Genomic DNA, 115,343 nt, shown 5'->3' with positions numbered 1-115,343 from the left:
CGGATCACCGTCACGATGCCCTGGCTCGTCGACGGTCTGCTGAGGATCCGGGTCGCCAGTCGGGCGTGTCCGGTGCTCGCGCTCTCCTGGCGCTGGAACACGATGCCCTGTCCCGAGCCGCTGTTCGGGTCGGGAAGTTGAGCGATCAGTTGCCTGCCGAGGTCGTACGGTTCGCAATTCCGGATCACCACTTCGGAATCCGGGTGGAAGTTCTCCCGGTCGTTCATTCCAACCCCTGATACTCGGACATTCGCGGTCCCGAATTGAATCCCCCAACCCGGCGGGAAGTCAGGCTACAGGCCGACCCGTTCACAGGCCCGCGTCGCGGGTACTGCGCCTGGGGGACCGTGCGGCACCTCCCGGACGAGTCGTCCCGCTCCTCTACTTGTCACCGGCGCTTTTCTCCGAGAGGCTCGCTACCATGCCCTCGTTCTCTCGCGCGGCGCCCAAGCCTCTGCGCGGATCTGCCGGTCGATCCCCCGCACTCGCCATCGCTGCCACGGCGTTCGCGTTCCTCGCCACGATGATGGGAACGACGCTTCCGACGCCGCTCTATTCGATCTACGCACAGGAGAGGTCGTTCAGCGCACTAACGGTGACGATCCTGTTCGCCGTGTACGCGCTCGGAGTCGTGGCCGCACTGACCTTGTTCGGTCGACTGTCCGACGATGTCGGCCGTCGGCCCGTGCTGCTGGTCGCGGTCGCGTTGGCGGCGCTTAGTGCCGTGCTGTTCCTGCTGTCGTCGACGCTGCCGGTCTTCGTGCTGGCGCGCGTGGTCTCCGGTCTGTCCGCAGGTTTGATGACCGGTACCGGCACCGCGGCGATGATCGACCTATTCCCCGCCGAACGGAAGGCGATCGGCGGAATGCTCGCGGTTGCGGTCAATACCGGCGGCCTCGGCTTGGGAACGTTGAGTGCGGGGGTGCTGGCGGACGTGACCTCGAGCCCATTGACGATTCCGTACTTGGTGAACCTCGTGCTCGCCCTGCTCGCGGTTGCCGGGCTGTGGATCTTCGCGCCCGCCCCGGCGACCCGTCCGAAGTGGCAGATCCGTCCGCGTCGCTTGCAGGTTCCCCCGTCGATTCGTGGCGCCTTCGTCACGGCGGTCCTCGCGGCCGGAGCTGCGTTCTCGGTGTCCGGAGTCCTCACCGCCGTGTCGGCGCTGTTCCTGGCGAAGTTTCTGGGATTGATCAGCCACACGCTGCCCGGTCTGGTGGTAAGCCTGGCGTTCCTGTTCATGGCCGTCGGTCAGTTCGTTGCAGGCCGGATGTCGCCCGTGAGTGCGCTGTTGATCGGGTGCATCGGACTGACACTCGCAGCGGCTCTGCTGGCCGTCGCGCTGGCGTCAACGGCATTGGCTCCGTTGTTGGCGTCTTCGGTGGTGCTTGGTCTCGCCGGCGGGTTGTGCCTCAATGCCGCCATCGCGACAACTGTCGAGCAAGTGGAACCGGAACTGCGCGGCGGCGTCTCGTCGGCGCTATTCGCCGGGATCTACGTGATGTTGGCGGTCCCTGCCATCGGCGTCGGCATTCTCACGGAGTTCACCGACCTTCGCACAGCGGGTGTCGTGTTCAGCGGGCTCGTCGCGTTGCTCAGTGTCGCAATGGTGATCGCCCAGTTGGTCGGACGCAGGTCCGCCTGAGTCGATTCAGCCCCTCGGCCGCGTGGTCAGCGGCGGGATGGTGATCACCGGACGCGTCGTCGTGATCGCGGGAGTACTGGTTGAGGTGGTGGTGACGGGGAGCACGGTGGTGACGGGGAGCGTCGACGTGAGCGTGGGCTGCGGCGCGGTGGTGACCGGGATGGGTCTCGTGGTGGGAGGGACCGCTCGCGGGGTGGTGAGGTCCGCCATCCGCCAAGTGGGGGTCGGTGGGACGAACACCTGGGAGGTGGTGGTTTCTGCGATGTACGGGTCGGCGGCCTGCAGGCCTTCCGAGGTGATCGGGGGTGGCAGGACCGGTGGGCCGGGAATCCCGAACGCACCGCTCGTGGCACCGATCGTCAGCCCGAACACCACCGAAAATGTGGCAACCGCGAGTGCCCCGATCGCTACTGTTCTGTCGTCCATGTGATACCCCTCCTCACCCTGCAAGTGCATCAACAATAAGGGTGACTACGCAAAGGTGTTGCGCGTGTCCATCGGGTGAGTCGGTGTGGGGGGTCGCCGAACGCCGGCGGGTCAAGTTTATGCTGCCAGGAAATCGCGTTTATGCTGCCAGGAAATCGCGTGTTCGAGCGAGGGTTCTCTCTGTAGTCGCCAACCCCTGGCGTTCGAACGGTACGTCGTTACAGCAGGGGTTCGTTGGACAGATCTCGCAGGATCTCCTCGCGGTGCGTGAATGGAGAAAAGTGGCCGCCAGGGACGTACCGCGTCTTGCATTGCGGGAGGCGGCTGGCTAATCGCCGTGCCAACTCGACAGGTACCTTTGGATCCTCGAGCCCGTGCCACAACCTGACTGGTCTGCGAATGCACTCCGGCTCGAACCCCCAAGGGCGCAGGTACTGCTGAAGGTCACCAGCTGTGGCAGCTCCACCCTGACGGGAACTCTCCCGCATGTCCGAAATGAACGCCGCCCGGCTGACGTCGCTGTCGAGGAGCGAGCGGAAGACCTGGCGATCCAACTTCGGAAGCGCACGCTCCATCCTTGCAATCAGCGTGTCGGCATCACCGTCGGCGGCCTTGGCCAGCATCGAGGAGGAGAGGGCGCAGAGCTTCTGGAGTATCCAAGGAGCGCGTCGTGCCAGTGCCCAATAGAGGGCGTCACCTCGGCTGGCAGGTGTCCACCGTTCGCGTGCATACACCGGCGGCATTCCGCTGAGGATCGTTGTGCTCGAGACCAATTCCGGGCATTGCGCAGTCAGCGCCAACGCCGGTCCCGCACCCATGGAAACGCCCAATACAGCCACCCGACGGAGGCTCAGGTACTCGGCCAGTGCGGATCCGTCCGCGGCCCATTGCCTGAATCCAGCTTCCGGGTGGTGTGGTGAAGACAGCCCATAGTGGGGTCGGTCGATGGAAATCAGCCGGACAGCGTGGCGTTCGAGCAACTCGTTCGACATGGTCCAGCCCGGCATCCACCGGGAGGAGGCATAGCCATGCACGAAGAAGCAGGGCGTGCCGGCGGGGTCACCGAATTCGGCGTATCCAATCCGGCGGCCCTCTTCCAGTTCGATGCTCATCGAGGTGATACTCATGCTGAAGTCTGCTCCTCTTGGGTCGGCCAGGTGGCGACCGTCTCGATTGCCCATTCCGCCCAGGAGATCATCGCCTCCAGACGCCGGACTCCTGCCTCCAGACCGAGCAGCGCTGCCCGGCCATTGGGGTTGCCCAGGTCGAGACCCTGCGTGAGTACTCGCATCCCGCGTAGCCGTATTCGGTGATATTCGAGCTCGCTGGACAGGAACGCCCGGGCTTCTTCCGGCTCAACGAGCCACAACGCGAAGGAACGCAGCACCGTCTCGTTCCTCAGTGAGTGATCCGGGGCCGTGGTTGTCAACCACTGACGTAGCTCGGACTGCCCGTCCTCGGTGATCTCGTATGGCCGGCGACCCCGTGGCCCTTCTCCTTGCTCGCGAATCAACCCTTCGGCAGCAAGGCGTTTCAGCTCGGGATATACCTGAGTGGGCTTGGAGTGCCAGACGAACTTCAGCACGCCATCGAACTCCTGGCCGATGTCATACCCACTGCGGGGCTCCCCGGCTATCAGAGTGAGAAGGGCCATTCGGAGGGACATACCTAAATATGACACTAAAAAAGGTTAATGTCACATTGGGGTTCTCGAGTGCAAGGCGGGGGGCTATCGGGTACTTGAAGAAATCTTCGAGCATCCAGGAAACGCTTCGCGGACAGAGAATGACTTCACCTGCATGGCAACTAGTTTGGTTGCTCAAAAATTGCTGGATGCTCCGATGTCGAGTCCGCCCCGTTCAGTTCTGCGGGGGTGAGTCGACGTCAGTTCCTCGGGGCGTGGCCGGTGACGGAGCGGATGAATCGGCCGATCTCGCGGATGGCCCGGGTGCCCTCGGGGAGCAGTCCGGCAGCGGCCTGGAAGACGTGTACCTGCCGTTCCCATACTTGAAGCTCGCACGGCACCCCCGCCTGGGAGAGCCGTTCCGACAACAGTTCCGCGTCGGCATAGACCATTTCCTGCGAGCCGGTCTGGATGAGCGCCGGCGGCATTGGAGCGAGTATGCCGTCCACAGGCGAGGAGGAAGGCTCGTGCCCGCCTTTGGTGTCCGTCCGTTCGATCAGTGTGGACAGCGCCCCGACGGCGCGCTTGGGAAAGACTGCACACAGATCGGCGTTGGGGTGGGCCAGTTTGTGGGCAGGGTCGAGGTCGGTCAGCGGAGACAGTGCGACATCGGCGGCGGGACACGGCAGCCCTTGCCGCAGGACTTCGAGTGTCACCATGAAGGTAAGGAAACCGCCCGCCGAGTCGCCCGCGATGACGATTCGATCGGCGGCATAGCCTTGGGACAGTAGCCACCTGTATCCGTCGACGCCGTCCTCGACCGCCGCGCGGATGGGGTTCTGCGGGATCATGCGATATGCGACGTTTAGTGTCGCCGCCTGCGATGCTGCGGCGATTCGGGACACCATCTGTCGATGGGAGTTGACCCCGCCGCACAGGAACGCGCCGCCGTGGAGATAGAGGATTGCCCGGTCCGCCAGGTCTCCAGGGGGGCGGATCCATTCGGCGCGGCAGTGCGGCAGCCGGATCGGCCTTCGCTGCGTTCCGCGGACCGGGCCCAGGGAGTGCCCGAACACGTCGACGATCCCCGTGGGCCACGGCAGCCCAGGATAGCGCGCCCAGCTGTCGAGGAACGGCCGGACCGTCCGACGGAGTGTGTGTGCGAGGGCCACCGACTGCGGGCTGTTTCCGCTGAACTCCCGCCGGGTCACCGGATACGGTGCCGGGCAAAAATCGTGAGTCGCAGTGCTCATTACATGCCCTCCTATCGGCTTCGGCGCCCATGACGTCTAATGTGTGCTGCGCGCGGTACTGATATAGACATATATCCAAGTTGGGCGCACGGACGTTACGCCCGACGTAGCATCCTGACGGAAGTCGTAATGGGATAGTGATGAAGTAGGGGTGAACGTCCACGTGGGGCTCATGTCGGTTACCGATTCGATATTTCTTCTCGCCGAATCTCGTGAGCATCCGATGCACGTCGGATCACTCGAGTTGTTCACTCCGCCGGAGGATGCCGGCCCCGACTACGTGATGGCGATGCACGAAACGATGCTGTCGCACACGGACGTTGATCCCGTGTTCCGCAAGAAGCCGGCGGATCCGGTCGGGAGCCTCGGGAACCTCTGGTGGGCGGACGAATCCCAGGTAGACCTCGAATACCACGTGCGCCATTCGGCGCTTCCATCTCCCCACCGGGTACGGGAGTTGCTGACCCTCACGTCTCGGCTGCACGGCACGCTGCTCGACAGACACCGTCCGTTGTGGGAAATGCATTTGATCGAGGGCCTCGACGACGGCCGGTTCGCGGTCTACACCAAGTTCCACCACTCGCTGATGGACGGCGTATCCGGACTGCGGCTGCTGATGCGGACGCTCTCGACCGATCCGAGTGTGCGCAATGCTGCGCCGCCGTGGAACCTGCCTCCGGCTTCGTCGCGCAACGGTGCCGTTCCCGCTGCTCCGTCCGTGATGAACGAGATCCGTCGTACGGCCGGTGACGTGGCAGGTCTCGTGCCGGCCGCGGTTCGCATCGCCCGCACCGCACTGGGTCAGCACGACATGAGGTTTCCGTACCAGGCGCCGCGGACCATACTCAACGTCCCGATCGGTGGCGCACGTCGGTTCGCCGCGCAGTCATGGCCACTCGAGCGGATCGAAGCAGTGCGGAAGGCGGCCGGAGTCAGCATCAACGACGTGGCGATGGCTATGTGCGCCGGGGCGTTACGAGGCTATCTCGAGGAGCAGAACGAGTTGCCCGACGCGCCGCTGATCGGGATGGTTCCAGTGTCGTTGCGCGAGGAGCGGTCGGCCGATGCCGGCGGCAACGCGGTGGGAGCCACGTTGTGCAACCTGGCGACCGACGTCGCCGACCCGGCCGCGCGTCTGTCGGCGATTCGCGATTCGATGGCCCAAAGTAAGGAACTGTTCGGCAGCCTGACTCCACTGCAGGCTCTGGCCTGGTCGGCCGTCAACATGTCGCCGATCGCGTTGACCCCGGTTCCCGGTTTCGTCCAGTTCACCCCACCGCCGTTCAACGTGATCATCTCCAACGTTCCTGGACCGCGAAAGACGGTGTACTGGAATGGGGCCAGGCTGGACGGCATCTACCCAGCCTCGGTCGTACTTGACGGGCAAGCGCTCAACATCACGCTCACCAGCAACGGCGACAACCTCGACTTCGGTGTCATCGGATGCCGCAGTTCGGTGCCAAGTCTGCAGCGAATCCTGCATCATCTCGAGGCCGCGCTGGCTGAACTCGAGGCATCGCTGCTCGTACCCGCTGAAAGGTAGCTCAGCGCCGACCCGATTCCTGCTCTGCCAGCGCCCGCCTCGACTCCTGGTGGAGGACCTCGAGGAGTTCGTGTTCGATGTCTACGAACTCGGGCGAGGTCATCATCGACAGTTCGCGTGGGCGGGGCAGATCCACCGTCATCTCGCGCCGGACGGTGGCGGGCCGCGCTGAGAGCACCACCACCCGATCCGACAGGTAGACGGCCTCACGGATGTCGTGGGTAATCATCAGGACAGTCCACCTGTAGCGCTGCCACACCTGTTGCAGCCATGTCTGCATCTCAGTGCGCGTCAACGAGTCCAAGGCGCCGAACGGTTCGTCGAGAAGCAGCACCGGGCGTTCCTGGACTACGGTCCGTAGCATCGCAGCGCGCTGCCGCATCCCGCCGGACAACTGGCTGGGCCGGGCGTCCTCGAACCCGCCGAGACCGAACACGGGGAACAGTTTCCGGGCCTTGTCCCGCGCCTGCTTCCTGGGTACGCCTCGAACTTCGAGGCCGAGGGTGGTGTTGTCGAGGACGCTGCGCCAGGGGAATAGCAGGTCTTTCTGCGGCATGTACGCGCATTTGGCGGTGCCGCTGCCTGCTGGGCGTACAGCCTCGCCGCCGATGGTGGCGGTGCCGGAATCCGGTTGGTCGAGACCGGCGAGCATGGAGAGGGCCGTGCTCTTCCCACACCCGCTGGGGCCGATCACCGACACGAACTCGCCGCGTTCGACGGTGAAGGAGACGTCGTCGAGCACCGACCGGCTTCCGTCGCGGACCGGAAACGACTTGGTGAGGCCGGCAAGTTCGACGTGCGCTTCCTCAGCCATTGCGGCCCAGCTCGCTCCTGGTCCGTCATTCACGTCGGCTCCGTTCCTCGCTGATCCAGGGGGCGACGGCGCGTTCGACGACGAAGGTGAGCAGGTAGAGGCTGACGCTGATCACGGCGGTCACCAGTACCGCGGCCAGTACGAGGTCGGTCCGGAACGAGTTCTTCTGCGTCGCCATATAGATGCCGAGCCCGGATGTGGCACCGACGTACTCGGCGAACACGGCTCCCACCACGGCGTACGTGATGCCGATTCGCAGTGCGGTGAAAAAACGAGGAATCGCCGAGGGCAGTCGCACATAGCGGAACTCCTGCCAGCGGGATGCGCCCATACTGCGCAACAGGGCGCCCGCATCTCTGTCGGCCGCGGCGAAACCCTCGATCAGGCCGATCGTCATCGGGAAGAATGTGGCGAGGGCGATCACGAGGATCTTCGGCAGCAGGCCGAATCCGAACCAGATGATCATCAGTGGCGCGATCGCGATGATCGGCAGCGTTTGTGACACAACGAAGAGAGGGACGAATGCGCGCCGCAGCCACGGTGAGAAGTCGACGAGCACGGCGAGCGCCCAGGCGAACAACAGGGACACCGCGAAGCCGATCAGTGTCACCTGCAGCGTCGACGAGGCGTGGCCTGCGATCGCATCGCGTGCCCGCCAGCCCTGCTGCACGACGCGTAGCGGTGACGGCAGCACCTGCGGTCGGATCCCGCTGGCCATCACGTACACCTGCCACGCGCCGACAAGCAGGGCCACGACCACCACCGAGGGCACGCCCCGGCGCAGTAGCGAGGACGCGCTCGGGGTCGTTGTGGGAACGCTCTTGTCAGGGCTGAGGGAGGTATTCATTGGTGAAGTACGTCGACCAATCGGGTTCCGTGGTCAGCGGTGACCCATCGGGGCCAGTGAGCAGGCCGTGCTGAAACAGGAAACCGGAGTAACCCGCCCATCGCTCGGCCGTCTGGGTTCCGACTCTTCCGGAACTGTCCTTCATGTACTCGGAGGACAGCATCTGCTGACTCTCGCGTACGAGTGACTCGTCCGTGAAGGCGCCGGGATTGGCGTCGATCAGCATCTGTGCGGCCTGGGCAGGCTCATCGGCGGCGAACTGGTATCCACGCTGCAGAGCCTGAACGAACTTGCGGGCCTCCCCGGGATGATCGGCCATCCAACTCTCGTTGCCTGCGATGACGAGAGCGTAGGCGTCGGGGAATCCGAAGTCCGTGTAGTGGAAGTACCGCATCGGGGTGCCCCGGTGCTCGGCCTCGATGCCTTCCCAAGCGAAGAAGGACACGGTGAAATCGGCGGCGCCGGAGTAGACGGCCTCGTATGCGGATGTGCCGAGAGTGACCGTGGTGAATTCCCCTTTGCCGCCGTCGTTGCGGATGATCTGCTTCAGCGTCTCCTCCCCGTCGGGATTTGCGAAACCTGCGTAGATCTTGCCGTCCAGATCCCTGGGGCGGGTGATGTCGGCGCGATCCGCTTTCACCGCGATTCCGGTCGCCCAGTGCTGCAGCGGGGCGAGCACCGACTTGGTTTGTGCGCCCGCCGCCTTCGCGAACGTGGAGGAACTCTGGAAGCTCACCCCGAACTCGGCGTTACCGGCATCGACGAGGGTGTTCGGCGAGGTGTCGTTGTAAGGCAGCACCTGCACGTCAAGCCCGGCGTCTTCGAAATAGCCTTGCTGAAGGGCGACGAACAGGCCGGTGTGGTTGGTATTCGGAGTCCAGTCGAGCGCAAATCGGACGGTATCGCCCGACTGTGCGTTGCCCGCACAACCGGTGAGCATCGCGAGGGCCGAGACGAGAATGGCGGCTACCGTCGTAGCACGCTTGCGCGAAGACAGCGCCTTGTGTGAGAACAGTATCGAGTGCGAGAACAGTGTCACGATGCCGGCCATTCCTGCTTGTTCACGACGGTGTCCCAGAACATGAGTTCGTAGCGGCTGGCAATCACGAACGCCTCCACCATGGCCTCGCGCTGAGAGTCGGTCGCGGCGTCTGCGGCAGCGTCCACGAACTCGCGGGCGGTGGCGACGGCGGTCTGGAATTCCTCGGCGTCGTAGGTGGTCACCCATTGCGCATAGGGGTGAGACGGATCGGCGGACAGCACCTCGCGGGCACTTCTCGCGAGCCGTCGTCCCACGTCGGCATAGATCCAGAAGCACGGCAGCACCGCGGCGGCGGCCACGGGGTACGGATCGGTGGCGGCGACAGCCGTCAGGTACGAGATGTACCCGAGGCAGGCCTGCGAATGCTGCGGTTCCGCGTCGGACTCGGGTAGTTGACCGCTGGTCAGCAGGTTCTGGTGAAGTGTCGCTTCGACAGTCGCGGCAGTGGCGGCGGAGCCGGCCCAGAAGCCGGCTGCGTCCGGGTCCGGGGCGTGAGCCGCCACCAACGAGAGAGCCTTCGCGTACCCCGTGAGGTATAGCAGGTCTTGTTCGATGTACGTGCGGAACACGTCCAACGGTAGGGTCCCGTCGCCGAGACGGCGCAGGAACTCCAGTTCGTCGATTGCGTCGCGCAACACCTTGGTCCGGTCCCACATGTGGTCCGTGAATCGGGTGTGCCGGCCCGCGTCGGCGGCACCTTGGGCAGAGCTGGTCACGATGTTGACATCCCTTCGTCAGCATTACCTGAGCAGGTTTCCGGGTGTGTTCTCAGCCCCGCCCGTGCGGAGCACCCCGTGTCAGAACAAAGCCGACCCTAGCACCGGGCAGGGGTGCGGGCTGAGTGGACCCTCACGCCGGGGACGTGGGGCAACAATGTCGTCGGCCTCAGCCGACGGTCCCGATCACCGGATCAGACGAGTTCCGCATAGCTTGGATTCTGGGAGATGTACTTGGCGACGTATGAACACGAGGGCACTACGGAGAACCCGCGGGCTTTCGTGTCGTCGAGGGCAGCCTTCAGCACTTCGGCAGCCAGGCCCTGCCCACGGAACCGCGGGTAGGTGACGGTGCGGTGGAAGTCGCGGACGCTGCCGTGTTCGGCGTAGTCGGCGTAACCAGCCAGCTGACCGTCGACGAAGACTTCGAACCGGGACTCTGCCACGCAGTGCTCCACCGTTGTTGCCACAGACCGCTCCTCTGCTCGTTGCCTGCATGCGGTATCGCGCCGCAGCCGTCATCCGCAGATTACCGGTCGGAATTGCCGGCGTCGGTGCGCATCGGGTTACAGGACGGCTCCGGGGTTACAGGACGGCTCCGGGGTTGAGGATGCCCAACGGGTCGAGCGCATTCTTGATCCGCTGTGTCAATTCCATGACGTCGGGACCTACCTGGTTGGGCAGCCAGGCCTTCTTCAGTCGTCCTACGCCGTGCTCGCCGGTGATCGTGCCGCCGAGTGAGATCGTGAGATCCATGATCTCGCCGAATACGAGATGCGCGCGCTCGGTCATCTCGGCGTCTTCAGGATCGAAGACGATGAGCGGGTGGGTGTTTCCGTCGCCGGCGTGTGCAACCACCGCGACGATCACGCCGCGCTCACGGGAGATGGCGGCGATCCCCTCGACCAGCGCAGGCAGTTTCGAGAGTGGGACGCAGACGTCCTCAAGGAGTAAGCTTCCCAGCTTCTCGACCGCGTGGAAGACGTATCGCCTCGCTGCAGCGAAGGCTTCGCCCTCATCGGGATCGTCGGTCGTGAAGACCTCGGAAGCTCCGTTCGCCGCACAAGCATCCGCCATGACGGCAATCTCTTCGGCCGCAATTGCTCCGGGGGCATCCGACCGCGCGATGAGCATCGCTTCGACGGTGCGATCGAGTCCCATCCGCATGGCATCCTCGACGGCACCGATCGACGCGCGATCCATGAACTCGAGCATCGAGGGCCGTAGCGTGCGCGTAATGGCCAGGACCGAGTCTGCGGCGGACTGGACGGAGGCGAACGACGCGACGAGGGTGCTCGACGGCGGCTGGGCGGGAATCAGTCTCAGCGTCGCCTCGGTGACGACGCCGAGGGTCCCCTCGCTTCCGACGAACAGTTTGGTCAGCGAGAGGCCGGCCACATCCTTGAGGCGCGGGCCACCGAGTCGCACGGCTGTTCCGTCCGCGAGGACCACCCGCAGCGCGAGCACGTAGTCGGTGGTGACGCCGTACTTCACGCAGCACAGACCGCCCGCATTGGTTGCGACGTTGCCGCCGATCGAGCAGATCTCGAACGAGGACGGATCGGGGGGATACCAGAGTTCGTGCTCCGTTGCCGCGGCCTTGACCTCCGCGTTGAGCAGGCCCGGTTCCACCACGGCGATACGCGTGGCCGGGTCCACCTCGATCCGACGCATACGTTCGGTGCTGATCACTACGCTGCCCGACACGGCCGTCGCACCGCCGCTGAGCCCGGAACCCGCTCCCCTCGGAATGACCGGAACCCGATGTTCGGTGGCCCAGCGCATCACCGCCTGGACGTCTTCGGTGGTGGTAGGGCGGGCGACCGCACAGGGAGTCGCCGCGTCGGGGTCCCGTGCCCAGTCCTGACTGTACGACGCGAGAAGGTCCGGATCGGTGACCAGGCATCCTTGGGGAAGGGTAGCGGCGAGCGCCGTGAGTGTGTCGTCGGTGACGGTCATCGTGACTCCTGGAATGCGAGTGTCCTGCATCCCGAAGGTAGCCCATTTCCATAGGTGCCCTCGAATTGCCCGAACTCCCGAGTGAACTGATTCCTGCCCCCAGTTGACGAGGGATTTACGCCTGGCGGTCTCGCGATGTGGGATCGGCGAGTGGACTCCTTCGACCTTCGTTGGCGAGGGATGCAGTCTAGTACGAAGGAGGAAATGCAGGTAGAAGCATTTCTTGACATAGGTCAACCTACACTTTCGCTTGTAACACGAGTCACACCCGCAACTCTGTTACCGGATTGTATCGGCGAGGCAACACAAGAACGCACGTTCGCGGGTTAGCGATCTGGGATCGTCAGACATCGCGAATAATTTCCGCCCCAAGCGTCAGGCATCGGCGAAGAATATCCGCCTCAAGCGTCAAACGTCGGAGAGTATCCGCCTCAATGGAGATTCTCAACCAACTATGAGCCAGCTCGAGGTGTGCCCGGATTTTGCCGCACCGCACCAGGAAGGACCTGTACTGATGAATACATCCCACCGAGATCCCAGCAGTTACATCTCCGCGATGTTCTCGTACGAGTTCTTCGACAATGGCGTCGATTACGCGTCCATCGAACGGATCCACCGTGGGGAGTTCGACGAGTGGATCTCCGCACTCGCAGGGTCGGGGTTGTTTACGAACAATGAAGTTCGGTCCATGCACCAGGCATGGCACTTGGACCCCGGGACTCTCCTGGACGCGCTGCTCGCCGATGCGGACGAAGTGACCGCCAGGCGATGCCAGGTCATTTGGGCTGCGCTCGATCAGGTCTCACCGTCTGTCGCCGACACAGTCCGCGGCTGAAGGTATCTCCGCCGCAGAACTCGCCATCGTCACACGAGTTCGGTTCGATCTCCGTTCACGACGATTGCCTGATCGTCCGTGAGGGTCCGGTATTCGATGCCGGCGAGTCTCAATGCGTCGACTGTGCGCCGAACTCCGGCGGCGTCCTCCAGTAACGCGGACGATCCGGCCACTGGAGGCTCCGCAGGCGGATGGTGAGGGACGATGGCGAAGCTCACCACGCCCAGGCCGTCCCAGAGTGGGTTCATACCACAGGTCGCGACCACCTCCGTCGGGTCATCGCAGGAGTCGAGACCGTGGAGCGTCGGAGCCATGACGCACGCGCCCGCGCTGTACCCGGCGTACACCAGTGAGTCGTTCCGTAGTAGTTTCCGGATCACGTGGTCAGCCCCACTCCGAGCCATCTGTGCGCGCAACACGAATGTGTTCCCGCCTCGCACCCACAGCATGTCGAACTCGGTCAGTCGCTCCTCGAGCGCATTGGCGTTCGCGTGCCCGTCACTCTCGATGTAGTCACGCAGGTCCACCTCCTCCGGGGCGAAGCCCAGGCGGGTCAGCGGCATCACGTCGCTGACGACCGCGGACGCTCGTGCCGTGGGTGGCCAGGCATCCGCCGCGGCGGCAATCACGCCGACGCGCCCTGCCCGCAACGTGGTGCCGTCCGAGCGCGGGCCGTTGACCAGCGACATCAGGGGTGCGGGATCAGCGCCGAACCGGTATGACGAGAGGAACAGGCGCACCGTGATCAGATCGTGAACGCGAGGTTGTCGACGATCCTCTTACCGGCGTCTGCGTCGCCGCTCAGCCCGATTTCGTCACGGTGCTCCGCTGCCGTGGTCCTGCCACCTGCCAGTCGCGTGAACAGTCGTGAATCGAGGGTGACGGTCGTGGTCGCCTCGGACGGTAACGCGTCGACCACCGCCGCCCTGCCGTCGACGGTGATGTGGATGTTTCGTGCGAGCGGCCCCGTCAGCTCCAGTGTGATCCTGGATCCGTCCGGGGCCTTGCCGCGCTTCCCGACGAGGAATGCGATGGCACCTGAGATCTCCATGAAGGCCGTGTCCGCCCGGTGATCGCCCTCGTCGCCAGGCAATCCGAGCGCGTCCCGGATGTCGAGTTCATGCATCCAGCAGTCGAACGCGCGGATGCGCATGAAGCGGAGGTAGGGCGCCGGCCCGACCGGTGTGGTGGTTTCGGCCGCGAACATCTCATCCGTCATCTCGGCCAACTCCGCCCGTCTGCGGGTGGTGATCGCACGGAACTTCTCGAGCATCTCCGAGCCCGCGCAGCCCCGCAGTCCCTCCACCCACTGTTCGTTGAAGGCGCCGATTTCGTTCCGGACGTGGCCGAGGCTTCGGACGTCGATGCTGGTGTGCGGTGCCGGAATTCCCGCGAGGAGAGATTCGTCGCCGATAATATGCGCGACGACGTCGTGGATCGTCCAGCCGGGCAGGGCTGTGGGTGTAAACCACGCGTCCCCGGGCAGCGGCGACAGCACCTGTTCGAGCGCGTCCCATCCCTCGAACAGCGCCCCGAGGATCGGTTCCCTTTGCAAGGCGTTCACAGCGTTGTACTCCTCAATGTTGTACTCCTCAATTTTTCCTCAACTGTAGGACCCCGCGCCTCGAGCGTGGCGAACGTTTCGCCATGGGCGGACGGCCGTCCCGGTGTTGGGCGTGGTGACTGCCCGTGATGGATTCGGTGTGGTAGACCGATGGTGAGAATCTCCCTGAGTGGTTCCCTGGCTGGCAGGAGGAGCGCGAATGTTCCCTGGAAACTTCGTTGCGACCACTCCCGACAAGCCGGCTGTCATCCGCCCGGCGACGGGGGAGCAGATCACCTACCGGGAATTGGACCAACGGTCCACCCGCCTGGCTCGGCATCTGCGCTCGCTCGGACTGAAGGTGGGCGACCACCTGGCCCTTGTGTCGAGCAACGACCTTCGCGTTTTCGAAGTGTATTGGGCGGCGCTACGATCCGGGCTGTATGTCACGGTTGTCAACTGGCACCTCACCCCGGAGGAGGCCGGATACGTCGTGGACGACTGCGGAGCCGAGGTCCTGATCGTCTCGGTGGACGCCGCCCGCGCCGTCCCGCACGATCGGAACCAAATTCCCCGGGTTCGGCACCGCCTCGTGTACGGAGGCGAACTTCGCGGATTCGACAGCTACGAAGATGCCCTCGCCGGGCAGTTGGACGAACCGCTCGACTCGCAACCCCGCGGTCAGGACATGCTGTACTCCTCCGGCACTACCGGACGGCCCAAGGGTGTCAAACTCGCTCTGCCGGAAGGTGAAGTGGACGCCACGATGGATCCGTACGCCGCGGCGTTCGTCGCGATCTACGGATTCGACTCGGACACCGTCTATCTGTGTCCCGCACCCCTGTATCACGCAGCTCCACTGCGGTTTTGCGGCACAGTAGCCTCCGTTGGCGGAACGATCATTCTGATGGACCGATTCGACGCCGAGGAGTCGCTGCGGCTGATCGAGCAATATCGCGTGACTCACAGTCAGTGGGTGCCGACGATGTTCGTGCGGATGCTCAAGCTGCCGAGGGATGTTCGTGCAAAATTTGACGTGTCGAGCCAGAAGGTGGCAATTCACGCGGCGGCGCCGTGCCCGCCTGACGTGAAACGGTCGATGATCGAGTGGTGGGGTCCGGTGATCCACGAATACTATGCGTCCACCGAAGGAGCGGGCGCCACGTTCATTGACAGCGTCGAGTCGCTCGCCAAGCCGGGATCGGTGGGGCGCGACGGGGTGATGGGCATCGTCCACATTTGCGATGACAACGGTGAGGACCTGCCCGCCGGCGAAATCGGAACCGTCTATTGGGAGCGGGAGGAACGATCGTTCGAATATCACAACGATCCGGCGAAGACGGAAGCCGCGACGCACCCCCGCCATCCGGCGTGGACCACGAGCGGCGACATCGGCTACCTCGATTCCGATCGCTTCCTGTATCTGACCGACCGTGCAGCGTTCATGATCATCTCGGGTGGGGTGAACATCTACCCACAGGAATCGGAGAATGTGCTCATCATGCATCCCAAGGTGTTCGACGTTGCTGTGATCGGCGTGCCCGACGAGGAGATGGGCGAACAGGTCAAGGCCGTGGTGCAACTCGTCGACGGTGTCGAGCCGTCGGATGTCGTGGCCCGCGAACTGCTCGACTACGTGCGCGATCGGGTGAGCCACTACAAAGCGCCACGTACCATGGACTTCTCGGACGACCTGCCGCGCACGGCCACCGGCAAACTCGTCAAGCACAAGTTGAGGGCCAGGTATCTGAACGCTCGCTGACCGTAGATATCCGATTACCAACCTGATCCGCGGCGCGGGCAGTTGCTCACGACTGATTTCGCAGGTACTCGCCGAGGACTTCGGCGTGGCTGTGTCGGAGGTCCTTGGTTGCAGTCAGCAGAACGATCGGCCGTCCATGTGCGAGTTCCTGTACTCGTGAGACGGCCTTCCGGCCGGTCGGTGACTCTAACTCGTGAACATATCGCTCCCGGAACTCGCTGAAGGCGGAGACGTCGTGCGAGTACCAATGACGCAGGTCCGTCGACGGCGCGAGATCCCTGGCCCAGTCGTCGAAATGAAAGGCATCCTTTCGCAGCCCACGCGGCCAGAGTCTGTCGACGAACAGTCGCAGTCCGTCGCCTACGGTCGGATGGTCGTAGACCCGCTCGACCACGACGGGCGGTGCCCCAGTGATGCCTGGCGTGCCCTGTTCCTTCGGCATGCTCACGATTGAACCTCCGCTCCTGGTGCGGGTGCCTACTGCAAGACTACGACGAATCGCTTTGTGATCGTGGTCACAAATGTCGGGATACACGTGCCGGAACCGCTGTTCGGGCTCGAGTCAGACGCTCACCCGTAGGCCTATGTGCCGCACACGTCACATCCTCACTTGGCTATTATCAGCTGAATTCAGTCGTGGTGGGGGACACATCGCCCATTATCGGGTGGTTGCCGCTCGATGCGGCACCCAGACCATCTACCGCAGGAAGTCGATAAATGGATACATCGCAGAGCGCGTCACATCCGCGTCCGACGGTCGGCGTCCCCCGGGAGTCGAACGAGGGCGAGCGGCGGGTCGCGTTGGTGCCGAAGATCGTGGCCGCGCTGATCGGTAAGGGTGTGGACGTGGTGGTCGAGCAGGGCGCCGGTCTCGGCGCGCTGATTCCCGACGATCTCTATATCGCCGCGGGGGCGAAGATCGGCGATCCGTGGTCGGCGGACGTGCTCGTGAAGGTAGCGCCGCCGTCGGACGCGGAGGTGGCCAGGTTGCACCCGGGGCAGATGCTGATCGGGTTCCTGGCACCGCGCAATCAGGACAACCAACTGGCTGCGTTGAAGTCGGCGGGGGTGCAGGCATTCGCGGTGGAGTCGATCCCGCGTATTTCCCGCGCGCAGGTGATGGATGCGCTGTCTTCACAGGCGAACGTCTCGGGCTACAAGTCGGTGTTGCTGGCCGCGTCGGAGTCGACCCGCTTCTTCCCGATGCTCACCACCGCCGCCGGCACCGTCAAACCGGCGACCGTGCTGGTACTCGGTGTCGGTGTGGCCGGGTTGCAGGCATTGGCGACGGCGAAACGGCTCGGTGGCCGGGCCACCGGGTACGACGTGCGCCCGGAGGTGGCGGACCAGGTTCGTTCGGTAGGCGCGCGGTGGCTCGATCTGGGGATCGATGCGGCCGGAGAGGGCGGATACGCTCGTGAGCTCTCCGAGGATGAACGGGTGCAGCAGCAGCAGGCGCTCGAGGACGCGATCAAGGGCTTCGACGTGGTCATCACGACCGCGCTGGTGCCGGGCCGTCCCGCGCCTCGACTGGTGACGGCCGCCGCAGTGGAGGGCATGAAGCCGGGATCGGTGGTGGTGGATCTGGCGGGGGAGACCGGCGGCAACTGCGAGCTGACTGAACCCGGTCAGACCGTGATCAAACACGGGGTCACGATTTGCTCGCCGTTGAACCTGCCCTCCACGATGCCCGAGCACTCGTCGGAGTTGTACGCGAAGAACGTCTCGGCCCTGCTGGAGCTGATGTTGGTCGAAGGCCGGCTGGCCCCCGACTTCTCGGACGAGGTGCTTGCGGCCTCGTGCGTCACCCGTGAGGAGGCGGTGTCCTGATGTACACCGAACTGTTGGCGAATATCGCGATCCTGGTGTTGTCCGGGTTCGTGGGTTTCGCGGTGATCTCGAAGGTCCCGAACACGTTGCACACCCCGTTGATGTCGGGTACCAATGCCATTCACGGAATTGTCGTGCTGGGTGCCCTGGTGGTGTTGGGCAAGGTCGACGACCCGTCCTGGGGGCTGCAGGTGATCTTGTTCGTGGCGTTGGTGTTCGGAACGATCAATGTGGTCGGCGGCTTCGTGGTCACTGACCGGATGCTGGGGATGTTCAAGTCCAAACCCGCCGCACCCGCTGATGCTCCGCCCCTTGATGCAGTGGACAAGAAGGGGGAGAAGTAATGGAGTACTTGGTCAACGTCCTGTACATCATCGCGTTCGGGATGTTCATCTACGGTCTGATGGGTCTGACAGGCCCGAAGACGGCGGTGCGCGGCAATCAGATCGCAGCGGCGGGCATGATCGTCGCCGTCGTCGCCACCCTGATCTCGATCCGGGATACCTCCAACTGGATCCTGATCGTGACCGGGCTGGTGATCGGTGTGGTGTTGGGTGTGCCACCCGCGTTGCGGACGAAGATGACGGCGATGCCGCAGCTGGTCGCGCTCTTCAACGGGGTCGGCGGAGGCACCGTCGCCCTGATCGCGTACGCGGAGTTCCTGGATTCGGACGGGTTCACAGCGTTCTCGCACGGGGAAATACCGACGGTGCACATCGTGATCGCATCGTTGTTCGCGGCGATCGTCGGGTCTATCTCGTTCTGGGGATCGGTGATCGCGTTCTTGAAGTTGCAGGAAACCTTGCCCGGCCGGCCGATCGGCATAGGGAAACTCCAGCAACCGCTGAATGCAGTGCTGTTGATCGGGGCGGTGGCGTTCGCAGTGGTCATCGGGGTCAAGGCCATCGACCCCACCGGTACGACGAGTCAGTGGTGGATCGTCGGGATCCTGGTCCTGGCCGCGGTGCTCGGGTTGATGGTGGTCCTACCGATCGGCGGTGCCGACATGCCCGTCGTCATCTCCCTGCTCAACGCCCTCACAGGTCTGTCCGCCGCGGCGGCGGGTCTGGCCTTGAACAATCAGGCGATGATCGTGGCCGGGATGATCGTCGGCGCCTCGGGTTCAATCCTGACGAATCTGATGGCGAAGGCGATGAACCGGTCCATTCCGGCGATTGTGGCCGGTGGATTCGGGGGCGGCGGCGCGGCCGCGGCGGTCGGAGACGGGACTGTGAAGACGGCGAAGTCCACCTCGGCGGCGGACGCGGCCATCCAGATGGCGTATGCGAATCAGGTGATCGTGGTCCCGGGATACGGGTTGGCCGTCGCGCAGGCCCAGCACGCGGTCAAGGACATGGCAAAACTGCTTGAGTCGAAGGGCGTCGAGGTCAAGTACGCCATCCACCCGGTCGCCGGCCGAATGCCCGGACACATGAACGTCCTCCTTGCCGAAGCGGATGTCGAGTACGACGCGATGAAGGAGATGGACGACATCAACGACGAGTTCGCTCGTACCGACGTCACCCTGGTGATCGGGGCGAACGATGTCACCAACCCCGCCGCCCGCAACGATCCGTCCAGTCCGATTCACGGTATGCCGATTCTGAATGTGGATCAGTCGAAGTCGGTCATTGTGCTCAAACGGTCGATGAACTCCGGCTTCGCCGGGATCGACAACCCACTGTTCTTCGCCGATGACACAGTGATGCTCTTCGGAGACGCGAAGAAAATGGTCGCCGCTGTCACCGAGGAACTCAAAGCGCTGTAGTTCGCTGCAGTCGGTCGACTCCGGTGGTGCAGGCTCACCGTCGCCGACCTAAAAGCGGATATTGCCGTTGTGGCGAGAGAAGGCGATGGCCGCGGTGTCGGGCCGTCGCTCTTCTCGTTCGGCGGCAACTGGGGAATACAGCATCAGGGTCGACGCGAGCGCCCACCAGATCGCCGCGATTACCAGGCTCGCCGCGATTCCGAAGACGCTGATCGGTTCGACCATTGCAGAAGCGCCTGCAACACCGAGGAGGCCGGCGAATCCGAGGCCCGAGATGACCGGTCGGAAGCGGGGTGCCGCCACCAGCAGCGCCGATCCGCACAGAGCTGCGAAAGCGACGATGTGTCCGCTCGGCAGCAGTGCGGGAGCGGTGTCCGAGGCCCACGCCCGGACCGCCGCACCGGTGAGATTCGCACCGAGAGAGAGCACCAGTACCGCGCCGATCCCATACGGGAGTTTTCGCATCATCGAGACGACGGAAAGGACTACCGTCACCGCGAGTATGGCTGTGATATCGATGGCGTCGATTACCGGGACAGCCACGGGGTGCAGGGCTTCCGGGAACATCAGCGCCGACGACGAGGGGCGGACGAGATACAGGGCGCCCAGCGATACCGCACCCGCGGCGGCGACCGCGAGGCGATGGACGCTGCGACGCAGCGAACTGGTGGAAATGATCACGGAGTCCAGTCTGCCAACCGATCCTGAGCGAATCAGGAGAGGGCGCTGTGATACTGGTCAACGGTGGCCGTCGTGCTCCGCGCGGCACCCGCGCACGCAGCGACGATGAGGGTGCACACCAGCGGGACCGCCATCGCGGTGGTGAGGGGAATCACCTGGGAGATCCAGCCCATTACGGCCGGTCCCGAGAGAAATCCCACGTACCCGAGCGTGACCACCCGAGACATGTTGGCACCCGCGGAGTCGGAGCCGAGGTTGCCCGCAGCGGTGAAGATCTGTGGGAGGCTGCCCGACAATCCCAAGCCGAACAGTGCCCAGCCGACGATCGTGAGCGCGAGTAACCCCGAGGTCACAATGATCAGGATTCCCGTGGCCGCGATCAACATCCCGTAGCGGATCACGGCGACGGGTCCGAAAGCGCCGCTCACACGGTCCGCGGTGAACCGGCCCACCGTCATCATCACCGAGAAGGCACCGAACGCGAGGGCGGCGACAGACTCCGATGTACCGAGATGCTCCTTGACCTGCAGCGCGCTCCAGTCGTTCGCGACACCCTCCGACAGCATGAGCGCAAACGCGATGCCCCCGAGCAGCAGCACCCGTGTCGACAGTCGTCCCTTCGCCTTCTTGCGAGTAGCGGACTTGTCGGGTCGGCGTCCGGGGCCACGCACCACCCATCGTGAGATTGCGGTGACCGCCACGATGCCGATACCGCCGGCGAGGAGAAGCGCCGTCAGTGGCGACCATCCCGCGGCCAGTGTCGCTGCCCCGAGCAGCGCTCCCGCGACGCCGCCCACCGAGAACAGGGCATGGAACGCCGCCATGATGGGCCGCCGGTAGCACCTTTCGACCTCTACTGCCTGAGAGTTCATCGACACGTCCAGCGCGCCGGTGGCGAAGCCGAACACGACGAGGGCGAGTCCCAATTGCCAGCCCTCGGTGGCAAGCCCTGGTCCGGCCGTTGTGATCGATAGAACCACTCCCGCGATGATCGCGGTGCGCCCGCTGCCGACCCGGTGGGCGAGCGGAACAGACAGTTGCATGCCGCAGATCGCACCGGCACCCAGCATCAGCAGCAGGGTGCCGAGAGTGGCGTGGCTGATCCCGGTCTGGGCTTCGATCGCCGGGATGTGTACAACCCACATGCCGAACAGGAACCCGCAGGTTCCGAACAGTGCGAACGTCGCTACCCGGGCACGTCGAAGCGATTCGCTCACCTCTGCCCGCTTGGTGACCGTCTTGGTCGGGGAATTACTCACCCGACCAAACGTACCGAGATTCAGAGGTGTGCAAGCAGCTCGGCGGGATCGCGCAGCATCGAGGCCATGGACGCCAGGAACTTCGATCCCTGCTCACCGTCGACCACCCGATGGTCGAATGACACGCTCAGGGTGGTTACCCACCGCACCGCCAACTCGTCTTCGTGGACCCACGGCCGTTTCGTGATGCTGCCCAGGCACAGAATCGCCGATTCGCCGGGATTGAGGATCGGGGTGCCGGTATCGACGCCGAACACTCCGACATTGGTGATCGACACCGTTCCTCCGGTGAGTTGCGCGGCCTCGATTTTGCCGCTTCGCGCGGCCGCGGTGAGTTCGGTGATCGCACGGCACAGTTCGAGCAGACTCAGCGACTGCGCGTCCTTCATATGTGGGACCACCAGGCCCCGCGGGGTCGCTGCGGCGATCCCGAGATTGACGTAGTGCTTTGTGACGATTTCCTGATTCTCTTCGTCCCAGGAGGCGTTGAGGCTCGGGTTCTCGCGTAGGGCGACGATCATCGCCTTCGAAACGAGGCTGAGCGCTGTCAGCGGCAGTCCCTCGAATTCGGGGAGTTTCCGCAGGCGCTCGAGTAGTTCCACCGATCGCGTCACGTCGACGGTCACGAATTCGGTGACGTGCGGTGCGGTGAACGCGCTACGGACCACCGCTGCCGCCGTCTGCTTTCGAACACTGCGAATCGGGGTGCGGGTTTCGCGGTCGGACGACACCGGTGCGGGTCGGGGTGATTCGGCATAGGCCTGCACGTCGTCCCGAGTCACCGCCCCGGACGGTCCGGTTCCGGCGACGGCGGAGAGATCGACCCCCAGCTCGCGCGCAGCAACGCGGGCCGAGGGGGATGCGGCGGCACGCTCTTTCGGCGGCGCGGTGCTCGCCGGCGCAGTGCTAGACGGCGCAGTGTCCGATTCAGGAGGCGGGACGCTTCTTCGCCGTGCGCGCTTGCTCACGGCGGCCGCCACGGGCCCGTACCCCACCAGGACGGGAGTGTCGGCCTGAGTTTCGTTGCCCGTATCCGTCGCGATCCGGATGATCGGCGTGCCCACCGGCACCGTGCTACCCACGGGAACGAGCAGTTCCTCCACGACCCCCGCGTACGGCGACGGCAACTCGACCAGGGCCTTTGCCGTCTCGACCTCTCCGACGACCTGGTTGAGTTCGATTGTCTGGCCGACCTCAACGGTCCAGGAGACAAGTTCGGCCTCCGTCAGTCCTTCGCCGAGATCCGGAAGGCGGAATTCCTGTGCCACGGACAGTTCCTCTCGTCGGACGGTGGTGGTCAGGCTGCCAGGCTGCGATCGACGGCGTCCAGTATGCGGTCGACTTCGGGCAGATGGTGCAGTTCCAGCCGGGCAGGGGGATAGGGGATGTCGAATCCGCCGACCCGTAGGACCGGTGCGTCGAGTCGGTAGAAGCACCGCTCGGAGATGCGAGCGGCGATCTCAGCGCCGAGACCGAGGAACGTGGGTGCCTCGTGCGCGACGACAAGCCTTCCGGTCTTGCGGACCGAGTCCTCGATGGTGTCGAAGTCGATCGGGGAAATCGAGCGCAGGTCTATCACCTCGAGCGAATGCCCCTCGTCCGCCGCAATTCTTGCGGCTGACAGGGCCGTCGGTACGACGGAGCCGTACACGACGATCGTGGCGTCCGCTCCCTCGTGGACCACGCGCGCTCGATGCAGGGGGAGGTCCGGTTCGGCGTTCGGGTCGAACTCGGCCTTGTCCCAGTAACGCCGTTTGGGTTCGAAGAACACCACAGGGTCGTCCGCCGCGACGGACTGCTGGATCATGTGGAACGCATCTGCCGGGTTGCTGGGGCTCACGACACGCAGTCCGGCGGTGTGTGCGAAGTACGCCTCCGGCGATTCTGAGTGATGCTCGACCGCCCCGATGCCGCCGCCGTAGGGAATTCGGATTGTGAGGGGCACGGTGACTTGGCCCCGAGTGCGGTAATGGATCTTGGCCACCTGCGTCACGATCTGGTCGAACGCGGGATACACGAAGCCGTCGAACTGAATTTCGCAGACGGGCCGATAGCCGCGTAAGGCCATGCCGAACGCCGTGCCGACGATCCCGGACTCGGCCAGCGGTGTGTCGATGACGCGGTTGTCCCCGAAGTCCTTCTGCAGCGTGTCGGTGACGCGGAAGACCCCACCCAGGCGCCCGACGTCCTCACCCATGATCACGACCTTCCGGTCGTGTTCGAGTGCGCGTCGCAGTCCGGCGTTGAGCGCTGCGCCCAGCGACATCGTCGTGGTGGTCATGACAGCAACTCCTCCGTGCGGGCGAAGCCCGCGGTTTCCTCGGTTTCGGCGAAGCCTGCGAGATACGCGGCATACTGCTCGCGCTCCTCGTTGATGAGCGGATGGTCGGCGGAATAGACGTTGTCGAACAGATCGAGCGGTGCTGGATCGGGTGCGTCGATCGTCCCTGAACGCAGTCGCGCTGCGGTGCGGTCGGAGGCGGCCTGGACCTGTGCGAGGAACGTCTCGTCGAGCAGTCCCTCCTGGTCGAGCAGTCGCCGGACCCGGTCGATCGGGTCGCGGGCCTTCCATGCCTCGGTCTCCGCTGCCGACCGGTATCGGGTCGGATCGTCCGAGGTCGTGTGAGGACCCATGCGGTAGGTGATGGCCTCGACGAACGTAGGTCCGCCGCCCTCCCTGGCGCGCTGGGTGGCCTGGCGGGTCACTGCCAGGACGGCGAGAACGTCGTTGCCGTCCACCCGAATTGCGGGCATGCCGTATCCGGCGGCGCGCTGCGCGATCGGCGCGGGACTCTGGAGGTGTACCGGTTCGCTGATCGCCCACTGATTGTTCTGGCAGAAGAACACGACCGGCGCGTTGAAGCTCATCGAGAAACCGAGGGCTTCGGCGATGTCACCCTGACTGGTCGCACCGTCGCCGAAGTAGGCGATGGTGGCGATCTCCGCACCGTCCAGATGGGCGCCGATCGCGTACCCGGTGGCATGCAGTCCCTGGGAGCCGACGACGATCGCGGGGTTGGTGAGGTTGAACTCGCGCGGATCCCAGGCGGAATGGGCACACCCACGCCACATTCGGGTCATCACGGCTGGATCCACGCCGCGGCAGTAGGCGACGGCATGCTCGCGATAGCTCGTGAACGCATAGTCATCGGGGCGGAGCGCGCGCGCCGAGCCGACCTGTGCGGCTTCCTGGCCGAGCATGGGCGCCCACAATCCCAGTTCGCCCTGCCGTTGCAAGGCGGTCGCCTCGACGTCAATCCGGCGGGTGACAACGAGATCCTCGTACAGGCCGCGCAGTTGCTGCGGCCCGATGTCACGGACCAGGCCGGCGTAGTCAGGTCTCCAGACCCGTCGGCCGTCAGGCTGGATGAGCTGGACCGGATAAGCAATGTTGTCGACCATCGGATTCACCTCGCTTTTACGGGTCCGGGAACCTTGTGGGTCCGCGGAAGCCGTGTACTGCGGTCGGGGCAATTGTGTGTCCTACTTCACAGCATCCACGAGAACGCGAAATGCGCAAGCGGCACCGTCCGTATCGAGCAGAATGCTCAACGATACCGACACCACAGGTGTCATACTGCGTCATATGACCAATTTGGATGCCACCGACGCCAGGTTGTTGCTGCAGCTGTCCGAGAATCCTCGCGCGACGGGTGTGGAGCTGGCGCAGCGCCTCGGACTGTCCCGCAATACGGTCCAGGCAAGGTTGTCGAGATGGGAAGCGGCAGGTGCCCTTGGTTCGTTCGACCGGCTGATCGACCCGAGGGCGCTGGGCTATCCGCTCGCCGCCTATGTGGCCACCCGGGTGGACCAGCACCGACTCGACGAAGTGGTGGAAGCGCTGGCCGGCATTCCCGAGGTGGTGGAGGTGTCGGGTATGACCGGGGAGGTCGACCTGTCGGTGCGGGTCGTGGCCCGCGACGGCGACGACCTGTATCGGCTTGCGGGTCAGATCCTCAAGATTCCTGGTGTCGAGCGCACCAACATGGCGCTGGTGATGCGGGAACTCGTGGGACCGCGCATGGCGCCGTTGCTCGAAAGACTGACTGGGCAGTAGCCACTTGTCATGTGCGGCCGCCGCAGCAGTTTACTGCCGTCGGGCCAGGGCCACACTTGCGGCGGACGGGTCAACTCTCCATCGGGGGCGGTAGAGGTTAGCATCTAGGCCGTGAATGCTGTGGGGCTGAATGACGATGCCGTATCCGCGTGGATTACCGGACTCGGTGTGGGAGCGATCGCGCCGCTGAGTTTCGAGAGGATCGGCAACGGTCAATCGAATCTCACATACGCGGTCAGTGACGCGGGTGGAGGACGGTGGGTGCTGCGGCGGCCGCCGCTCGGGCATCTGCTTGCATCGGCACACGACGTGGTCCGCGAACATCGGATTCTGTCCTCTCTGCAAGGCTCTGGTGTTCCGGTTCCAAAAATTCTGGGCCTGACCGAGGATCCGGAGGTGACCGACGCGCCGCTCATGCTGATGAGCTATGTCGGTGGGACGGTCCTCGACGGTGTCGGCGTGGCGGAGACGCTGACACCCGAGCAGAGGCGTGCAGTGGGGCTCGCGATGCCGAAGACTCTCGCAAAGATCCATGCCGTCGACCTCGCCGACGCCGGTCTCGTTGATCTGGCCAGTCACAAGCCCTATGCGGCAAGACAGTTGAAGCGATGGGCGGATCAGTGGGAGAAGTCGCGTACGCGAGACGTTCCAGCGGTCGAGGAACTGGCAGACATTCTCCGGCGCAACATACCCGAGCAGACCGAATTGTCGTTGGTGCACGGCGACTTCCATCTGAGTAACGTGATCACCTCTCCAGAAGAAGGCGAGATCGTCGCGGTGGTCGATTGGGAGTTGTGCACCCTGGGAGATCCTCTCGCTGACGTCGGCGCCCTGCTGGCCTATTGGCCCGAAGCAGGCGACGAGGTCGCTGGGCCGTTCCCGACGTCCACTCTCGAAGGATTCCCCACCCGTGCGGAACTCGTGGAGGCGTATGTCCACGACACCAAGCGCGACGTGACCCACGTGGGCTATTGGCACGTTCTGGCGTTGTGGAAGTTGGCGATCATTGCCGAAGGCGTGTTGCGCCGCGTGATCGACGACCCCCGGAACAAGGCTGGGAGCGGCGCACCTACTGCCATGCTGATCGATGGGATCATCGCCCGTGCCACTTCCACAGCGGAGGCCGAGGGCTTGCGCTGACACGGCTGATGGTACCGGATGCTTACTCGGCGTCTGGGACCACGAGTAGTGTCGCGGCGCTTCGTATTTCGTGGGGAATCGGCACTGGCTTCCGGGTCTTCGCGTCCACGTAGACGTGGACGAAACGGCCTAGGGCAGCGAGTTCGAGTGCGGCGTCGTTCTCCCGGAAGATCGCGAGCGCGTACACGATGCTCCGAGTGCCGAGTTTTTCGATGGACAGCCCCACCTGCACCTGTTCGGGGAACGTCAACTCGTTGATGTATTTGCAGGATGTCTCGGCGACCACCCCGATGGCGGGAAGATCCCGGATGTCGGTGCCTGTCGTAGTGATCAGCCAGGCGTTGACGGCCGTGTCGAAGTACGAGTAATAGGTGACGTTGTTGACGTGCCCGTAGTGGTCGTTGTCTTCCCAGCGGGTCGGCACCGGCCAAAGGGCGGGGAAGTCGGCGGCGGTCGGCAGGGCTGGCGCGTCCTCGTGTTTCACCGCCCCGACCCTAGTACCACCGAACTCGGTACCACCGAACTCACCTCACGATCGTGAATACTCCGAGGCCCGTCGAATCTCTTCGGGAGTCGGGCGCATACCGGTGTAGAGGACGAACTGCTCTGCCGCCTGCAAGGCGATCACCTCGGCGCCCGTAATGACGGTTTTCCGGCGCTCGGCCGCGAAACGGATCAGCGGTGTGGCCGCCGGCACCGCGACTACGTCCATCACGGCCTCCGCCGCGTCGATCGCGTCGAGTGTGAAGGCCAGATCTTCGGCCTCGGGGCCGCCCGTCATGCCGACGGGTGTGGCATTGATCAGCAGGGCCGGCCTTGCCGTACCGAGTTCGGCTTGCCAGTCGAATCCGTACCGATTCGCGAGGCCGCGGCCCGTTTTCTCGTTGCGGGCGACGACGGTGACGTCGGTGAAGCCGTGGCCCCGTACGGCGGCGACCACCGCTTTGGCCATGCCCCCGCTACCGGCCACTGCCACGGAGAGCGAGTGCGGCAACCCATTGTCGCGCAGCAGGTTCGCCACGGCCTGATAGTCGGTGTTGTAGGCGTGCAACGCCCCGTCTTCGTTCACCACGGTGTTGACCGAGTCGATTACTGACGCCGACTCTTGCATTACGTCGACGTGCTCGATGATCTGTTCCTTGAACGGCATGGAGACCCCGGCGCCGCGGATACCCAGGGCGCGAATGCCACCGACCGCGCCCGGCAGATCGCTCGTGGCGAAGGCTTTGTAGACAAAATTCAGACCCAGCTCGCCGTAAAGGTAGTTGTGAAATCGGGTGCCGATATTGCTCGGTCGACCAGACAGCGAGATGCAGAGCGTAGTGTTTTTGTCGAGCTGGTTCATCCAGCAAATACTAGTAGCGGGCTTCCGCCCACGGCTGCTCTCGGCTCCGAATACTCGGTGACGACGGTAAAGGAGCAGTGCTGCGATGAGTACCACGATTGGTGACCGGCAAGGGGCCGCCCGGGCGCCCCGAAGACGAGGGCACCTGTTCTCCCGCGCACTCGCGGGAGTGATCGCTGCCGGTGTCGTGCTCGGGGTGGGCGAACTGATCTCCGTGCTGATCGATCCGAACTCTTCGCCCTTCCTAGCGGTCGGATCGACCACGGTGGACCGCAGTCCCGCCTGGGTGCGCGAGTTCGCGATCGACACTTACAGCACCAACGACAAAACTGCGCTGTTCGTCGGCATGGCGATCCTGATCGCCGTGATTGCGGCGGTGGCGGGCATCGTGGAGCAGCCGCGGGCCCCGTTCGGCAGTGCGATCTTTGCTGTTCTTGGTGTGGTGGGCGTTTACGCCGCGATACATCGGCCGGGAGCCACCTGGAGCTTTGCGATACCGACCGTGGTGGGTGTCATCGCAGGGATTGTCGTCCTGCGCCTCCTGACAGCCACCGCTCAGGTGCCAGCAGAAGCGGATGCGGAGGATTCGTGGATGCCGCGGCGTAGTTTCCTGCTGTTCGCCGCCGCCGCGGCCGCGGCGGCGGCAGCGGCCGGAGCCACCGGACGGTACCTGGGGCGACAGATCGCCGGAGCGGTGGATAACCGCCGCGACTTCACCGTTCCCGCCGTGGCGGACAAGGCGGCCCCAATCGCGCCGGGCACCGACATTGGCGTGCCGGGCGGCACACCGTTCATCACATCGAACGAGGACTTCTACCGCATCGACACAGCGTTGCGGGTTCCGCGCCTGACGACGGACGAGTGGCAACTTCGCATCCACGGCATGGTGGACAGCGAGCTCACCCTGAGGTGGGAAGATCTGATCGCTCGGACACCGGTCGAACGGGTGATTACCCTGACCTGCGTCTCGAACCAGGTCGGCGGCGATCTCGCCGGTAATGCAACATGGATCGGATACCCAATTGCGGACCTTCTCGCCGAGGCCGGTGTGCAGCCCGACGCCGACATGCTGCTCTCGAGGAGCAGCGACGGTTTTACGGCGGGCACTCCGGTCCAGATATTGCAGGACGGGCGGGACGCGATTCTGGCGGTGGCGATGAATGGGCGGCCATTGCCCTTCGAGCACGGTTATCCGGTACGCCAGGTGGTTCCAGGGTTGTACGGATACGTCTCGGCAACGAAGTGGGTGGTGGATTGGGAACTGACGCGATTCGACAAGGCCGAGGCCTACTGGACCAAGCGGGGCTGGTCTGCGGATGGACCGATCAAGACCGCCTCACGGATCGACGTTCCGGCGGCCTCCGCGTCGATCGAACCCGGTCGAGTCCTCGTCGCGGGCACCGCATGGGCGCAGCACCGCGGGATCGGGAGGGTCGAGGTGCGGGTCGACAACGGCCCGTGGCAGACCGCGACTCTGGCAGCGCAGTACAGCATCGACACGTGGCGGCAGTGGACCTGGGACTGGGACGCGACATCCGGTATGCACACCCTGCAGGTGCGGGCCACCGACCTCGACGGCAACGTGCAAGTGCAGGACCGGACCTCGCCGGTACCGAGTGGTGCCACCGGATGGGACACCCGGTCGCTCAGGGTGTCCTGAGCGATTCTACGGCAGCGTGTCCTGAGCCGTTCACTAGCAGCGCCGCGCCACGTCGGCGAGAGCCTTGCGATCCGCCTGCGTCACCGGGAGCCCGTACTCGACCGCGACGGTGAGATATTTGCCCGCGTAGAAGCAGTGATATGCCGGATTCGGCGGCAGCCAGTCCGCGGGGGTCTGGTCTCCCTTGTCTTGATTGTCAGAGCCGTTGACGGCCAGCAGATTGAACACGATGTCGTTGGCGAATCGGATTCGCTGCTTGCGGGGCCACGTCGACGCGCCCATGTCCCAGGCCGCAGCCAAAGGGTAGACGTGGTCGATGTGGACGTCTCTCGCGTCGCCGCGGTCGAACGAAAGGACGTCGCCCGAGTATGGGTCGGCCAGGACCCCGCTGAGCACGACACAGTCGTGCGTGCCCTGACGGAACGCGACCGAGCGCAGATCGATCGCGAGCACGTTGTTGCGGGTGTCGCACCCGTCGTGCCCGCCGGCAGCGTCTTGATCGTCGGTCCAGGCCGGCCCGAACACGCACAACTCCTTGCCGGAACACCCGCGCTGATACCCGCCCGGGTATGGGCGGGACGCCACTGTCTCCACGCGGCCGAGTAGCTCGTCGACGTGTGCGCGGGTCGGACTGTTCGGCGCCGGGCCGGGCCCGCTCAGGTCGAGAATCGACACACCGCAACCGGCGACCGACAGCGTCATCCCCACTACGGCCACGCACAGAACTCTCATTCGTCCCCCGGTGATCTACGAGAGCCCACCCCTCCCGACCGAGTATGCACCGGGCCGCCGACACGTCACGAGAAGGGTAGGCGCACCGCCGCGATCGAGGACAGATGCGCTCCGTCGTGGCCGATCACCCAGGAACCGCCGTTCCGCCGGCATTCAGCGAGCACGTCGAGGGTGCGGAGGAGGAAGAAGATTGCTTCGCTGGGCCTCGGACTCACCGCTAGACGATGCGACTCACCGTGTTTCATGCCGTCGAGCCATACACCGGACTGCCCGTCCAGGCGAATCGTGACGATGTGGGTTGCGTCGACAAAAGCGTACTTCCGCTGCTCCCACGGAGTGGTGAGCGGGTAGCCCTGTTCGAGAACCTGGATCAGGATGCTCATGGCCGACTCCCGAGTCTTCGACGCTGCAGCTCCACCATTCTCCAGCATCTACCAGGGCACGGCAGAAAACCAGACCCGCTAGCCGAACTCGATGACGACCTTGCCGCCCGCGTGACCAGATTCGACCACGGCGAGAGCGTCGCCTGCGCGCTCGAAAGAGAATCGATGTGCCACCCGCGGATCGAGCGTTCCGGCGGCCACCAACTCGGCGAGTTCGGCGAACACTGCGGACGTTCGCTTGCGCTCCACTCCCGAACCGCCGAGATCGCGCGCGGCGAGCGGGTCGCCGATGCTGATGATCGCGGCCGGGTTCGCGACCGTCTGCGCGGCCTCGGTCAGCGCGTCGCCGCCGACGAGATCGAAGACTGCGTCAACCTGCCCGGAAACTCGGTCGGCCAGTCCGATCCCAGATGCTACCCAGGTGGCGCCGAGGGACTCGACGACTTCACGCTTGCTCGCGCTCGCGACTCCGAGAACGGTGATCTCTCGCGCCGCAGCCAACTGCAGGGCCGCGACGCCGACGCCTCCGCCCGCGCCGACCACGAGTAGCCGCGCACCCGGCGCCAAGCCCAGCATGTTCATGGCGTCGTACGCAGTTCCTGCCGCGACTGGCAGGGTTGCCGCGTCGGCGAACGAAACGGTTGGGGGCTTGCGCGCCGCCGACGCGGTGTTGACCAGGGTGTGGTCCGTGTACCCGCCGTAGCCGGACGCGGTGGCGCCGAACACCGGGTCTCCGACCGCGAATTTCGTGACCCGAAGGCCGACCTCTGCCACCACACCCGCGACCTCTCGGCCGAGAACGGCGGGAAGAATGACCGGGACGGTATCCCTGCGCGTTCCTTCCCGTACTTTCCAATCGGCGGGATTCACGCCTGCCGCCCGGACCGCGACCAACAGCTGTCCCGGACCGGGAGCAGGGGCGGGACAGTCGAAGAACTGTTGCGTTTCGGGACCGCCGTATTCGCTGAAGCCATATGCCACGCTCACCCCACTATTCCTATCACCATCTCCGCGTCCGGGTTCAGGCACACGAAAGGCCCGCCGATGACGATGCCCCGGCGGGCCTTTCACGTCGACAGTTCAGGAACTCAGCGAACCGGTCTTCCAATTGCTCAACAACGATCCGAGTGCCTGGATGAACTCTAGAAGAACGGGCGAGATCTCTCCGATATCTATCATCGTCTTCCCTCCGATCGCTGGAATCATGTGTGGCAACCGGCCCGGTGAATTCCAGAGCAGACAGCGACCACTTCGTTCATCCGCGGAGCGTAGTCGAGGGTGACACATTCGGTTGGAGTTTCCCGGATGCGAGCATTCGCAGCGGCGGGAGCCTTGGAGTGGACGACGAAGGTCTCCTGCCGGTGAGTGGGTGTCTGAGCACCTCTGCTACACCCAGCAGGAGACCGTCGCCATCGGCGTAACCAGTCGCAGCCTGTCGCCATCCCGCGACCAAACTGCCTGGTGGCTGCGTCTACCCGACGCTAGCCCCCGATACTACCCCCGATAAAGAACCCCAAGAGCGCGCCCAGGATCGAGTTCATATCTACAGAGCCGCCGCCGCCTTGCCCCATGTCGCCAAAGTTATCCATTTGTTACTCCGATCTTTGAATTCGTTGTGTCGGTGAGCCCGCCGAATTCCGGCGTGCACACTGCCACCATTTCCATCCGCAGATCGCAGTCGGGACTCGAGCTGAGGATCATAGACGACGGTACACGAGTTTTTGGCGGTTTCCAGATATCCGTGGTGCCTGATTGGATGTGCCCATGCTGCACGGACTCTGGACACCTGGTTCAGGGCTCATGCTGTGGGTCGAGGACCGCAGTCCGGCTTCCGGGGAGCCCACGGATCCGGTTGGACGAGTGTTGCGGCGGAAGTTCCGGCATCGCGTCAAGGTACCGATGCCCACGGCGTCGGGTCCGGAGATGCTCGAATGGCCGGCTATCGCGCTCGCTCCGGCCGCGGCGACCGAGTTCCTACTCACAGTGTCTGCTCGTGACCCCAGACTTGCCGGGGATCTCCGATACCTCGCTCATCTCGTGCGGGGAATCGAGAGGTGGGCGCGCGCCGGTCGAGTGGTGCCCGAGGTGCGCCGAGCGGAAGGAAACTGGTGGCCGCACTGGCGTCTACTCGGCGGTGAACGACAGCGCGCGTGGCTCACCGAACTCGCCGTCGCGATGCCACCGGTCCAGCGGTTCGGTACGAATCCTCGCACCGTGCTCGACGACATCGTCGCCGAACTCACCGACCCCGTCACCCGCGATGTCCTCGGTGGAATGCCGGTTCGCGATCGCGGTTGCGACGCGCACCCGTTGATGGATGCCCTCGTACGAGGCGCGCAGTACGACGACGGCACCGCCCAACTGTCCGGCTCGCTCGACGGGTGGCGGGACAGCCTGACGGTGGACGAGCCCGAGTTGGTGCTGCGACTCCTCGAGCCGGACGAGGTGGGTGCGGAGGGGGACTGGGACCCCGACACTGTCTTGTGGCGGCTGCAGGTATGCCTTCGTCCCGAAGGTGAAGCACCGGTGCCGATTCCGCTGCACCGCAACGAGTCGGGTCTGCTGCGGATCGGTGTCCGGAAGCTGACGGAGGCCGTGGCCGCCTATCCGCGCCTGCAGGATGTCCCCACTGATCCCGAGAGTTTCGACCTGATGCTGCCCACCGCGGTGGTGATCGACCTGGTCGGGCACGGGGCGATGGCTTTGAAGGAGAAAGGCATCAGCCTGCTGCTGCCGCGGGCCTGGAGTGCGGTGTCGCCGTCGATGCGACTGCGGGTGAGCTCGCCGGGCGCACCGGCGAGCGCGGAGAACCGATCGGTCGGCAAGGACCAGTTGGTGCAGTACGACTGGGAATTGGCGCTCGGCGACACGGTCCTGACCGAGGCCGAGATGAATCGGCTGGTCGATTCGAAGTCCGATCTCGTGCGACTGCGGGGTGAGTGGGTGCGGGCGGATCAGGAAGTGCTTTCCCGCGCTGCCCGTTACGTGGCGGAGCGGAGCGGCAGCGGCGATCGGGCCATCATGGATCTACTGAGGGACCTCATCGCCGACGATCTGTCCGATCTCCCCGTCGAGGAGGTGACTGCCACCGGGTGGGCGGCCGCGTTGCTCGACGGTGACGCCAGGCCACAGGAGGTGCCGACTCCGGACGGACTGGACGCCACCCTGCGGCCGTATCAGAAACGCGGTCTCGACTGGCTCGCGTTCATGAGCAGGCTGGGACTCGGCGCCGTCCTCGCCGACGACATGGGTCTAGGGAAGACGCTGCAACTACTCGCACTGCTGGCGCACGAGAATGCCGATACGCCGACGCTGCTGGTGTGCCCGATGTCGGTGGTCGGTAACTGGCAGCGAGAGGCCGCCCGCTTCGTCCCCGCACTGCGAGTGCTCGTGCATCACGGTCCGCAGCGGCGCAGCGGCGGGGCGCTGACCGAGGCAGTCCGGCAGAGCGACCTGGTGATCACCACGTACGCACTGCTGGCCCGCGACGTCGCCCAGTTGAAGGAGCAGGACTGGCGGCGGGTCGTGCTGGACGAGGCTCAGCACATCAAGAATGCCAAGACGTCGCAGGCGAGGGCCGCCCGAAGTATCCCGGCTGCGCACCGCGTCGCGCTGACCGGGACGCCGGTCGAGAACCGGTTGGACGAACTGCGCTCCATTCTCGACTTCGCGAATTCGGGGATCCTCGGTTCGGAGGCGATGTTCCGCAAGCGCTTCGTGGTACCTATCGAGCGGGAGCAGGACGAGACCGCCGTAGCCCGACTCCGTGCCGTCACGTCGCCGTTCGTACTGCGCCGTGTCAAGACCGATCCGACGGTCATCGCCGACCTGCCGGACAAATTCGAGATGACCGTCCGCGCCAACCTCACTGCGGAACAGGCCGCGCTGTACCGCGCGGTGGTCGACGACATGATGGTGCAGATCCGGGATCGGAAGGGTATGAAGCGCAAGGGGGCCGTCCTCTCCGCTCTGACGAAACTCAAACAGGTGTGCAACCACCCGTCGCACTTCCTCCGGGACGGTTCGGCGATGATGCGGCGTGGGCAGCACCGTTCCGGCAAGCTCGGGCTCGTTGAAGACATCCTGGAGTCGGTGCTCGCCGACGGAGAAAAGGCGTTGTTGTTCACCCAGTTCCGTGAATTCGGCGATCTCGTCACCCCGTATCTGGCGGAGCGATTCGGTACGTCCGTGCCGTTTCTGCACGGCGGCGTCTCCAAGCAGAAGCGCGACGATATGGTGGCCGCGTTCCAGGGTGATGGCGGGCCGCCCATCATGATGCTTTCGCTGAAGGCGGGTGGTACCGGTCTCAACCTGACCGCGGCCAACCACGTCGTCCACCTGGACCGGTGGTGGAACCCGGCGGTGGAGAACCAGGCCACGGATCGGGCATTCCGGATCGGTCAGCGGCGCGACGTGCAGGTGCGGAAACTGGTATGCGTCGGCACTCTCGAGGAGAGGATCGACGCGATGATCGCCACCAAGCAGGACCTGGCCGAACTCGCGGTCGGAACGGGAGAGAACTGGGTGACGGAGATGAGCACCGAGCAGTTGGGTGAACTGTTTCGGCTCGGTGACGAGGCGGTGGGCGAGTGACGAACCGGCGACCCGGACCGTACTTCGGTCAATACGGACGCAGGCGACCGGTGGTGGGCGGACTCGAGGCCCGATCACAGCGGGGGTCGTTCGGACGCACCTGGTGGGGGCGTGAACTCGTCGACATCATCGAGTTCGTTGCCGACACGGGACGGATGAGCCGCGGGCGGACCTATGCGCGCGGCGGCCAGGTGATCTCGCTCGAGATTTCCAGTGGGATGGTGACCGGGGAGGTTCAGGGCAGCCAGATCCAGCCGTTCGTCGCTACCATGTCGATCGATCGCCTCGACCCAGCGGAGATCGAGGAACTCGTTGCCTTGGTGCGCCGACAGCCCGGCAGCCTCGCGATGCTGGCGGGAGGGGAGGTGCCGGAGATTCTCGGGCCCCTCCTGCTGCCCGCCAGGGCGTCCGCGCTGAACTACGACTGCACCTGCCCGGACGACGGTTGGCCGTGCAAGCATGCGGCGGCGATCGCCTACCTCACCACCGAGCGTATCGACGAGAACCCGCTCGAGATCCTCACTCTGCGAGGCGTGGACCTCGACATGCTGATCGACGGCGTAGGAGGTGAGTCGAACGACGCCGACGTGGACGACTGGTTCGGCGACGAGGCGCAGTTGCCCGCACTGCCCGACGTGGACTTCCGGGCCGCGATCGACGACCTCGACCCACTGCTGCTCCGGAAGGCCATCCGCTCCGTCAGCGACGGCGAGCGGGCGGTGGATGCGGCGGTCCGAGAACTGAAAGCGCTGTACCAGCAACTACGTTGAACGTGTCAAGACTACTGTCGCCGAAGAGGTTCGAGATCGACGACCTCGCCGCGGTTGATGCTGACCCAATCACGCCCGTCCAGATACGGGCGCAGGTGCCGGCCGATATACTCGAGGTCGGGGCCGGACTTCGGCCTCTGCAACTCGTACACGTGCGGTAGATCGGCCATGCCGGTGACGACGTCCCACAGAGTCAGCGCATCCTTGCCGGTCGGTGGATCCACCAGGACCGGTCCAAACAGGCACTGATCACCGAAGAACAGCGTCGGGGCCCCGTATCCACCGGCGGTTGTCACCCGTTGGTGGTCGGTCTTGATCTCGTTGTGCGTGCTCGGATCGGCGAGCGCCTCGTCGAGCAGGTCGGCGCCGACACCGATCTCCCCGAGAAGCCTCCGCGCGACATCCGGGTCGTGCGGTTTTCCGCCGGCCACGTGCAGTTCGTGGCCGATCGCGGCGTACCAGCGGTCCAACAGTGTCATATCGCTACGGCGCAGCAGCACCCCGATCCGCATCAGCGACCACCCGTAGGACCAGTTGCGCTCCCACGGGTGCTTCTTGCCGTTTTCGCGGTTGATTTCCTCGAGGCTGAAGAAGCGCCAGTTGACGTTCACATCGAGCTGCTCGCGGACCTCGCGGATCCACAGCGACGTGTTGTACGCAAACGGGCACATCGGGTCGAAATGGAAATCCACGGTGGAGTGCTTCACGACAGCCTCTTCCTCGACGTCAACGGGTTCGACGTCACGGGCAATTCAGTTCCTGCAGGCTTCGCCGCCGGGTATTCACTCGAAACTTCCTCCCGCATCGAGATATCCGTCGATGGCCAGTTGTAGGCGGTCGAGTGCGGCGCCGTACGAGGTGAACCCGTCGCTACGCTGGGCTTCGCGGAGGTTGGCCAGAGCGTCGTTGAGCTCGAGTACTGCCGTGTTCAGCTCTTCGGACACCGGCCCTGTCGGCGGTGCGGGAGCTACTTCCTGAGGCCCCGGCAGCGTCTCTGGTTGCGGTAGGGGTGCGGTGGCCGCGTCGCCCCCCGGTGCGGTCGCGGCGTAGCCGGTTCCGACCCCGAACACCTGGTCAAGGGCCTCTGCGAGTGTGGGCGCGTACCCGACAAGGACGCCGCCGGTGCCCGGTTCCCGGTAGCTGACCAGGACGCGGGAGAGTTGCGGGAACGTCGATCCGGCGGCGGAGCTGGACAGGCGCTCGGTGAAGAGGGGCTCGACGTAGAGGACGCCGCCATCGGCGATCGGCAAGGTCAACAGGTTGCCGTAGTGGATGCGGTTCGACCGTTCGAGGAGGGTTCGTTCGGATGCGACCCGGGTATCGGAGATCATCGAGTTCTGAGTTTGCTGGGGTCCCTGGGTCTGGGTATCCGTCGGCAATTGCAGGATTTCGATCTTGCCGTAGCCCTCAGGGTCCGAGCGCACCGAAATGTACGCGGAGAGGAATTCGCGGTTGAACCCGACCATCGCGCTGGCGAGCCGGAACGACGGTTCAGCGGTTTCCTGGTCCCCCACGAGGATGTAGTACGGCGGTTGTTGCCCATCGGTGTCTGAGGTGGGGTTACTGGGCACCGACCAGAAGGCGTTGTTGGTGAAGAACTCCCGCGGGTCGTCGACGTGATATTTCGCGAGGCGTTCACGCTGGATCCGGAACAAGTCCTCGGGGTAGCGGAAATGTGCTCGGAGGTCGTCGGAGATCGATTCCGAAGGTTGCACCGTACCGGGGAAGGTGCTCATCCACGCGGCCAGAACCGGATCGTCGCGGTCGACCTGATAGAGGGTGACGGTGCCGTCGTAGGCGTCGACGGTGGCCTTGACCGAATTGCGGACGTAGGAGACTTCCTCGCGCTGTGGGGCGACGCCGGGGGTCGTGACGACGGGTTCGGTCAGGGTGCCGGTCTGGGAGTAGGGGTAATGCTCGAGGGTGGTGTAGGCGTCGACGATCCAGGTGATCCGTCCGTCGACGACCGCGGGGTAGGGGTCGGCGTCGGTGGTCAGCCAAGGTGCGACGAGTTCGACACGGGCACTCGGGCTGCGGTTGAAGATGATCTTCGAATCGGGACCTATGGCGCTGGAAAACAAGATGTTCCGCTCCGCATACTTGGCGGCGAATGCCAGTCGGTTGAACAAGTTCCCGACGGGCGCCCCACCGGCACCGGTGTAGGTGTACTTGGTTGTGTCGGTGTCGTATTCGCGTGGCGGAGCCCCCTCCTGTGCGCCGACGATGGCATAGTCCGGGCTTGCCTGCGAGATCACCTCACCGTAATAGATACGCGGTTGGTCGACCGGGATCAGTTGTCGGTCGGTGTCCTGGGAGGCGATGTCGCTGACGGTGTAGATCGGGTATCCACTGTCGCTGCTGGCGTTCTCGCCGGCCTCATCTCGAACGGCGGCGTTGACCCGGTTGGCGGGTGCCGCGACGAAACCGTTGCCGTGGGTGTAGACGGTGTGTTGATTGACCCACTGAGTCTGGTTGCCGCTGAGACTGTTCGGGGACAGCTCACGAGCGGCGACGATGTAGTCGCCGACTTCTCCGTTGATGGTGTAGCGGTCGACGTCCAGTGTCTCGGTGAAACCGTAGAAGTTCTTCAGCTGCTGCTGCTGGGTAAAGGTGGGCGAGAGCACATTCGGGTCGAGCAACCGGGCGTTCGCGATTGTCGTGATGTCTGCAGGCAGATCTCGTGGCGGCTGGGTGCCCACCCCCGGATAGTCCTGATACTCGACTCGATCCGGCCCGAGTGCGTAGGCCTGTCGGGTCGCGTCGATATTGCGTTCGATGTAGGGGCTTTCGCGGTCGGCGGCGTTCGGGCGCACCGAGAACTGCTCTATCAAGGCAGGGAAGATGCCTCCGACGAGGATCGAGGACAATATGAGCAGGGCGGCCGCCATGGCGGGGATCCGCAGATCCCGCACGATGGTCGCGGCGAAGAACGCTAGTGCACATATCACGGCGATCGAAAACATGATGAGCCGAGCCGGCAGCACGGCGTTGATGTCGGTGTACCCGGCGCCGGTGAAGGTGGGTTCCTTTCGACTGCCCCACAACAACGCGTACCGATCCAGCCAGTAGGCGACCGCCTTCAGCGCGATGAACGTGCCTGCGAGGACGACGAGTTGAATGCGTGCCGACCGGGTCACCTCGATCGCGCTTTTGTTGGCTCTCTGCGACAGTCGTATCGCGCCGAAGAGGTAGTGCGTGCACAGGCTCGTCAAGAAGGCCAGGAAGACAGCGACGAACAGCCAGGTCAGGATGAGTCGGTAGAGAGGCAGATCGAAGACGTAGAAGCCGATGTCGTGACCGAACTCCGCGTCCACAGTTCCGAAGCTGCCACCGTGGAGAAAGAGTTGCACCGTGGACCAGTTCGCCTGTGCGCTCAGGCCGAAGGGCAGCGCAAGCAGCAACGGGAAGCCGATGCCGAACAACCGCGGGCGGCTCATCGCCAGGGTCCGGTACTGCTCGATCGGGTCCTTCGTGGCCGCGGCGGCCGCAAAGAGTGGGCGGGACCGATACGCCGCCGTCAGTGCGCCGAAGATTACGGCGCCCACCAGCAGGGTCACCACGATGAACAGAATCAATCGGGTAACCAGGACGGTGCCCCACACCGTGCGGTAGCCGACCTCACCGAACCACAGCCAGTCGGTATAGACGCCGACCAGGCGAGGACCGATCAGCAGTAGCGCGACGAAGGCCAAGATCGTCGTGATCATGGCGATAGCCCGCCGGGACAGTGGGCGCATCCGCTCGGACGGTTGCATGCTCACCTCCCGCAGTCCATCTCGTTCGAAGGAGCGCGCCCGCCAGCGGCCGACATTTCCACGCAGACAACGCGCCCGTTTTGTCCTGATTCTACGGGTCGGAGACTTCACCTGGGGAATAAGAGCGGGGGATTCAAATGGGGTGACGAGCACCCGCGGCCAGACGCCGATCCTCGACGAGTCAAAGCGATCGGTGGACGCCGGTGTCAGGGGCCAGGCAGACTTCTATGTGTGAGAAGCAACCGACGACTCCCCCCGCTCAGCCTGCTGCTCGCGGATGGGGAACCTTCACCGCGGGTATCCGGGGCAGCGCTGACCGGGCTGAGGATCCTGGCCGGGCTGATGTGGTTGTACAACGTCGTGTGGAAAAACCCACCAGACTTCGGCAGAAACAGCGGTAGCGGGTTGTACGAATTCACGCGCGCAGCTGTCGATCATCCGGTGTTCCCTCCGTTCAGTTGGGTGGTCGAGCACCTGGTACTGCCGAACTTCCTGGTGTTCGGGTGGCTCACCCTGGTGGTGGAAACAGTGCTGGCGGTGCTGTTGCTCACCGGAACACTGGTCCGGGCCGCCGCGTTGCTGGGGATCGGGCAGTCACTGGCGATTGGTCTCTCGGTCGCCGAGGCGCCAGGTGAGTGGCCGTGGAGCTACTTCATGATGATCGGTATCCACGTCGTTCTGCTGTGTACGTGGTCGACTAGGTATTTCGCGGTGGACGCGGTGCGGACGCAGGCCCGCAGAGGGGACGGTCCCCGTGCTGCGGCGTCCTTGCTTCGGATCTGGGGCATCGTTCTCGCGCTTCTCGGTGTCGCCGCCCTGATCGCGTCCTTCCAGACCGGCCCGTGGGAATCAGTTGGGGGACTGGTCGGAACCGAAGACCTCGAGGTGGGACTCGGCAACTACAACCTTGCCGGCGCGATCGTTGTGCTTGTAGTGGCCGCGTGCGCTTTGGCGGGCGCAATAAGGGGCAGCCGCGAACTCGCCTACGTCGGCGCGGCTCTGGCCGTCCTGGCCGCTGTCAGTATTTACCTCCAGTCAAGCCGTGTCGATGTATGGCTGGGCGGCACCAATACCACTGCCGCCGTGTTCCTGTGTGCCGCGCTGGTGAGTGCGGCGACGGGACGGTTGCTGGGTCGATCCCACAGGCTCGGCCAATCCGCTTCGAAACCCATGCGCAAGGGTTGATCCTGAAACCGCACGAGCTGTGCGCGGTGACCGTCAATCCGAACTCACACTCCGAATTGAGGACTGGATGAATTTTCATGAAGCGCTTGGCCAGGTCATCGAGATTGCCCGCCAGAATGCTGAGCGGGTGGACACCGAGGGGGTTTTTCCTGCCGAGGCTGTGGACGCGCTTCGCGGCAGCGGTCTACTGGGGTTGGTGATGCCGGAGGAAGTCGGCGGCTTGGGGTGCGGACCGGTGGAGTTCACCGAGGTCGTCAGTGAGTTGGCATCGGCATGTGGGTCGACTGCCATGATCTATCTGATGCATACCGCGGCCGCGGTCGTCGTCGCCGATGCACCACCACCGGGCATGCCCGATCTGCTCAGCGGGATGGCGAAGGGGGCTGTGCTGGGAACCCTGGCGTTCAGTGAGAAGGGTTCGCGTTCCCACTTCTGGGCACCGGTCTCGTCCGCCTCGCTGAACGGTGGCAGCGTCTCCGTTCAGGCTGACAAGAGTTGGGTCACCTCGGCCGGTTTCGCCGACATCTACGTGGTCACGGCCGGTTCGTCCTCCGGAACCGCGGGTGAGGTCGACCTGTTTGCGATGCCGAGGGATTCGGCGGGCCTGACAGTGGCCGGCCCGTGGGTCGGTCTGGGGTTGCGGGGCAACGCGTCGGCACCGATGAGAATCGACTCGTCCATCCCGATTGCCAACCGACTCGGAGACCAAGGTGCCGGCTTCGCAATGATGATGAATACGGTGCTTCCCTGGTTCAACCTGGGGAATGCTGCCGTCTCGCTGGGCCTTTCGGCAGCGGCGAACACCGCCGCCATCTCACATGTCGGCAGCGCAAGGCTCGAGCACCAGGACGAGGCACTTTCGGCGCTTCCGACCATCCGGGCTCAGATCGCGCGGATGGGCATCAGCCTCGCAGCCCAGCGAGCCTTCCTCGCGCACGCGGCGCGCAGTGTGAGCGCCCCGGACGAGTCGACAATGCTGAATGTCCTCGCAGTAAAGGCATCGGCCAACGATGCCGCCCTGGTGATCACGGATACGGCCATGAGGGTCTGTGGAGGTGCCGCGTTCTCCAAACATCTGCCGATAGAAAGGGCATTCCGTGACGCCCGGGCGGGCTCGGTGATGGCCCCCACCGCAGACGTGCTCTACGACTTCTACGGCAAGGCCGTATCCGGCCTGCCGCTCTTCTGAGAGGAGCCCCATGACCAGACCACTGATCGTCGGCGCCGTCGCCTACAGCCCCAACATGGTTCCTATCTGGGAGGGAATCCGCGATTACTTCCGTGGCACCGACGCCGAGATGGATTTCGTTCTCTACTCCAACTACGGTCGACAGGTCGAAGAACTCATCGCCGGGCACGTCGACATCGCCTGGAACACCAACCTCGCCTATGTGCGTACCGTCATGCAAACCGGCGGCCACTGCATACCGCTCGCGCAACGCGACACCGACACCACCTTCAGCACGGTGTTCGTTGCTCCACCCGGCAGCGGAATCACCGGACCGGACGACTTCGCGGGGAGGCGCCTCGCCCTGGGTTCGGCAGATTCGGCACACGCCGCCATCCTGCCTATGCACTATCTCGCCCAGTCGGGAGTCCCACCCACCGAGCTGTCCGTCACGCGATTCGACAGCGATATCGGCAAACACGGCGACACTGGCCGCAGCGAACTCGACGCGATAGGCGCAGTGTTGGCCGGTGATGCAGACGTCGCCGCGATCGGAATCACAACCTGGAACGCGATGGGCAAAGAAGAGTTAATGCCCGGTGCACTCGAAGCGGTCTGGAGCACACCCGAGTACTGCCACTGCATGTTCACCGCCATGGACACCCTGCCGGCCGGGCGATACACACCGTGGGTGGATGCACTACTCGGGATGGATTGGGACATCCCCGAGCATCGCAAGATACTCGAGCTTGAGGGGCTGCACCATTGGGTGCGCCCGCACCTGGACGGCTACAAGAGCCTCTTTGCGGCGGTCGAGAAACAGGGTGTGGATTCGCGATGGTGATCCTGGACCTGATGCGACTGATGACGGGGCTCCCCGACGGGGGTACCGGTGAGGTTGCGATCAGGTCCGGTGAGGATCTCGTACTGGCTAGAAGGTGGTGCGCACACAGCGGAAACACCATCGTCCGAGAGGACGTTGACGCCAATGATATCGGGACGCTGGTCGTGCGGCGAGGCCATGCACCCGATCCGCGCGATGCGCTGAGTCCCGACCGGATGCCGGGCGCACGGCTCTGGCTCTACACCAATTTTCATTGCAACCTTGCGTGCGACTACTGCTGCGTCTCTTCGTCCCCACAGGCGCCGCGCCGTGAACTCGGCGTCGGCCGGATCACCCGGTTGGTCGCCGAAGCGGCCGACTGGGGGGTTGGTGAGATCTATCTGACCGGGGGCGAACCCTTCCTTCTCCCCGATATCGGGGAGATCGTCCGCACCTGTATGGACACACTGCCGACCACAGTCCTGACCAACGCGATGGTGTTCAAAGGGCGAGGACTGCGGGCACTGGAGTCGATGCCCCGGCAGGGTCTGGCCTTGCAAATCAGCCTCGATTCTGCCACCCCAGACCTCCACGACTCGCATCGTGGGGCCGGTAGCTGGGCCAAAGCAGTCGCCGGTATCCGATTGGCCCGAGAATTGGGTTTCCGCGTGCGTATCGCGGCCACCATCGCCGCGCCGCGGCCGGGGACAATCGCGCAGCTGCACGAATTCTGCGATCACCTCGGAATCGAACGTGACGACCAACTGATCAGGCCGATAGCGCGTCAGGGCGCGGCGGTCAAGGGGCTGATCATCACCACCGAATCGCTCGTACCCGAGGTCACCGTCACCGCCGACGGCATCTACTGGCACCCTGTCGCTGCAATCGACGACGACGCACTCGTCACCCGCCAGATCGAGCCTCTACGGCACGCGCTCGACGAGATCTACGAACGGTTCACTCAGCAGTGGGCGGTCGCCGCCACCGCGGCCGCACTCTTCCCCTGCGCCTGAACGCCTCTGCATCTGAACGCCTCTGTATCTCAACGCCTCTGAATCTGAAACCATTAACCGCGGAACATTTTTCCTGCCGATTGAAGGGTGCGGGCTATCTGCAAGTCATCTGACGAAGGTGGGTTCACTTACCCGCACGTGGGTGCGAGCCGTGAACTGCCTTTTCCTGCGGGGTATCACCATCTCGCCGAGCAGAAGGTGATCGGCTCCGGTACGGCGGCATTCGATGCCGCGGTCTTGCACCTGTTCGACTGGGGAATGCATCGTGACTCCGGGCTGGACGTGCGGGCCGGTGCTCCGAAAGCCGTGCCGGGAACGGAGGTCGAACTCGGCTGGGGGATCGGTGTCGCTCGGCTGAGGTTCAGGTGCCGCGTCGTCTACGTCGTCGACGAACCGCATCGCAGAGGATTCGCCTACGGCACGCTCGCCAGGCACCCCGAGAGTGGAGAGGAACGATTCATCGTCGAACAACTGTCGGACGGAACGGTGCGCGCCGCCGTCTCGGCGTTCTCGAAGCCGGGGCGGTGGTTCACCAGGTTCGGCGGCCCTGCGGGCCGGGCCGTGCAGAACGTGATGGCCCGCAGGTACCTCGAGGCGCTGGTCGTAAGCGTGAGAACCGCCCGCTAGACGGTATGTGTGACCGTCTAGCCGCGGTCGCCCGGTGGTCGAGGGGCACGGTTCAAACGCCGGCAACTTCCTCCCTGCGGCGAGATAAGCAAACCCCCACCAGGCCTGAGCGAGTAGGCCGGAATGTGGACAGTCGCGTACCCTCATCACTGGACAGGACCGGACCGGACCTCCAATAGAAGCCGGACGTGTCCACCGCCGAGAGAGTTGGAGTAGCCGCCATATGCCCGTACATCTACGCGACAGTGTGATTCCGAAGCACGAGCAACTCCGGACGATCCTGTTGCGCAAGTGCTCCAAGGAGTTGCAACACGGCGATCTGATGACAAGTGAGCGAAAATTGATGCAGGACTATGGCGTCAGTCGGATCACCGTTCGTGAGGCCATCGGACAACTCGTCAACGAGGGGTATCTTGTCCGGGTGCGTGGCAAGGGCACCTTCGTGGCGCACCGGCCCGTGCAATCGAGGCTCCACCTCGCCTCGTTCACCGAGGAGATGCGCGCACAGGGACACACACCGACGACGGTAGTGCTCCTGCAGGAGGAGGCGGAGGCGCCGACGGCCACCGCAAAGGCGCTGCGCATCGCACCCGGCACTGGTGCCTACCACGTCAAGAGACTGCGATTGGCAGACGGTGAGCCGGTCAGCGTCGACGACGGATGGTTCAACACCGAATTGCTTCCAGGCCTGGTGGACTTCGACCTCAGCGGATCGATCTATCGTGCCACTGCGGACCGGTACGGCATGCCGATCGACCGGGCGGAGCAGACCGTCAGTGCCGACGGTGCGAATTCGGAGATTGCGACGTTGCTCGGCGTCAAGAAGGGTGCCCCGGTGATGCATTTCGACCGGGTCTCCTTCAGCGGCCCCAATCCGGTCGAGCACACCCACAGTTGGTATCGGTCTGACCGCTATCAACTGCAGATGGAAGTCCAGGGGCAGGGGCGGGCTCAACGCAACGTGTGAGCCCGACCGCTCAGCGCAGTGTCTGCTTTACGGCGCCGTCCACTCGAACAGGTCGTCTCCGGTGGACACCGTGGCACCAATCATGTTGGTAGCAACTGAATCCGGCTTGGAGTCCATTACGACGACGGGGCAGACAGCAGGGTACCCCGTGCTGTCGATGTCGTTCGGGTCGAATCGTACGACGGGATCGCCCGCATCGACCTTGTCCCCTTCTCCCGCCAGAAGGGTGAACCCTTCACCCTTCAGCTTCACAGTGTCGATTCCCAAATGAACCAGTACTCCGCCGCCCTCGCTGCCCAGGATCACGAACGCGTGCGGGTGCAGTTTGAGTAGTTTGCCCGGGATCGGGGCGCGGACGTCGAGGGCGCCGCGGTCGCGCGCCGGTTCGATCGCGACGCCGGCGCCCACCATCTGGCCTGCGAATACGGGGTCGGGTACATCCGCGAGAGCAAGCACCCGCCCGGGGAGTGGGGCGTGTACGGCGAGGCTCACAGGATGTCCTCGATGTCGTCGACCAGGGTCTCCGCTTCGGGGCCGACGACGACCTGCACGACGCTTCCCGACTTCAGCACGCCATGGGCACCCGCTGCCTTGAGTGCGGCCTCGTCGATCTTGGCAGAGTCCTTGACCTCGGTGCGCAGTCGGGTGATGCAGGCCTCGATCTCGAGGATGTTGCCGGCACCGCCGAGGCCGCTGATGATTGCGCTCGCTTTGGACATCGCTTCTCCCTTGTCGTTCGTGTTCGTGTTCGTGTTGTGGTGCCTTGTGATCAAGGCTGTGTGCCCGGTGACTTTCCCTCTTGACATCGTGCGCTTACCTGGCCAAACTGGCAACTGGTTATGACCGGACAGTACCCGTTGGGGAGCTGGTCCACAATGTTTGCCCGAGGCGATGGACGCGGTCGGCGCCACCGAAACTCAGAAATTGTCAGACGCCGATTCGGCGACGCGAAGCGCACAGAGAAGGTCGACATGACGGTTGTAGACACCCCGAGTAAGGAGGAGAGCCCGAAGAGGGAATCGACTGCGTTCGCCGGGTTCCAACGCCTCGGACGCAGCCTGATGCTGCCCATCGCTGTGCTCCCAGCGGCCGGTATTCTGCTTCGACTCGGCCAGGACGACCTCCTCGGGCGCTTCGATTCGCTGCACAGCGCCGCGACCGTCATCTCCGCGGCGGGGCAGTCAATGTTCACTTGGCTTCCCTTGATTTTCGCGGTTGGCATCGCCATTGGGTGGGCCAAGAAATCTGACGGTTCGACGGCCCTCGCCGCTGTCGTCGGGTACATGGTCGTCAACGGCGTGTTCGAGGCGATGTCGCCGGTGGTCCTCGCGGGCAAGACCGACCCGAACGGCGATCAGGCACTGGTCGACTACGGCGTCCTCGCAGGCATCGTGATGGGGCTGCTGTCGGCCATTCTGTGGCAGCGGTTCTACCGCACCAAACTGCCCGAATATCTCGGATTCTTCAACGGACGCAGGCTGGTTCCCATCCTCACCGCCGTCACGGGCCTCGTCGTCGGCGTCCTGATGGCGTTTTTGTACCCGGCGTTCAACTCGGCTCTGACGTGGGTCGGCGAAACCGTCGCCGAGAACTCGGTGATCGGCGGCGGTATCTACGGCATGGTCAACCGCCTGCTTCTTTCGACGGGCCTGCATCACATTCTGAACTCCACCGTCTGGTTCCTCGTCGGCGACTACGAGAACGCGAGCGGGGATCTGGTGCGCGGCGACCTCAACCGGTTCTTCGCCGGCGACCCGAGCGCCGGCGTCTTCATGACCGGATTCTTCCCGATCATGATGTTCGCTCTTCCTGCTGCCGCTCTGGCGATCTGGCGCACCGCGAAACCCTCGCAGAAGAAGGTGGTGGGAGGAATCATGCTGTCCACGGCATTGACTGCGTTCCTCACCGGCATCACCGAACCCCTCGAATTCGCGTTCATGTTCGTGGCCTGGCCGCTGTACCTGATTCACGCGTTCCTCACAGGAACGTCGATGGCGCTGGTCAACGCGCTCGGTATCCACGACGGTTTCACGTTCTCGGCAGGTTTCATCGACTACGTGCTGAACTTCGGCAAGGCCACCAACGCGTGGATGCTGATCCCGATCGGGCTCGGGTACGCCGTGATCTATTTCGTGCTGTTCAGCTTCGTCATCAAGAAGTGGAATCTGCGCACCCCCGGCCGTGAAGAAGGAGCGGAAACTGGTACTTCCTCGACGGATCTCGAAGCGGACCTCGACACCCAGAAGACCGAAAAATGACCACGGCTACCGGCACGTCGGTCAACGTGCTCTCCCCGATTCCCGGCCGATCGGCTGTTGCGGTCATTGCAGCCGGAGTACACCGATGATCCTGCGGGGCAAGGCCGTCGTCGGGGACGGAATCATCGACGACGCATTGGTGGTCACCGAGGGTGACCGAATCTCCTGGGTCGGCGCTGCGGATCAATACCACGGGCAGGTGCCGTTGCCGCGGCCGACTTCCTCTGTACTGCTACCGGGGTTGATCGACCTGCACTGCCACGGCGGCGGCGGCGCCGAATTCTCCAATGGCGACGCAGCGGAGGCCCGGCGCGTAGTGGATCATCACCGTGAGCACGGAACCACCAGCCTGCTCGGCAGTCTCGTCTCGGCGAGGGAACCGGAGCTGCTCCGTCAAGCCGAGATTCTCGCCTCTCTGGTGGAACGCGGTGAGCTTCTAGGAATTCACTTGGAAGGGCCATTCATCTCCGTTGCCCGTTGCGGTGCACAAGATCCCGCCGCGATCGTGCCCGGCGATCCCGGCTTGTTCGAAAGGATCTGCGACGCGGCGCGAGGCACGGTCCGGTCGATGACGCTTGCGCCGGAGACCGCGCACTTCGGGGAACTTCTCGCTGCGATGCGCCGCCGTGGCGTACTACCGAGCCTCGGGCACACTGACGCCGACGCCGCCACCACGTCGGCGCGGATCGCCGATGCGGCTGGTCACCCGCTGATAGCCACGCATCTGTTCAACGCGATGCCACCGCTGCACCACCGGGCTCCGGGTGCGGCAGGTGCGGTCTTGGCGGCAGCCGGGCGTGGCGACATCGTCGTCGAATTGATTGCCGATGGAACACATCTCGCACCAGAAACGGTGTCGATGGTGTTCGATATGATCGATCCGGACCAGATCGTCCTGGTCAGTGACGCCATGGTGGCCGCCGGGATGGCAGACGGCTACTACCAGCTCGGGCCACTTGACGTGCGAGTCTCGCAGGGAGTTGCGAGGCTCGCGACCATCGACGGTTCGGAGGGGGCCATCGCGGCCGGCACTGCGCGACTGTTGGACGTCGTCCGCTCGACGGTCGTCGACAGTGGTGTGGACCTCGGCGTCGCTGTCGCTGCCGCCACCAGGATCCCGGCCAGGCTTCTCGGTCTGGAGTTCGAGCGTGGCACCCTGACGCCAAACCACCGTGCCGATATCGTCGTAACCGATCAACAACTTCGGCTCCGTGGCGTAATCGTCGGCGGTATGCCTGTGGGGGAGGAGGGAGTTGCATGGAATTCGTGATCCGTCCGACGTCGGTGGAGGTCAGTTCGACCGTCGCGAACATCGTCGAGGGTTATGTGCGCGGAGGTCCGACGACGCTGGGTCTTGCGACGGGCTCTTCCCCACTCGGTAGCTACCAGGAACTCGCGCGCCGACACCGAGAGTCCGGGCTGGACTTCAGGCGAACACAGGCGTTCCTGCTCGACGAGTATGTCGGACTTCCGAGAAGCCATGACCAATCATACTTTTCGGTGATTCGATCGGAGTTCGTGGACCACGTGAATCTCGATACCGAACGTGTGCTGAGTCCCGATGGGGAATCGACGGACATCGCAGCCGAAGGGGCGCGGTATGACGCGGCGATAGGCGAGGCGGGCGGTGTCGACGTGCAACTTCTCGGTATCGGAACCGACGGCCACATCGGATTCAACGAGCCGGGTTCCTCGCTGACTTCACGCACTCGCGTCAAGACGCTCACCGAGCAGACCAGGCTCGACAATGCGCGTTTTTTCGGCAGCGTGGACGAAGTCCCGCATCACGTCCTGACCCAGGGGTTGGGCACCATCGGGGAAGCCCGGCACCTGGTGATGATCGCGTTCGGTGAGGGCAAGGCAGAGGCGATCGCCGCGGCCGCGGAGGGGCCACTCACTGCGTTCTGCCCAGCCTCGGTGATTCAGCTACACCGGCACGTCACGGTGGTGATCGACGAGGCCGCCGCGAGCAAGCTGCAACTCGTCGACTATTACCGCTACGCCTTGGAGCACAAGCCGTCCTGGCAGTCGTTCTGACCCATGCCTGTACTCGAGCTAGCGGTGCAAGACGTCGAGGGTGCCGGGGTTGCCCAGCGGGTAGGCGCGGTGCGCGTCGAACTGTGTACCGCGCTGGGTGCGACTGGTGGGCTGACGCCGAGCATCGGCATGATCGAAGCCATTGCCGGGCAAGGAATCGCGGTGCACCCGCTGGTTCGATGTAGGCCCGGCGGATTCGTTTACGACGTCGACGAGATCGAGGTGATGGCTCGGGACGTCCTGGCGGCGGTGAATGCGGGCGCCTCCGGCGTCGTGCTCGGTGCTCTCACGCCCGACCAGTATGTCGACCGCGAGACCCTGAGTCGCCTACTCGATGGAGTCGACCCATCCGTTATCGAGGTGACGTTCCATCGGGCGATGGACGTCGTGGATGACTGGGCGGCGGCCCTCGATGCGATTGTCGAATCGGGCATCACCCGTGTTCTCACCTCGGGGGGAGCCCCGCGATGCATCGACGGCGTTGAAGCTCTCTCTGGCATGGTGGCTCACGCCCGTGGGCGAATCCAAGTGATGGCAGGCGGCGGGATTCGCATCGAGGACATCGCTGCCGTCGTGCACACCGGTGTGGATGCCGTGCATCTCTCGGCCCGCCGCACCGTCGCCGACAGCGGCGGTCCGGGCGGCGGGTCCGGGGGATACGACGCGGTCGACGAGACGCTCGCCCGGGCAGCGGCCGGGGCATTGGCTGGGGCATTGGAACGCTAGTCCCAGACCATTGCCTCGGGTCGCGGTCTCTTGTTTACGAGTCTAGATACAAGTCTAGACATGCATGGACATCCAACTATAGGATGAGCGACATATTCGAACTCCCAGATTCATCAAGCAAGGAACGGGTCTGCACAATGGTTCAAGAGCTATCCCACTTCGTCGGCGGCAAGCGCGTCTCCGGTGCCTCGACCAAGTTCGGCAACGTCTACGACCCCAACACCGGTGAGGTTCAGTCGCGCGTGCCTTTCGCCGATAAGGCCGAGACCGAGGCGATCATCGCGAACGCGGTGGATGCCCAGCGTGAGTGGGCCGCCTTCAACCCGCAGAAACGCGCCCGCGTCCTGATGAAGTTCCTCCAGTTGGTGCAGGAGGAGATGGAATCGTTGGCGCGCCTGCTGTCTTCCGAGCACGGTAAGACGATCCCCGACGCGAAGGGCGACATCCAGCGTGGTCTCGAGGTCATCGAGTTCGCTCTCGGTGCCCCGCATCTGCTGAAGGGTGAGTACACCGAGTCTGCGGGTACCGGTATCGACGTGTACTCGATGCGTCAGCCACTCGGTGTCGTCGCGGGGATCACGCCGTTCAACTTCCCGGCCATGATTCCGCTATGGAAGGCCGGCCCGGCCCTGGCGGCGGGAAACGCCTTCATCCTCAAGCCGTCCGAGCGCGACCCCTCGGTGCCGCTGCGTCTGGCGGAACTGTTTGCCGAGGCCGGTCTACCGGCAGGCGTGTTCAACGTGGTCAACGGTGACAAGGAAGTGGTGGACGTTCTGCTCACCGACGACCGGGTCAAGGCCGTCGGATTCGTCGGCTCGACACCGATCGCGCAGTACATCTACGAGACCGCCGCCGCCAACGGCAAGCGCGCACAGTGCTTCGGCGGCGCCAAGAACCACGCGATCATCATGCCCGACGCCGACCTCGACGAGGTGGCGGACGCCCTCATCGGCGCAGGTTACGGGTCTGCGGGTGAGCGTTGCATGGCGATCTCCGTCGCTGTTCCGGTGGGTGAGGAGACCGCCGACGCACTCGTCGCCAAGCTCACTGAGCGGGTCGGCAAGCTGAGGATAGGACGCAGTGACGACGAAGGCGCAGACTTCGGCCCACTGGTCGGCAAGGACGCCCTCGAACGGGTGAACAACTACATCCAGATCGGCATCGACGAGGGCGCCGAAGCCGTGATCGACGGCCGCGGCTTCACGCTGGAAGGTCATGAAAAGGGTTTCTTCACCGGCGCGACCCTGTTCGACAAAGTCACCACCGACATGCGGATCTACAAGGAAGAGATCTTCGGACCGGTCCTGCTGGTCGCCCGGGCGGCGGACTACGAGGAGGCGCTGCGACTGCCCTCCGAACACGAGTACGGCAACGGCGTCGCGATCTTCACCCGCGACGGTGACACCGCCCGAGACTTCACGAACCGCGTGAACGTCGGCATGGTCGGCGTCAACGTGCCGATCCCGGTGCCGATCGCCTACCACACGTTCGGCGGCTGGAAGCGCTCCGGTTTCGGCGACCTGAACCAGCACGGTCCGGACTCGTTCCGCTTCTACACCAAGACCAAGACCGTGACGCAGCGCTGGCCCTCGGGCAAGAAGGAAGAGGCCAATCACTTCGTCATCCCCACCATGAACTGATCGGAATTCCATGTTCACCTTGACCGATGACGAGCGGGCGATCAGCGACACGGCCCGCGAATTCGCCACCGAGCATCTGGCGCCACACGCCGTGGAATGGGATCAGGCCAAACACTTTCCGGTGGACGCACTCCGCAAGGCGGCGGCACTGGGCATGGGCGGGATCTACATTCGTGAGGACGTGGGCGGATCGGAACTGACGCGTGTCGACGCGGTCCGCATCTTCGAGCAGCTCGCCACGGGCTGCCCGTCGATCGCCGCGTACATCTCCATCCACAACATGGTCACGTGGATGATCGACAAGTTCGGCAACGATGAGCAGCGCCACCGGTGGGTGCCCGGTCTGTGCTCGATGGATCAGCTGGGCAGTTACTGCCTCACCGAACCGGGCGCGGGCTCGGACGCGGCGGCGTTGAGCACCAAGGCCGTCCGCGACGGCGGCGACTATGTGATCAACGGAGTCAAGCAGTTCATCTCCGGTGCAGGAACTTCCGACGTGTATGTGGTGATGGCCCGCACCGGGGAGAGCGGCCCGAAGGGAATCTCGGCGTTCATCGTCCCGAAGGGCTCGCAAGGCCTGTCCTTCGGGCCCAATGAGGTGAAGATGGGGTGGAACGCGCAGCCCACTCGTCAGGTCATCCTCGAAGACGTGCGGGTGCCCGCGGCGAACATGCTGGGCTCCGAAGGCAGCGGTTTCCGGATCGCGATGTCCGGGCTCAACGGCGGCCGGCTCAACATCGCCGCCTGTTCGGTTGGGGGAGCGCAGGTGGCCCTCGACAAGGCAGTCGCTTACCTCGCGGATCGCAAGGCCTTCGGTGCGCAGCTGATCGACTCGCAGGCCCTGCAGTTCCAGTTGGCCGACATGCGCACCGAACTGGAAGCGGCGCGGACTCTGCTGTGGCGGGCTGCGGCGGCATTGGACGAGGGCGCTCCCGACGTCGTCGAACTGTGCGCCATGGCCAAACGCTTCGCCACCGACACCGGTTTCGACGTCGCCAACAAGGCGCTGCAACTCCACGGCGGTTACGGCTATCTTGCGGAGTACGGAATAGAGAAGATCGTTCGAGACCTCCGGGTCCACCAGATTCTCGAGGGCAGCAACGAGATCATGCGGGTGGTCATCGCTCGGAGCGTCGTCGGAGCAGCAGGACAGCGAAAGCAAGGAGCAGCATGACCGGCACGGACACCGCGCCCGAGGTTCTGATCGAGAAGAGTCGCGGGTTGGGCCGTATCGTTCTCAATCGGCCGAAGGCGATCAACGCACTCACTCACGCCATGGTGCGACAGATCGCGACGGCACTGGTCGAGTGGTCCGATGACGACGAAGTGCACGCCGTGGTCCTGACCGGTGCCGGCGAGCGAGGCCTGTGCGCCGGCGGCGACATCGTGTCCATCTATCACGACGCCAAGGAGGGCGGCACAGGCTCGCGTGAGTTCTGGCGCGACGAGTACATCCTCAACGCGGCCATCGCTCGCTACGGCAAGCCGTACGTGGCGATCATGGACGGAATTGTCATGGGTGGCGGCGTCGGGGTGTCTGCGCACGGCAGCGTCCGCATCGTCACCGAGCGCTCGATGATCGGCATGCCCGAGACCGGGATAGGCTTCGTCCCAGACGTCGGGGGGACGTACCTGCTTGCCCGCACACCTGGCGAACTGGGCACGCACGTCGCCCTGACGAACGCACGGCTCAGCGCGGGCGACGCGATCGCATGTGGATTCGCCGACCATTTCATCCCGTCCGACAAGATCGATGGGTTCATCGAGGGGTTGTCGACGACGTCGGTGGACGAGGCGCTCGGTACCTTCTCCGAACAGGCCCCGGTCTCGGGTCTGCTGGCGCAACAGAGTTGGATCGACGCCGCATACTCTGCCGATGCACTCTCCGATATCGTCTCCCGGTTGCGTAGCAGCGGTATCCCGGAAGCGGAGAAGGCGGCCGAGCAAGTGCTGTCGAAGTCGCCGACGGCGTGCGCGGTCACGCTGCGCTCGTTGCGCCGTGCCCGGGCCGTGGGCAGCCTCGAGGAAGTGCTGAACGACGAGTTCCGCGTCTCCGTCGCGTGCCTGGGATCCCACGACTTGGTCGAGGGGATTCGGGCGCAGGTGGTCGAAAAGGACCGCAATCCCCAGTGGTCGCCGGCCACGATCGAAGAGGTGGACGAGAAGCAGATCGACTCCTTCTTTGCGCCGCTGGGCGATCTCGAACTCGGTCTGACGGCCCGGCAGCCGCAGCACTGACCACCAGTCACAAGCGTTCAGGAGGAACTGCAATGAGCACTACCGTCGGATTTCTGGGACTCGGTCACATGGGTGGTCCCATGGCGGCCAACCTCGTACGGGCCGGTCACACGGTGGTCGGCTTCGACCCCGTGCCCGCCGCACTCGAGCAGGCAGTGAAAGACGGTGTCACCGTCGCCGATTCGGCTGTCGAAGCCGTGCGCGAAGCGGACGTCGTCATCACGATGCTGCCGAGCGGAAAACACGTCCTCGATCTCTACGACGAGATCCTGCCGGCGGCGAAGCCGGGCACGCTCTTCATCGACTCGTCCACCATCGACGTCGCCGACGCGCGCGCCGCGCACGGTGCGGCGCGCGAGGCCGGCCACCGCGCCGTCGACGCCCCGGTCTCGGGTGGTGTGGTAGGCGCGACGGCGGGCACGCTGGCCTTCATGGTCGGCGGGCCTGCGGATGCCTTCGACGCCGCCGAGCCGCTGCTCGACGTGATGGGTAAGAAGGTCGTCCATTGCGGCGATTCGGGCAACGGACAGGCCGCCAAGATCTGCAACAACATGATTCTCGGTGTCTCGATGATCGCGATCAGCGAGGCGTTCGTCCTCGGCGAGAAGCTGGGGTTGAGCAATCAGGCTCTGTTCGACGTGGCCTCGAACGCATCGGGCCAGTGCTGGGCTCTCACCAACAACTGTCCCGTTCCCGGACCGGTTCCAGCCAGCCCTGCTAACAGGGACTACCAACCCGGCTTCGCAGCCGCATTGATGGACAAGGATCTTGGGCTCGCGGCGAACGCGGTGCGCGACAACGGAGTGGAGGCGGAGCTCGGGCTCCACGCGGCCGAGGTCTACAGCAGGTTTCGCGCCGCCGGCGGTGGCGAACAGGACTTCTCGGCCATCATCAACGATATCCGTGCACGTTCCAGCGAGGCAGACCAGTGACCGACTTCGAGACCATTCTGCTCGACCGCACGGGACGTGTAGGGATCATCACCCTCAACCGTCCGAAGGCTCTCAACGCCCTGAATTCGAAGCTGATGCGCGAGGTCGTCGCCGCGGTGGACGAGTTGGAGGGTGATCCGGAAATCGGGGCCGTCCTGATCACCGGCTCCGATCGGGCATTCGCGGCGGGCGCCGACATCAAGGAGATGCAACCCAAGTCGTACATGGACGTCTACCTGGGCGATTTCTTTGCGGCGTGGGATCGCCTCGCGGCAGCCCGTAAGCCGACGATCGCGGCCGTCGCAGGCTACGCGCTCGGCGGCGGATGCGAACTCGCGATGCTGTGCGACATCCTGATCGCCGCGGACACCGCGAAGTTCGGCCAGCCCGAGATCAAGCTCGGCGTCATCCCCGGCATCGGCGGATCGCAGCGGCTGACGCGAGCGGTAGGTAAGGCCAAGGCCATGGAACTATGTCTGACCGGACGGAACATGGACGCCGAAGAAGCCGAGCGTGCCGGACTGGTGTCGCGTATCGTGCCCGCCGCCGACCTTCTGGACGAGGCGATGAAGACTGCGACCACCATCGCTGATATGTCTCTTCCGGTCGCGATGATGGCGAAGGAAGCGGTCAACCGGTCGTTCGAGACCACTCTCACCGAAGGTGTCCGTTTCGAGCGTCGCGTGTTCCATTCGACGTTCGCGACGGAGGATCAGAAGGAAGGCATGGCGGCGTTCGTCGAGAAACGTGCGCCGGTCTTCAAGCACCGCTAGCAGGCCGTTCATATGACAGTCGCCCCGCCCCGGATCTCCGGTGCGGGGCGTGAGTCGTTCCTCACCACTTGGTGGGTGCGTCTCCGGTGTCGAAATCGCCTGCCTCGCGACGGAGTTCAGCGAGGATCGTGACAAGTTGCTCGAGCTTGTCGCCGGAGACTCCGGGCTTCGAGAACACCTGGGCGTTGAGCCGCTCGGTGGACTCGACGGCGAGTTTCCTCCCCGCATCAGTGATTTCGATCAGCGTTGCGCGGCGATCGGTGGGATGCGGAACGCGCCGGACCAGGTTCGCGGTCTCGAGTCGATCGACGGCGTTGGTGACGCTGGTGGGGTGCACCTGGAGACGTGCGCTGGCCTTTGCCATTGGCAGGGCACCCGTCCGGGTGAATGTGAGCAGGGTGAGGAGCTCGTACCGGGCGAACGTGAGCCCCGAGGGTTTGAGTACCTCTTCGACCCTGGCCATCATGATTTGCTGCGCGCGCATCACCGAGGTCACCGCAGCCATGCCATCCGCGACATCACCCCAGCCATGCTTCGTCCACTGCCGGTGGGCCTCTTCGATAGGGTCGAGATGAAGTGGTGACGGTGGTGGCATACGTCGATCATCCCACGTGGGGCGTGGGACTGCTGTCATGCCGCCGCAGGCCGGTTGGTCCATGTCGATGGTGAACGGTTGGGGCGATGATCGCACCCCACCGTGTAATCATTGGTGAATGGCAGGCAACCAGCGGATCAGCACGGCCACCCGGAACGGACTGATCTTCGATGTTCGCGACGACGGACCGATCGACGGCGTCCCGGTGGTCCTGTTGCACGGTTTTCCGCAGGATTCGCGGTCGTGGAACACGTTGGCGCCGTTGCTGCACCGGCGTGGCTTCCGAACCCTCGCCCCGGACCAGCGGGGTTATTCGCCAGGTGCGCGGCCACGCTCCAGGTGGGCGTACCGGATCTCGGAATTGCAGCAGGACATCGTGGCCCTCATCGATCAGGCCGGACTCGGCCCGGTGCATCTAGTGGGGCACGACTGGGGTGCGGTAGTGGCGTGGGACGTGGCGGCGGCCCGCCCGGACCGCGTACGCACCCTGACGGCGCTTTCGGTCCCACATCCGGCAGCGTTCATGCGGGCGCTCCTCACAAGCAGTCAGATCGTGAAGTCCTGGTACATAATTGCCTTCCAATTTCCCTGGATTCCGGAGCGGTTGATGGCAGCGAACGGTGTCGTGTACCGGAAGCTGCGCGCAAGCGGTCATTCGGCGGCCGCCTCGAGGCGTGACCTCGAGCCGATGCGCGACCGCGCTCGGGCGCGAGGCGCACTGAACTGGTACCGGGCACTACCTTTCGCCGCATTCCGATCGGTGTCCAACAAATCGGTGTCCGACAAATCGGTGTCCGACAAATCGGTGTCCGGCAAGGCGCGGGTGCCCACCCTGTTCGTGTGGAGTGACGGCGACTTCGCGATCGGACCGGTGGGGCCGGAACTGACGTCGCGGTTCGTAGATGCGCCGTACACCTACGAGGTGCTCCGCGGTGTCAGCCATTGGATTCCGGACGAGGCGGCCGATCGGCTCGACGAACTACTCGGCAACCACCTGCGGGATCTGCCGTGACCTCGTGTGTGAGTCGGCCTCGATCCTCGACCGCCGTCGTCACTTGGAAGTACTGAACTGATAGCCGGCGAATCTTTCGTCCACCTGCTCTGCTGTCAGCCCGAACTCCTCGAGCGTGTACTTGTGTGACGGCCGACGGTCGCCGCTGCGACTCTCGGAGTGCATCGCCTCCATCGCGGACTGGGCCGATGCGCTCAGATCGAGACCGAAGTGGGTGTACACCCCTTCGACGGTGCCGAGCGGATCGGCCACGAAATCCTGGTAGTCGACGTCGATGAACTGGGCGGGATCGTGTCGGGCGCGTGCCTCGGTGAACCGGTCGAGTCCCCGTGCCCACAGTTCGAGTTGGCTCTCGCCGATGACGCTGCCCCGAAACTTCTCCGACCAGCCGGAGGTCGCCTGTTCTGCAAGGCTGCACACGGACGGGACGATGGTGCGCGGCGGACGGTGGGTCTGGATGATCAGCGCATCCGGGTACACCGCCAGTAGTTCGTCGAGCGCGAACAGGTGGCTGGGGTTCTTGAGGACCCAGCGGCGGTCCCGATCGGGGAGCCCGATCAGTTGGAGATTCTTCTTGTGCCGCTGGTATGCGTTGGTCCAGTCCTGCTGCTGGAGCCACCGGGAGTACGTCGGCAGGTGCGCGAGGCACTCGTAGGAGATGGACTTGAACGTCTGACGAAGCAGCTGCCAGCACTCCTCGACCTCGCCGGCGGACATGTAGTGCACTCCCATGAACTCGGGACGCTCGATGTGATGGCGGCTGAAGGATTCCTCGATCTTCGCGAACACGGGGTTCGATGCCCAAGTCTCGCGCGGTGGCCGTGGTTGGGGCATCTCGGTCAACCACATCTCGAGGCCCTGATGCGACGGGTCCGCGGTGAGCAACCGGTGCAGTGCCGTGGTTCCGGTGCGGGGGAGTCCGGTGACGAAGATCGGCCGCTGGATCTGCACGTCAGCGTGCTCGGGGTTCTGCTTCCACGCTGCTTCGCTGAGCAGGCGTGCCACAAGGGCGCCGCGGAGGAAGACACGAGAAACCTTGCTGCCGAGCGGGGTCAACTGCTCGTCGGATCGGTACGAGTCCAGCAGAACACCGAGGGCCTCGGTGTAGTCGTCGGTGCCGAAGTCGGTCATTCCGGTCAATCGTGTGGCCGACGCGTGGAGATCGTCGATCGTGCCGACGGTGGTGCGTTCGCTCATGGTTGTCCGCTTTCCGATCGCTAGTGGTGGAATTCGCCGCAGTTGACGTCGAGGCACTGTCCAGTGATGGCGCGGGCCATCGGTGACGCGAGAAAGATCACGGCGTCGGCCACTTCGTCGATCGTGGGAAGCCTGCCGAGATCGGTAGCGGCAGCAGTATGTTCGTAGATCTGCTCGACGGTCATCCCATATTTCTCGGCCCGATGAGCAAAGTACTGCTTCAGCGTGTCTCCCCAGATATATCCGGGCGCAACTGAATTGACACGGATCCCCTGCGGTCCCAGTTCCGTCGCGAGCGACTGGGACATGGCGAGGAGCGCCGACTTGGCCATCTTGTAACTGCCGTACCGCTCCTGAGAGTGTCTCAGTACCATCGAGTTGATGTTCACCACAGCGCCGTCCGCCTCGGCGAGAGCGGGAGTGAACAGCTGCGTGAGGCGCAGCGCACCGAGCACCGTCAGTTCGAAGCTGCTACGGATGTGGTCGAAATCGGTGCGGGCGAGCGGTTTCATAGACGGTACCGAGAATGCATTGTTGATCAGCACGTCGACCTTGCCGTAGGCGTCAACCGCTGCGGACACCAGATGCTCCGCCGAAGCGTGGTCGGTGATATCGGTCGGAACCGTCACCGCCCGTTGGCCCAGGGCGATGACCTCCTTGGCCACTTCCTCGAGTCGTGTGGCGGTGCGGGCGGCCAACACCACATCGGCCCCGGCGCCGGCGCAGCGGACGGCGAGCGTACTCCCCAAGGCCGGGCCGACACCGGATATGACGACCACCTTGTCCTGCAACAGATTCGATGTGGTCATTGTGGTCACCCCAGCATCCGGTCGGCGACCGCAGCCTGGCGGGCGGCGATACGTGCGGCGAAGTCCTGCGGCGAGATCTTGTTGTCTCCGAAGTAGGGCAGCCTCCGGTGGATCTCGTCGACTGGCACAACCTCTATGCGTGGACCGTCGCCGGGAGTAAGTTCACGGGATGCGCGTTGCCAGCGGAACTGGAGGTAGCCGCGGTGGTGGCCCACGGTTTCGATCCAGTTCGCTATGCCGGGATTGCGCTCGCTGACGACGAGGCGGATGTTGCCGTCGGGATCCACCTGGGACTGTGAAACGTTCAGTGAAGTCTGGTGGTTGATGTAATCGAGGGAGATATACCACATGCTGCCCAGTTGAAATCCCTGGTAGGGCACGTCGGTCTTCGGCACGGTGATGACGATGGCCTCGTCCTCGGCGAGTTCATAGTGCCCGACCGATGAGTACTGTGTCGCCAATCCGCCTGGTGTCAGTCGGGGTTCGGTCATCGTGTTGACCGGCAGGTTCAGATAGAACCACTCCGGGAACTTGAGCCATGTCTTCACCCGCGAGACGAGGGCTTTGCCCGCGCGGGTGTAGCGCTTCTCGACCGCTTCGCGGGTCAGGGAGTCGGGGGCGCTACCTGTGGTGTCGGCGCGGGCGATCCGGATGGTGCCACGTCGCTGGTTCCAGTCGCTGTACACCTCGCGGACCACCAGTTGGGACGAACCCGGTGCGAGGGTGAAGTAGTTGCGACGGCCGGCATTGTCGTCCGGACCGAACCGCACCTCGAAGGAGCCGTCGGGCGCGATATCGATCTCGCGATCGTCGAACGCCGACACGCTACCGGGAACTTCTGCGGCCGTGTAGTTTCCGCTGAGAACCTGAAAGCTCAGATCCGCAGTGGTGCCCCGCACCCCGGTCACGACGTACTCGACGTCGTCGTTGATCCTCGCGCCGAAGTACAGGGTGTCGGGGTTGTCGAGGCCCATCTTCATGTACGGGCCAGTCCCCGAGATGAAAGTCGGGTGCGACCGCTCGGTCGCCCAGGCGGCGTGCGTCGTGGCGACGATGCCGCCGGCGAGGTACTGGTAGCCCTCGAGCAGATCCTGTTCGGTGCGGATGTGGGGGGCGCTTTCGATCAGTTTCTCGGCCTCGGCCATGGCGTCGGCGAATGGGTCGGTCAGCACACCGTGCTCCTCACGATGGGGGTGGTACAAATATGTACCTGTGTGGTAGAACAATGATGCACTGACAATAGAACGCGTTCTAGGGAGTGGTCAATGGGGCACGAGGACGAGACGCTCGACAAGGTGCGCGGGCGCCGGTCGCCACCCACCGAACGCGTCGTGCAGGTGCTCGACTTCCTGGTGGCTCACAACGAACACCGATTCGGGTTGTCGGAGCTGGCCCGGCAACTCGGTATCAGTAAACCGACCTGCCTGGGGATCCTCACCGAACTCGCTCGCGCCGGCTATCTTGTCCGCGATCTGGTGACGAAGACCTACGGGCTCGGGCCTGTGCTCATCGCGGCAGGTCGCGCAGCTCAGCTGGGGTTCGCGGCCGGGCCGGTCGCGCACACGCATCTCGCTGCCCTCAGTGACGAATTCCGGACCACGTGCACGGCGTCGGCGGTGGTCGGCGACCGGATCGCCGTGCTCGAACTGACCAGTCCGCCCGGGGTGCGCGCCGCTGTCAAGGTCGGCGAGATGTATCCGTTCGCGCCGCCCGTCGGGTTGATGTATGTGCTGTGGGACGGTGACGACGCGCTGCAGTCATGGCTTCGGCGGGAGCCGACCCTGCCAGTTCGTCTGGACCGGGACCGGTTGCGCAACGTCGTGGACGAATGCTCCCGCACGGGGTATCTCGTGGAGATCCTCACTCCCGTCGGACAGCGATTGCACACGCTCATGGCGGGCGTGGCCGCGCACGACCTGCCGCCGGAACTGCGCGCCGTGCTCGGCGAGATGGTCTCCAGCCTGGGGGAGCGCGTGTACCTGGACGCTGAACACGCGGATCCCGAGTCACCACACCCGGTCAGCCTCATTGCCGCGCCGACGTACGACGCCCAGGGGCATCAGGCGATGGTTCTGACTCTTTATGTGGGCGCTGAACTCGGCTCGTCCGAAATCGCGCGCAGGGGTAAGGCGCTCGCCGCGGCGGCGGATGCGATCACGGCGGAGGTGGGCGGGCGCAGGCCGCGCTGAAGAATGGGGCATTGACCAAAATCTGAAACACGTTCTATTCTCGGAGGCGTAATCATTTTCGAACCGAGTTGGTCCAAATATGGACCAATGGCCGGTATGACACTCGCACCGAGGAGTCGCCCATGACCGCATCGACCACACCGCCCGTGTACGAGTTGTCCCACCTCGGCGCACTCGAAGCCGAGGCCGTTCACATCTTCCGTGAGGTGGCCGCTACGTTCGAGCATCCGGTACTGCTGTTCTCCGGCGGCAAGGACTCGGTGGTGATGCTCCACGTCGCCGCAAAAGCGTTCTGGCCCTCGCCGCTTCCGTTCACAGTTATGCACGTCGACACCGGCCACAACTTCGACGACGTCATCGAGTTCCGCGACCGGACCGTCGACCGTCTCGGCCTACGGATGGTCGTGTCGAGTGTCCAGGACGACATCGAAGCCGGGCGGGTCAGCGAGGAGACGGGACCTCACGCCAGTCGTAACCGACTCCAGACCACGGCACTGCTGCGCGGCATCAGGGACAACAACTTCGACGCCGTCTTCGGCGGCGCCCGACGTGACGAGGAGAAGGCCCGAGCCAAGGAGAGAGTCTTCAGTTTCCGGGACGTGTTAGGGCAGTGGGAACCGCGGGCGCAACGCCCCGAACTGTGGAGCCTGTACAACGGCCGGCACCGCAAGGGTGAGCACATCCGGGTGTTCCCGCTGTCGAACTGGACCGAACTCGACATCTGGCAGTACATCAGCGAGGAGCGGATCGAACTGCCCTCACTGTACTACGCTCACCGCCGCCAGGTTGTGCCCCGCGACGGAATGCTGTTGGCGCACACACGGTTCCTCACGCTCCTTCCCGGCGATGAGCCGTACGAAGCACTGGTGCGTTTCCGGACAGTCGGCGACGCCACCTGCACGGGGTGCGTCGAATCGTCCGCAACCAGCGCCGAGGCCGTTGTCACGGAGGTGGCAGCGAGCAGGCTGACCGAGCGCGGCGCCACCCGCGCGGACGACCGGATCTCCGAAGCCGGTATGGAAGACCGCAAGAAGGAAGGGTACTTCTGATGCCGCAGCTTCTCCGCGTCGCAACGGCGGGCAGCGTCGACGACGGCAAGTCCACCCTGATCGGCCGTCTGCTCTACGACTCGAAGGCGATCTTCGAGGATCAACTCGAGGCGGTGGAACGCACCAGTCGTCAACGAGGCGACGAACACACCAATCTAGCGCTGCTCACCGACGGCCTGCGTGCCGAACGCGAACAGGGCATCACGATCGACGTCGCCCATCGCTACTTCGCCACTCCGCATCGCAAGTTCATCATCGCGGACACACCGGGTCACGAGCAGTACACGCGGAACATGGTGACCGGGGCCTCGACCGCTGACCTGGCGCTGATTCTCGTCGACGCCCGCAAAGGAATCCTCGAGCAGACCCGTCGCCACGCTTTCATCGCCAGCCTCCTCGGAATTCCCCACCTCGTGCTGTGCGTCAACAAGATGGACCTCGTCGGGTGGTCCGAGGAACGGTTCGAGGAGATCAAGGAGGAGTTCAGGCAATTCGCGATCAAACTCGAGGTCCATGACCTCACGTTCATCCCGGTATCGGCGCTGCGCGGCGACAACATCGCGCAGCGAACGGTCAACATGCCCTGGTACGAGGGTGCGTCACTGCTGCACTACCTCGAACAGGTGCACGTGGCGTCTGACCGCAATCTCATCGACGCCCGGATCCCGGTGCAGTATGTGGTCCGGCCGGGGCGCCAGACCGATCCCGCGCTGCACGACTTCCGCGGGTATGCCGGGACGGTCGCCAGTGGTGTGTTCAAGCCGGGCGACGAGGTGGTGGCGTTGCCGTCGGGATTCACTTCCACGATCAGCGCTATATGGGGACCCGGCGGAGCGGCCCTGAGCGAGGCTTTCACCATGTCCGCGGTGTGCGTGCAGCTAGCTGATCAGTTGGACGTGAGCCGCGGGGATATGCTGTGCCGCCCCAACAACCGCCCACTCGTAGGGCAGGAACTCGACGCGATGGTCTGCTGGTTCAGTGAACAGTCTTCGTTGAAGCCGGATGCTCGCTACACGCTGCTGCACACCACCCGAGCCACCAAGGCGTCCGTGGTACGGCTGGACTACCGACTCGACGTCAACACCCTGCATCGCGACGAGACCGCGCAGTCTCTCTCGCTCAACGAGATCGGCCGCATCCAGTTGAAGACGTCTCAACCTTTGATGTTCGACCCGTACCGCCGCAACCACGTGACCGGTAGTTTCATCCTCGTCGACGAGTCGACGCACAACACCGTCGCTGCGGGCATGATCACCGGTCCGACGCTGTCTCAGTCCAAGGTGGTGTGGCACGCCGCGGCTGTATCGAGGGCGGAACGGGCCACCCGTGGGCGCACGGTCTGGCTGACCGGACTGTCTGCCTCCGGGAAATCGACGGTCGCGGTGGAACTCGAGCGGCGACTGATCGCGTCCGGCGTGCCCGCCTACCGTCTCGACGGGGACAACCTGCGACACGGTCTCAACTCGGACCTTGGATTCAGCGCGCAGGACCGCGCCGAGAACGTGCGACGCGTCGGCGCGGTTGCCCAATTACTGGCAGACTCCGGCGTGGTCGCGATCGCGTCGCTGATCAGCCCGTACCGTGCGGACCGGGAGCACGTTCGGGAAGAACATCGCGCCGCGGGACTCGAATTTCTCGAGGTATACATCGACACCCCGGTGGAGCAGTGCGAGGCGCGCGACCCCAAAGGCATGTATGCGAAAGCGCGGGCGGGGGAGATCACCGGGTTCACCGGAGTGGACGACCCGTACGAGGCCCCCGAGAACGCCGAATTGGTGCTCCGGCCCGAAGACGGTACGCCGACCGAACAAGCTGTGAGAATTATGGAATTGTTGAGACGTGATCACTGACGCGCGACTCGCGGCCGACATCGCCTCCGGTGCCGGAGCCCTGCTACTGGACATCCGCGCCGCTGGGCTCGGATCGGATGGGCGTGAACTGGGCAGGCGCGGCGACGTCGCCGCCGACGCGTACATCCTCGGCAAACTCTTCGCGGAGCGGCCCGAGGATGCGATCCTCTCCGAGGAGTCCACCGACGATCGGTCGCGGCTGGAGAGTTCGCGGGTGTGGATCATCGACCCTCTCGACGGTTCCAAGGAATACGGGATACCTGGGCGTTCGGACTGGGCAGTGCACATTGCGCTGTGGGAACGCGGTCGCGGCATCACTGCAGCGGCGGTCGCGCAACCGGCACTGGGTGCCGTGTACGTCAGTGACGACGGCTCTAACACCGTGCACGCCGAGCGGGTGCCGGCACGCCCGCGCATCGTCGTGAGCGCAAGCAGGCCCCCCGGCTTCGTCGATGCCGTCGCGACCGCGATCGGTGCCGAGGTCTCGACGATGGGTTCGGCGGGCGCGAAAGCGATGGCCGTGCTCCGCGGCGACGTGGATGCCTACGTCCATTCCGGCGGACAGTGGGAATGGGACTCGGCGGCACCGGTGGGCGTCGCCAAGGCCGCGGGCCTGCACTGTTCGCGGATCGACGGAACCCCCTTGGGTTACAACGAATCCCACCCCTATCTGCCCGACCTTTTGATCTGCCGGCCGGAGTTGGCGCAGCCCTTGCTTGCCGCTATTGCCGAGCATGCCGGCGACATTGCAGACAGCGGGCGTGTCGCGATGGCCCGGGCCTACATCGATGCACTCGTCAGCCACGACGCCACCAAGGTGCGTCTCGCCGACAACGCGTGGCGGGTGGAGAACGGGCAGCGCACCGGCGAGTCGGGGGCCTTCATCCGGGACGAACTCGAGAACGGATTTCAGTACCAGGCCATCCAGGCTGTGCGTGAACTCTCGTTCCACGAGTGGGGCGACAACGTGGTGGCCCAATTCCTGCTCGATCTCGGGGCGACGCAAACCGAGGTCACGCCGGTTCGGGTCACCGAGCATTTCGGCATCCCGGCCGGGGAGATCCAGTCCGTCATGGCCATCATCGAGCCGTACGCGATCGAACAGGAGAACCAATGACCCCGGATCAACTGATCACGCAATTCTGCGCCGAATGGATCGAGCCGGATCCGGCGAAGATTGTCGAGTACTTTGCGGAAGATGCCGTCTATCACAATATTCCGATGGAACCCGTCGCCGGTCGTGAGGCGATCCGCGAGTTCATCACCGGGTTCATCGCGGCGTTCGGCGGAATCGACTTCCGAGTGCACCGGCAGATCACCGACGGCGGGCAGGGCCCCGACGCCCAACAGTCGAGTGGTGTGGTGATGAACGAACGGACCGACGTGTTGACTCTGGGTAGGAAGGTCGTCGAACTGCCCGTCGTCGGTGTCTTCGAGATCGCCGACGGCAAGATCACCAGTTGGCGCGACTATTTCGACATGGCTCCGATCCGGGAAGCCGCCGGGGAGGGATAGTCGGCAATCCGCTGCGCCCGCTCGAGCCAGCCACGCTGCCCGATGTGGAATCCGGAACGAACGTTGGGACGGCACGGGGTGCTTCGTGGAAATCCAGTAGACACTCCGACTAAATGTTGACGTCAGATTCAAGTTAGCTCTACCCTTACGCCAGGAATATGACGGCAGTCACACCTGGAGAGGGCGAGTCTTCATGACCCAGATCAACACGGTCCGCGGTCCGATCGACAGCGCGGAACTTGGACGCACCTACATGCATGAGCACGTGTTCGTGCTGACACCGGACGTGCAGCAGAACTACCCGGACGAGTGGGGGAGCGAGGAGGAGCGGGTCTCCGACGCGGTGGCGAAGTTGCGGGCACTCGCCGATCAGGGTGTCCGAACCATTGTCGACCCGACCGTCGTCGGTCTCGGCCGCTACATTCCGCGCATCCAGAGGGTTGCCGAACAGCTGCCCGAATTGAACATCGTCGCGGCAACGGGGCTGTACACCTACGGCGACGTGCCGTTCTTCTTCCACTACCGAGGTCCGGCGCTGGACGCCGTGGTCGGCGCGAAGGTTCCCGACCCCATGGTCGACATGTTCGTGAAAGACATCGAAGAGGGAATCGCCGACACGGGGGTTCGTGCGGGGCTGCTGAAGTGCGCGATCGACGAGCAGGGGGCGACGCCGGGAGTCGAGCGAGTGATGCGGGCGATCGCGACGGCGCACCGGCACACCGGGGTTCCGATCACGGTGCACACCCATCCAGGCAGCGGGGCAGGCCTGCATGTCAAGCGCGTGATGTGCGACGAAGAGGGAGTGCGACCAGACCGGATCGTGCTCGGACACAGCGGCGACACCACTGATGTCGAGCATCTGACCACACTGGCCGAGGCTGGTTTCATCCTCGGGATGGACAGGTTCGGGATCAACCTCGAGACGACGTTCGAAGCGCGCGCCGAGACGCTCATCGAGATGTGCCGCCGCGGGTTCGCCAGTCAGATGGTGCTATCTCAGGACGCCGCCTGCTACATCGACTGGATCGACCCCAACGTGATGGCGGCACTGCCTCAGTGGCATTACCTTCACATCGAGAACGACGTGCTGCCGTACATCCGAGAGCGAGGTGTCACAGAAAAGATGATCGCCGAAATGCTGGTGGAGGCGCCGCGAAGGTATTTCGAGAAGGTTGACACCTACTGAAATGTCGAGTCCGCGAACCACACACGCGGTGCCGGTTACCGCACGGGGCGTCCGTACCCGCGACCGCCTGGTCGCGGCGGCCCGCGTGGTCTTCGAGCGCGCAGGCTATCTCGACGCGCGCCTCGTCGACATCAGCAAGGAGGCCGGACTCTCCACCGGTTCGTTCTACACATACTTCGCCAATAAGGAGGAGGTATTTGCGGCCGTTGTAGAGGTGACGCAGAACGACCTTCTGCACCCGGGTATGGGGCGGGTGGCGGACGAGGGGGACGTTCACGCAGTCGTGGAAGCGAGCATTCGCGCCTATCTGCATGCGTGGCGCCGGAATGCGCGACTGCTAGCTCTGCTGGAGCAGGTTGCGCACGTCGACCCCAACTTCCGTGAGCTAGCACGTCAACGGGACGAGGCGTTCTTCGGCCGCAACGCGCGATCGATCGCCGACCTCCAGGCTCGCGGTCTTGCAGACGCGTCCCTGGACCCGATGCTGACATCGAAAGCGTTGTCCGCGATGGTCGGAAGGGTGGCCTACGGCTACTTCGTCGGACCGCTGAGTGAACGGGAATCGGCCACGGTGAATCAGCTGACTGCCGGACTGGCACGCATGTGGACCAACGCACTGCGTATTCCTGACCGCGCTCGAGGCCGGTAGACGTCGGGTACGTACACGGAGTCTCGAAATCGCTTGCCGGAGAACAGTGTCGTCGCCGCAAATCAGGCGTTCCCAGGTGGTGACGGCTCTCGGTGTGACTCATCGGCCATGAGCACGGCTCCGGGTACCTCGACATTGTTACTCGTCAGTAGGTCGAGTTTTGTTGGCACGGATAAGTTTTCAGGACAATGTCAGAATCCGAATTCTCGGCAATCGATTGACATCACATGGCCGTTCGAACACACTGGTCGAGAATTCGCCGAGTTGAAGTTGGCGTCAGGTTCTAAATCATCGTCCAATGTCCATGCGTAGACCTATCTCGAGGAGTGATCGGATGACTACATCTGCGGTGCAGCCGAGTACCGACGCAGAAGTCCAACGTAAGCGCGCGCACCGAAAACTGCTGACAGCGGGACTCTTCGGCAGTTCGATTGAGTGGTACGACTTCTTCCTCTACGGAACCGCTGCGGCCCTCGTCTTTCCCCAGGTCTTCTTTCCCGACCAATCGCCGCTCATGGCCACCCTGCTCTCGTTCAGCACTTTCTGGGCGGGCTTCGTCGCCCGGCCGATCGGTGGCATCGTGGCGGGTCACTACGGCGACAAATACGGCCGCAAGCCGGCCGTGGTCGTCAGCCTCCTGGCGATGGGTCTCGCAACGTTCCTGATCGGCTTGCTCCCGGGAGCAGCGGCGATCGGCGTTGCCGCACCGATACTTCTCGTCTTCCTGCGGTTCGTTCAGGGCCTTGCCTGCGGCGGCCAGTGGGGTGGAATCGTCCTCCTGCTTACCGAGTCGTCAGGCCCGAAGCGTCGAGGGTTCTCAGGGACATTCGGTCAGATGGGTGTCTCGTTCGGCGTCCTGCTCGGTAATGCGGTGCTCTTGGGTGCCACCGGGGCACTATCGAACGAGGCATTCCTCAGCTGGGGCTGGCGAGTCCCGTTCTTGGCGAGCGCACTTCTGTTCCCGATCGTGCTCTACATTCACAACAAGGTAGAGGACACTCCAGAGTTCCGCGAACTCCAGAACGAGGCGAAGAAGAAGAAGGAAACCGTTGTCAGCGCGCCGCTGGCACAGGCGATCAGGGATCACTGGCGCAAGATTCTGCTCGCATGTGGGTTGCTCGCGGCTACCAACGCATTGTTCTACATCTCCATCGCCGGTGTGCTCAGCTACGGCACCGAGGTACTGGACATGAATCGCAACGACATGCTCACGGTCTCCCTGCTCAGCGCAGGGCTGACGGTCGGTGTGGTCATGTGGTCCGGACACATGTCGGACAAGATCGGACGCCGGCCCATGATCCTGATCGGTGCCGCCGCGATCATACTGTGGGCGTTCCCTTACTTCATGCTGATCAACACCGCGAATATCGTGCTGTTCTTCATCGCGGTTACCGTCGGCAGCGTCTTCCAGTCCATGACGTACGGGCCCGTCGCGGCGTACATCGGCGAGTTGTTCGCGCCGAACGTCCGGTATTCGGCGGCGTCGATGTCGTACCAACTCGCTGCTATCACGGTGAGCGGCGGTACGCCGTTCATCATGATCGCGCTGATCGACTGGACGGGAACAACTACGCTTGTTTCGGTCTTCATTGCCGTGATGGGCTTGGTGACGCTCCTCTGCGCATGGAAGCTTCGTGAGACCAACCCCGCAGAGGTTCGCAACGATCCCACGGCGATTCCCGGCGCGCAGTTCTACTAGAGGGTATGAGGTGGTTGGCTCTCAGCGCCCATTCTGAGCCAGGCGGCGCCGCTTGCTATCCCAGCCGACAGGGATAGCAAGCGGCGCCTTCGCGCGTCTGTGGAGGCCAGGGGGCGCCACGGCATATGAATCAGATGTAAAATCCAGCGGAAGGGGGTTGCGGCCACCGCCGGGCGATGGCTGCCAGGTATAAGCGAAAGGCAGGCCGGCACCCATGGAACTGATGATTTACGCTGCGCCCGGACCGGGATCGGCGCGCTACGAACAGCACATGCGGTTGGCGCAGGCCGCTGAGAAGTTCGGCTACTCAGGCTTCTTCGAAGGCGACCACTATTTGGGTGATGACCTGCCGGGGCCAATCGACGCGTGGGTGACTTTGGCGGGGATCGCCCGCGAGACCTCCTCCATCCGACTCGGGACGCTGGTTACCTCAGCAACCTTCCGCTACCCGGGTCCATTGGCTGTCCAGGTCGCCCAGATCGACCAGATGAGCGGCGGACGGGTCGACTTCGGGGTCGGTGCAGGCTGGGTCGAGATCGAGCATCGCGCCTATGGCATCCCTTATCCGCCGCTGAAGGAGCGCTTCGATCGGCTCGAAGAATACCTGGCGGTGATCACCGGCCTATGGCGCACCCCGATTGGTGAACGATTCAGCTACCACGGCAACCATTTTCGTCTCGAGAACTCTCCGGCACTGCCCAAGCCTCATCAGCCGGGCGGTCCTCCCATCATCATGGGTGGGTGGGGCACGAAGCGCACTCCGGCGATCAGCGCCCGCTACGCCAATGAATTCAATCAGCAGCCAGTCGGGACCGAGTCAGGCGACGTATCCACAGCGCCAACGACCGGCATCGACTTTGCCGCGGAACAGTTCGAGCGAGTCCGTGAGGCGTGTCGGGCCGTTGGCCGCGATCCCAGCGAACTCACGTTCTCCACCACCTTGACTCTGTGCTGTGGGCGAACCGACGCCGAGATCGCCTCACGCGCCGAACCCACTGGTCGCAGCGTCGACGACTTGCGCGCCTTCGGCTGTGGCGGCTCACCCGCCGAACTAGTCGACATGATCGGTCGCTGCGCAGAAGTCGGGGCCAGCCGCATCTATCTGATAATCCACGACTTCGACGACCTCGATCAGATTGAGCTGGTGGCCTCGGAGGTGATGCCACAACTAGACAACTGACGAAGACTTACGCTGCGGCTAGGCTGCGTTGAGTTTGAGTGAGCCTTGGCATTCGTCACCGATCGGGAACGGCCGCCACCTTGGCGATGACGGCCGAGGAAACCCGTTCGAGTGCGTTGTCAGTGATCGCTGACTTTCAGCACCAACTTTCCGGTGTTGGCACCGTCGAACAGCAAGTTGAGCGTGCGGCCGAATGCGTCGACGCCTCCGGTTTCCACCTGCTCGCGGGTGACGATCTCACCGGTGCGAATCCACTCCGACATCGCCTTCATCCCCTCAGGGAACCGGTCGAGGTAGTCGAACACGATGAACCCCGTCATCGAGGCCCGGTTGATCAGGAGTGAGAGATAGCGTGATGGGCCAGGCTGCGGATCGGTGGCGTTGTAGCCAGAGATCGCACCGCACAGTGCGACCCGCGCGTTCTTGCGAAGGTGGGCGAGTGCGGCGTCGAGGATATCGCCGCCGACGTTGTCGAAGTAGATGTCGATGCCGTCCGGTGCGGCGGTATGCAGTGCCTTGCCAACGGATTCGGACTTGTAGTCGATCGCGGCGTCGAAACCCAGTTCGTCGGTGAGCCAGGCGCACTTCTCCTGCCCACCGGCGATGCCGATGACCGTAGCGCCCTTCAGCTTGGCGATCTGCCCTGCGATGCTCCCGACCGCTCCCGCGGCACCGGAGATGAGCACAGTGTCGCCCTGCTCGAGCTTGCCGATATCGGTAAGACCGAAATACGCTGTCATTCCTGGAAATCCGAGCGCACCGAGCCACGTCGGTGCAGGCGCGAGCGACTCGTCCGCGATGACAACGTCGCGCCCATCAGAGAGAGCGAACTCCTGGACTCCGAACGGTCCGGTGACGAGCTTGCCGACGGGGAACGTCGCGTTCTGCGACGCGATCACCCGGCCGACGGCGTGCGTGCGCATCACCTCGCCGATCTGGACCGGTGGCACGTACGACTTCACGTCGTTCAGCCATCCGCGCATGGCGGGGTCGAGTGACACGTAGTCCACCTGCACGGTGAATTCGCCGGCCGAGGGTTCGGAGATCGGTTCGGACGTGATCTCCCACGTGGAATCGTCGGGCCGACCGATCGGACGCTTCGCCAGTCGGACCTGTCTGTTCAGGGATGTCATTGTGTTTTCACCTTTCGGGTACTTCGGCAGGCAGCGTGTCTTGGCGCAGCGCCGTCCTGTCGATCGAGCGCTTGAGGATTTTGCCGGTCGATCCCTTCGGGAGGGTGTCGACGACAGAGATGATTCGGGGAATCTTGTATGCGGACAGTCTTTCCCGCGCCCAGGCGATCAGTTCGGCACTGTCGAGTTCTGTGCCGGGTACAGTCGCCACCACCGCGGCTACCTCTTCTCCGTAGTGGTCGTCCGGTACGCCGACGACCGCTGCCTCGACGATGCCGGGGTGCGCGTAGAGGGCCTCTTCTACTTCGCTGGGGTATACGTTGTAGCCGCCACGGATGATGAGGTCTTTCAATCGGTCGACGATGCGAAGATCCCCGTCTGCGTCGGTCTCCCCGAGATCCCCGGTGCGTAGCCACCCGTCCGTGGACAGTGCCTCCGCTGTGTCGGACGGCCGGTTCCAGTAGCCCTTCATCACGGTCGCACCCCTCACGAACACCTCACCGACAGTGCCGGGCGGGCAGGTGACATCGTTGGGATCCTTCACGACCACTTCCATACGCGGTACTGCGCGTCCGGTGTAGCCGATCTTTCCTCCGCGGTCGATGTCGTTGAACGTGCCGAACGCGGTGGTCTCGGTGAGCCCGTATCCCTCGAGGATCGTGCAGCCGAATCGCGATTCGAAATCACGCGCCACCTTGCCCGGCAACGACGCGCCACCGGAGATGGCGATGCGGAGATTCGTGAAGTCCTCTGGGTCGGCGCCGTCTGCCGCGTGCAGCATCGCATTCCACATCGTCGGCACGCCGGCCATGATCGTGAGACGGTCGCGTCGCAGCATGGCGAGCATCGCTGCCGGATCGAACCGCGCCAGCAGCGACAACGATCCGCCGCCTGTGAACGTGGCCATCATGACCGAGGCCTGACCGAACACGTGGAACAGGGGAAGTCCGGTACCGATCCGGTCCTGGTTCGATCCGCGACTGCACTCCATCCCGATCTCACCGCCGGACAACAGGTTTCCAACGGTGAGCTCCGCACCCTTCGGTCGTCCGGTGGTGCCGGACGTGTAGAGAATGGCGGCGGTTTCGTCTAGTTGCCGGTCGGCGACGGATCCAGGCGCGGCGCCCGTTGTCGGGCCGTCGGGTGTCAACGTCCAGACTGGGATGTCCAGTGCTGCTGCGGCATCGCTGACGGCGGGTCCGAGTTCGTGCCAGACAATGGCGAGCGAGACGCCGGCATCGGTAAGGACGTACTCAGTCTCGGGCCGGGTGGACATCGTGTTCACCGGGACCACGACGCAGCCCGCCGCCTGGACCCCCAGGTATGCGACCACGAACTCGGGAACGGAAGGCGCTGCGAGGAGGACCCGATCGCCGGGGGAAAGGCCTGCCTCGATGAGGGTGCCCGCGTAGCGAACGGCCTCGGTGAGCAACTGTTGGTAGGTCAAGGTGCTGTCCGCACCCCGTAGTGCGATGTTGTCGGGAGTGGTGTCCGAGTGGTGGGACACGGGGTCGATCACATTTGCCATGCTTCAGCCTCCGATGCGAACTCTGATCTGGGATCATCCGCGGGGTGCGGGTCGAGCGCGGGCGGGTCGACGCGTGCTTACGGCTGCGGGGCGGCCTCGACGACGCGAGAGACGGACTCGGACACGACCACCGGCTTGTCGGACCCTTCGCGCTCGACGACCTGGCTCATCGTGACCTGGATTCCGCCGCCGACCTTTTCGGCGGACAGCACCGTAGCGCGCATCCGGATGCGCGAACCGACCGGTACGGGAGCGGGAAACCGCACCTTGTTATAGCCGTAGTTCAGGCCGTGCGCGAAGCCGTCGAATCGCAGTAGCTGTGCGGAAAGTGCCGGTCCGAGAGACAGGCTGTACAACCCGTGCGCGATGGTGCCGCCGAGCGGGCTGGCAGCGGCGCGTTCGGGATCGATGTGGATCCACTGATGGTCGTCGGTGGCGTCCGCGAAATCGTTGACCCGTTGCTGGGTGACGTCGTGCCATTCGGTGGGGCCTAGTTCCTTGCCGATCAACGCGGTCAACTCGTCGAAGCTCGACGGACGGACGGGCAGTGTGGTGGTCTCGATCATCTGTCTCCCTCTATTTCGGGTGGTGCATGGATTCGGGTGGTGCATGGGGTCGGCGTGTCATGTTGACTGCATCGAACTGCGTTACCGCTGGTAGGACCCAGGCACTTGAACTTGACGACGGATTCAACTATACAAAAGGGAGACGCTAATCACAACGCTCGGCGAAGGAGATGACATCTCGTGAAGGTTGCACAAAAGGTCGCCATCGTGACGGGCGGAGGTGGCGGTATCGGCGGCGCAATCGCTGAACGCCTCGCCGCACAGGGCGCCAAGGTGATGGTCGCCGATCTCGACCCGACTGCCGCCGCCGCGGTTGCCAACCGAATCAACGACCGGCACCCGGGATCTGCGCTCGCCGAAGGTGCCGATGTCGCGAATGCTGATCATATTCGGCGCATCATCGAGCGCGCGGAAACCGAGTTCGGGCCCGTCGCGCTGTACTTCGCCAACGCGGGCGTCGGGGGTGCTCCCGGATTGGAAGCGAGCGACGCCGACTGGGATCACGTCCTCGACGTCAATCTCCGCGCCCATATCCGCGCGGCGCAGCAACTCGTGCCGAAGTGGATCGAGCGTGGGGAGGGCTACTTCGTCACGACGGCGTCCGCTGCGGGCCTGCTCACCCAGATCGGCTCGGCGACGTACGCGGTCACCAAGCACGCGGCCGTCGGGTTCGCGGAGTGGTTGTCGGTCACCTACGGTGATCAGGGGATCTGCGTGAGTTGCCTGTGCCCCATGGGAGTGGACACCGCGATGCTCTACGCCGGGCGGGATTCGGGTGACCCTTTGGGGGTGGCAGCCACGCAGGCGGTCATGTCGGCCGGAGAGGTGCTCCAACCCGCGCAGGTCGCCGATGTCGTGCTCGACGCCGTGGACCGGGAAACCTTCCTGGTGCTTCCACACGGGAACGTCCTCTCGATGTATCAGCAGAAGGGGTCCGACTACGACCGATGGATTCGGGGGATGCGCCGTTACCAGGGTTCCCTGCTGGGGCACGTGTGACGAGCGAACCCGAGGATCTCGTCCTCTCCGATCGTCGCGGACCCGTCCTGGTGCTGACGTTCAACAGGCCTGCCAAGTTGAACGCTTGGACCGACGAACTCGAGGACTGCTACTTCGCCCTGCTCGGCGAGGCCGAAGACGATCCGGCGGTCCGCGCGATCGTAGTGACCGGCGCGGGACGAGGGTTCTGTGCCGGCGCCGAACTCGATCGACTGCAGGCCGTCGGCGACGTCTCCGCCGCCGACTTCACTGGGGCCGACCTCGAGCGTGCGCGTCCTCGTGACCTGCCCTCGCGGTTGCGCAAACCGCTTATCGGCGCGATCAACGGGGTTGCCGCCGGACTGGGGATGGTGGAGGCGCTCTACTGCGACATCCGGTTCGCATCGACGTCAGCCCGGTTCACGACCGCATTCGCCAAGCGTGGGTTGATCGCCGAGTACGGCATCTCGTGGATGCTTCCGCGGTTGATCGGACGAAGCCGGGCCGCCGACCTACTGTTGTCGAGTCGTATGGTGGACGCCGATGAGGCGCTGCGCATCGGACTTGTGGATCAGATCGCCAGCGGCAACGTGCTGGATGCGGCCGTCGCCTACGCCGCGGATCTCTCGACGCACTGCTCACCGACCTCCCTGGCCACCATCAAGAACCAACTACGAGACGACGCGGACTCCACCTACGCCGAATCCGTAGCCCGGGCGGAAAGCCTGATGCCGCAAGCATTCCGTGGGGTCGATTTCGTCGAGGGTGTACAGAGTCACCTGGACAAGCGCGCACCAAATTTTCTTCCACTACCAGTCAGGAGTTCCCATGTCCCTGTTTGACATCTCGGACCGCGCTCAGCAGTACCAGACTGATCTGCTGGAGTTCATGGACGCGCACGTGTATCCGGCGGAGGCGGTGTACGACGAGCAGATGCGGGAGTCGGATGACCCGCATTTCCAGCCGCCGATCATCGAGGAACTCAAGGCGGAGGCGCGCCGTCGTGGTTTGTGGAACCTCTTCCACCCGCATCCCGATTCCGGTCCGGGGTTGACGAATCTCGAGTACGCGCCGCTGGCGGAGATCATGGGTCGCAGCTTCATTGCGTCGGAGGCGTGTAACTGCAATGCCCCGGACACAGGCAACATGGAGGTGCTCCAGCTGTTCGGTACCGAGGAGCACAAGGAGAAGTACCTCCAGCCATTGCTGGACGGGACGATGGCGTCGGCGTTCGCGATGACCGAGCCTGCGGTGGCGAGTTCGGATGCCACGAACATTGCGCTGTCGATGGTTCGTGACGGTGACGAGTACGTGCTGAACGGCCGGAAGTGGTTTGCGTCCAACGCATTGCACAAGAATTGCAAGGTCATGATCGTGATGGGCAAGACGGACCCGTCGGCTGCTCCGCACCGGCAGCAGTCGATGATGGTCGTTCCGATCGATGCCCCGGGTGTGACGCTGATGCGCGGTCTTCCGGTGTTCGGTTACCAGGACCGGGAGGGTCACGCCGAGATCGACTTCGCCGATGTGCGGGTGCCGGCGAAGGACGTGCTGAAGGGTGCGGGCGAGGGCTTCGCGATCTCGCAGGCGCGGTTGGGTCCGGGTCGTATCCACCACTGCATGCGGGCGATCGGGATGGCCGAGCGGACTTTGGAGTTGATGTGCCGCCGGGCGTCGTCGCGGGTGACGTTCGGCAAGCCGGTCAGTGAGAACGCCAACATTCAGGATTGGATCGCGGAGGCACGGATCGAGATCGAGATGATCCGGTTGCTGACGCTGAAGGCGGCGTATCTGATGGATACGGTGGGGAACAAGGAGGCGCGGATGGAGATCGCGGCGATCAAGGTGGCGGCGCCGAATATCGCGTTGAAGATCGTCGATCGTGCCATTCAGGTGCACGGCGCCGCGGGCGTGACCGACGACTTCCCGCTAGCAATGGCCTATGCGCACCTGCGGACGTTGCGGTTGGCAGACGGCCCCGACGAGGTCCACAAGCGCGCTATCGCCAAGCAGGAACTGCGTAAGTACCGCGACACCACTGCCGGCGCTTCGGCCAACGGACACAAGGTTGCGGTGAGCTGACATGGCCGGACTCGACCTCACCGGACGTACCGCGATCGTCACCGGCGCGTCGCGGGGCATTGGCTTGGCCGTAGCAAAGGCGATCACGGCGGCCGGTGGCAACGTGGTGCTCACCTCTCGGTCCCAGGAGTCCGCTGACGCCGCCGCAGCGCAGGTCGGGGGTACGGCGATCGGAGTCGGCGCGCACGCGGTCGACGAAGACGCCGCCAGGCGCTGCGTCGACGTCACCCTGGAACGCTTCGGCAGCCTGGACATCCTGGTCAACAACGCGGGAACCAACCCTGCGTTCGGGCCGGTGATCGATCAGGACCACGCGCGATTCGCCAAGACCTTCGATGTGAACCTGTGGGCCCCCGTGCTGTGGACGGGACTGGCCACTCGGGCCTGGATGGGCGAGCACGGCGGAGCGGTGGTCAACACCGCGTCCATCGGCGGAATGGCCCACGAGGCGCACATCGGTCTGTACAACGCGTCCAAGGCCGCGCTTATCCATCTGACGAAGCAACTGGCGATGGAACTCTCCCCGAAGGTGCGAGTCAATGCCGTTGCACCCGGTGTCGTGCGGACGAAACTGGCTGAAGCTCTCTGGAGAGAGCACGAGCAGGCTGTGTCGGCATCGACTGCACTGGGACGCATCGGCGAACCGGAGGACATCGCAAGCGCGGTGGCCTTCCTGGTGTCCGACGCCGCGAGTTGGATCACCGGCGAGACGATGGTGATCGACGGTGGTCAACTACTCGGCGACGCGCTCCCGTTCCGGCAGGGAGCAACGCTCGGTGTCTAGTACGGATGTCGTTGGTATCGACACCGACGCCGTGAACCGCTGGTTCGGCACTCTCGGCATCGACCACTCGGGAGCGTTGACCTTCGGCCGGATCGGTCTCGGTCAATCCAACCTCACCTACCTCGTGCAGGATCAGGGCGATCGACGGTGGGTGCTCAGGCGCCCCCCGCTCGGACACCTGCTCGCGTCGGCGCACGACGTCGCCAGGGAGGCCCGGATCCTGTCCGCACTCGAGGACACTGCAGTTCCGACGCCCCGGGTGTTCGGGCTGACGGAAGATCCGGCGGTGAGCGACGTCCCTCTCCTGCTGATGGAGTTCGTCGACGGTCAAGTGGTCGATCGAATGTCCATCGCGGAGTCGCTGGCACCGGACCGTCGCAGGGTGATCGGCCTGTCACTGCCGCGCACCCTGGTGAAGATCCATGCTGTCGATCTCGAGCAGACGGGACTTATCGATCTGGCCAGCCACAAATCGTATGCCCACCGCCAGCTCAAGCGATGGTCCGGACAGTGGGAGAAGTCGAAGACCCGCGACCTGCCCGCCCTCGACGACCTGACGCGACGACTCGGCGTCTCGGCGCCCGAGCAACGCGAGCTCACGCTGGTGCACGGCGACTTCCATCTGAGGAATGTGATCACCTCGGCCGACACGGGCGAGGTGACCGCGGCGCTGGATTGGGAACTGTGCACTCTGGGCGATCCTCTCGCCGACATCGGCAGCCTGCTCGCGTACTGGCCCGCACCGGGCGAGAAGACCGGCGGTGATTTCCCCGCATCCACCCTCGAGGGCTTTCCGAGCCGCGAGGAGATCGCCGAGGCCTATCTCGACGCCACCGGGCGTGACCCGAAGGCGCTAGGGTTCTGGCACGTCCTCGGACTGTGGAAGATCGCGGTCATTGCCGAGGGCGTCATGCGTAGGGCGCAGGACGAACCACAGAATCGGGCGGCGGCAGGTACACCGACCGCTGACCGAATCGACGAAATCGTCGCCAAGGCGTGCGATGTTGCCGCCCAAACCGGAATCTGAACAACACAAACTGCCCAGGGAGGGCCACATGACCAGAACAGCAATTGTCACCGGAGCGGCCCGCGGAATCGGCGCCGCGGTAGCGAAAAAACTGGCAACCGACGGGCACGCGGTTGCCGTGCTCGATCTCGACGAGTCCGCTTGCGGCGCAACCATCGACGCGATCACGTCTGCCGGGGGCCGGGCACTGGCCGTCGGCGCAAATGTCGGGGACGAGGCGTCTGTCACGGCGGCAGTCGAGCGGGTGGCGAACGAACTCGGCGACCCGACGATCCTGATCAACAATGCCGGAATCACCCGCGACAATCTGTTGTTCAAGATGACTGTCGACGACTGGGACGCCGTCATGAACGTGCACCTGCGTGGCGCCTTCCTGATGTCGCGGGCCGTGCAGAAGCACATGGTGGAAGCCAAGTTCGGCCGCATCGTCAACCTGTCGAGCACGTCCGCCCTCGGTAACCGCGGACAGGTCAACTACGCTGCCGCCAAGGCCGGCATGCAGGGCTTCACCAAGACGCTGGCGTTGGAGTTGGGCAAGTTCGGTGTGACGGCCAACGCCATCGCGCCCGGTTTCATCGAGACCGAGATGACCGCTGCCACCGCCGAACGCATGGGCGTGGGCTTCGAGGACTTCAAGAAGGCGGCCGCCTCGCAGATCCCGGTCAACCGCGTCGGGCAGCCCGAGGACATCGCCGCCACGGCGTCGTTCCTGGCCAGTGAAGGTGCGGGATTCGTGTCCGGCCAAGTGATTTACGTGGCCGGCGGACCGAAGGACTGATGACCATCATGCCGACTGACGAACAGGCGATCGCACGGGACCTGAGCAGCCGCGTCGCTGCTCTCATCGAGCAGAACGATCTCACCGATGCCGCGGAGTTTCTCGGTGCCCGGTTCGACGCGGGTCTGGCGTGGGTCCACTTTCAGCCCGGATTCGGCGGTCTCGGCCTTCCTCAGGGCTTCCAGGCCCAGGTCGACGCCGAACTGGCGGCGGCGGGCGCGCCCGGGCCGGCCAAGGACCGCAACGGGATCGGGCTGGGCATGGCCGCGCCGACCATTGCCGCTTTCGGAACCCCGGAGCAGCAGGCGAACTACCTGCGGCCTCTCTACACCGGCGAGCACATCTACTGCCAGTTGTTCAGCGAGCCGGGGGCGGGCTCCGATCTCGCCGCCGTCGCCACTCGCGCCGTTCGTGACGGTGACACCTGGACCGTCAACGGGCAGAAGGTGTGGACGTCGGGAGCGCAGAACGCGCAGATGGCCATCCTGGTGGCGCGGACGGATCCGTCGGTGTCCAAGCACGCCGGGCTGACCTACTTCCTGTGCGACATGAGCGATGCCGGTATCGATGTTCGGCCGCTGCGGCAGATCACCGGTGAGGCCGAGTTCAACGAAGTGTTCCTCACTGATGTGCGCATTCCCGACGCAAATCGGCTCGGCGACGAGGGGCAGGGCTGGAAAGTGGCCACCGCGACCCTCAACAATGAGCGGGTGGCCATCGGCGGTTCCGCGGCTGCCCGCGAGAGCGGCATGATCGGATTGGTCGCGCAAACTTGGCGGGAGCATCCCGAACTCCGTGACGGAGCGATGCACGACGACCTGCTCCACTTGTGGGTCGACGCGGAAGTCGCGCGGCTGACCGGTGAACGACTACGGCAGCAACTGGAGGCCGGTCAACCCGGTCCGGAGGGATCCGGCCTGAAGCTGGCCTTCGCCCGGCTCGCGCAGACCATCTCGGGCTTCGACATCGAACTCCATGGAGAGGCGGGACTGCGGTACGACGACTGGTCTATGCGCCGACCCGACAAGGTCGACTTCACCGGACGCGAACCCGGATACAGGTACCTGCGCGCGAAAGGCAACTCGATCGAGGGCGGAACGTCCGAGATCCTGCGCAACGTCATCGCAGAACGCGTTCTCGGCCTCCCTCCGGAGCACCGCGTCGACAAGAACATCGCATGGAAGGACCTGCCCCGATGAGCACCGCAGACCTGCTCTATTCAGACACGGAGGACGCACTGCGCGATAGTGTCCGCCGACTACTCGTCGATCGCTGCTCCCCCGAGTCGGTGGCAGGAATGTACGACCAGGCACCCGCCGACTTCACCGGAGTCTGGAAGTCCCTCGCGGTCGACCTCGGGCTTGCGGGCCTGCTCGTGCCCGAGTCGCTCGGCGGCGCAGGCGCCGGCGCGCGTGAGGCCGCGGTGGTCATGGAGGAGATCGGACGCGCTGTGGCGCCCGTCCCGTACCTGTCCAGTGCGGTACTCGCCACCGTGGCGCTACTGAAGGCGGGAGACAAGCAGACGGTCGGTGCGCTCGCCGAGGGTACGACCACGGGTGCGCTCGTGGTCGGACTCGCGACCGCACCGGGCCGGTTCGCCCCCAGCGTGGTCCGGGAGGCGGGCGCACTGGTCGGGACCGTCACCAGCGTCGCGGGCGCCGCGGAGGCCGACATCCTGATCGTGCCGGTCGAGGGGCCCGAGGGACTCGAACTCCATATCGTCAGCGCCGGCTCTGCTGGCGTCACCGCGACTCCAGTCCTCTCGCTCGACATGACCCGGCCGCTGTCGGATGTCGTGTTCGACGGCGCGGCATCCACCCGCGTCGACGACGGCACCGCGGCGGAGGCGGTCCGTGCCGCCCTCGTCAGCGGCGCAGCACTACTCGCGTCCGAACAACTCGGACTCGCGCAATGGTGCTTCGACACGACCCTCGCGTACGTCAAGGAACGCAAGCAGTTCGGTCGCGCGGTCGGCTCGTTCCAGGCGATCAAGCACCGCCTTGCCGACCTCTGGCTCGAGGTGACATCCGCCGCGGCGGCTGCCAGGTACGCCGCGGACACCTCCGCCCGCGGTGACGCGGACGCCGAGATCGCCGCCGTGATCGCGCAGGCCTACTGCAGTGATGTCGCCGTCCACGCCGCCGAGGAGTGCGTCCAACTGCACGCCGGGGTCGGCATGACGTGGGAGTACCCCGCGCACCTGTACCTGAAGAGGGCGAAGAGCGATCAGCTCGCTTTCGGCTCCGCGTACCGCCATCGGGCGCATCTGGCCACCCTGATCGACCTGCCCGCGTGATCCATCACCCAGCACTGATTTCCCCCCAGCACTGATTTTGAGGAGACAACGATGAAGGCCTGGCGTATCAACGAACTCGGCGAACCGCGCACTGCGCTTCAGCTCGAGGAAATTCAGGACCCGAATGCCGGTCCGGGCGAGATCCTGGTGAAGATCCTTGCGGCGCCGGCGAACTTCCCAGACGTCCTGCTGTGCCGTGGCGAGTACCAGATGAAGCCGCCGCTGCCGTTCACGCCCGGAGTCGAGTTGTGCGGTCGGGTCCTGGCCGTCGGTGACGGCGTGACCCGCTTCGCGGTCGGCGACCGGGTGATCGGGAGCCCCAATCTACCCGCCGGCGGGTTCGCGGAGATGGCCGTGATGGCCGAGTCCAACGCGTTCGCCGCCCCGGCTGCGCTCGACGATGCCGAGGCGTCCGCACTCACCATCGGCTACCAGACGAGTTGGTTCGCTCTACACAGGCGGACCCAGCTGAAGCCGGGCGAGACGCTGCTCGTGCACGCTGCCGCGGGCGGGGTCGGTAGCGCGGCAGTGCAACTGGGCAAGGCCGCAGGAGCGAAGGTGATCGGCGTCGTCGGAGGTGCCGACAAGGTCGAGTACTGCCGCCGGCTCGGGGCCGATCTGGTAATCGACCGGCACACAGATGATTTCGTGCCGCTGGTCAAGGAGTTCACCGGTGGTCGCGGGGCGGATGTCGTCTACGATCCGGTCGGCGGCGATGCCTACGCGAAGTCGACCAAATGCATCGCGTTCGAGGGACGGATTCTGATCATCGGCTTCGCGGGCGGCACCATTCCGACGCCGGGGCTCAACCACGCGTTGATCAAGAACTACTCGATCATCGGGCTTCACTGGGGTCTGTACAACGCGTACAACAAGCAGGCGATCGCCGACTGCCACGAGGAACTGACCCGGCTTGCAGAATCCGGTGCGATCAAGCCGCTCATCAGCGAGCGACTCTCGCTCGCGGACGTCGCCGACGGAATCGGCCGTCTGGGCGACGGCAGCACCGTCGGTCGACTCGTGTTCCAGCCCTGAAGGGAATGCGCATGAATACGGGAGCATTGTTCGACGTCACCGGCAAGACCGTCGTCGTCACCGGAGGTTCGCGGGGTATCGGCCGGATGATTGCGCAGGGATTCGTCCAGGCGGGCGCGACTGTTCTCATCTCGTCGCGCAAGTCGGACGCCTGCGCTGACACGGCCGCGGAGTTGTCGGCAGTGGGTCCGGGGACGTGCGTCGCCCATCCCGCGGATCTGTCCACGGCGGAGGGGATCGAAAGCCTCGCTGCCCAGGTGGCGGAGGTGGCCCCGCAGCTGAACGTGCTCGTGAACAATGCGGGCGCGACGTGGGGCGCACCGATCGACGAGTTCCCCGACTCCGCGTTCGACAAGATCTTCGACATCAATGTCAAGGGTGTCTTCAGCCTGACGCAGAAGCTGCTGCCGAGGCTACGCGCGGCGGCGACCGATGGTGATCCCGCCCGGGTGATCAACATCGGTTCGATCGACGGAATCGTACTGTCTATCACCGACAATTTCTCCTACAGCGCCAGCAAGGCCGCGGTTCACATGCTCACCCGCAAGATGGCCGCGACACTGGCTCCCCAGCGGATCACCGTCAACGCCATTGCACCCGGGCCCTTTCCGAGCAAGATGATGTCCTATTTCCTCGACAATCCGGAACGGAAGGAAGCGGTCGAGGGTGCGGTTCCTCTCGGCCGCGTGGGCACACCAGAGGATGTGGCGGGCACCGCGATCTTCCTTTCCTCGCGTGCGGGGGCCTACCTCACCGGCACCATCATCCCCGTGGACGGGGGACTTTCGGGTACACGGTGAACAACCCGCTGCACAGTCAGGCACCTCTGCACAGTCAGGCACCTCTACACAGTCAGGCACCTCTACACAGTCAGGCACCTCTACACAGTCAGACACCGAAGATCGAGAGAGGCGGTACGGCGGATAATGAGTTGGTATGACGACAAACCCTGGATTGGCCTGTACGACGACAACATCCGGTCGGCGGATGTAATACCCGACCGGACCGCGCTCGAAATGTTCTCCGCTGCGGTCGAATCCGCCCCGGATGGCCCGGCCATCCGGTATCTGGGCGGCACCCTCGATTACCGTGAGGTCGACGAACTCAGCGACGGTGTTGCCGCATATCTGGCGGAGAACGGGTTCGCGAAGGGCGACCGGCTCGCGATCTACCTGCAGAACATCCCGCAGTTCGCGGTGGCACTGATCGGAACGTGGAAGGCCGGCGGCGTCATCGTCCCCCTGAACCCGATGTACCGGGACGAACTGTCCCACATCCTTGCCGATGCCGGAGTCACGGCAATTGTGTGCAGCGAGAACGCGTGGGCCGACCATGTAGGAGAGCGTGCTTCCGCTGCGGGTGTGCGGATCGCCCTCACCGCGAGCGAACTCGACATCCAGACCTTGGACGACGCGCGCGTGCTCGGGGGAGTGGCGAGGGTCCGCAGCGAAGGCGTCCCCGATCTGCTCGAGGTGGCTCGGGCCCGGACCGGGGCCGACGTGCCGAATCCAGGTCTGGTGCCGGACGACGTCGCACTCGTTTCCTACACCTCCGGAACGAGTGGGGTACCAAAGGGGGCGACCAACACTCATCGGAATCTCACGGTCAACAGCGCGACTCTGCGTCTGTACGACGACAAGCCCGCTGGATCGCCGATCTTCGCCCTCGCGCCGCTGTTTCACATCACCGGCATGGTGTGCCAATTGCTGACCGCGATCGACCTGGCGTCCCCGCTGATACTGGCGTATCGGTTCGAGGCGGGGGTCGTGCTCGACGCCCTCGAACGCGAGCGGCCGGTGTTCATGGTCGGACCGTCCACCGCCTACATGGCCTTGATGGCGCATCCCGACTTCTCTGGCGAACGCTTCGCGTCACTGGAGGCCGTGATGTCCGGCGGTGCCCCACTGCCGCCTGCCATTGTCGAACGCTTCCGCGATCTGACCGGAAAATACATCCGCAACGGCTACGGGCTCACCGAGACCAGTGCGCCGTGTGTCGTTGTCCCGGCCAATCTGGAGGCCCCGGTCGACCCGTCCTCGGGCACGCTGGCGATCGGGCTCCCCCTGCCGTCGGCCATGATCCGGATAACCGGCGAGGACGGTGGCGACCTCGACCCGATGGAGGTCGGGGAGATCACCGTGGAGGGGCCGATGGTGGTGCCTGCATATTGGAACATGCCGGACGCCACCGCGGAGTCGCTGCCCGGCGGCCGATTACTCACTGGTGACGTGGGGTTCATGGACGCCAAGGGATGGGTGTACGTCGTCGATCGGAAGAAGGACATGATCAACGCGTCCGGGTTCAAGGTTTGGCCGCGAGAGGTCGAGGATGTCCTCTACCAGCACCCGGCGGTCCGTGAGGCCGCTGTCGTCGGTGAACCCGACAGTTACCGCGGAGAGACCGTGGCGGCGTTCGTCAGCCTTCGTCCGGGGCAGACTGCGGAGACGAACGATCTCGTCGAGTACTGCCGTGAGCGACTGGCCAGTTACAAGGCGCCGAGGCGGGTGGAGATCGTCGACGAACTGCCGAAGACGGCCAGCGGCAAGATTCTCCGACGTGAAATGCGCCGCAGCGCCACGGCTTGACCTCTTTTTCGTGGCATACGACCGGGACGCTCGTTTCAGTTCAGGCAACAACGAGCGTCCCGTTCGTGCCCCCAGTCAGGTCAGAATCGCATGGGGATAGTCGGCCCAGCGGTGCTGAAACGACAGGATCCGCGGATTCTGGATTTCCCCGTCGCGGATCTCAATCGCGTGCCGGATGGTGTCGCTCCCGTCCCAGGCGGCGGGTCCGTCGAGGACGGTGCGCAGGTGGGGGAGGAGGGCCTCGCTGATCTCCCACGTCGCTGAGTTCCACAGGTACGAGGGGGTGTGGTCGACCCCGTAGTAGAGGACGTTGTCGCCGATCACGAATGTCGGATACGCGAACGAGGTCGGGCGGGCCCAGCTGAAACCCATTCCCTCGTCGCAGGACACGTCGACGACGAGGCTGCCGGGTGTGAGGGCGTCGATATCCTCGTCCGCGAGGAAGGTCAGCGGCGCCTCGGTGTCCTGCAGAACACAGTTGACGATGATGTCGTGTCGGGCGAGGAAGCCAGCGAGCGGCGTTCGCCCGTCGTCCGTGGTGGTCGCGCCTTCTCGTGCAGTATCGCGGTGAACCCGCATTGCCTCGCATTGAGCGAGTCAGCACGTGGTCGGATCGTCGCCGTCAGCATTCCACGCAGTGGGAACACCTGGCCACTGTGCGTAGGGCTAGCTGACGAATGGGGTTCTAGCAGTGGAGAGAGCAGAGGGGCGCCAAGGGGCAGGGACGGGGTAGTACCCCAGTTTTCGCTGGTCAGATGGGTGCCCCCGGCAGGATTCGAACCTGCGACCTTTCGCTCCGGAGGCGAACGCTCTATCCCCTGAGCTACGGGGGCGCACCGGAAAACCGGTGTGCCGATTGGGCTGGCCAATGGTAGCGCATGGGTGGCGGGATAGACCAAATCGGTCCCCCCGACTACGTCGGCTCGATCCGCGTACAGCTGCGAACTCGCCTAGTGTCGGAGGGAGGTGGACATTCGCGAACTCCCGGGAGGCGTCGAGAATGGCCGATGGATTGAATGACGGCTCGCAGGGCTCGGATGCGCAGTACCTCGATCGTGACCTCGATCGGGATCTGCGGTGGTGGGCGGCGGCCAACTACCTCACTGTCGCGCAGATCTATCTGCAGGACAACACGCTTCTGCGCGAGCCATTGCATCCGAAGCACATCAAACCCCGGCTTCTCGGACACTGGGGGACGAGTCCGGGGCTGTCGATGGTGTATTGCCTTCTGAATCGTCTGATCCGCCGGACCGACACCGATTGTCTCTACGTGACCGGCCCGGGGCACGGCGGGCCTGCACTGGTCGCCGCAACGTATCTGGAGGGGACCTACTCGGAGGTGTATCCCGGGGTGTCCCGCGACGCCGCCGGAATCCACCGACTGTGCTGGCAGTTCTCGACTCCGGGCGGAGTGCCGAGTCACGTCGGCGTGCAGACACCGGGCAGCATCCATGAGGGCGGTGAGCTGGGCTATGCCCTTGCTCACGCGGCCGGTGCGGCATTCGATCATCCGGATCTGTTGGTAGCGTGTGTCATCGGCGATGGCGAGGCCGAGACGGGACCGCTCTCCGGCTCTTGGAAACTTCCCGCGTTCCTCAATCCGGAGCGCGACGGTGCGGTGTTGCCGATCCTGCACGTCAACGGCGCAAAGATCGCGGGACCCACGGTTTACGGACGCAGCAGCGATGCCGACGTCGAGGCATTCCTCAGCGGCCAGGGGTGGGCACCGACCGTCGTCTCGGGTGACGACCCGCGCATGGTTTTTCGCGCACTCGATCGTGCACTGCGTGATGCGCACGCAGTGATCACCGACCTACAGCGGGAGGCGCGCGCCGGAACTCTTCCGCGTGACGCGCGCGACGCACGGCCCAGTGGGGCGAAGTGGCCGGTGATCGTGCTGCGGACTCCGAAAGGGTGGACCGGTCCGCACACCGTCGACGGCGTGCTCGTCGAGGGAACGCACCGCGCCCATCAGGTTCCGCTGTCGGGGGTCCGGACGAATGCGGCCCATCTCCATCAACTCGAGGAGTGGATGCGCTCGTACTTGCCGGAGGAACTGTTCGATGCGGACGGCACGCTCGTCGCGGATCTCCAGGGGTTGGCGCCGCAGGGCGACAAGCGGATGGGTTCGTCCCCGTACGCCAACGGCGGGCGCCTACGTGCGGATCTCCCGATACCACCGTTGGAGAAGTACGCGCTCGCGATCGAGAAGCCCGGCGCGACGATGCACGAGACGACCCGGGTACTCGGTGAACTGCTCCGCGACCTCTACACCGCGACCACTACACCGGACGGCGGGGGATGTTTCCGGCTATTCTGCCCCGACGAGACGTCCAGCAACCGATTGGGCGCCGTGTTCGAGGTAACCGACCGCTGCTGGCAGTTACCCATCACTGAATACGACGACGGACTGTCGGCGGGTGGACGGGTGATGGAAGTCCTCAGCGAGCACCTGTGCGAGGGATGGCTCGAGGGATACCTGCTGTCGGGGCGGCACGGGATGTTCGCCAGCTACGAAGCCTTCGCGATGGTGAGCGTCTCCATGCTCATCCAGCACGCGAAGTGGATCCAGCACGCGGTGGATCTGCCCTGGCGGTCCCCGGTAGCGTCGCTCAACGTTCTGCTGACGAGCACGTGCTGGCGAAACGACCACAACGGCTTCAGCCATCAGGGGCCGGGCATGATCGACTCCGTCATTCCGCTCGCGCCGGACGTCGTTCGGATCTGGCTGCCGCCCGATTCGAACACGTTGCTGTCGATTTCGGACCACTGCCTGCGCAGCACCGACCATGTCAATCTCATCGTCGTCGACAAACAGCGGCATCTGCAGTACCTGACGCTCGAGCAGGCGCACGCCCACTGTGCGGCTGGGGCATCGGTGTGGGAGTGGGCGGGTACCGAGTCCGGTGCCGGTGCGGTGCCGGATGTCGTGCTTGCCGCCGCGGGAGACGTTCCGACTCAGGAGATCCTCGCAGCTGCCCAATTGCTCCGCGAGCACACGCCGGAACTTGTCACGAGGGTGGTCAATGTCGTCGATCTGATGGGGCTGCTCACGCCCACCGAGCATCCGCACGGATTCGACGCTCGCAAGTTCCTCGACCTGTTCACAGCCGGCACCGATGTGGTGTTCGCCTTCCACGGGTACTCGCGCGCCATTCACGAACTGATCCACGGCCGTCCCGATCCGGAACGTTTCCACGTCCGCGGCTTCAGCGAACAGGGCGCCACGACCACACCGTTCGACATGGTCGTACTCAACAGAATGAGCCGCTACCACTTGGCATTGGAAGCGCTCCGACGCGCGCAAACGGAACCCGCAGGCGCCGCCGAACTCGCGGACTTCTGCCTCACCCAGCTCGAACGGCACGGCGAATACATTGTCGCGCACCTCGAGGAAATGCCCGAGGTGCGCGACTGGACGTGGTCCTGACTGACCTGTCCTGACTGACGCGTCCAGCCCAGCCGATCAGTTCATCGGCAGTGGACTCGAGCCCCTCTCGGTGAGCATGTTCGTTATCGACGTCGACTCGCTCTTCTGGGTATCGACCATATATTGAGCGAGGTCTCGTGTCACATCCTTCGAGGCGTGCTCGGCCGCATACTCCATCATCGGTAGCCCGCCCTCATGATGGCGCAACATCAGCTGAAGGAACAGGACGTCGGCGGCGGGACCGGTGGCCTGACGAAGCGCCGTCAGATCCTCCGAGGTCGCCATGCCCGGCATCTTCGACATCGAACCCATGTGTGCGCTTTCGCCGGAATCCTGGTCGTGACCATCGGAGTGCTGCGGCTGCATCCACCCCATGTACCCGCCGGACGGCAGCGGCGGCTGATCCCACAACGCGAGCCAACCCTGCATCTGCCCGAGTTGGTTCTGCTGAGTGGTGAGAATGTCGTACGCGAGGCTGCGGACGGCTGGGTCGGTGACTTCCGTCAGGACGATTGCCGACAGCTCCACGGCCTGGCTGTGATGCTCGCTCATGTCCTGGGCGAACCCGACATCGACAGACCCAGCTTCGGGAACGGCCGTGTCGGTCGACGGCGGGCGTACCAGGAACCCGACGGCGAAGCCGACGACGAGGGCTCCTATCAGCCCGATGACGGTGAGTGCAGTGCGCTGGCTGGGCCGAGAGGGGGCTTTGTCGTCTGTGGGTTCGGTCTCGGGTCCAAGTTCGGAGTCGGTGGAGTCAGCCATTGCTGCCTTCGGTCGGCGCCTGCTGGGGCTCAGGCGGAAGCTGCTGGTCGGGTGCCTGCTGGAGGTCGGGCGGAAGTTGGAGGTCGGGTGGGAGCTGCATTCCGCCGATTTCCGACTGGTCCGGGTTAATTCCGCCGCCGTCCATGGGCACCGCATCCGGGCCGGGTGCACTCGAATCGAACGGAGGCGGGTTGTCGGGATCGAAACCGGAGCCGGGAATCGACGAGCAGGTTGCGCCGACCTCGGGGTAGGTGTTCGGGTTGATCCGCAGCGCGGCGATGAACTGGTCGATGCGGGGGTCGTCGACGCTGTCCAGCTTGAGTTGATGGCCCCACGACTGTAGCGAGACGGGGCTGTCGAGGCCGGGGTACGGAGACAGCATCGTGAACGTTCTACCGTCCACCTTGTCGTCCAACGTTTCCACCTGATCGGCGGAAACCTCGTCCGGGTTGTAGGTGATCCACACGGCGCCGTGCTCGAGAGAGTGCACGGCGTTCTCAGTGCGGATCGCAGTCGGGTAGACGGTTCCCGTGCACGTCGCCCAGATGCCGTCGTGCGGGCCACCGAACGGCGGCGAATAGTCGTACGCGACGCGCTGCGTCGGCTGGACGTGGATGCCGGCCGGGTAGTCAACCGTGACGACGCCGTCGATGTCGACGGAGGGGTCGGGATCCTCGGCGCTCGGGGCAAATCGAGAAGCCTCAACGTTGGCCTGATACTTGGGCACCAGGTTGACGGCGAGGACAGCTACGAGGACGACAACAGCCCCCCCGGCACCGATCGTTAGCCAGGGAATGTGCCGTGGAGCAGCGGTGCCCTGTGCTCGTGTGCCGCCGCTCTTCTTCTTGGCGGCCTTGATGGCCTTGGCCGACTTCGCTCCCGACTTCTTGTCGGGACCGCGACTTTCCGAACCGCTTGGCATGGATTGTGATCTTTCGGTGGTGGGTTGCGGGCGCTCTTCTCCCGATAGCCGGAAGCCGAGGACCGAGTCTCGTGGCGGTGCCACTATACTTTCCGATTCTGAGAGCGGCCAGGAAGAGTGGCGCCGGACACGCTTGCGGGCGGCCACCCGGTCCACGGCGTGAGTCGTGGGAAGGCGAATCACCGTTTGAGACGTGATGGCCATAGGATAGATACCTGTGACTCCAGCCGACCTTGCCGAACTGCTCCGCGGAACCGCCGCGGCAGTGCTCGCCGCCCGCGGACTCGACGTGTCCGTACTTCCCGAAACTCTCACGGTCGAGCGTCCGCGCAACCCGGAGCACGGTGACTACGCCACCAACGTCGCGATGCAGGTTGCCAAGAAGGTCGGTACAAATCCTCGCGAGTTGGCGACCTGGCTCGCCGAGGCTCTGAGTGCCGCCGAGGGTATCGACAGCGCCGATATCGCAGGCCCGGGCTTCCTCAATATCCGACTGGCCGCTGACGCGCAGGGCGCGATCGTCGCCAAGATCCTCGCGGAGGGTGCAGAGTTCGGTGGGGGCGGCACGCTTGCGGGGAAGAAGATCAACCTCGAATTCGTCTCCGCCAATCCCACCGGCCCCATCCACCTCGGTGGAACGCGTTGGGCGGCCGTCGGCGACGCACTCGGCCGGATCCTCACCACCCAGGGTGCGGCGGTGACCCGCGAGTACTACTTCAACGACCATGGCGCGCAGATCGACCGGTTCTCCCACTCTCTGATTGCTGCGGCCAAGGGTGAACCCGCCCCCAAGGATGGATATGCGGGTGCGTACATCGCAGACATCGCCTCCCAGGTGCGGCGTCGCCGCCCCGACGTGCTGGAACTTCCCGTCGTCGAGCAGCAGGAAGTCTTCCGATCCGTCGGCGTCGATCTGATGTTCGCGCACATCAAGCGCGCCCTGCACGAGTTCGGTGTCGACTTCGATGTCTACTTCCACGAGAACTCGCTGTTCGAGTCCGGCGCGGTGGAGAAGGCCGTCGAGACGCTGAAATCCTCCGGCAACCTCTTTCAGGAAGACGGCGCCTGGTGGCTCCAGAGCACCGACTTCGGCGACGACAAGGACCGCGTCGTCATCAAGAGTGACGGCAGCGCCGCGTACATCGCCGGTGACATCGCCTACTTCCAGGACAAGCGCTCCCGGGGATTCAACCTGTGCATCTACATGCTCGGCGCGGACCACCACGGCTACATCGGCCGACTCAAGGCTGCGGCCGCGGCCTTCGGTGACGACCCAGACACTGTGGAGGTCTTGATCGGGCAGATGGTGAACCTGGTCCGCGACGGCGTGGCTGTGAAAATGAGCAAGCGTGCTGGCACCGTCATCACTCTCGACGATCTCGTCGAAGCCATCGGTGTCGACGCCTCGCGCTATGCGCTGATCCGGTCGTCGGTGGATTCGAGCATCGACATCGACCTCGAACTGTGGACGAGCACGGGTAACGAAAACCCGGTCTACTACGTGCAGTACGCGCACGCGCGCCTCGCGTCGATCGCCCGCAACGCAGGCGATCTCGGGATCTCCGCAGAGAATCCGGACCTGTCGCTTCTGGTCGCAGAGCAGGAGGGCGACCTTATCCGTACGCTCGGTGAATACCCCCGCGTCGTATCCAGTGCGGCGAATCTCCGTGAACCGCATCGTATTGCAAGATATCTCGAGGAGCTCGCGGGGGCCTACCACCGCTTCTACGGTGCGGGCCGGCGCATCCTGCCGCAGGGCGACGAAGACCCTGCGCCGATCCACACTGCGCGACTGGCGCTGTGTGTGGCGTCCCGTCAGGTTCTGGCCAACGGTCTCGCACTGCTCGGTGTCAGCGCACCGGAGCAGATGTGAACGCGCACCCCGCAGGTCCCAAGCACGCCGAATACCTGCACGCGCCCGGACTACCCGAGCGTCCCGTCGATTCGGCGGCCTTCGCCGCGCTGTCTCCTGAGGTGTGGCCACGGAACGCATATCGTGCCGCGGACGGTGTCGTTCATCTGGCCGGCGTCCCGGCCACCGACCTGGTCGAGAAGTACGGCACCCCACTGTTCGTGGTTGACGAGGACGATTTCCGGTCACGTTGCCGTGACATGGCCCGTGCGTTCGGGCCGACAGCCAGGGTGCACTATGCGTCCAAGGCCTTTCTGTGCGGCGAGATCGCCCGCTGGGTTGCCGACGAAGGTCTGTCGTTGGACGTCGCTTCTGGCGGCGAACTGGCGGTCGCCTTGTATGCGGGATTTCCAGCTGAGCGAATTGCCATGCACGGCAACAATAAATCGGTTGCCGAACTGAGTGCTGCGGTGTCGGCCGGTGTCGGGCACATCGTGCTGGACTCCATGATGGAGATCGGCCGCCTCGACAAGGTGGCCGCTGAAGCCGGTGTGGTCCAAGACGTCCTGATCCGCGTGACTGTCGGTGTCGAGGCGCACACCCACGAGTTCATCTCCACGGCCCACGAGGATCAGAAATTCGGGTTCTCGCTCGCGGACGGTAAGGCGATCGATGCGGTTCGACGGGTATTTTCCGCCGGCAATCTGAGACTGGTGGGCCTCCACAGTCATATCGGCTCGCAGATCTTCGACGTGGACGGTTTCGAGGTGGCCGCACACCGCGTGATCGGACTCCTTCGGGACGTCGTCGAGGGGTTCGGTGTGGAGAAGACGGCCCAGATTTCGATCATCGACCTCGGCGGCGGCATGGGAATCTCCTACGTCCCCACAGACGACCCGCCCCCGGTCGATCAACTCGCCGCCAAACTCGGTGACATCGTTCGCAACGAGTCGGCGCTGGCGGGTCTGCCGGAGCCGACGCTGGCCGTCGAACCCGGGCGTGCGATCGCCGGACCCGGAACGGTGACGCTGTACGAGGTCGGTACGATCAAGGACGTCCTCGTCGGTAGTTCCCTGACCCGTCGGTACGTCAGCGTCGACGGCGGAATGAGTGACAATATCCGGACCGCGCTGTACCAGGCAGAGTACGAGGCGAAGCTCGTGTCGCGGGTCAGCAACGCCGGTCCGGTGGTGTCTCGCGTCGTGGGTAAGCACTGCGAGTCGGGAGATGTCGTGATCCGCGACACCTGGATGCCCGAGGATGTTGGCGCAGGTGATGTGATTGCTGTTGCGGCCACCGGTGCATACTGCTATTCGATGTCGAGTAGATACAACCTGCTCACCCGTCCGGCTGTGGTGGCAGTACGCGACGGACACTCGCGCGTGATCCTTCGGAGGGAAACCGTGGAAGACCTGCTGAGCCTGGAGGTACAGGAGTGACGAGTGAATCGGCGCATCGCGCTATCGGTGTGGCCGTGCTGGGCCTCGGCAACGTCGGGAGCGAGGTGGTGCGCATCCTGCAGGAGCACAGCAAGGACCTCGAGGCTCGCGTCGGCGCCCCGCTGGAACTGCGCGGTGTGGCTGTTCGCCGCCCGGGTAGAGACCGCGGAGTTTCCGAGGAACTGCAGACCACCGACGCGGCGACCCTTGTGGCCCGCGACGACGTCGACATCGTCGTAGAGGTAATTGGCGGCACGGATCTGGCGCGCAAGCTGATCCTCTCCGCACTGAACTCTGGCAAGTCCGTCGTCACCGCGAACAAAGCCCTGCTCTCCGAGCACACCGGAGAACTGGCGGAGGCTGCGGAAATGCACAGTGTCGATCTGTACTTCGAGGCTGCCGTGGCCGGCGCGATTCCGGTCATTCGCCCGCTCATCCAGTCCCTCGCCGGTGACCGGGTGAACCAGGTCGCCGGAATCGTGAACGGGACCACAAACTTCATCCTGTCAGCGATGGACGAGACCGGCGCAGACTATGCCGCGACCCTGGCCGAGGCTGGACGCCTGGGGTACGCCGAGGCCGATCCGACTGCCGACGTGGAGGGCTACGACGCCGCGGCCAAGGCGGCCATCCTCGCATCCATCGCCTTCCATACCCGGGTGACCGCCGCGGACGTATACCGCGAAGGGATCGCCCAGATCACCGCGGAAGATCTGACGTCGGCTCGCGCACTCGGTTGCACGATCAAGTTGCTCTCCATCTGCGAGCGGATCACCACCCCCGAAGGTGAGGAGCGGATTTCCGCCCGGGTCTACCCGGCTCTTGTGCCATTGGGTCATCCGTTGGCGTCGGTGAACGGCGCATTCAACGCCGTTGTCGTCGAGGCCGAGAACGCGGGGCGTCTGATGTTCTACGGCCAGGGTGCGGGCGGTGCCCCTACCGCGTCGGCTGTTATGGGCGATCTGGTGATGGCCGCACGCAACAAAGTGAACGGCGGTCGCGGACCCCGCGAATCCAAGTACGCCAAGCTGAAGATCGCGCCGATCGGCGACATCCCCACGCGCTACTACGTCAACATGCAGGTGACGGACAAGGCGGGCGTGCTGTCGGCAGTGGCTGCCGAATTCTCTCAGCACGGCGTGAGCATCTCCACCGTTCGGCAGGAGGGCGCCGGCGACTGTGCCCGTCTCGCCGTCGTGACCCATCTCGCGAGGGATTCCGCTTTGTCGGAAACCGTTGCGGCACTGAGAAAAAAGGAATTTGTCACCGCTGTGACCAGCGTTCTGCGACTGGAAGGCACCGAACAATGACCGGCACCTGTAGTCCTGTTCACGTCCCGTGGCCGGGGCTGATCGAGGCTTACCGAGACCGCCTCGCCATTGGTCCGAATTGGAAGACGGTCACCCTGCGCGAGGGCGGCACCCCACTACTGCCTGCCGATCACCTCTCGGAGATCACCGGGTGTGAGGTCTACCTCAAGGTGGAGGGGCTCAACCCGACCGGCTCGTTCAAGGACCGCGGCATGACGATGGCCGTCACCGACGCGTTGGCCCGCGGTCAGCAGGCGGTCCTGTGCGCGTCCACGGGCAACACGTCCGCTTCCGCCGCCGCGTATGCCGCCAAGGCGAAGATGACCTGTGCCGTGCTGGTGCCGCAGGGCAAAATCGCGATGGGCAAGCTGGCGCAGGCTGTCATGCACGGCGCGCGGATCATCCAGGTGCAGGGCAACTTCGATGACTGCCTCGAACTGGCGCGAAAGACAACTGCCGAGTTCCCCACGATCGGACTCGTGAACTCGGTCAACCCGGTCCGAATCGAGGGCCAGAAGACCGCAGCCTTCGAGATCTGCGATGCGCTGGGAAAGGCGCCCGACGTGCATGCGCTTCCGGTCGGTAACGCCGGCAACATCACGGCGTACTGGCGCGGGTACTCCGAGTATTACGCGGATGGACTCACCACAGTGAAACCACGCATGCTCGGCGTCCAGGCCGCGGGTGCCGCGCCCTTGGTCCACGGCGCCCCGGTGAAGGATCCGGAGACGATCGCGACCGCGATCCGCATCGGTTCGCCCGCGTCCTGGAACGGAGCGATCACCGCGAAGGAAGAGTCGTACGGCGCCTTCCGTGCCGCGACCGACGAGGAAATCCTGGAGGCATACCACCTGATCGCCAGAACCGAAGGTGTGTTCGTCGAACCCGCTTCGGCTGCGAGCGTCGCGGGTCTGCTCGCCGCTCGCAAGGAGGGTTGGCTGGATTCGGGACTGAGCGTCGTCTGCACGGTTACCGGCAACGGACTCAAGGACCCCGACACGGCTTTGGCAGGTATGCCTGAGGTCCAACCGATTCCTGTTGATCCAGTCGCTGTCGCTTCCGCCCTCGAGTTGGCGTAGTGGTGGCGACCACGCCCACCACGTCGCAGAATCAGACGGCTTCCATGACACGCACTCTCCCTGCAGGTCTCACCGTGACCGCGCGTGTTCCGGCGTCGAGTGCCAACCTCGGCCCGGGCTTCGACACGCTGGGTATCGCGCTGGGCCTGTACGACGAGATCAAGGTCACCACTACGGGTTCAGGGCTGAACATTCGGGTCGAGGGTGAGGGGGCCGACGACGTTCCGTGGGGCCCGTCCCACCTTGTGGTCCGTGCGATCGAGCGAGGTCTGGAATCGGCGGGCGTTTGGGCAGAGGGTCTGGATGTGTTGTGCCGCAACTCGATACCTCATTCTCGGGGTCTGGGTTCCTCCGCTTCTGCCGTTGTCGGAGGATTGGCAGCGGCCAACGGCCTCGCCGCGAAACTTGATTCCGATCTCGGGCTGTCGCTCGATCAACTCGTGCAACTGTCGTCCGAGTTCGAGGGTCACCCCGACAACGCCTCGGCGAGTGTGCTCGGCGGGGCCGTCGTGTCGTGGAGTTGTGAGGCGGGGTCGGCCGACGGGGATTCCACGGCAGCCCACACCATGTACGCAGCGGTGCCGCTGAAGGTGCACCCCGCGATCCGTGGGGTCGCACTTGTGCCGGGGGTGCGCTCGTCGACTGCGTACACCCGGGGGCTGTTGCCGGAGACAGTTCCCCACTGCGACGCTGCATTCAATGTCAGCCGAGGAGCCCTGGCTGTGGTCGCGCTCACAGAACGTCCTGACCTCTTGATGGCGGCCACCGAGGACAGGCTGCATCAGGCGCAGCGCGCTCTGGCCCTTCCGCAGACGACACGATGGATCTCAGTTCTGCGGGAGGCAGGCATCGCCGCAACCGTTTCCGGAGCGGGACCGACTGTTCTCGCATTGACTACCGAGCCCTTCCCTGTCGATCTTCGAGCGCAGGCGGAGGCGGACGGGTTGCAGGTGCTCGATCTCGACGTCGCGGGCGGCGTCGAGATCAGCTGACACGCCGCCGGGGCGCCTGCTTGCTCCTACGGTCGTTGACAGCTATTCTGGGCATTGTCCGTAAATCGTGCGCATCAGACGCCGGTGCTCTACCAGGGCAATACTCCAGGTGAATCGGGGTCGATGAGTCCTGGCATGATCTTCCGCACTATCAGTTGTGTAGAGATTGTGAGCACACGCCTGTTCCAAGGTGGTGTGATGGCGGGCAAGCCGGCAGTTCTTCGCATGCAACTACGTACGGCACATCCGAATTCGGTACATGACCCGAATTGCGGGACGAACCCTCGACTCTGCGCAGCGCGAGTGAGGGAAGGAAAGGACCTCCGTGACCGATACGGACCTCATCGCCGCTCCTGTGCACGCCTCCTCGGTGGATACCGTTGGCGCACAGGCAGGCGACACTTCACAAGCATCATCGACCGCACCCGAATCCGGTGCAGTCGCGGCATCCGCAATGCGCGCCGAGACACGCCGAGGCGCGGGCCTGTCCGGGATGGTGCTGACCGAACTCCGCTCTCTTGCGGGCGACCTGGGCATCAAGGGCATCTCGGGGATGCGCAAGGGCGACTTGATCGCCGCGATCAAGGAGCGCCAGGGCGGCTCAGTTGCCCCGGCGGCTGCCGCGCCCGCGCCCAGTTCCCGCGTTCGGGCGACGCGCGCGAAGCGTGAACAGTCCACGCAGACCGAGCTGGCGGTGACTCCGGATGCGGTGACTCCGGATGCTGTGCCCACCGAGGGGGTCGCGTCGCAGGAGGCGGCCGACTCCACAGTGGCCGACACCGCAGCCACCGAAGCTCCAGCCACCGAAGCTCCAGCCACCGAAACTCCAGCCACCGAAACCGCAGAGGGCGGCCGCCGCGGGCGTCAGCGCCGCGGGTCTGCACGTCGCTCGGGTGCACCAGAGCAAGGTGAGCAGGGCGGCAACGCCCAGGACACTGCCTCGCAGAACGTTTCCGACGCCCCACACGCCGAACGTAAGCAGGCCGACGATCGTCAGGATTCTGCCGAGAATTCCGGTAAGCAGGACAGCTCCGGCGAGCAACGCGGCGACCGCAACCGGCGTGAGCGTGGCGACAACCGCAGTGAGCGTGGCGACAACCAGCGTGGCGACAACCGCAGTGAGCGTGGCCAGGGAAGCGCCGGCCCGCGAAACAACGACAATCGCGCAGGCGACGACGAGGAAGGTGGCCGCGGCCGCCGTGGACGCCGTTTCCGTGAACGTCGGCGTGGACGTGACCGCGGAGAAGCTGGCGGTGACGCTCGTGAGACAGAGATCCGTGAGGACGACGTCCTGCAGCCTGTCGCCGGCATCCTCGATGTCCTCGACAACTACGCCTTCGTGCGCACCTCGGGTTACCTGGCCGGACCCAGCGACGTCTACGTGTCGATGAACCTGATTCGCAAGAACGGCCTTCGTCGCGGCGATGCGATCACCGGTGCCGTCCGCATCGGGCGTGAGGGCGAGCAGGGCAGCCAGCGGCAGAAGTTCAACCCCCTCGTCCGGATCGACACCGTCAACGGTGGCGACGTGGAAACGGCCAAGAAGCGCCCCGAGTTCGGCAAACTCACACCGCTGTATCCGAACCAGCGGTTGCGTCTCGAGACCACGCCGAACATCCTGACGACCCGCGTCATCGACTTGGTCATGCCGATCGGCAAGGGGCAGCGCGCACTGATCGTGAGCCCGCCGAAGGCCGGTAAGACCAGCGTGCTCCAGGCCATCGCCAACGCCATCGCGACCAACAACCCCGAGTGCTACCTCATGGTCGTACTTGTCGACGAGCGACCCGAAGAGGTCACCGACATGCAGCGTTCGGTGAAGGGTGAGGTCATTTCCTCGACCTTCGACCGTCCGCCGGGAGACCACACCTCGGTCGCGGAGTTGGCGATCGAGCGTGCGAAGCGTCTGGTTGAAGCGGGCAGGGACGTCGTAGTCCTCCTCGACTCGATCACACGTCTCGGCCGCGCGTACAACAACTCCTCGCCGGCCTCGGGGCGGATCCTCTCCGGTGGTGTCGACTCGACCGCGCTCTACCCCCCGAAGCGGTTCCTCGGCGCCGCGCGCAACATCGAGAACGGTGGTTCGCTCACGATCATCGCGACAGCGATGGTCGAGACCGGGTCGACCGGCGATACCGTGATCTTCGAGGAGTTCAAGGGCACAGGCAACGCCGAACTCAAGCTCGACCGCAAGATCGCTGAACGCCGCGTATTCCCGGCCGTGGACGTGAATCCCTCGGGTACACGCAAGGACGAGTTGCTGCTCAGCCCAGATGAGGCTGCGGTACTGCACAAGCTCCGGCGTGTGCTCTCGGGTCTGGATTCGCACCAGGCCATCGATCTGCTGATCGACCGCCTCAAGAAGAGTAAGAGCAACATCGAATTCCTCATGCAGGTATCGAAGACTACTCCGGGTGCGATCGAAGACTGATCATCGACCACAGCTGGGCCCGGCGGCATTGTCGCCGGGCCCAGCTGTTTCCCCAGGCAGAATGCAGCTGTTTCCCCAGGAGGAATGGCAATGGAACAAAGCACGAGCAGCCCGCGTTGATCAGACTGCAAGCGCGTATGCCAGTGGGGGTCACGAGCCCGCAATCTGGCATACTGAGCGGTCGAGTCCGGTTCCGGTTCACGTCTTCGAACGGCGAAGGCGACCCGGCGGCCATTGAAAGGGACACCATGAAGTCAGGTATTCACCCCAACTACGTGGCCACCACCGTGGTCTGCGGTTGCGGAAACACTTTCGAGACCAACAGCACCAAGGAGACCGGACGCATCAACGTCGAGGTCTGCTCGCAGTGCCACCCGTTCTACACCGGCAAGCAGAAGATTCTGGACACCGGTGGACGCGTCGCTCGCTTCGAGGCGCGCTATGGCAAGCGTGCCGGCAAGGGCGCAGCCAAGGAATCTGAAGAGTCCTAGCTGTTCTGCCGACGCCCGGACTGCAATAATTGCAGGCCGGGCGTCGGCTTTTTTGTGCCCATTCCCGAGAGAACGCAGAGCGGAGCGAACAATGGCAGGGACCACCCAGCCTTCGGCCATCGACGACATTTTGGCCGAATATGCGGGCCTGGAGCAGCAGTTGGCCGACCCATCTCTGCACGATGACTTGTCTACAGCACGCAAGGTAGGCAAGCGATTCGCCGAGTTGGCGCCCGTCATGGCGACAATCGCCAAGTTGGAGTCGGCGCGGGGCGATCTTGATACCGCGCGTGAGTTGGCCGCCGTCGATTCCAGCTTCGCTGGCGAGGTGCCGGAACTCGAGGCGGTGGTCGAGGAATTGGACAAGACTCTCACTGACCTCCTCGCTCCTCGCGACCCGCACGACGGTGACGACGTAGTCCTCGAGGTGAAGTCGGGTGAGGGCGGTGAGGAATCTGCACTGTTCGCTTCGGATCTGGCCCGCATGTACGTGCGCTACGCCGAGCGTCACGGGTGGCGCGTCGAGATCCTCGATGCGACCATCTCCGATCTCGGCGGGTACAAGGACGCCACGCTCTCGATCAAGTCGAAGGACGATGTGGGTGACGGGGTCTGGGCGCGCCTGAAGTTCGAGGGCGGTGTCCATCGCGTGCAGCGGGTACCCGTGACAGAGTCGCAAGGACGGGTCCATACGTCGGCCGCCGGCGTCTTCATCTATCCGGAGCCGGAAGAGGTCGCGGAGGTGCAGATCGATGAAACGGATCTGCGCATCGATGTCTACCGGTCCTCGGGCAAGGGCGGCCAGGGTGTCAACACCACCGATTCCGCCGTCCGGATCACGCATCTTCCCACCGGCATCGTAGTGACCTGCCAGAACGAACGCTCGCAACTGCAGAACAAGGCGCGGGCCATGCAGGTGCTCGCCGCTCGACTGCAAGCCGCGGCAGAAGAGGCGGCGGACGCCGAGGCCTCGGCTGGGCGGCAGAGTCAGGTACGGACGGTCGACCGTTCCGAGCGCATCCGTACCTACAACTTCCCGGAGAACCGCATCACCGACCACCGGATCGGGTTCAAGTCGCACAACCTCGACGCTGTCCTGGACGGCGAATTGGACGCACTGCTCGACGCGCTCGGAAAGTCGGACCGTGAGGCGAGGCTGGCGGCCGAGTAGAGGTCCGCGTTGGAACTCGAAATCGTGCGAGGGGCGACTCCCTAGCCGGTTTCGCTCCAGGGCATGGGGGACCGACACGTCCGGTGGATGTGTGCATGGCAGGCTGTACCTGTGAGTCGCCTTCCACTTCGTCTGGCCCTGATCGATGCAACCCGGCACCTCGATGAGGCCGGGGTGCACAGCGCTCGTACGGATGCCGAACTGCTCGCTGCGCACCTGCTGGGTGTGGAGCGCACGCGACTTGGCTTGGTGCCTCTCGTCGACGAGTCGGTGATCGACGCATACGAGAAGATGGTGGACCAGCGCGCCAAGCGGATTCCGTTGCAGTACATCCTCGGTACAGCCGCGATGGGCGACATCGATGTGCAGGTCGGTCCCGGAGTGTTCGTGCCGCGGCCCGAGACCGAATTGCTGTTGGGGTGGGCGCTCGCATTCCTCGGGGGTTGCGACCAGCGTCCGCCCGTCGTCCTGGATCTCTGCACCGGGTCCGGCGCGCTCGCGCTCGCGATCGCCAACGCACGCCCTGATGCTGTCGTGCACGCCGTCGAACTCGAACCGCATGCTCTCGCCTGGGCGCGGCGCAACGCTGGTGCCCGCGAACAGGCAGGTGACACGCCGATCCGGTTGTATCAGGGCGATGTCACCGATCGCACACTGCTGGCGGGACTCGAGGGCGGCGTCGACCTGATCGTCGCGAACCCGCCGTACATTCCGGAGGGTGTCGAACTAGAACCCGAGGTTGCCGAGCACGACCCACACAGTGCATTGTTCGCCGGACCGGACGGCCTGTCGGTGATCAAGCCGATGATCTCGAACGTCGCACGCTGGTTGCGGATCGGGGGAGCGGTGGGAATCGAGCACGATGACACCAATGGGCCCGCGGTGGCCGCACTGTTCGAGTCCCGCCGCGTGTTCGGTGATGTCGCCCAGCATCCGGACCTCGCCGGGAAGCCGCGTTTCGTGGTTGCTCGTCGTATTGCCACGGATGTCGAGGCGCGGCGTGCAGGGATAGGTTCCGAGGGTGAAAGAATGAGCGGGTGAGTACCGTTTACGACTGTGGCCGTCCCGATACCCGCTCCGCCGGAATGAGTGCGGCCAAGAGTGCGTTAAAGGCCGGGCGACTCGTCGTGCTCCCTACGGACACGTTGTACGGAATCGGTGCCGACGCCTTCGACGGCGCGGCTGTCGCCTCCCTGCTGCAAGCAAAGGGGCGTGGACGCGAGATGCCGGTACCAGTGCTCGTCGGCTCGTGGAAGACGGTCGACGGTCTTGTCTACAGCGTGCGGTCACAGACCCGCGATCTCATCCGGGCATTCTGGCCGGGTGGCCTGAGTCTCGTTGTGGAACAAGCGCCTTCGCTCGCTTGGGATCTCGGTGACACGCGTGGCACTGTGATGTTGCGCATGCCACTGCATCCGGTCGCACTCGAACTGCTGCGGGAAGTCGGACCGCTGGCAGTGTCGAGCGCCAACGTCTCCGGTCAACCGCCCGCCACCACCGTCGGCGAGGCTCGCGAACAACTACGCGGATCGGTGAGCGTGTATCTGGACGGCGGACCCGCGCAGCAGGCGCAGGCATCGACGATCGTGGATCTTACTGGCGAGACACCTCGGATCCTGCGTGAGGGCGCTGTGTCCACCGGCGACGTCGCCGACGTGCTCGGAGTGACGGCGGAGAGTCTGTCCACCCAGTGAGCGCGGCCGAATCGGCCGGCGTGGCGCTGGCTCAAGCGGGTGGGGGCGCGGGAGTCCCACTGCGCGAACTCCTTCTCGTCCTGTTCACCGCTGCGGTGGTCACGTACCTGGCCACCGGAGCGGTCCGATTGCTCGCAGTGAGGTCCGGGGCGGTCGCCATTCCGCGTGAACGGGACGTCCATGTCACACCCACACCCCGCCTCGGTGGTGTCGGAATCTATATGGGCATGCTGGTCGCCCTGCTGTTCGCACGTGAACTTCCAGCTCTCACGAGGGGTTTCGAGTTCAACTCCGGCATTTCCGCAGCGCTGGTCTCGGGCTTGGTGATCGTGCTGGTAGGGGTGGTCGACGACCGGTGGGGTCTCGATGCGCTCACCAAGTTCGTCGGTCAGGTCACCGCGGCGGGCATCCTCGTCGTGATGGGGGTCAGCTGGTTCATCATCTACCTGCCGTTCGGTGATGGCGGCACCATTATCCTCGACCAACTCCAGGCCGGGCTCGTCACCGTCGCCATTGCGGTCGTGATGGTCAACGCCATGAACTTCGTCGACGGACTCGACGGGCTCGCCGCGGGTCTCGGCCTGATTTCCTCGCTCGCGATTTGCGTGTTCTCGGTGGGACTCCTTTACGACCAGGGCGGCAACGTCAGCGCGTACCCGCCGGCACTGCTCGCGGCGGCGCTGGCCGGCGCATGCCTCGGATTCCTGCCGCATAATTTTCAGCCCGCCCGGATCTTCATGGGCGACTCGGGCTCGATGCTGATCGGACTGATGCTCGCGGCGATCTCGACCAGTGCGTCGGGGCGGATCTCGCTCAACGCCTACGGCGCGCGTGACCTTCTCGGCCTGCTCTCGCCGCTGCTGCTGGTCGGTGCCGTCATGTTCATCCCGATCCTCGACCTTCTGCTGGCCATAGTCCGCCGGACCCGGGCCGGGGTGAGCCCGTTCAGCCCGGACAAAATGCATCTACATCATCGACTCCTGCAGATCGGGCACTCGCACCGCCGCGTCGTGCTGCTGATCTACTTGTGGGTAGGCGTCTTGGCCTTCGGCGCAGTCGGATCAGCCCTGTTCGACCGTCGCGTCGTGGTGCTCCTGGTGGCGGGAGGGCTAGTCTTCGCACTCGTCGTGACGGCCGTCCCGTCGATCCGCGGGCAGCAGCACGATCGTCAGGGCTGACCGGAGGTGTAGGGCGGGCAGGTGAAGATCCACTACCCTTGGCGACCGTGACGTTCACTCCTGCCTCCATCCCCGATCAGACCGCGGCCTTGAAGGCTGCCGTCCGCTACGGAGTTCTCGGTCTGCTCGCGCTGGCAGCGGTCGGTTCGATCGTCGCGGCTCTCGTCGCGGGCACACCCGGTCTCTATGGCGCGTTGCTCGGTGCGGCCGTGGGGGGTGGGTTCATTCTGTTCACCGCACTCGGTGTGCTGTTCACCGCCAAGTTGCCAGCCGTGACCGCGGGAGCTGTACTGCTTGGCACCTGGTTGTTGAAGATGATCTTCGCGATCACGGTCTTGGCGATCCTCAAACCGCTCGATTTCTACGACGACACAGCATTGGCTCTGGTCATCGTATTTTCTCTGGTGATCGTACTGGGCGCGGAAACATACGGAGTGCTGAAAACCAAGGTTCCGTACGTCGAACCGGGTGCAGCGGAAGTGGCCGATCCTCCAGGAGGTGGCAATACGTAGTACTACGAAAGGTAGTAGTTTCGGATCGACCTAGACCCCGTCTACGCAATGTCGCAGGCGACTTGATAAGGTCTGGACCAAGCGAGAGCAAATGGCCTGCGAGTAAGTTACTCGCCGGTATTGCAGCTTGTAGGTGGCCGCATTTGTAGGCCACCGAGTCGACGAGAGTCGCCGACACCGACAGACGCTGGACTCCTTCAGTCCGCAGCAGCTGACGAATACGCGAGTCGCGCTTGTCGACTTGTTTGATCGTCAATGTCCGATCGAACCGCAGCCAATGAGGCTGCGGACCGACTACGGGAGAGAACGCTGAGCGTCATCAACGTGGCCGATGGAGAATTCCCATCGCCTTCCCTGAACGAATTCTTTCCGCCCGCGATTCTGTTCGAAGGGTCTCCGTTCGAGCTCGATCGCGTGATGCTCGCTCGCGTCGTGCTGTCCGGTGTCATGATCATTTTCTTCGTCATCGCGATGCGCAGCCCGAAGATCGTTCCGCGCGGTCTCCAGAACTTCGGCGAGATCGCACTCGACTTCGTTCGCATCAACATCGCCGAGGAGATCCTCGGTAAGGAGCAGGGCAAGCGCTTCCTTCCGGTCATCACGACAATCTTCTTTCTGGTTCTCGTCAGCAACCTCGGCAGCATCATCCCGTTCATCAACATATCGCCAAACGCGCGTATCGGCATGCCGATGGTGCTCGCCTTCCTGGCGTACATCGTGTTCAACTACGTGGGGATCAAGAAGTACGGATTCTTCAAGTACGTGAAGAGCAGCATCGTTGTTCCCGGCGTCCCGTTGCCGTTGCACTTCTTGCTGATTCCGATCGAATTCATTTCGACCTTCATCCTCCGGCCGTTCACGCTCATGGTTCGTCTCATGGCAAACATGTTGGCCGGTCACATCCTGCTGGTGCTGTTCTTCACCGCTACCCAGTACTTTTTCTTCACCATCGGTGGCTTCCAAGCCGTGTTCGGTGTGGCCTCGCTTGCCGCCGGCATTGGGTTTACCTTCTTCGAACTGCTGGTGATCTTCCTGCAGGCCTATGTTTTCGCGCTGCTCACGTCGGTGTACATCGATCTGGCGCTGCACGCAGACTCACACTAGAACCACAAGACTTTCACGACCAGCTACACCAAGAACTGAGCCTCCCGCCGAATCCGGCGGAGGTCAACAGAAAGGGAACCGAACACCATGAGCCTCGCGTACCTGGCACAGGAAGCGATCGAGACCACCACCACGGCAAAAGGCTACGGAGCTATCGGCTACGGCCTCGCCGCGATCGGCCCCGGCATCGGCGTAGGCATCGTCGTGGGCAAGGCGATCGAGGGCATGGTCCGTCAGCCCGAGATGGCGGGACAGGTTCGTACCACGATGTTCCTCGGTATCGCCTTCACCGAAGCGCTCGCGCTGATCGGCCTCGTCGCCGGCTTCATCTTCTAAGACCGTCACATGGCATCCAACATCGTGCTTGCGGCAGAGGACGTGAGTCACAACCCTCTCCTTCCCGCGACCTATGACATTGTTTGGTCGATCGTCTGCCTGGTCGTCGTCGGCCTCGTCTTCTGGAAGTACGTCCTTCCCATGTTCCAGAAGGTCCTTGCCGAGCGAACCGAGCAGATCGACGGCGGCATCAAGAGGGCCGAAGCGGCGCAGGCCGAAGCCAAGGCGGCGCTCGAGCAGTACCGCGCTCAACTCGCCGAAGCTCGCACCGAAGCTGCGGAGATCCGTGAGGATGCGCGCGCCCAGGGGCAGCAGATCATCGCCGAGATGAAGGTGCAGGCTCAGGAAGAAAGCGACCGTATCGTGGCCTCAGGCCACAGCCAGTTGGTAGCTCAGCGGCAGCAGATCGTCACCGAGCTGCGTGGCGAACTCGGCCGCACCGCTGTCGACCTCGCCGAGAAGGTCATCGGAGAGTCCCTTGCCGATGACGTGAAACGGGCAGGCACGGTCGACCGATTCTTGAACGAGCTCGACACCATCGGCGCAAACTCCGCAGCAGGGAAGTGAGCACCATGTACGCAGCGAGCCGTGAGGCCTTGACGCAGACTCGTGCTGCGTTGTCTTCGGCCCTGGGGTCTGGTTCGGGTGGAACTGCATCCGTCTCTGCCGGAGCAGGCACGGCGGCTGCGGCTCAGACCGGGGCAGAGCTGTTCTCGGTCGTCGAGATCTTGGATGATCAGCGCACTCTCCGCAGTGCACTGTCCGACAACTCGACGACCGGAACCTCTCGCGAAGGCCTGGCCGAGCAGGTGTTCGGCGGCAAGGTTTCCTCCGTGACCCTTGCCGCACTGAAGGCGGCGGTAGGCCAGGATTGGTCCACCACCTCCGACCTACTGAACTCACTGGTGCTTCTCGGTCGGGAGTCGTTGCTGAAGGCAGCTGCCGATCAGGGACAGCTCGACGCGGTCGAGGACGAACTCTTCCGCCTCGGTCGCATCGTTTCCGGTGACGCGAACCTTGAGCAGGCACTGTCCGACCGTTCCGTAACAGCGAAGGGCAAGCGTGACCTGCTCTCCAAGTTGCTGTACGGCAAGGTCACTGCGGTCACCGAGGCGCTCGCCTGCCAGACGGTGGGCCGGTTGAAGAACTCCGCTCCCGCGGATGCCTTCGACGCGCTGTCGAATCTGGCAGCAGCGCAGCGGGAAGCTGTTGTCGCCAAGGTGCGCAGCGCTTCTCCGCTGTCCAGCGAGCAGTCGGATCGACTGACCGCCACCCTCTCCCGTACCTACGGGAAGCCGGTGACGGTCCACGTGGAGGTCGACCCTGAACTCCTCAGCGGCTTGGTCGTCCGGGTGGGCGACGAGGTGATCGACGGCAGCGCCGCGGGACGTCTCGCAACGTTGCGAAGGTCCTTCCAGTAGTCCGCAGGCCGAACCCCATACCCAGATCCTTTCGAATACCAGACACCGAGAGCAGGAAAAACATGGCGGAGCTGACGATCTCCTCCGACGAGATCCGTAGCGCGATCGACAACTACACCGCGAGCTACTCCCCAGAGGCCTCACGCGAAGAGGTCGGTGCTGTAACCGACACCAGCGACGGCATCGCGCACGTCAGTGGCCTGCCTTCGGCGATGGCCAACGAACTGCTGGAGTTCCCCGGCGGAATTCTAGGCGTCGCGCTGAACCTGGATGCCACCGAGATCGGTGCCGTCATCCTGGGCGACTACGAGAACATTCAGGAAGGTCAGGAAGTCAAGCGGACCGGCGACGTGCTGTCGGTGCCCGTCGGCGACGCCTTCCTCGGCCGCGTGATCAACCCGCTCGGCCAGCCGATCGACGGCCTCGGTGAAATTGAGGCCACTGGGACCCGCGCCCTCGAACTGCAGGCTGCCTCGGTGCTCGAGCGTCAGCCCGTCGAGGAGCCGCTGCAGACGGGGATCAAGGCCATCGACGCGATGACCCCGATCGGCCGTGGACAGCGTCAGCTCATCATCGGCGACCGCAAGACGGGCAAGACCGCCGTCTGCATCGACGCGATCCTGAACCAGAAGGCGAACTGGGAGACCGGCGACGAGAAGAAGCAGGTTCGCTGCATCTACGTCGCGATCGGCCAGAAGGGTTCCACCATCGCGGGCGTCAAGGCTGCCCTCGAGGAGCAGGGCGCGATGGAGTACACCACCATCGTCGCGGCTCCTGCATCTGATTCGGCCGGCTTCAAGTGGCTCGCGCCGTACACCGGCTCCGCAATCGGTCAGCACTGGATGTACCAGGGCAAGCACGTTCTGGTGGTGTTCGATGACCTGACCAAGCAGGCCGAGGCATACCGCGCGATCTCGTTGCTGCTTCGTCGCCCGCCGGGACGTGAGGCCTACCCCGGTGACGTTTTCTACCTGCACTCCCGCCTGCTGGAGCGTTCGGCGAAGCTGTCCGATGCCCTGGGTGGGGGTTCGCTGACTGCGCTGCCGATCATCGAGACCAAGGCCAACGACGTGTCGGCCTACATTCCGACCAACGTCATCTCCATCACCGACGGTCAGGTATTCCTCGAGTCGGACCTGTTCAACAAGGGTGTCCGCCCGGCCATCAACGTCGGCATCTCGGTGTCCCGTGTCGGTGGTGCTGCGCAGACCAAGGGCATGAAGAAGGTCTCCGGTTCGTTGCGTCTGGAGCTGGCTCAGTTCCGTGAACTCGAAGCGTTCTCAGCGTTCGCTTCCGACCTGGATGCGGCCTCGAAGGCTCAGCTAGAGCGTGGCGCTCGCCTGGTGGAGTTACTCAAGCAGGATCAGTACAGCCCGATCGCCGTCGAGGACCAGATCGTGTCGATCTACCTCGCAGGTGAAGGTGTCTTCGACAGCGTTCCTGTCGGCGATGTCCGCCGATTCGAAGCCGAACTGCTCGATGACCTGCACCGCAACGCCTCCGCCGTGTACGACAGCATCAAGGGCGGAAAGGCGCTCGACGCCGACAACGCCAAGGCACTGATCGTAGCCACCGACAAGTTCAAGGAAGGCTTCCTCGCGTCCGACGGAAGCCGGGTCGTGAACGAGGCAGAGGCAGAGACCCTCAACGCCGCCGAGGTCGGCCACGAGCAGATCAACGTCAAGCGCACCACCGTCAGCAAGTGAGCGGCCTGCCCATGATGCTTCGAAACACGAAGGGAGAGTGACCGATCGATGGCAAGCATTCTCGAGCTGAGGTCTCGCATCAAGTCGGTCAACTCGACCAAGAAGATCACCAAGGCACAGGAGTTGATCGCGACCTCGCGGATCACCAAGGCTCAGGCCCGTGTCGCGGCGTCGAAGCCGTACGCCGAGGAGATCACGAAGGTCCTGTCTGAGCTGGCGAGCGCATCGGCTTCGCTGGACCACCCGTTGCTCAACGAGCGCACCGATGCCAAGCGTGCTGCGGTCCTGGTCGTCACCAGTGACCGAGGTATGTGCGGCGGATACAACTCCAACGTCCTCAAGGAGGCCGAGGAGCTGTTCCAGTTGCTGCGCAGCGAGGGTAAAGATCCGGTCGTCTACGTGCTCGGGTCCAAGGGGCTGGGGTATTACACGTTCCGCGGTCGTAACCTGGGAGGTGCGTGGACCGGGTTCTCCCAGGATCCGGGCTATTCCGACGCTGCCAAGGCCAGCCGACACCTCGTCGACCTGTTCATGGCCGGATCAGGCTCCGAGGTCCCCGCACCGAACGGTGAAGGAACGATTGAAGGCGTCGACGAACTGCACATCGTCTACACCCGTTTCGTGTCGATGCTGACCCAAGCTCCCGAGGTTCGCCGGATGGCTCCCCTCGAGGTGATGGTTTCCGAGGAGCACGTCGAACTCGGTGACGACATTTTGACGAACGGTCACGGAGACGGAGACACTGAACCGGTCGCCGGGTACAACTTCGAGCCGGAACCTGACAAGTTGCTCGGTGCCCTGCTTCCGAAGTACATCAGTACCCGCATCTACTCTTCGCTGCTCGATGCTGCGGCGTCGGAGTCTGCTGCCCGCCGCACCGCGATGAAGGCCGCGACGGACAATGCAAACGAACTGGTGAACACGTTGAGCCGTCAGGCAAACCAGGCTCGCCAGGCCCAGATCACCCAGGAAATCAGCGAGATCGTCGGCGGCGCGAATGCGCTTGCCTCGAGCGCAGGAAGTGACTAAGCAATGACCGCAGCAGTAACCGAAAACAACGGGGTGGGCCCGGATTCGTCCGTCGCAGGCCGCGTCGTGCGGGTCATCGGTCCCGTCGTGGACGTTGAATTTCCGCGTGGCGCTGTTCCAGCACTGTTCAACGCCCTGCACGCCGAGATCACTCTCGCCACGGTAGCCAAGACGCTGACCCTCGAGGTCGCACAGCACCTCGGCGACAACCTGGTGCGCACCGTCTCGATGCAGCCGACCGACGGCCTGGTCCGCGGCACCTCGGTGTCCGACACAGGCAAGCCGATCTCGGTTCCCGTCGGTGACGTCGTCAAGGGCCACGTGTTCAACGCACTGGGCGACTGCCTCGACGCACCGGGAACGGGTCGCGACGGCGAACAGTGGGGCATTCACCGTAAGCCACCGGCCTTCGACCAACTCGAGGGCAAGACCGAGATCCTCGAGACCGGCATCAAGGTGATTGATCTCCTCACGCCGTACGTCAAGGGTGGAAAGATCGGCCTGTTCGGTGGTGCCGGTGTCGGCAAGACCGTTCTGATCCAGGAAATGATCACCCGTATCGCGCGTGAGTTCTCCGGAACCTCGGTTTTCGCGGGCGTCGGTGAGCGCACCCGTGAGGGCACCGACCTTCACCTCGAGATGGAAGAGATGGGCGTCCTCCAGGACACGGCCCTCGTCTTCGGCCAGATGGACGAGCCGCCGGGAACTCGTATGCGAGTCGCCCTGTCTGCGTTGACCATGGCGGAGTACTTCCGCGATGTACAGGGCCAGGACGTGTTGCTGTTCATCGACAACATCTTCCGTTTCACCCAGGCCGGTTCCGAGGTGTCGACCCTCCTCGGTCGTATGCCTTCGGCCGTGGGTTACCAGCCGACCCTGGCTGACGAGATGGGTGAACTGCAGGAGCGCATCACCTCGACGCGAGGGCGCTCCATCACCTCGCTGCAGGCGATCTACGTGCCCGCCGACGACTACACCGACCCGGCACCGGCTACGACGTTCGCGCATCTCGATGCGACCACCGAACTCTCGCGTCCGATCTCGCAGATGGGTATCTACCCCGCTGTGGATCCGCTGAGTTCGACCTCCCGCATCCTGGAGCCCGGCATTGTCGGTGTCGAGCACTTCCGAGTCGCCAACGAGGTCAAGCGGATTCTGCAGAAGTACAAGGAACTGCAGGACATCATCGCCATCCTCGGTATGGACGAGTTGCAGGAAGAGGACAAGGTGCTCGTCGGCCGTGCCCGTCGTCTGCAGAAGTTCCTCGGTCAGAACTTCATCGTCGCCGAGAAGTTCACCGGTGAGCCCGGCTCCGTGGTGCCGCTCCGCGATACCATCGAGGCGTTCGATCGCGTCTGCAAGGGCGAGTTCGATCACCTGCCCGAGCAGGCATTCAACAGCTGCGGTGGTCTCGACGACGTCGAGGCTGCAGCCAAGAAGATCGCCGGGAAGTAGTCGACGATGGCTGAGATGACCGTGGAACTCGTCGCCGTGGAGCGACGGTTGTGGTCTGGTTCGGCGACTCTCGTCAGTGCACAGACGACCGAGGGCGAGATCGGTGTCATGCCTGGGCATGAGCCGGTTCTCGGACAGTTGGTCGAGGGCGGCGTGGTTTCGATCACGACGGCCGGCGGTGAACGCATCGTCGCTGCTGTGCACGGGGGGTTCCTGTCCGTGACCGCGAAGACAGTCACGATCCTCGCCGAGTCCGCGGACTTGGCCGAGGACATCGATGTGGATGCGGCCAAGGCCGCGCTCGAAGAGAGTGGAGACGATCTCGAGGCGATGGCCGTCGCCAAGGGTCGGATCCGCGCTGTAGAGCGCGCCTAGGCAGCAAGGCGAGAGACCGCGACGGAGGCCGGCGACCAGTGGCAATCGGAATGACAGTGTTGATCATTCTGGTTGTGCTGGTCACCGCCTTCGTCGCGGTTCTTCTGTATCGGCTTGCAGTTCTGCGCCGCGGTGGAACCGCGGCCATCCTCCGCACTGTGCCTGCCGAGGCGGGGATCGGATGGCGCCACGGCGTCATCCGCTACGGCGAGGGTTCCCTCGTCTTCTTCAAACTATCGAGTCTGCGCCCCGGCCCCGATTCACGCATCGAGCGCCAAGGGGTCGAAGTCGAAGGTCGTCGCAGCCCGGAAGGCTCCGAATTCGACATCATGTCCGACGAAATCGTCATCCTCTCCGTCAGTGACCGGGGAAAGGCCTACGAGATCGCATTGGACGTCGGGGCGTTGACCGCGTTCCTGTCGTGGATCGAGTCACGTCCGTCCGGCCGTTGGGTTCGTGGTCGGGGTCTCTGATCAGGACTGCCCCGATCCGGGTTTCCAGAGCACGTCACCTTCGGGATTGGTAAGCCTTCCCACGATGAAGAGTAGATCTGACAGCCGGTTGAGATATTTCGCGGGAAGAGCGCTGGTGTTCGCCGGGCTTGCGTCTACGGCCGCCCACGCGGATCGCTCGGCGCGCCGGGTGACGGTTCGCGCGACGTGCAGGATGGCTCCCAAGGGAGTACCGCCGGGAAGGATGAACGAGTGCAGCGGCTCGAGGCGTTCGTTCAGTTCATCGCACCAGGCTTCGAGGCGGTCAACGTATTCGTCGGTGATCCGTAGTGGTGGATGCTTCGGTTCGTCGACCACCGGGGTGGAAAGGTCGGCTCCGGCGTCGAACAGGTCATTCTGGATCTGCTGGAGGATCGAACGAATCTCCTCTTGTGGGTTGCCCAGTGCGATTGCGACACCGATCGATGCGTTGGCCTCGTCGCAGTCGGCGTACGCGATCAGACGCGGATCGTTCTTCGAAACGCGAGAGAAATCGCTGAGCCCGGTGGTCCCGTCGTCGCCGGTCCGGGTATAGATCTTGGTGAGGTGTACAGCCATAACGTTACGGTACCGGCCGTCCGGGTCGGGTTACGTGGCTCTAGGCTGTGTTCCGTGAGCGAACGCTTCCTTGTTACTGGCGGTAGCCGCCTTGTAGGTGAAGTGTCTGTCGGGGGCGCGAAGAACAGCGTTCTCAAGCTGATGGCGGCTGCGCTGTTGGCAGAGGGCACCACAACTGTCACCAACTGTCCGGACATTCTGGACGTACCCCTGATGGCCGACGTCCTGCGTGGACTCGGGTGCGAGGTGGAACTCGGCGATTCAAGCGTCCGGATCACCACCCCCGCCGAGCCAAAACATCACGCCGACTTTGCGGCGGTCCGTCAGTTCCGCGCATCCGTGTGCGTGCTCGGGCCCCTGGTTGCCCGTTGCAGGCGTGCCGTCGTCGCGCTGCCCGGTGGTGACGCCATCGGTTCGAGACCTCTCGACATGCACCAGTCGGGTCTGCGGTTGCTCGGCGCGCACAGCACGATCGAACACGGTTGTGTGGTCGCACAGGCAGACGATCTGCACGGCGCGAACATCCGACTCGCCTTCCCGTCGGTAGGTGCGACTGAGAACATCCTGATGGCTGCTGTCTTGGCCGGCGGCGAGACGGTGATCGACAACGCGGCTCGCGAACCCGAGATCGTCGACCTGTGCACCATGCTTATCGAGATGGGCGCGAAGATCCAGGGGGCCGGGTCGTCCACGCTGACGATTCAGGGTGTCGCAAAGCTCGAGCCGACTACGCACCGTGTCATCGGTGACCGCATTGTGGCGGCGACGTGGGGGATTGCCGCGTCGATGACGCGTGGTGACATCACTGTCCGCGGAGTCAGCCCGAAGCATCTCAGTCTGGTTCTCGACAAGCTACGGGTAGCGGGAGCCACAGTCACTGTCGAGTCGGATGGCTTCCGCGTGGTTCAGGAAGCACGGCCAACCGCCGTGAACTTCGCGACGCTGCCCTATCCCGGCTTTCCGACTGATCTGCAGCCGATGGCGATCGGGCTTGCCGCAGTGGCAAAGGGGACGTCGATGATCACCGAGAACGTCTTCGAGGCACGGTTCCGTTTCGTCGAGGAGATGATCCGGCTGGGCGCAGACGCTCGGACGGATGGCCATCACGCGGTCATTCGCGGAATCGCGCAGCTGTCGAGCGCGCCAGTGTGGTCGTCGGACATCCGGGCCGGCGCGGGCCTTGTGCTGGCAGGCCTCTTCGCCGAGGGTGTGACGGAAGTGCATGACGTCTTCCACATCGATCGCGGGTATCCGTATTTCGTCGAGATCCTCCAGAGCCTCGGCGCCCAGATCGAAAGGGTCGGCGCAGACCCCGGTAGAAATCGATGAGTGCGGCGTCTCGATGAGTGCGGCGTCACACCCGGCGATATAGCGTCGAGGGCCCGAATCGCCGTCGGCTCACCGGATCTGACCAGCGGAATCTGAGCGGACTCGGACCGCAACCTGGCGATTTGGAGATTGCGGTCGGTGGGCGTAACTTTGTTCAGGTCAGAGCGACACGGACACCGACTTCC

At 64.3% G+C, this 115,343-nt stretch carries 109 protein-coding genes, 1 tRNA gene, 1 pseudogene and 1 riboswitch (1 of these 112 running past the window's edge); of the genes and pseudogenes, 71 read left to right on the top strand and 40 right to left on the bottom strand.

Annotated elements, in window-relative coordinates:
• Positions 1–227, bottom strand: partial view of an ESX secretion-associated protein EspG gene (locus RM2_RS07775; protein ID WP_084721676.1) — the 5' portion only. 178 nt of this gene lie to the left of the window's left edge; the window shows 227 of its 405 coding nt (coding positions 1–227); its start codon is at positions 225–227; the stop codon falls past the left edge of the window.
• 194 nt (positions 228–421) lie between these two features.
• Between RM2_RS07775 and RM2_RS07770 the strand changes: the two genes are divergently transcribed.
• Positions 422–1,642, top strand: a complete 1,221-nt coding sequence (locus RM2_RS07770) for an MFS transporter (RefSeq protein ID WP_072688254.1) — start codon at positions 422–424, stop codon at positions 1,640–1,642.
• Positions 1,643–1,648: 6 nt separating this feature from the next.
• On the opposite strand, the gene RM2_RS07765 is transcribed toward RM2_RS07770, so the two are convergent.
• From RM2_RS07765 to RM2_RS07750, 4 genes are all read right to left on the bottom strand, one after another.
• Positions 1,649–2,068 (bottom strand): hypothetical protein, encoded by a 420-nt coding sequence (locus RM2_RS07765; RefSeq protein ID WP_072688253.1) that lies wholly within the window; start codon positions 2,066–2,068, stop codon positions 1,649–1,651.
• A 218-nt stretch (positions 2,069–2,286) separates the two neighbouring features.
• Complete coding sequence (locus RM2_RS07760; protein WP_072688252.1) at positions 2,287–3,195, bottom strand: alpha/beta fold hydrolase; 909 nt, start codon at positions 3,193–3,195, stop codon at positions 2,287–2,289.
• Positions 3,192–3,722: a PadR family transcriptional regulator gene (locus RM2_RS07755; RefSeq protein ID WP_169846685.1), complete on the bottom strand. Its 531-nt coding sequence runs from the start codon at positions 3,720–3,722 to the stop codon at positions 3,192–3,194. Before RM2_RS07755 ends, RM2_RS07760 begins: the two co-directional genes overlap by 4 nt.
• Before the next feature lie 230 nt (positions 3,723–3,952).
• On the bottom strand, positions 3,953–4,945 hold the full coding sequence (locus tag RM2_RS07750; protein WP_072688251.1) for an alpha/beta hydrolase: 993 nt from the start codon (positions 4,943–4,945) through the stop codon (positions 3,953–3,955).
• Between the two features lie 172 nt (positions 4,946–5,117).
• Between RM2_RS07750 and RM2_RS07745 the strand changes: the two genes are divergently transcribed.
• Positions 5,118–6,488 (top strand): WS/DGAT/MGAT family O-acyltransferase, encoded by a 1,371-nt coding sequence (locus tag RM2_RS07745; RefSeq protein ID WP_072688302.1) that lies wholly within the window; start codon positions 5,118–5,120, stop codon positions 6,486–6,488.
• 1 nt (position 6,489) lies between these two features.
• On the opposite strand, the gene RM2_RS07740 is transcribed toward RM2_RS07745, so the two are convergent.
• From RM2_RS07740 to RM2_RS07715, 6 genes are all read right to left on the bottom strand, one after another.
• Entirely contained in the window at positions 6,490–7,302 is an 813-nt protein-coding gene (locus RM2_RS07740) for an ABC transporter ATP-binding protein (RefSeq protein WP_072688250.1), read from the bottom strand.
• Between the two features lie 25 nt (positions 7,303–7,327).
• On the bottom strand, positions 7,328–8,149 hold the full coding sequence (locus tag RM2_RS07735) for an ABC transporter permease (RefSeq protein ID WP_072688249.1): 822 nt from the start codon (positions 8,147–8,149) through the stop codon (positions 7,328–7,330).
• A complete protein-coding gene (locus tag RM2_RS07730; protein WP_072688248.1) occupies positions 8,127–9,200 on the bottom strand; it encodes an ABC transporter substrate-binding protein in 1,074 nt (357 codons plus the stop codon). Before RM2_RS07730 ends, RM2_RS07735 begins: the two co-directional genes overlap by 23 nt.
• Complete coding sequence (locus tag RM2_RS07725) at positions 9,185–9,847, bottom strand: TenA family protein (RefSeq protein WP_139277694.1); 663 nt, start codon at positions 9,845–9,847, stop codon at positions 9,185–9,187. Before RM2_RS07725 ends, RM2_RS07730 begins: the two co-directional genes overlap by 16 nt.
• Before the next feature lie 53 nt (positions 9,848–9,900).
• Positions 9,901–9,996: riboswitch (TPP riboswitch) on the bottom strand.
• A gap of 105 nt (positions 9,997–10,101) precedes the next feature.
• Entirely contained in the window at positions 10,102–10,377 is a 276-nt protein-coding gene (locus tag RM2_RS07720; protein WP_072688247.1) for a GNAT family N-acetyltransferase, read from the bottom strand.
• A 115-nt stretch (positions 10,378–10,492) separates the two neighbouring features.
• Positions 10,493–11,866 (bottom strand): FAD-binding oxidoreductase, encoded by a 1,374-nt coding sequence (locus RM2_RS07715; RefSeq protein ID WP_072688300.1) that lies wholly within the window; start codon positions 11,864–11,866, stop codon positions 10,493–10,495.
• Positions 11,867–12,380: 514 nt separating this feature from the next.
• Here RM2_RS07715 and RM2_RS07710 point away from each other — a divergent pair.
• The gene (locus RM2_RS07710) at positions 12,381–12,701 is read left to right on the top strand and encodes a hypothetical protein (RefSeq protein ID WP_072688299.1); all 321 of its coding nucleotides are present in this window, start codon (positions 12,381–12,383) and stop codon (positions 12,699–12,701) included.
• 29 nt (positions 12,702–12,730) lie between these two features.
• Here RM2_RS07710 and RM2_RS07705 read toward each other — a convergent pair whose 3' ends face one another.
• Positions 12,731–13,441: a Type 1 glutamine amidotransferase-like domain-containing protein gene (locus RM2_RS07705; RefSeq protein WP_072688246.1), complete on the bottom strand. Its 711-nt coding sequence runs from the start codon at positions 13,439–13,441 to the stop codon at positions 12,731–12,733.
• Between the two features lie 5 nt (positions 13,442–13,446).
• Positions 13,447–14,265: a maleylpyruvate isomerase family mycothiol-dependent enzyme gene (locus RM2_RS07700; protein ID WP_072688245.1), complete on the bottom strand. Its 819-nt coding sequence runs from the start codon at positions 14,263–14,265 to the stop codon at positions 13,447–13,449.
• A gap of 199 nt (positions 14,266–14,464) precedes the next feature.
• Here RM2_RS07700 and RM2_RS07695 point away from each other — a divergent pair, with 199 nt between their 5' ends.
• Positions 14,465–16,006, top strand: a complete 1,542-nt coding sequence (locus tag RM2_RS07695) for an AMP-binding protein (RefSeq protein WP_072688244.1) — start codon at positions 14,465–14,467, stop codon at positions 16,004–16,006.
• A 46-nt stretch (positions 16,007–16,052) separates the two neighbouring features.
• Here RM2_RS07695 and RM2_RS07690 read toward each other — a convergent pair whose 3' ends face one another.
• Positions 16,053–16,448 (bottom strand): DUF488 domain-containing protein, encoded by a 396-nt coding sequence (locus tag RM2_RS07690; protein ID WP_072688243.1) that lies wholly within the window; start codon positions 16,446–16,448, stop codon positions 16,053–16,055.
• A 275-nt stretch (positions 16,449–16,723) separates the two neighbouring features.
• Between RM2_RS07690 and RM2_RS07685 the strand changes: the two genes are divergently transcribed.
• Genes RM2_RS07685 through RM2_RS07675 form a run of 3 tightly spaced genes read left to right on the top strand, consistent with a single transcriptional unit; the run spans position 16,724 to position 19,604 of the window.
• On the top strand, positions 16,724–17,836 hold the full coding sequence (locus RM2_RS07685) for a Re/Si-specific NAD(P)(+) transhydrogenase subunit alpha (RefSeq protein WP_072688242.1): 1,113 nt from the start codon (positions 16,724–16,726) through the stop codon (positions 17,834–17,836).
• Positions 17,836–18,180 (top strand): NAD(P) transhydrogenase subunit alpha part 2, encoded by a 345-nt coding sequence (locus RM2_RS07680; protein ID WP_072688241.1) that lies wholly within the window; start codon positions 17,836–17,838, stop codon positions 18,178–18,180. Before RM2_RS07685 ends, RM2_RS07680 begins: the two co-directional genes overlap by 1 nt.
• A complete protein-coding gene (locus RM2_RS07675) occupies positions 18,180–19,604 on the top strand; it encodes an NAD(P)(+) transhydrogenase (Re/Si-specific) subunit beta (protein WP_072688240.1) in 1,425 nt (474 codons plus the stop codon). The genes RM2_RS07680 and RM2_RS07675 overlap by 1 nt, the downstream gene beginning before the upstream one ends.
• Before the next feature lie 48 nt (positions 19,605–19,652).
• Here RM2_RS07675 and RM2_RS07670 read toward each other — a convergent pair whose 3' ends face one another.
• From RM2_RS07670 to pdhA, 5 genes are all read right to left on the bottom strand, one after another.
• Complete coding sequence (locus RM2_RS07670) at positions 19,653–20,285, bottom strand: hypothetical protein (RefSeq protein ID WP_084721672.1); 633 nt, start codon at positions 20,283–20,285, stop codon at positions 19,653–19,655.
• Between the two features lie 32 nt (positions 20,286–20,317).
• Positions 20,318–21,502 (bottom strand): MFS transporter, encoded by a 1,185-nt coding sequence (locus tag RM2_RS07665; RefSeq protein ID WP_072688298.1) that lies wholly within the window; start codon positions 21,500–21,502, stop codon positions 20,318–20,320.
• A gap of 62 nt (positions 21,503–21,564) precedes the next feature.
• Complete coding sequence (locus RM2_RS07660) at positions 21,565–22,812, bottom strand: dihydrolipoamide acetyltransferase family protein (RefSeq protein ID WP_072688238.1); 1,248 nt, start codon at positions 22,810–22,812, stop codon at positions 21,565–21,567.
• Between the two features lie 29 nt (positions 22,813–22,841).
• Complete coding sequence (locus tag RM2_RS07655; RefSeq protein WP_072688237.1) at positions 22,842–23,825, bottom strand: alpha-ketoacid dehydrogenase subunit beta; 984 nt, start codon at positions 23,823–23,825, stop codon at positions 22,842–22,844.
• A complete protein-coding gene (pdhA, locus tag RM2_RS07650) occupies positions 23,822–24,946 on the bottom strand; it encodes a pyruvate dehydrogenase (acetyl-transferring) E1 component subunit alpha (RefSeq protein WP_072688297.1) in 1,125 nt (374 codons plus the stop codon). The genes RM2_RS07655 and pdhA overlap by 4 nt, the downstream gene beginning before the upstream one ends.
• Positions 24,947–25,130: 184 nt before the next feature.
• Here pdhA and RM2_RS07645 point away from each other — a divergent pair, with 184 nt between their 5' ends.
• Positions 25,131–25,601 (top strand): Lrp/AsnC family transcriptional regulator, encoded by a 471-nt coding sequence (locus RM2_RS07645; RefSeq protein ID WP_072688296.1) that lies wholly within the window; start codon positions 25,131–25,133, stop codon positions 25,599–25,601.
• A gap of 111 nt (positions 25,602–25,712) precedes the next feature.
• Positions 25,713–26,741: a phosphotransferase family protein gene (locus tag RM2_RS07640; RefSeq protein WP_072688236.1), complete on the top strand. Its 1,029-nt coding sequence runs from the start codon at positions 25,713–25,715 to the stop codon at positions 26,739–26,741.
• Positions 26,742–26,763: 22 nt separating this feature from the next.
• On the opposite strand, the gene RM2_RS07635 is transcribed toward RM2_RS07640, so the two are convergent.
• Positions 26,764–27,225: an acyl-CoA thioesterase gene (locus tag RM2_RS07635; RefSeq protein ID WP_072688235.1), complete on the bottom strand. Its 462-nt coding sequence runs from the start codon at positions 27,223–27,225 to the stop codon at positions 26,764–26,766.
• A 45-nt stretch (positions 27,226–27,270) separates the two neighbouring features.
• Positions 27,271–28,086: a shikimate 5-dehydrogenase gene (locus tag RM2_RS07630; RefSeq protein WP_072688234.1), complete on the bottom strand. Its 816-nt coding sequence runs from the start codon at positions 28,084–28,086 to the stop codon at positions 27,271–27,273.
• Between the two features lie 85 nt (positions 28,087–28,171).
• Between RM2_RS07630 and RM2_RS07625 the strand changes: the two genes are divergently transcribed.
• Positions 28,172–29,746: a molybdopterin-dependent oxidoreductase gene (locus RM2_RS07625; protein WP_072688233.1), complete on the top strand. Its 1,575-nt coding sequence runs from the start codon at positions 28,172–28,174 to the stop codon at positions 29,744–29,746.
• Positions 29,747–29,779: 33 nt separating this feature from the next.
• Here the strand turns inward: RM2_RS07625 and RM2_RS07620 are convergent, their stop codons facing one another.
• The 3 genes from RM2_RS07620 to RM2_RS07610 form a co-directional block, all read right to left on the bottom strand.
• Positions 29,780–30,478: an HNH endonuclease family protein gene (locus RM2_RS07620; protein ID WP_072688232.1), complete on the bottom strand. Its 699-nt coding sequence runs from the start codon at positions 30,476–30,478 to the stop codon at positions 29,780–29,782.
• 65 nt (positions 30,479–30,543) lie between these two features.
• Positions 30,544–30,861 carry a hypothetical protein gene (locus RM2_RS07615; RefSeq protein ID WP_072688231.1) on the bottom strand — a complete coding sequence of 106 codons (318 nt, stop codon included), beginning with the start codon at positions 30,859–30,861 and terminating at the stop codon, positions 30,544–30,546.
• Positions 30,862–30,939: 78 nt separating this feature from the next.
• A complete protein-coding gene (locus RM2_RS07610; RefSeq protein ID WP_072688230.1) occupies positions 30,940–31,848 on the bottom strand; it encodes an NADP-dependent oxidoreductase in 909 nt (302 codons plus the stop codon).
• A 777-nt stretch (positions 31,849–32,625) separates the two neighbouring features.
• Here RM2_RS07610 and RM2_RS07605 point away from each other — a divergent pair.
• Positions 32,626–35,454 carry a DEAD/DEAH box helicase gene (locus RM2_RS07605; protein ID WP_072688229.1) on the top strand — a complete coding sequence of 943 codons (2,829 nt, stop codon included), beginning with the start codon at positions 32,626–32,628 and terminating at the stop codon, positions 35,452–35,454.
• Entirely contained in the window at positions 35,451–36,224 is a 774-nt protein-coding gene (locus tag RM2_RS07600) for an SWIM zinc finger family protein (RefSeq protein ID WP_072688228.1), read from the top strand. The genes RM2_RS07605 and RM2_RS07600 overlap by 4 nt, the downstream gene beginning before the upstream one ends.
• 11 nt (positions 36,225–36,235) lie before the next feature.
• Here RM2_RS07600 and RM2_RS07595 read toward each other — a convergent pair whose 3' ends face one another.
• A complete protein-coding gene (locus RM2_RS07595) occupies positions 36,236–36,931 on the bottom strand; it encodes a mycothiol-dependent nitroreductase Rv2466c family protein (RefSeq protein WP_373863303.1) in 696 nt (231 codons plus the stop codon).
• Between the two features lie 75 nt (positions 36,932–37,006).
• On the bottom strand, positions 37,007–39,979 hold the full coding sequence (locus RM2_RS07590) for a UPF0182 family protein (protein WP_174553834.1): 2,973 nt from the start codon (positions 39,977–39,979) through the stop codon (positions 37,007–37,009).
• A 231-nt stretch (positions 39,980–40,210) separates the two neighbouring features.
• Between RM2_RS07590 and RM2_RS07585 the strand changes: the two genes are divergently transcribed.
• The 6 genes from RM2_RS07585 to RM2_RS07560 all read left to right on the top strand — a co-directional run bounded on the left by RM2_RS07585 (position 40,211) and on the right by RM2_RS07560 (position 45,762).
• Positions 40,211–41,164, top strand: a complete 954-nt coding sequence (locus RM2_RS07585) for an Rv1678 family membrane protein (RefSeq protein WP_373863302.1) — start codon at positions 40,211–40,213, stop codon at positions 41,162–41,164.
• 67 nt (positions 41,165–41,231) lie between these two features.
• Complete coding sequence (gene fadE16, locus RM2_RS07580; protein ID WP_072688294.1) at positions 41,232–42,353, top strand: Rv1679 family acyl-CoA dehydrogenase; 1,122 nt, start codon at positions 41,232–41,234, stop codon at positions 42,351–42,353.
• A 10-nt stretch (positions 42,354–42,363) separates the two neighbouring features.
• Positions 42,364–43,176: an Rv1680 family SBP-like protein gene (locus RM2_RS07575; protein ID WP_072688225.1), complete on the top strand. Its 813-nt coding sequence runs from the start codon at positions 42,364–42,366 to the stop codon at positions 43,174–43,176.
• Positions 43,170–44,168 carry an Rv1681 family radical SAM protein gene (locus RM2_RS07570; RefSeq protein ID WP_072688224.1) on the top strand — a complete coding sequence of 333 codons (999 nt, stop codon included), beginning with the start codon at positions 43,170–43,172 and terminating at the stop codon, positions 44,166–44,168. Before RM2_RS07575 ends, RM2_RS07570 begins: the two co-directional genes overlap by 7 nt.
• Before the next feature lie 138 nt (positions 44,169–44,306).
• The gene (locus tag RM2_RS07565) at positions 44,307–44,795 is read left to right on the top strand and encodes a DUF1990 domain-containing protein (protein ID WP_072688223.1); all 489 of its coding nucleotides are present in this window, start codon (positions 44,307–44,309) and stop codon (positions 44,793–44,795) included.
• A 223-nt stretch (positions 44,796–45,018) separates the two neighbouring features.
• The gene (locus tag RM2_RS07560) at positions 45,019–45,762 is read left to right on the top strand and encodes a GntR family transcriptional regulator (RefSeq protein ID WP_072688222.1); all 744 of its coding nucleotides are present in this window, start codon (positions 45,019–45,021) and stop codon (positions 45,760–45,762) included.
• A 27-nt stretch (positions 45,763–45,789) separates the two neighbouring features.
• On the opposite strand, the gene RM2_RS07555 is transcribed toward RM2_RS07560, so the two are convergent.
• Together RM2_RS07555 and RM2_RS07550 are read right to left on the bottom strand one after the other, a co-directional pair.
• Positions 45,790–46,254, bottom strand: a complete 465-nt coding sequence (locus RM2_RS07555; protein ID WP_072688221.1) for a PTS sugar transporter subunit IIA — start codon at positions 46,252–46,254, stop codon at positions 45,790–45,792.
• The gene (locus RM2_RS07550; protein ID WP_072688220.1) at positions 46,251–46,568 is read right to left on the bottom strand and encodes a PTS sugar transporter subunit IIB; all 318 of its coding nucleotides are present in this window, start codon (positions 46,566–46,568) and stop codon (positions 46,251–46,253) included. Before RM2_RS07550 ends, RM2_RS07555 begins: the two co-directional genes overlap by 4 nt.
• A gap of 165 nt (positions 46,569–46,733) precedes the next feature.
• Between RM2_RS07550 and RM2_RS07545 the strand changes: the two genes are divergently transcribed.
• From RM2_RS07545 to RM2_RS07505, 9 genes are all read left to right on the top strand, one after another.
• A complete protein-coding gene (locus tag RM2_RS07545) occupies positions 46,734–48,020 on the top strand; it encodes a PTS transporter subunit EIIC (RefSeq protein WP_072688293.1) in 1,287 nt (428 codons plus the stop codon).
• A gap of 85 nt (positions 48,021–48,105) precedes the next feature.
• The gene (locus tag RM2_RS07540; RefSeq protein WP_072688219.1) at positions 48,106–49,290 is read left to right on the top strand and encodes an N-acetylglucosamine-6-phosphate deacetylase; all 1,185 of its coding nucleotides are present in this window, start codon (positions 48,106–48,108) and stop codon (positions 49,288–49,290) included.
• Entirely contained in the window at positions 49,278–50,057 is a 780-nt protein-coding gene (gene nagB, locus RM2_RS07535) for a glucosamine-6-phosphate deaminase (RefSeq protein ID WP_072688218.1), read from the top strand. Before RM2_RS07540 ends, nagB begins: the two co-directional genes overlap by 13 nt.
• Positions 50,058–50,060: 3 nt before the next feature.
• Positions 50,061–50,783 (top strand): copper homeostasis protein CutC, encoded by a 723-nt coding sequence (locus RM2_RS07530; protein WP_072688217.1) that lies wholly within the window; start codon positions 50,061–50,063, stop codon positions 50,781–50,783.
• Between the two features lie 137 nt (positions 50,784–50,920).
• Positions 50,921–52,423, top strand: a complete 1,503-nt coding sequence (locus RM2_RS07525) for a CoA-acylating methylmalonate-semialdehyde dehydrogenase (RefSeq protein WP_072688216.1) — start codon at positions 50,921–50,923, stop codon at positions 52,421–52,423.
• Positions 52,424–52,433: 10 nt separating this feature from the next.
• Positions 52,434–53,597, top strand: a complete 1,164-nt coding sequence (locus RM2_RS07520; RefSeq protein ID WP_072688215.1) for an isobutyryl-CoA dehydrogenase — start codon at positions 52,434–52,436, stop codon at positions 53,595–53,597.
• Positions 53,594–54,661: an enoyl-CoA hydratase/isomerase family protein gene (locus tag RM2_RS07515; RefSeq protein WP_072688214.1), complete on the top strand. Its 1,068-nt coding sequence runs from the start codon at positions 53,594–53,596 to the stop codon at positions 54,659–54,661. Before RM2_RS07520 ends, RM2_RS07515 begins: the two co-directional genes overlap by 4 nt.
• Complete coding sequence (gene mmsB / locus RM2_RS07510; RefSeq protein ID WP_281250404.1) at positions 54,658–55,593, top strand: 3-hydroxyisobutyrate dehydrogenase; 936 nt, start codon at positions 54,658–54,660, stop codon at positions 55,591–55,593. Before RM2_RS07515 ends, mmsB begins: the two co-directional genes overlap by 4 nt.
• Positions 55,590–56,366, top strand: a complete 777-nt coding sequence (locus RM2_RS07505; RefSeq protein WP_072688212.1) for an enoyl-CoA hydratase — start codon at positions 55,590–55,592, stop codon at positions 56,364–56,366. The genes mmsB and RM2_RS07505 overlap by 4 nt, the downstream gene beginning before the upstream one ends.
• 61 nt (positions 56,367–56,427) lie before the next feature.
• On the opposite strand, the gene RM2_RS07500 is transcribed toward RM2_RS07505, so the two are convergent.
• On the bottom strand, positions 56,428–56,961 hold the full coding sequence (locus tag RM2_RS07500; protein WP_072688211.1) for a MarR family winged helix-turn-helix transcriptional regulator: 534 nt from the start codon (positions 56,959–56,961) through the stop codon (positions 56,428–56,430).
• A gap of 118 nt (positions 56,962–57,079) precedes the next feature.
• Between RM2_RS07500 and RM2_RS07495 the strand changes: the two genes are divergently transcribed.
• Positions 57,080–57,973, top strand: a complete 894-nt coding sequence (locus RM2_RS07495) for an alpha/beta fold hydrolase (protein WP_072688210.1) — start codon at positions 57,080–57,082, stop codon at positions 57,971–57,973.
• A gap of 39 nt (positions 57,974–58,012) precedes the next feature.
• Here the strand turns inward: RM2_RS07495 and RM2_RS07490 are convergent, their stop codons facing one another.
• From RM2_RS07490 to RM2_RS07480, 3 genes are read right to left on the bottom strand one after another with little or no spacing between them, the layout of a single operon-like run.
• Positions 58,013–59,170, bottom strand: a complete 1,158-nt coding sequence (locus RM2_RS07490) for a sulfotransferase family protein (protein ID WP_072688209.1) — start codon at positions 59,168–59,170, stop codon at positions 58,013–58,015.
• A 20-nt stretch (positions 59,171–59,190) separates the two neighbouring features.
• Positions 59,191–59,979 (bottom strand): SDR family oxidoreductase, encoded by a 789-nt coding sequence (locus tag RM2_RS07485; RefSeq protein ID WP_072688292.1) that lies wholly within the window; start codon positions 59,977–59,979, stop codon positions 59,191–59,193.
• Between the two features lie 5 nt (positions 59,980–59,984).
• Positions 59,985–61,151: a hypothetical protein gene (locus RM2_RS07480; RefSeq protein WP_072688208.1), complete on the bottom strand. Its 1,167-nt coding sequence runs from the start codon at positions 61,149–61,151 to the stop codon at positions 59,985–59,987.
• Between the two features lie 93 nt (positions 61,152–61,244).
• On the opposite strand from RM2_RS07480, the gene RM2_RS07475 reads away from it, so the two are divergent.
• From RM2_RS07475 to RM2_RS07435, 9 genes are all read left to right on the top strand, one after another.
• Entirely contained in the window at positions 61,245–62,168 is a 924-nt protein-coding gene (locus RM2_RS07475; RefSeq protein ID WP_072688207.1) for a helix-turn-helix domain-containing protein, read from the top strand.
• 122 nt (positions 62,169–62,290) lie between these two features.
• On the top strand, positions 62,291–63,217 hold the full coding sequence (cysD, locus tag RM2_RS07470; RefSeq protein WP_072688206.1) for a sulfate adenylyltransferase subunit CysD: 927 nt from the start codon (positions 62,291–62,293) through the stop codon (positions 63,215–63,217).
• Positions 63,217–65,067 carry an adenylyl-sulfate kinase gene (gene cysC / locus RM2_RS07465; RefSeq protein WP_072688205.1) on the top strand — a complete coding sequence of 617 codons (1,851 nt, stop codon included), beginning with the start codon at positions 63,217–63,219 and terminating at the stop codon, positions 65,065–65,067. The genes cysD and cysC overlap by 1 nt, the downstream gene beginning before the upstream one ends.
• Positions 65,057–66,184 (top strand): 3'(2'),5'-bisphosphate nucleotidase CysQ, encoded by a 1,128-nt coding sequence (locus RM2_RS07460; protein WP_072688204.1) that lies wholly within the window; start codon positions 65,057–65,059, stop codon positions 66,182–66,184. Before cysC ends, RM2_RS07460 begins: the two co-directional genes overlap by 11 nt.
• Positions 66,181–66,582: a limonene-1,2-epoxide hydrolase family protein gene (locus tag RM2_RS07455; protein WP_072688203.1), complete on the top strand. Its 402-nt coding sequence runs from the start codon at positions 66,181–66,183 to the stop codon at positions 66,580–66,582. Before RM2_RS07460 ends, RM2_RS07455 begins: the two co-directional genes overlap by 4 nt.
• Before the next feature lie 193 nt (positions 66,583–66,775).
• Positions 66,776–67,768, top strand: a complete 993-nt coding sequence (locus RM2_RS07450; protein ID WP_072688202.1) for a phosphotriesterase family protein — start codon at positions 66,776–66,778, stop codon at positions 67,766–67,768.
• 1 nt (position 67,769) lies between these two features.
• The gene (locus RM2_RS07445; protein WP_072688201.1) at positions 67,770–68,417 is read left to right on the top strand and encodes a TetR/AcrR family transcriptional regulator; all 648 of its coding nucleotides are present in this window, start codon (positions 67,770–67,772) and stop codon (positions 68,415–68,417) included.
• Positions 68,418–68,751: 334 nt separating this feature from the next.
• Positions 68,752–70,116 (top strand): MFS transporter, encoded by a 1,365-nt coding sequence (locus RM2_RS07440; RefSeq protein WP_072688200.1) that lies wholly within the window; start codon positions 68,752–68,754, stop codon positions 70,114–70,116.
• Between the two features lie 214 nt (positions 70,117–70,330).
• Positions 70,331–71,296: an LLM class F420-dependent oxidoreductase gene (locus RM2_RS07435; protein WP_072688199.1), complete on the top strand. Its 966-nt coding sequence runs from the start codon at positions 70,331–70,333 to the stop codon at positions 71,294–71,296.
• Between the two features lie 119 nt (positions 71,297–71,415).
• Here the strand turns inward: RM2_RS07435 and RM2_RS07430 are convergent, their stop codons facing one another.
• From RM2_RS07430 to RM2_RS07420, 3 genes are all read right to left on the bottom strand, one after another.
• Complete coding sequence (locus RM2_RS07430; RefSeq protein WP_072688198.1) at positions 71,416–72,429, bottom strand: NADP-dependent oxidoreductase; 1,014 nt, start codon at positions 72,427–72,429, stop codon at positions 71,416–71,418.
• A 7-nt stretch (positions 72,430–72,436) separates the two neighbouring features.
• Complete coding sequence (locus RM2_RS07425; protein WP_072688197.1) at positions 72,437–73,957, bottom strand: AMP-binding protein; 1,521 nt, start codon at positions 73,955–73,957, stop codon at positions 72,437–72,439.
• Positions 73,958–74,034: 77 nt separating this feature from the next.
• Positions 74,035–74,523 carry a MaoC family dehydratase gene (locus tag RM2_RS07420; RefSeq protein ID WP_072688196.1) on the bottom strand — a complete coding sequence of 163 codons (489 nt, stop codon included), beginning with the start codon at positions 74,521–74,523 and terminating at the stop codon, positions 74,035–74,037.
• A 180-nt stretch (positions 74,524–74,703) separates the two neighbouring features.
• Here RM2_RS07420 and RM2_RS07415 point away from each other — a divergent pair, with 180 nt between their 5' ends.
• The 11 genes from RM2_RS07415 (at position 74,704) to RM2_RS07365 (ending at position 86,088) form a co-directional block, all read left to right on the top strand.
• Positions 74,704–75,522: an SDR family oxidoreductase gene (locus RM2_RS07415; RefSeq protein WP_072688195.1), complete on the top strand. Its 819-nt coding sequence runs from the start codon at positions 74,704–74,706 to the stop codon at positions 75,520–75,522.
• Positions 75,519–76,343, top strand: a complete 825-nt coding sequence (locus tag RM2_RS07410) for an enoyl-CoA hydratase-related protein (protein ID WP_072688194.1) — start codon at positions 75,519–75,521, stop codon at positions 76,341–76,343. The genes RM2_RS07415 and RM2_RS07410 overlap by 4 nt, the downstream gene beginning before the upstream one ends.
• Positions 76,330–77,583 carry an acyl-CoA dehydrogenase family protein gene (locus tag RM2_RS07405; protein WP_072688193.1) on the top strand — a complete coding sequence of 418 codons (1,254 nt, stop codon included), beginning with the start codon at positions 76,330–76,332 and terminating at the stop codon, positions 77,581–77,583. Before RM2_RS07410 ends, RM2_RS07405 begins: the two co-directional genes overlap by 14 nt.
• Position 77,584: 1 nt before the next feature.
• On the top strand, positions 77,585–78,367 hold the full coding sequence (locus RM2_RS07400; RefSeq protein WP_072688192.1) for an SDR family oxidoreductase: 783 nt from the start codon (positions 77,585–77,587) through the stop codon (positions 78,365–78,367).
• A complete protein-coding gene (locus tag RM2_RS07395; RefSeq protein WP_072688291.1) occupies positions 78,360–79,394 on the top strand; it encodes a phosphotransferase family protein in 1,035 nt (344 codons plus the stop codon). The genes RM2_RS07400 and RM2_RS07395 overlap by 8 nt, the downstream gene beginning before the upstream one ends.
• A 28-nt stretch (positions 79,395–79,422) precedes the next feature.
• Positions 79,423–80,172: a 3-oxoacyl-ACP reductase FabG gene (gene fabG / locus RM2_RS07390; protein WP_072688191.1), complete on the top strand. Its 750-nt coding sequence runs from the start codon at positions 79,423–79,425 to the stop codon at positions 80,170–80,172.
• Positions 80,173–80,180: 8 nt separating this feature from the next.
• Positions 80,181–81,371, top strand: a complete 1,191-nt coding sequence (locus tag RM2_RS07385; RefSeq protein ID WP_072688290.1) for an acyl-CoA dehydrogenase family protein — start codon at positions 80,181–80,183, stop codon at positions 81,369–81,371.
• On the top strand, positions 81,368–82,468 hold the full coding sequence (locus tag RM2_RS07380; protein ID WP_072688190.1) for an acyl-CoA dehydrogenase family protein: 1,101 nt from the start codon (positions 81,368–81,370) through the stop codon (positions 82,466–82,468). Before RM2_RS07385 ends, RM2_RS07380 begins: the two co-directional genes overlap by 4 nt.
• Before the next feature lie 51 nt (positions 82,469–82,519).
• Entirely contained in the window at positions 82,520–83,503 is a 984-nt protein-coding gene (locus RM2_RS07375; protein WP_072688189.1) for an NADPH:quinone oxidoreductase family protein, read from the top strand.
• Positions 83,504–83,514: 11 nt separating this feature from the next.
• On the top strand, positions 83,515–84,303 hold the full coding sequence (locus tag RM2_RS07370; RefSeq protein ID WP_072688289.1) for an SDR family oxidoreductase: 789 nt from the start codon (positions 83,515–83,517) through the stop codon (positions 84,301–84,303).
• Between the two features lie 126 nt (positions 84,304–84,429).
• Positions 84,430–86,088 carry an AMP-binding protein gene (locus RM2_RS07365; protein WP_072688188.1) on the top strand — a complete coding sequence of 553 codons (1,659 nt, stop codon included), beginning with the start codon at positions 84,430–84,432 and terminating at the stop codon, positions 86,086–86,088.
• A 75-nt stretch (positions 86,089–86,163) separates the two neighbouring features.
• Here RM2_RS07365 and RM2_RS07360 read toward each other — a convergent pair.
• Together RM2_RS07360 and RM2_RS07355 are read right to left on the bottom strand one after the other, a co-directional pair.
• A pseudogene (locus tag RM2_RS07360) lies at positions 86,164–86,643 on the bottom strand (Rossmann-fold NAD(P)-binding domain-containing protein); the annotation flags it as partial.
• Positions 86,644–86,848: 205 nt separating this feature from the next.
• Positions 86,849–86,921 (bottom strand) — tRNA-Arg (locus RM2_RS07355).
• Between the two features lie 167 nt (positions 86,922–87,088).
• On the opposite strand from RM2_RS07355, the gene RM2_RS07350 reads away from it, so the two are divergent.
• Entirely contained in the window at positions 87,089–89,518 is a 2,430-nt protein-coding gene (locus RM2_RS07350; RefSeq protein ID WP_072688187.1) for a phosphoketolase family protein, read from the top strand.
• Positions 89,519–89,554: 36 nt separating this feature from the next.
• Here the strand turns inward: RM2_RS07350 and RM2_RS07345 are convergent, their stop codons facing one another.
• Positions 89,555–90,283, bottom strand: coding sequence for a DUF305 domain-containing protein (locus RM2_RS07345; RefSeq protein ID WP_072688186.1), 729 nt, complete (start codon positions 90,281–90,283; stop codon positions 89,555–89,557).
• On the bottom strand, positions 90,276–91,205 hold the full coding sequence (locus tag RM2_RS07340; protein ID WP_072688185.1) for a thioredoxin-like domain-containing protein: 930 nt from the start codon (positions 91,203–91,205) through the stop codon (positions 90,276–90,278). The genes RM2_RS07345 and RM2_RS07340 overlap by 8 nt, the downstream gene beginning before the upstream one ends.
• Before the next feature lie 217 nt (positions 91,206–91,422).
• On the opposite strand from RM2_RS07340, the gene argS reads away from it, so the two are divergent.
• From argS to RM2_RS07235, 21 genes are all read left to right on the top strand, one after another.
• Positions 91,423–93,078: an arginine--tRNA ligase gene (gene argS, locus RM2_RS07335; RefSeq protein WP_072688184.1), complete on the top strand. Its 1,656-nt coding sequence runs from the start codon at positions 91,423–91,425 to the stop codon at positions 93,076–93,078.
• Positions 93,075–94,496: a diaminopimelate decarboxylase gene (lysA, locus tag RM2_RS07330; protein ID WP_072688183.1), complete on the top strand. Its 1,422-nt coding sequence runs from the start codon at positions 93,075–93,077 to the stop codon at positions 94,494–94,496. The genes argS and lysA overlap by 4 nt, the downstream gene beginning before the upstream one ends.
• Complete coding sequence (locus tag RM2_RS07325; RefSeq protein ID WP_072688182.1) at positions 94,493–95,806, top strand: homoserine dehydrogenase; 1,314 nt, start codon at positions 94,493–94,495, stop codon at positions 95,804–95,806. The genes lysA and RM2_RS07325 overlap by 4 nt, the downstream gene beginning before the upstream one ends.
• A complete protein-coding gene (gene thrC / locus RM2_RS07320; protein ID WP_072688181.1) occupies positions 95,803–96,885 on the top strand; it encodes a threonine synthase in 1,083 nt (360 codons plus the stop codon). Before RM2_RS07325 ends, thrC begins: the two co-directional genes overlap by 4 nt.
• A gap of 44 nt (positions 96,886–96,929) precedes the next feature.
• Positions 96,930–97,877: a homoserine kinase gene (gene thrB, locus RM2_RS07315; RefSeq protein ID WP_072688288.1), complete on the top strand. Its 948-nt coding sequence runs from the start codon at positions 96,930–96,932 to the stop codon at positions 97,875–97,877.
• 325 nt (positions 97,878–98,202) lie between these two features.
• Entirely contained in the window at positions 98,203–100,308 is a 2,106-nt protein-coding gene (gene rho, locus RM2_RS07310; protein WP_072688180.1) for a transcription termination factor Rho, read from the top strand.
• Between the two features lie 248 nt (positions 100,309–100,556).
• Positions 100,557–100,799, top strand: a complete 243-nt coding sequence (rpmE, locus tag RM2_RS07305) for a 50S ribosomal protein L31 (RefSeq protein WP_072688179.1) — start codon at positions 100,557–100,559, stop codon at positions 100,797–100,799.
• 91 nt (positions 100,800–100,890) lie between these two features.
• A complete protein-coding gene (gene prfA, locus RM2_RS07300; protein ID WP_072688178.1) occupies positions 100,891–101,970 on the top strand; it encodes a peptide chain release factor 1 in 1,080 nt (359 codons plus the stop codon).
• A gap of 111 nt (positions 101,971–102,081) precedes the next feature.
• Positions 102,082–103,011, top strand: a complete 930-nt coding sequence (gene prmC, locus RM2_RS07295; protein ID WP_072688177.1) for a peptide chain release factor N(5)-glutamine methyltransferase — start codon at positions 102,082–102,084, stop codon at positions 103,009–103,011.
• On the top strand, positions 103,008–103,664 hold the full coding sequence (locus RM2_RS07290; RefSeq protein WP_072688176.1) for an L-threonylcarbamoyladenylate synthase: 657 nt from the start codon (positions 103,008–103,010) through the stop codon (positions 103,662–103,664). The genes prmC and RM2_RS07290 overlap by 4 nt, the downstream gene beginning before the upstream one ends.
• Positions 103,661–104,842: a glycosyltransferase family 4 protein gene (locus RM2_RS07285; protein ID WP_072688175.1), complete on the top strand. Its 1,182-nt coding sequence runs from the start codon at positions 103,661–103,663 to the stop codon at positions 104,840–104,842. Before RM2_RS07290 ends, RM2_RS07285 begins: the two co-directional genes overlap by 4 nt.
• 38 nt (positions 104,843–104,880) lie before the next feature.
• Positions 104,881–105,354, top strand: coding sequence for a Cg1360 family ATP-synthase-associated protein (locus tag RM2_RS07280; protein ID WP_072688174.1), 474 nt, complete (start codon positions 104,881–104,883; stop codon positions 105,352–105,354).
• 255 nt (positions 105,355–105,609) lie between these two features.
• Complete coding sequence (gene atpB, locus RM2_RS07275) at positions 105,610–106,458, top strand: F0F1 ATP synthase subunit A (protein ID WP_072688173.1); 849 nt, start codon at positions 105,610–105,612, stop codon at positions 106,456–106,458.
• An 87-nt stretch (positions 106,459–106,545) separates the two neighbouring features.
• Positions 106,546–106,794: an ATP synthase F0 subunit C gene (locus RM2_RS07270; protein ID WP_072688172.1), complete on the top strand. Its 249-nt coding sequence runs from the start codon at positions 106,546–106,548 to the stop codon at positions 106,792–106,794.
• A 9-nt stretch (positions 106,795–106,803) separates the two neighbouring features.
• Entirely contained in the window at positions 106,804–107,361 is a 558-nt protein-coding gene (locus RM2_RS07265) for a F0F1 ATP synthase subunit B (protein WP_072688171.1), read from the top strand.
• A 5-nt stretch (positions 107,362–107,366) separates the two neighbouring features.
• On the top strand, positions 107,367–108,215 hold the full coding sequence (locus RM2_RS07260; RefSeq protein ID WP_072688287.1) for a F0F1 ATP synthase subunit delta: 849 nt from the start codon (positions 107,367–107,369) through the stop codon (positions 108,213–108,215).
• 62 nt (positions 108,216–108,277) lie between these two features.
• On the top strand, positions 108,278–109,921 hold the full coding sequence (gene atpA / locus RM2_RS07255) for a F0F1 ATP synthase subunit alpha (RefSeq protein WP_072688170.1): 1,644 nt from the start codon (positions 108,278–108,280) through the stop codon (positions 109,919–109,921).
• A 48-nt stretch (positions 109,922–109,969) separates the two neighbouring features.
• A complete protein-coding gene (locus tag RM2_RS07250) occupies positions 109,970–110,950 on the top strand; it encodes a F0F1 ATP synthase subunit gamma (protein WP_072688169.1) in 981 nt (326 codons plus the stop codon).
• A 3-nt stretch (positions 110,951–110,953) separates the two neighbouring features.
• A complete protein-coding gene (gene atpD / locus RM2_RS07245) occupies positions 110,954–112,405 on the top strand; it encodes a F0F1 ATP synthase subunit beta (protein ID WP_072688168.1) in 1,452 nt (483 codons plus the stop codon).
• Between the two features lie 6 nt (positions 112,406–112,411).
• On the top strand, positions 112,412–112,780 hold the full coding sequence (locus RM2_RS07240) for a F0F1 ATP synthase subunit epsilon (protein WP_072688167.1): 369 nt from the start codon (positions 112,412–112,414) through the stop codon (positions 112,778–112,780).
• Positions 112,781–112,830: 50 nt separating this feature from the next.
• Positions 112,831–113,253 carry a DUF2550 domain-containing protein gene (locus tag RM2_RS07235; protein WP_072688286.1) on the top strand — a complete coding sequence of 141 codons (423 nt, stop codon included), beginning with the start codon at positions 112,831–112,833 and terminating at the stop codon, positions 113,251–113,253.
• On the opposite strand, the gene RM2_RS07230 is transcribed toward RM2_RS07235, so the two are convergent.
• Entirely contained in the window at positions 113,254–113,829 is a 576-nt protein-coding gene (locus tag RM2_RS07230) for a cob(I)yrinic acid a,c-diamide adenosyltransferase (RefSeq protein WP_072688166.1), read from the bottom strand.
• 54 nt (positions 113,830–113,883) lie between these two features.
• Here RM2_RS07230 and murA point away from each other — a divergent pair, with 54 nt between their 5' ends.
• Complete coding sequence (murA, locus tag RM2_RS07225) at positions 113,884–115,158, top strand: UDP-N-acetylglucosamine 1-carboxyvinyltransferase (RefSeq protein WP_072688165.1); 1,275 nt, start codon at positions 113,884–113,886, stop codon at positions 115,156–115,158.
• Positions 115,159–115,343: the final 185 nt, after the last annotated feature.

Source organism: Rhodococcus marinonascens NBRC 14363, from assembly GCF_001894885.1.
GTDB classification, from domain to species: Bacteria; Actinomycetota; Actinomycetes; order Mycobacteriales; family Mycobacteriaceae; genus Rhodococcus_F; species Rhodococcus_F marinonascens.
This window is presented reverse-complemented; position numbering and strand designations above follow the sequence as displayed.

What these genes read in the sequence shown, in the direction of transcription:
- RM2_RS07620 (WP_072688232.1), bottom strand. Translation starts at nt 30,478, where the DNA reads ATGAGAGTTCTGTGCGTGGCCGTAGTGGGGATGACGCTGTCGGTCGCC.
- RM2_RS07710 (WP_072688299.1), top strand. Translation starts at nt 12,381, where the DNA reads ATGAATACATCCCACCGAGATCCCAGCAGTTACATCTCCGCGATGTTC.
- RM2_RS07515 (WP_072688214.1), top strand. Translation starts at nt 53,594, where the DNA reads ATGACCGGCACGGACACCGCGCCCGAGGTTCTGATCGAGAAGAGTCGC.
- RM2_RS07250 (WP_072688169.1), top strand. Translation starts at nt 109,970, where the DNA reads ATGGCAAGCATTCTCGAGCTGAGGTCTCGCATCAAGTCGGTCAACTCG.
- RM2_RS07740 (WP_072688250.1), bottom strand. Translation starts at nt 7,302, where the DNA reads ATGGCTGAGGAAGCGCACGTCGAACTTGCCGGCCTCACCAAGTCGTTT.
- RM2_RS07760 (WP_072688252.1), bottom strand. Translation starts at nt 3,195, where the DNA reads ATGAGTATCACCTCGATGAGCATCGAACTGGAAGAGGGCCGCCGGATT.
- RM2_RS07570 (WP_072688224.1), top strand. Translation starts at nt 43,170, where the DNA reads ATGGTGATCCTGGACCTGATGCGACTGATGACGGGGCTCCCCGACGGG.
- RM2_RS07270 (WP_072688172.1), top strand. Translation starts at nt 106,546, where the DNA reads ATGAGCCTCGCGTACCTGGCACAGGAAGCGATCGAGACCACCACCACG.
- RM2_RS07495 (WP_072688210.1), top strand. Translation starts at nt 57,080, where the DNA reads ATGGCAGGCAACCAGCGGATCAGCACGGCCACCCGGAACGGACTGATC.
- RM2_RS07340 (WP_072688185.1), bottom strand. Translation starts at nt 91,205, where the DNA reads ATGCCAAGCGGTTCGGAAAGTCGCGGTCCCGACAAGAAGTCGGGAGCG.
- RM2_RS07520 (WP_072688215.1), top strand. Translation starts at nt 52,434, where the DNA reads ATGTTCACCTTGACCGATGACGAGCGGGCGATCAGCGACACGGCCCGC.
- RM2_RS07380 (WP_072688190.1), top strand. Translation starts at nt 81,368, where the DNA reads ATGAGCACCGCAGACCTGCTCTATTCAGACACGGAGGACGCACTGCGC.
- fabG (WP_072688191.1), top strand. Translation starts at nt 79,423, where the DNA reads ATGACCAGAACAGCAATTGTCACCGGAGCGGCCCGCGGAATCGGCGCC.
- RM2_RS07375 (WP_072688189.1), top strand. Translation starts at nt 82,520, where the DNA reads ATGAAGGCCTGGCGTATCAACGAACTCGGCGAACCGCGCACTGCGCTT.
- RM2_RS07590 (WP_174553834.1), bottom strand. Translation starts at nt 39,979, where the DNA reads ATGCAACCGTCCGAGCGGATGCGCCCACTGTCCCGGCGGGCTATCGCC.
- RM2_RS07425 (WP_072688197.1), bottom strand. Translation starts at nt 73,957, where the DNA reads ATGGCAAATGTGATCGACCCCGTGTCCCACCACTCGGACACCACTCCC.
- RM2_RS07420 (WP_072688196.1), bottom strand. Translation starts at nt 74,523, where the DNA reads ATGATCGAGACCACCACACTGCCCGTCCGTCCGTCGAGCTTCGACGAG.
- RM2_RS07685 (WP_072688242.1), top strand. Translation starts at nt 16,724, where the DNA reads ATGGATACATCGCAGAGCGCGTCACATCCGCGTCCGACGGTCGGCGTC.
- RM2_RS07350 (WP_072688187.1), top strand. Translation starts at nt 87,089, where the DNA reads ATGGCCGATGGATTGAATGACGGCTCGCAGGGCTCGGATGCGCAGTAC.
- atpD (WP_072688168.1), top strand. Translation starts at nt 110,954, where the DNA reads ATGACCGCAGCAGTAACCGAAAACAACGGGGTGGGCCCGGATTCGTCC.
- thrB (WP_072688288.1), top strand. Translation starts at nt 96,930, where the DNA reads ATGACACGCACTCTCCCTGCAGGTCTCACCGTGACCGCGCGTGTTCCG.
- RM2_RS07715 (WP_072688300.1), bottom strand. Translation starts at nt 11,866, where the DNA reads ATGACCGTCACCGACGACACACTCACGGCGCTCGCCGCTACCCTTCCC.
- RM2_RS07235 (WP_072688286.1), top strand. Translation starts at nt 112,831, where the DNA reads ATGACAGTGTTGATCATTCTGGTTGTGCTGGTCACCGCCTTCGTCGCG.
- RM2_RS07690 (WP_072688243.1), bottom strand. Translation starts at nt 16,448, where the DNA reads ATGCCGAAGGAACAGGGCACGCCAGGCATCACTGGGGCACCGCCCGTC.
- RM2_RS07755 (WP_169846685.1), bottom strand. Translation starts at nt 3,722, where the DNA reads ATGGCCCTTCTCACTCTGATAGCCGGGGAGCCCCGCAGTGGGTATGAC.
- RM2_RS07385 (WP_072688290.1), top strand. Translation starts at nt 80,181, where the DNA reads ATGCCGACTGACGAACAGGCGATCGCACGGGACCTGAGCAGCCGCGTC.
- RM2_RS07475 (WP_072688207.1), top strand. Translation starts at nt 61,245, where the DNA reads ATGGGGCACGAGGACGAGACGCTCGACAAGGTGCGCGGGCGCCGGTCG.
- RM2_RS07260 (WP_072688287.1), top strand. Translation starts at nt 107,367, where the DNA reads ATGTACGCAGCGAGCCGTGAGGCCTTGACGCAGACTCGTGCTGCGTTG.
- RM2_RS07655 (WP_072688237.1), bottom strand. Translation starts at nt 23,825, where the DNA reads ATGACCACCACGACGATGTCGCTGGGCGCAGCGCTCAACGCCGGACTG.
- RM2_RS07745 (WP_072688302.1), top strand. Translation starts at nt 5,118, where the DNA reads ATGTCGGTTACCGATTCGATATTTCTTCTCGCCGAATCTCGTGAGCAT.
- RM2_RS07680 (WP_072688241.1), top strand. Translation starts at nt 17,836, where the DNA reads ATGTACACCGAACTGTTGGCGAATATCGCGATCCTGGTGTTGTCCGGG.
- RM2_RS07490 (WP_072688209.1), bottom strand. Translation starts at nt 59,170, where the DNA reads ATGAGCGAACGCACCACCGTCGGCACGATCGACGATCTCCACGCGTCG.
- RM2_RS07455 (WP_072688203.1), top strand. Translation starts at nt 66,181, where the DNA reads ATGACCCCGGATCAACTGATCACGCAATTCTGCGCCGAATGGATCGAG.
- RM2_RS07675 (WP_072688240.1), top strand. Translation starts at nt 18,180, where the DNA reads ATGGAGTACTTGGTCAACGTCCTGTACATCATCGCGTTCGGGATGTTC.
- RM2_RS07345 (WP_072688186.1), bottom strand. Translation starts at nt 90,283, where the DNA reads ATGGCTGACTCCACCGACTCCGAACTTGGACCCGAGACCGAACCCACA.
- cysD (WP_072688206.1), top strand. Translation starts at nt 62,291, where the DNA reads ATGACCGCATCGACCACACCGCCCGTGTACGAGTTGTCCCACCTCGGC.
- RM2_RS07405 (WP_072688193.1), top strand. Translation starts at nt 76,330, where the DNA reads ATGTCCCTGTTTGACATCTCGGACCGCGCTCAGCAGTACCAGACTGAT.
- RM2_RS07550 (WP_072688220.1), bottom strand. Translation starts at nt 46,568, where the DNA reads ATGTCAAGAGGGAAAGTCACCGGGCACACAGCCTTGATCACAAGGCAC.
- RM2_RS07695 (WP_072688244.1), top strand. Translation starts at nt 14,465, where the DNA reads ATGTTCCCTGGAAACTTCGTTGCGACCACTCCCGACAAGCCGGCTGTC.
- RM2_RS07645 (WP_072688296.1), top strand. Translation starts at nt 25,131, where the DNA reads ATGACCAATTTGGATGCCACCGACGCCAGGTTGTTGCTGCAGCTGTCC.
- RM2_RS07725 (WP_139277694.1), bottom strand. Translation starts at nt 9,847, where the DNA reads ATGTGGGACCGGACCAAGGTGTTGCGCGACGCAATCGACGAACTGGAG.
- RM2_RS07435 (WP_072688199.1), top strand. Translation starts at nt 70,331, where the DNA reads ATGGAACTGATGATTTACGCTGCGCCCGGACCGGGATCGGCGCGCTAC.
- RM2_RS07560 (WP_072688222.1), top strand. Translation starts at nt 45,019, where the DNA reads ATGCCCGTACATCTACGCGACAGTGTGATTCCGAAGCACGAGCAACTC.
- RM2_RS07265 (WP_072688171.1), top strand. Translation starts at nt 106,804, where the DNA reads ATGGCATCCAACATCGTGCTTGCGGCAGAGGACGTGAGTCACAACCCT.
- RM2_RS07575 (WP_072688225.1), top strand. Translation starts at nt 42,364, where the DNA reads ATGACCAGACCACTGATCGTCGGCGCCGTCGCCTACAGCCCCAACATG.
- RM2_RS07500 (WP_072688211.1), bottom strand. Translation starts at nt 56,961, where the DNA reads ATGCCACCACCGTCACCACTTCATCTCGACCCTATCGAAGAGGCCCAC.
- RM2_RS07750 (WP_072688251.1), bottom strand. Translation starts at nt 4,945, where the DNA reads ATGAGCACTGCGACTCACGATTTTTGCCCGGCACCGTATCCGGTGACC.
- RM2_RS07615 (WP_072688231.1), bottom strand. Translation starts at nt 30,861, where the DNA reads ATGAGCATCCTGATCCAGGTTCTCGAACAGGGCTACCCGCTCACCACT.
- RM2_RS07625 (WP_072688233.1), top strand. Translation starts at nt 28,172, where the DNA reads ATGAGTACCACGATTGGTGACCGGCAAGGGGCCGCCCGGGCGCCCCGA.
- RM2_RS07450 (WP_072688202.1), top strand. Translation starts at nt 66,776, where the DNA reads ATGACCCAGATCAACACGGTCCGCGGTCCGATCGACAGCGCGGAACTT.
- RM2_RS07545 (WP_072688293.1), top strand. Translation starts at nt 46,734, where the DNA reads ATGACGGTTGTAGACACCCCGAGTAAGGAGGAGAGCCCGAAGAGGGAA.
- pdhA (WP_072688297.1), bottom strand. Translation starts at nt 24,946, where the DNA reads ATGGTCGACAACATTGCTTATCCGGTCCAGCTCATCCAGCCTGACGGC.
- RM2_RS07525 (WP_072688216.1), top strand. Translation starts at nt 50,921, where the DNA reads ATGGTTCAAGAGCTATCCCACTTCGTCGGCGGCAAGCGCGTCTCCGGT.
- prfA (WP_072688178.1), top strand. Translation starts at nt 100,891, where the DNA reads ATGGCAGGGACCACCCAGCCTTCGGCCATCGACGACATTTTGGCCGAA.
- RM2_RS07735 (WP_072688249.1), bottom strand. Translation starts at nt 8,149, where the DNA reads ATGAATACCTCCCTCAGCCCTGACAAGAGCGTTCCCACAACGACCCCG.
- RM2_RS07240 (WP_072688167.1), top strand. Translation starts at nt 112,412, where the DNA reads ATGGCTGAGATGACCGTGGAACTCGTCGCCGTGGAGCGACGGTTGTGG.
- RM2_RS07230 (WP_072688166.1), bottom strand. Translation starts at nt 113,829, where the DNA reads ATGGCTGTACACCTCACCAAGATCTATACCCGGACCGGCGACGACGGG.
- RM2_RS07605 (WP_072688229.1), top strand. Translation starts at nt 32,626, where the DNA reads ATGCTGCACGGACTCTGGACACCTGGTTCAGGGCTCATGCTGTGGGTC.
- fadE16 (WP_072688294.1), top strand. Translation starts at nt 41,232, where the DNA reads ATGAATTTTCATGAAGCGCTTGGCCAGGTCATCGAGATTGCCCGCCAG.
- RM2_RS07530 (WP_072688217.1), top strand. Translation starts at nt 50,061, where the DNA reads ATGCCTGTACTCGAGCTAGCGGTGCAAGACGTCGAGGGTGCCGGGGTT.
- RM2_RS07400 (WP_072688192.1), top strand. Translation starts at nt 77,585, where the DNA reads ATGGCCGGACTCGACCTCACCGGACGTACCGCGATCGTCACCGGCGCG.
- atpB (WP_072688173.1), top strand. Translation starts at nt 105,610, where the DNA reads ATGTCCGATCGAACCGCAGCCAATGAGGCTGCGGACCGACTACGGGAG.
- RM2_RS07540 (WP_072688219.1), top strand. Translation starts at nt 48,106, where the DNA reads ATGATCCTGCGGGGCAAGGCCGTCGTCGGGGACGGAATCATCGACGAC.
- cysC (WP_072688205.1), top strand. Translation starts at nt 63,217, where the DNA reads ATGCCGCAGCTTCTCCGCGTCGCAACGGCGGGCAGCGTCGACGACGGC.
- RM2_RS07730 (WP_072688248.1), bottom strand. Translation starts at nt 9,200, where the DNA reads ATGGCCGGCATCGTGACACTGTTCTCGCACTCGATACTGTTCTCACAC.
- RM2_RS07440 (WP_072688200.1), top strand. Translation starts at nt 68,752, where the DNA reads ATGACTACATCTGCGGTGCAGCCGAGTACCGACGCAGAAGTCCAACGT.
- RM2_RS07765 (WP_072688253.1), bottom strand. Translation starts at nt 2,068, where the DNA reads ATGGACGACAGAACAGTAGCGATCGGGGCACTCGCGGTTGCCACATTT.
- RM2_RS07430 (WP_072688198.1), bottom strand. Translation starts at nt 72,429, where the DNA reads ATGACATCCCTGAACAGACAGGTCCGACTGGCGAAGCGTCCGATCGGT.
- RM2_RS07485 (WP_072688292.1), bottom strand. Translation starts at nt 59,979, where the DNA reads ATGACCACATCGAATCTGTTGCAGGACAAGGTGGTCGTCATATCCGGT.
- RM2_RS07365 (WP_072688188.1), top strand. Translation starts at nt 84,430, where the DNA reads ATGAGTTGGTATGACGACAAACCCTGGATTGGCCTGTACGACGACAAC.
- atpA (WP_072688170.1), top strand. Translation starts at nt 108,278, where the DNA reads ATGGCGGAGCTGACGATCTCCTCCGACGAGATCCGTAGCGCGATCGAC.
- RM2_RS07445 (WP_072688201.1), top strand. Translation starts at nt 67,770, where the DNA reads ATGTCGAGTCCGCGAACCACACACGCGGTGCCGGTTACCGCACGGGGC.
- RM2_RS07770 (WP_072688254.1), top strand. Translation starts at nt 422, where the DNA reads ATGCCCTCGTTCTCTCGCGCGGCGCCCAAGCCTCTGCGCGGATCTGCC.
- RM2_RS07630 (WP_072688234.1), bottom strand. Translation starts at nt 28,086, where the DNA reads ATGAACCAGCTCGACAAAAACACTACGCTCTGCATCTCGCTGTCTGGT.
- RM2_RS07370 (WP_072688289.1), top strand. Translation starts at nt 83,515, where the DNA reads ATGAATACGGGAGCATTGTTCGACGTCACCGGCAAGACCGTCGTCGTC.
- rpmE (WP_072688179.1), top strand. Translation starts at nt 100,557, where the DNA reads ATGAAGTCAGGTATTCACCCCAACTACGTGGCCACCACCGTGGTCTGC.
- nagB (WP_072688218.1), top strand. Translation starts at nt 49,278, where the DNA reads ATGGAATTCGTGATCCGTCCGACGTCGGTGGAGGTCAGTTCGACCGTC.
- thrC (WP_072688181.1), top strand. Translation starts at nt 95,803, where the DNA reads ATGACCGGCACCTGTAGTCCTGTTCACGTCCCGTGGCCGGGGCTGATC.